This window comes from Methanomicrobiales archaeon HGW-Methanomicrobiales-1, from assembly GCA_002839675.1.
Lineage (GTDB): Archaea > Halobacteriota > Methanomicrobia > Methanomicrobiales > Methanospirillaceae > Methanoregula.
In genome coordinates this window covers 55,632-170,974 of the sequence record PGYM01000004.1, presented here as the reverse complement: position 1 = coordinate 170,974, position 115,343 = coordinate 55,632, and the positions used below count along the sequence as shown (strand labels likewise).

Here is a 115,343-nt window from a genome sequence, read left to right as displayed (position 1 = left end):
AGATGCTGGAATTTTTGGATAGAGTGAACCGTCCGGGCCACGTCATTCAGGGCACAGACCGGCATACAGCCAAAATGGAGACATTGTCCCCCGATACCCCCGCCCTCGATAAGCCGGACCTCTTTTCCTGCGGATGCGAGCCGGATTGATGCAATCCTGCCCGCAGGGCCGCCCCCAAGAACAACGATCATGGGATTTCTGTCTGTCATAAGAGAAAAATCTGGGTTTTTAAGAAACGGGATCTCCGCTTATGAGACCCGCCCCGGTTCCTGATTAGAAGACTTCGCAGCCTTCGTCCATCGGTTCTGAGAGCAGTTCGCCGGTGAATGCGTTCACTTCGACAATCTTCTTGCCCCGAATCTGCCAGACCGGGATATAGACCTGCTTGGAATCAACGGTGATATTTTTCCTGTCGGGTTTCAATATCTTCTCTTCATAGAAGATCGCATCGCCTTTCTCCTGCTTGATCCGGACTTTCTGGGTGAGCCGTTCGATCAGTTCGTTGATGATACGCTCGGAGGCTTCATCCTTGCGGATATGGGAATCGCACACTTCAGCCCCCCCGGGAATCTCGGTATCCTCAACCAGTTTGCCGTCAATGTCGATCTTTATCCCGTTGATCGCGTTGATTGCGCCCCACCCATCTGCATCAAAAGGAATTCTGCGGTCTTTGTACACCTGCTCTCCGCTGCTCGTGTAGTGGAACAGGAAATGAGGAATGAATCGCAGTTTTGCCGCGCCCTGTACCCCGGCGGTGCGGATCGCAGCCTGCTCGGTGATCTTTATGGGGAGGTGGGGTATCGTGATACCCGAAGGCTCTTCTTCTTTGGCTGCGGCTGCAGCAGCTGCGATTACTGCTGCTTTCTTAGATTTTCCCGGCGTGAGATCAAGTGCCAGTTCACGATCAAGGATATCGGCAAGAACCGCCTCTCCGGTATATCGTACAAATTCATCGATTCCCCACTGGATGCAGTTCTCGGTGGAGATCTCTTTATCGAGAGAGAAGAGCAGTTTCTTGCAGCTCATCTCATGGTCATCGATCATGAGGCTGTAATTGGTCTTATCGAACTGTCCGATCAGGTCTTTCTCGTTCGAACAGAGCACCAGCAGGCAGGTGCTGTCACGAACCGCTGAAAGGTCGAGAGGGTCATCAACCTCTTCAACCTCGTACCGTGCCGCTTCAAGAATGAGTCGCATCGCATTCTTGGCTTTTTCCCGCATATCGTGTTCCATCATACATAAATTGCCTTACTCTTATAGAACAATTTTTCTATTGTAATGTCCGAGATTAGTATAATGAACCTCCCGCTGAAGTTTGTCAACCATAATATCGAAGATTTTGCCATCCAGGTAACATTCGATCCGGTTGCGGGAGATGGAAAAGTTGTATACAATCTCTCGTTGATAAAAAACGAAGATCTTGATTATGCAATTTCTGTTCTCAAGGATGCCAACAAAACCGGTATCAGTGTCAGCGGCATGGTCAAATTTTTTTCATCGGGTGAAAAAGTTGCGGATTTTGTAATCCCCAAAGGCTGTACAGGCATCTGCACGATGTGCAGCATCACGTTTGACGGGCTTCTTATCCGGCGGGGTATCCCCATCAACCCGATTGGTGGCGGGGTCGTGGAAATTGAAAACCGGACCCCGATCCGCTTCACCCATATCATCCTGTACGAACATACCACCATTGATCCCCTGCAGGTACTCATCTCCCAGAAGACCACGTCCATAACCAATGTTATGCGGCGGGGGAGTGGCAACATTCTTGCAAATATCCGGGAGTTCCATATGGAATCAGAGCACCTGGTTGGCAATGTGCTTGATGAACTTTCGAGCAGCAGTTATTCAGGGATCCTTGAAGTGGGCATGCCCAACCTGTCGCTCCTGGGTGTACCTGTCAGCCCGCAGTATGTTGCGATTGCAGCCATTGGCGGTACCAATCCCATGGCAGCGATCCGGGAAGGGGGGCGCTGGGTTCAGATACAGGCAATGAAGGGTCTCATGGAGATCCAGCAGATGGATGAGATCAGGGATTTTTAACTTTTTTTTATCTTATTCCGGCTTTTTTGCCCAGTCCGCGATCAGGTTGTAATACCGTGAGAAGAACCGGACAAACCCGTCTGCTTCTGAGAAGAGTGCGACGGCATCCTCCTTCCCGGTCCCCAGGATGACCAGTACGCGCCGGTTATCGACAATGCAGATACCCCCGGCCATCATATCCTTCACACGGTCAAGTTCCTGCGGCATTTCCGGGTGCTTCTTGACATAGACCCGCACTTTTCCCGTATGGCTACCCTCCCACTGGTGGGTGACAATCTCAATATCTGAATGTTCTGCCTTATCCTCAAGTATCTTTTTAATTTCCGGTGAAATGATCTGGGGGTGGGCGATTATCCTTATGGTATGGCTGGCATCAGCGACGATATCGGTGAGTTTCCTCTGTATGTTTTCGATACCATAGACATTCCATATCAGCTCCTCGCTGCTCTGTTCATGATCGATTCGTTCACGGTGGATCGCTGACAGGATTTCGCGGGCATCGGCAGCATCGTGTTCGATCCTGCTCATCATTATTGTCACTCCTTCCTCAGGAGAGAGGGCAGCAAACCGTTTTGGGGTTGAACGGGCAACAGATATGAGTTTTTTCTCCTGGAGTTGATCAAGTACCGGGTATACGGATGCGCGCGGGACGGTGGATATTTCATGGATCTCACTCGCAGTCGCACTCACAACTTTCAAAAGAGCAATATATACCAACGCCTCGTATTTTGTCAAACCAAGTGATTTGAGGCATTCAACAACCCTTGCGGAGCTGGGTAAGGGGGCTCTCATTGGAACATCACTTTATATCCTGCAATATTAAATGTTGTTATAATAATAACAACACGGGGTCACTGATGGAATATCGCAAATTTATTATTATTATCCTGGTCCTGTTTTTCGGATGCAGCATGCCGGTTCTGGCTGTGGATACCTACCAGGGGTCCGCTCCCCAGATGTCAGCAGTAATCTCGGGCGTCAATGAATATACCGCGGGACAGGATATGACCATAAATGTCCTTGTCCAGAACCGCGGATTGAACACAGTAAAATATGTTACCAAAGGGACGATCGATCGCGACGATCTGCCGACCACTGCCAAGATGGTCACTGTATCTCTCGCACCGGGAAGTGCACCGGTCATCATCAAATCAGATCCCCAGAATATCGGCGATATAACCACGCAGGGATTTGCAACGGTCCCCATCCTGGCAAAAGTCCTGTCTAATGCTTCTCTAGGGGAATATTCGCTCCCTCTCACAGTCAAGTATACATATCTTGAATCGGCTGACAATGATGAGGCTGGCACCCTTCAAAACCATTACCGCACTGTAAGCGAAACATTTCCGTTAACGGTCATGATCAAGCCCCAGGTAAAAATCGATGTGATCGAAGCAATTCCGGAAAACCTGAATGTCGGAAGCGGTGGATATCTCACCCTGACAATTCAAAATACCGGGTATGAAGACGGGAAGAAAGCTACGGTTAAGATACTTCGGAGCGGCCAAAGCCCGATCATTCCGACTGACAGCAGTGTCTTTGTTGGGGACTTCCCGCGCAATGGAACCGTTACGTGCAGGTACAAGGTATCTGTTTCGGGCGATGCCGCACAGCAGACCTACCCGGTCGATGTTGCCGTCACCTATGAAAACCGCGACGGTGATATTGTCACCTCATCGACAGATACTGTAGGTATTCCCATAGGGGGGAAACTTTCTTTTTCAGTTATTTCAGCACCTGCCCGTGTCACTCCCGGTTCGGATAATGTGATTACCGTCGAGTACAGGAATAACGGCGATACAACAGCCTACCATTCACAGGCACGGATCTCCGCAGTTGATCCTTTTACCAGCTCTGATGATACCGCATATATCGGGGACTTAAAACCCGGGGATAATGTTACAGCCCGGTATCAGATACATGCCGGTGAAGAAGCAGAGATCAAGACGTATATGCTGGATGCAGAGATACGGTACCGGGATGCACTGGACAACAGTCAGGTCTCGGACACATTCAAGGTGCCGGTTTCAGTAGAGCCAAAACCAGCATCAAGTGGTCTTGTTTCGATGCTTCCGGTAATCCTTGTTATCGTAATTATTGGCATTGGCGCCGGGTATTATTTACTTGTAATGAGAAAGAAGAAGTGATGCTTGGATGGGATGGGGCTCTCCCTTTGCCTTCGGTCCGGACAATTGCGGAGATGCGGCCAGTCCTTGCCGACTCTTCGTGCGAGGGTCACGCCCCTCTTTATTTTATGTACCGCGATCTGGCGAAGTCAGATGTGGATCGCCAGTGGTTGCAGAGCCAGAAGCTGCGCTATGATCTCACGGTAATTCCCCCCTGCACACTCTGCGGCGAATTGGTGAAGACCAAGGGACATTATCACCCGAAAAACCCGGCCGGGATCGGGTATCCTGAAGTTTACGAAGTACTGGAAGGCGAGGCGAAATACCTGCTCCAGTCGCGGATACTGGATGATGTGGTGATGATCTCTGCACATGCCGGGGATATCGTTATCATCCCCCCGGAGTATGGGCACATCTCCATCAATCCTTCTGCTGATAAGACCCTTGCCATGGCAAATATCGTCTCTACTGCATTTGAGAGCGAGTACGGCGAATACGAGACGCTCCACGGGGCAGCGTATTATGCAATGAGTAATGGCAGCCTGCAGAAAAACCCCCATTACCCAAAGATACCTGAAGTCAGGTATCCCGGTACGCAATGGAGATCTGCAATGCACGGGTTCTGTGCGGGACCCCTTTACTCACAAATCGGGAATGAGTCGATGCTCAGGTTTCTCAATTTCCCGGAAAAATATCCAGGTATTTTTACAGAGTTGCTAAAAGATTAGGTGCCGGGAGCCGCTTGTGCTCGCTTTTTTTCACCAGTGCAAGGACTTTTTCTTCGGTCGGGGTTGCTGCTTTCCACTCGTGCAGTTCAAGAGCCCTCAATGATGCATCGATCTCGGGATAGGAAAGCCCGATCTCGCTCTCGTCACTCTGGCCCTCCCATAACCCTGCAGATGGGGCTTTTTTCAGGATAGAATCCGGAATGTTGAGTTCCCGTGCGGCTTCATAGACTCCATCTTTATACAAATGAAGGAGCGGCTGTATGTCTGCTGCATTGTCACCGTGTTTCGTGCAGTAGCCGAGCATATACTCGCTCCGGTTGGATGTGCCGCATACGAGCCGGTGGTCGATGTTGGCCTGATAATAGACAACTGCCATCCTGATCCGCGCCATAAGGTTCCCGGTCAGGTACCGGGACCCGGTATATCCTGTCATGGCCTTGAAGCCTTCAAGCATCGGTTCGATACTGACTATCCGGTGCTCCATGCCAAGCCGGGTACAGAGTGTCGCAGCATCCTTACAATCTTCAGGATTGCTTATTGCTGAGGGAAGCGAAAGCCCGAGAACTTTTTCAGGGCCTATCGCCCGGCAGCAGAACGCTGCTGCCACCGCAGAATCAACACCCCCGCTGACCCCAATAACGATACCCGTGCATCCACTGTTCCAGTAAGCATACCGGATCATCTGCTCAATCTGTCCCAACCTGCACCCAAGCTCTGCTGCCATGCACATCTCTCTTTGTTATACTAGGTGAATGAATTTTTTCAACTGTTCGGTATCCCCCACCGCGATAAGAGCATCGCCTTCTAAAATGATCTCCTCTGGAGACGGGGCGATGATAGACCGGTTTGGACTCTCGATACCGATGATGCGGACCCCGGTTTTCCGGGTGAACCATTTCAGGGGTTTTGAATAGTTCTTATGGGCATGTTTGAGTATCACCAGATCGTTATTTGGCAGTTCAAGGAGAATGGTGGCTGTTTCAGCAAGAATGATCCTTGCGATTGTCTGGCCCCCAATCATGGGCAGGAGAGCAACATAATCTGCTCCCGCCCGGTAGAGTTTTTCAACAGTAGCAGGCTCATTGGCACGGGCAAGGATCCGTATGACCGGGTTGAGGTTCCGGGCCATGAGGGTAGTAAAAATATTCACATCGTCATCGTTCAATGCAACAACGCAGAACCGTGCCTCTTCTATACGGGCTTCTTTCAACACCGCTTCATCTTCGGCATTGCCGACAACCTGCTCCACTCCCTGTTGTTTCGAGTCCACTACAATGCAGGAGACGCCGGAAGCCTGGAGTTCCTGGTACGCACCAGAACCAACATCCCCGAATCCTGCGATCACCGCGAATGCATCTGCACACCCGTTGATATCGAATTCTTCACGGATCGCAGTGACAATGGATTCGGCCCTGCCAAAAAGGAAGAGGGATGTCGTGTTGTCGACAATGATATCGTGACCGGGTTCTGGAATGAATTTTCCGGCTTTCCAGAGGAATGGGACGATGATACCGAATCGTTCAAAGAGCTGAAGACCTGTAAGGGATTTGAATGCCGCCCTGCACCCGAAAACCACCGGGATGTTGATGAGCCTGAGTTCCTGCTCTGCCTTGTGCTCGAGGTTGATGTTAATCCTGTCAAGTCCGGGAATATCCGGCTCTGCATCCCCGCTCGGGTTGAGAACAGCGTGTCGTGCCAGGATCCTCCCGGTTGCGTGTTTGGGGGACAGTACGTAATCTGCTCCCGCATAACGGAGATACCGTTCAAAGGAGAGCTTGTCCACAATGGAAATGATCTTTCCTTTAACCTGTTCACGAATGCCAAGAACGATGCTGGCTGTCTGCCGCTCATCCTTGCAGATAACAATGTTCTTTGCCTTATCGATATGTGCTGCAGCCCATGTGCCGGGATCGTTATAATCTCCCCAGATCACATAGGCACGTTTCCGGTAATATGTGGCAATTTCAAGGGCGGTTGTCCTGTCCTGTTCAATGATCAGGATATCATGTTCTGAGATTGTGAGGCTGTCAATAACAGAACGCGTGAGCTCATCATATCCCATCACAACGGTATGCCCCGACAGCATATGGGGGGTTTTTCGTGGAGGAGCGGGTGCAAGAAGAACCGTGAGAAACGGGGCGAGGAGAAGCGGGATGACGACAAAGATCATGATCACCCCGGACAACATAATCTGGATCGTAAGGAATGTGGTGTAATCGTTAGTAAACGGGAGCAGCCAGCCGTAGCCCACCGTTGTCATTGATTCGACCACAAAAAGAAGTGCATCAGGCCATGAGATCGGCTTGTTCTCAAACACCGGATATACCGTATAAAATATGTACGTGTAGAGTGCGATGAGCATGGCAAATGCCAGGAAATAGATCGTGATCTGAATTCCCGGTGAGTTCCTGATTACACGCCATACCTGCCCGCGTTTAGTGTGCGCCATCCTTCACCTCAATCTCTCATGTGCCGTCATTGGCGCACTGTGTTTGTATTCCCCGAACCATTCACATGCCTGGATAAGTCCTGCAATCCCCGAAGAGGACCCCGCCAGGTTTTCTCCCAGGTTCAGGAGTGCGTATTTTGTGGCAGGGTGATTGCCCGTATACCCTTCCAGCATCGCGACCGTATCCTTGTGCAGCGCATCTCCCGGTTCCGGATGGGATGTCTGTTCATCGGGAAATCCGCAAAGGGCCGCATACAGGGATACTTCCTCGGTAGAAACTGAAATAAACGGACAGATCCGAAGGATGGTGTCCTTACAGGAATTGCCCCTCACTACTATGTCCATATCCCCCCGGATGAAGCTGTCGAGTACTACACCGGCTGCATCATCAAGGCAAAGGCCCCATGCAATACTGGTGATCCCGTGCTGCTGTGCCATCCTGTCGATCAGGATCGAACGGGGTGGTTTGGATAATGGCAGTGATGTGATATTCAGATTTTTTTCCGTGTCTGCACTCGAAAGGATCCTGGATTCCGGCAACGACCCCTCAAACACTTCCGTATCCAGAGCCTTTGCGATCCCTTTCGCACGCGAGATGTCGCTGTTGTCACTTGTTCTGTCTGCGATGATAATTGCGCTGATCCGTATGTCGCGGCGTTTTGATGTGAGTTGTTTTAAAAAAAACAGGAGTGCACTGCTGCTCTGGTTGCCCGAGAGAAGCACAGCAATGTGATCGCCGGGCCTGAGCCAGCCCTGAGCCCGTATCATCTTTTTTGCTTTGGCTTCAATATCGGCGATCAGGTGCGGGCCGCAGAGATGCATTCCCGAATAGGACTGGAAAATAATTTCATCCCGGTGGCATTTGCTGCACTGCATTATCTGACCTGTTTTATTCTGGAGAATAAAAGATGTTTAAGGTTATGCTGTTTCGGTTCTTGTGCCGGTAAGGAGTGGTTTTATAGTCCGGGACATAACCACTCTAACGATTATGGCTGTCTCTGCGGAACACATCCGCACCCTGCATAAATATGAAAAAACGATTCTTTCAGTGCTTGAGCGCCAGATGTCCCGGTATGCCTGGGTCCCTCTCGAACAATTAGTCACCAGTACCGGGTTTGCAGAATCCGAAGTGAATTACCGGTTAGCACGCCTGATCGAGTGGGGAATGGTGCGGTTCAACCCGGTCCCTTACGACGGGTATGCCCTTGTTTTTGGGGGGTATGACACCCTGGCACTCGCCAGTCTCACCCGCAAAGGGATCATATCGGCACTGGGAACACAGCTGGGTGAAGGCAAGGAGTCGATTGTCTACGAGGCGCTCGGTCTCGGGCCGGTTGCCATCAAGTTCCACCGGATCGGGGGGCGTTCCTTCAATTCTGCCCGGGTCAACCGGGAGTATATGGTCGATGGGCACTGCCCCTGGCTCGTTGCATCAAAGCTCTCTGCCGAACGGGAGTACAAGGCGCTTGTGGCCCTTCACCCGAAGGTCAGCGTGCCGCTTCCCATTGCACAGAACCGGCATACGGTGGTGATGGCGCTGATCCAGGGGGCAAACCTCAACCGTTGCAAGCTGGAGGCTCCTGCTGCGGTGCTCGACGAGATCCTTCTCAATGTCCGCAATGCCTACCAGGCCGGGTTCATCCACGCCGATCTCTCCGAATATAACATCCTCATGGAAGACAGCAGGTGCGTGCTCATTGACTGGCCCCAGTGGACCGAGACTTCTCATCCGAATGCAGAAGTCATCCTTTACCGGGATATTGATAACATCCTCACGTATTTTAAACGAAAATACAAACTCACGTACAACCGCGAGGATGCGATTCAATGCGTGACCGGCTGAGTGTCTTTGGCCTCGATATCATCAAGGGATCAGTAAGGTCCCGTACCTGTAGGCCGGTCTATGCCCTGATCCGGATGGAAGGCCAGACGATCATCAGCGAATCCGAAGTCTCGATGTTCCGGCTCTTTCGGATGCTACGGGAGGACCAGCCCGATATCCTCGCCGTGGACAGCCTGCAGGAGATCGCGGCTGACCAGCGCGAACTCTACTTCTTTTTACAGGGCCTGCCCCCCCAGACCCGGCTCGTCCAGGTAACCGGTGGTGAGCGCAAGGAGACGCTCGGGAAGGTTGCCGCCCGGTACAATATCAGTTTCAACCGCTTCGATCCTTTTGCTGAAGCCCGGACCTCCGCACAGGTCGCTACCCTGGGTGCCGGCGCCGAAGTGATCGCGTTTGAGAACGAGAGCGAGATCATCGTGAGCCGTCATCGCTCTCCTGGTAAGGGCGGGTGGAGCCAGAACCGGTACGTGCGTAAGATCCACGGGGCGGTCCAGTTCAAGGGGCGGGAGATCGAGCAGGCCCTGGTCGCAGCCGGGCAGCGGTACGAGAAGAAGGAGACCCGGGCATTTGGCGGGTGCAGCCGGGTGGTATTCCGTGTGTTTACTACCCGGGACCAGGTACCCGTCTCCACGTACCGTGGTGCTGACGTTCAGGTGCGTATCAATGGCAAGCGGCTCGAACGGATCCGGTTCCGCCCGCTTTCAGGAAAACCGCGGTACCTTATTGTCGGGATTGACCCGGGAACGACAACAGCCTTTGCTGCTTTGGATCTTGACGGCAATCTCCTGCACCTCCAGAGTTCCCGTCAGATGAACATGGGAGATGTGATCGAAGCTCTCTACAAAATCGGAAAACCCCTTATCATCGCGTCCGATGTGCAGGACATGCCTTTTTCCGTGGAGAAGATCCGTCGTGCGTTCAGCGCGGTAGCCTATACTCCAAAGCAGGATGTGAGTGTCGAGACCAAGCTGGAGCTTGCTGCACCCTTTCCGTATGGAAATGATCATGAGCGGGATGCACTCTCCGCAGCGCTCGATGCGTACCGCCAGTACCGGCATAAGTTCCAGAACCTGTTGAAGCGGATACCCACGGGGCACGATCTCGATGAAGTCCGTGCACGGGTGATCCGCGGGCAGTCGTTAGAGCAGGCGCTCGGTGAGATGCACGGCGGTGCAACCCCAGCCCCCCAACGGGAAGCACCCCCCGTCCGGGTTGATGAAAAGCACGATGAACGGGTGCGGATGCTGGACGGGATGGTCAAGCGACTTCGCACGTTTGTTGCGGAACTGCAGGAAGAGATCAAAGGGAAAGAGTACGAGATTCACCGCCTCCAGGTACGCATCCGGAAGGTCCAGACGAACCGTGATGCCGAGCTGGCAAAAGATACGGAAGTGGTGAAAAAGGATGCAATTATCCAGAGTTTGAAAAAACATTTACGAAAAGAGGAACGCCATAACCGGAACCTCGTCAAACGCCTGGCACGGATTAAACAGTTCGCGGAACTCTCCATGGATGGCGAGGTGCTGCCGGTAAAAGTGATGGACTCGCTGACAAAAGACGCTCTCCGGAGGCTCGCAGACGATGTGGGAATCGATGAGGGTGACATTATTTTTATCACCCGGATCGATGGCTGGGGGAGGAGCGTTGTCAAGGATCTCGCTGATATGCGGGTGAAAGCAGTGGTTATCGGGGCTGCAGTTCTTGCCGGCAGCGATCCGCAGATCCTGCCTGCGTTTCGCGAAGCCGGTCTGCCGATTCTTACTGATAAGGAGGCCGGTGTCCAGATCCGTGGAAAGCAGGGACTCTGCGGAAAGGAGACACTGGATCAGGCACTGCTCCAGTGGCAGGGTGTGCAGGTCCGGCATGAACGGGAGAAGAAGACCGAAATGATCGAGCACATCTTCAAGGAGTATAAGAGCGAACGGGGTAAGGAGGTAAAAAAGAGTGGATGACCGCGAGCTCCTGAATGTGGTAGCAGGGATTGTCGGGCGGGAGAACCTGCTGGATGACTGCGCCGAGCTGCCATTTGGCGAAGAGATCATGGTAGTGACGACCGATATGCTCCACCGGACTACTGATTTTGTCGAGGGTATGACCGATTGGCAGGCCGGCTGGATGAGTGCAGCAGTCACCCTCTCTGATATTGCGGGCATGGGCGCCGTGCCGAAATATCTGCTGATTGCCGTAGGACTCGATGACTGGAAGTCCCTGTCAGGAGTGATGCAGGGAGCACAGGACTGCTGCAAAAAATACGGGGCAACTATCATCGGAGGCGATATCGATCGGCACGGGGAGCTGACCGTTGTAACAACCGGCCTGGGAATTGTCGGCAGGGAATCCATCGTGCGGCGGAAAGGAGCCCGACCGGGCGATCTGGTCTGCATTACCGGCACGCCCGGGCAGGCGCAGGCAAGGCTTGACGGGTATCTCCAGTTTGAAAAGGCGCTCTTTGAGCCGCAGCCCCGGGTGGAGGAGGGCCAGTGTCTCGGTCGGGCCGGTGTCAGTGCCATGATGGACGACAGCGATGGGATTGCACTCTCGTTGTATGACCTGATGAGCGTGAACGGGTGCGGTTTTGCAATCGATTCCGCAAAACTGCCTCTCGCCGCCGGGATCCCCCCGGAACAGGCACGCGAACTCGCGCTCCATGGCGGCGGGGATTATGAGCTGATTTTCACTCTGGTTCCCGACAAATTCCCTGTTTCCGGAGTGCCTTCCACGGTTATCGGGACCGTGGTGACAGAACAAACGGTTACCGTTGATGGCCGTCCGCTTGCAAAACGCGGGTACCAGCACCGGTGGGAATAATCCCCCCAAAGCTATCGGCGCATTAATTACGATCAACACGAGACATTTCCCTACATACAATTACAGGCACGATATGGAATCACTGGAAAGCAAACTGGACCGGTTATCCCCCGAACAGCGCAGGGAGGTTGAAGACTTTGTGGATTTCCTGCTCTACCGTTCAGGTACCTTGCAGGGCGTTTCCGGCCCGGCTGTGGTGAACCCGTCGGCTGCGAAACTAGTACCTCCGGTGATTCCTGTTATGACGCCAATTCTGCAGGATACCCCGCTGGTTGTAGCGAGCGAACAGAATATCCGGCAGGCAGACTCCTCTTCGACCGGCATGCCGGAAGAATCTTCCCCTCTCATTCAGGAGATTACGGTGGAAGTGGAGGATCGGATTTCCCGGGATTATATGGATTACGGGCAGTTCGAGCAGCAGTCGTCCCCTGCAACCGAAGCGGTAAAAAAAGTCAAAACCCGGCTGATCCAGAAGAGTGATCAGGACCATTCCAGTCATCTTCTTGACTGGGTTGATTGATTTATTTATACTTTCAGCTCTTTTGAAATTCTGTTTTCCCGCTGTGCGCTTGATATCTGCGGACACTTGGAGACCTCTTTAAAAAAAAATCCAAAAACACGAGTAACATGTACATGTGATTGTAGCATGTACAAGCGCTAATCACATGTACATGTGACAAAAATCCCATCATTCACACCGGACGATTTTTATCGGGGGGTGGGGGTACCCCCTCAGAGTCATGAGAGGGGGGTGGCTTATTTTTCACGCAAGGGGCAGGGACCCCCTGGGGGTCCCCCCAACCGCACGATGCGGCAACAAAGAGTTTCGGAATATTACCTTACGGTAATCAGAAAAATTCCCAAAAGAAAGATGGACTCGACGGGATTTGAACCCGTGGCCTTCACGTTGCAAACGTGACGATCTACCCCTGATCTACGAGCCCTTTGCAAGCGCTCTTGCGGCATACTATTTTTCCGTCAATTCCATATAGTTGTTACTGTGGTTTGGGTGAAAACCAGGGAATTTTTGAATAAGATCCGGGCTCTTCCCGGGAAAAATTGTCCTTCACGAAAGATCCGACACTCACTCTTTTTTTGCTTTCATTATATGGGAAAAAATTGTGGCTCCCGCTGCAATCATTGCAGTAATTATCCCGATTATCGCAACAATGACACTTGAGTTTTCAAACAATCCCTTGGCCTGCGTAGGCTCTGCTGTTACAACCGGGACAATAATCGAGACCGGTGTCGCCAATGCCTGGATCTGGTTTAGAGGGGGAAGAGTGCCGAAGGCATGTGAAGTCTGACCCGAAATCACGTAGATACTCCCCTCGTAATCAAAGTACCCGCTCTGGGTAAGCCGGAGGATGTGGTTCCCCGGCAGGATACCGGTCAGGTTCACCGGGGTAGTCCCGTAATATACCCCATCAATGAGGATACTGGCCCCGGATGGGGATGAATACACTGTCACGTTCCCTGTCGTTAGCGGGATTGTTTCTGTGGCAACCGGGCCGGGTGCAGTAGTGATGTTTGTTACCGGCAGGGTGGTCGGGGTTATCTGTGTTGTGGCGAGTGTTGTTGGAACGGATACCGGTGCCGGCAGTAACCGGGAGATCAGCCGGTCGAGGATCATATCAGCGTCCCTGCTACTCAGGTATGATGGGACGGGGGGTGTTGTCCACTCGATCACGTACCCTTTGCCGTACTTACCATACAGAAGGGCAGGTATGCCATCATCATACCTCAATACCGTAACAGAACTGTCCCGGGCAAACACCTGCTCCCGGTCAGGAACAGCGCCCTGAACGGAAAACCGGGCTGGCAGCCCCGCGAAAAGTTCCCGGGAAACGGCAGCAGTGGGATCGGATACTTCCAGGTACTGCCCCCCTGTTGCAGTTCCGTTATTGGATCCTGGCAGGCTTGCATTGAACAGGCGGTTTCCGGGATACGTGACAACAAGGATCTTTCCTTCCGCAACTGCTGCTTCCAGTGTTGCCGCTGTTGACCGGGAGAATGTATCGTTGCCCCCCAGGATGATCACATCCACCGATGGCTGGATGAACTGGTTAACATTGCTGTCAAGTTCGGTTCCTGCGGATCCCGGAATCGACCGGATGACCACTACTGAATCATTGTGAAGCGCAGCATCAAACCCGGAAGAGGTGCTGTAAATAGTGACATTATAGGCGCTGACCGGTAGTATGGCCAGGATTGCAAAGAAAATTACTGCTGCTAGAATATGGTATCCTCTTCCTCGTGGCATGTGCGTCTCTTCCTGTCCTCCGGCCGACTGCCGGTATGTAAGTAAGTACGTTGTCAGGAGGTCTGATAAATCCGTTTTGGCACGCGGTACCATCCGGCCCTGAAAATAATTTTAAAAAACCCGGGTAATGGCAATCACGCATTTTTACGGGGCCAAACCTGCAATCGTCTGACTATGAGAGAAGAGTAATCAAAAACAGGAAAATGGACCCGGCGGGATTTGAACCCGCGGCCTCTACGTTGCGAACGTAGCGATCTACCCCTGATCTACGAGCCCGCCTTTTTGTGGCATACAATTTTCCAGCGCAGGGAATATAGTTGTTGCTATCCCGAAACGCAAACGACGTCAGACTGTGGGGTAAGACGACGTGAAAAAATGATTGTATCAGAGAATGATCTCGATGTCGAGCTTCTCTGCAAGTTCCTTGTACCGGTTGCGGATGGTGACTTCGGTAACACCAGCTACTTCTGCCACTTCACGCTGAGTGCGCCGCTCGCCACCGAGAATTGATGAGATATAAATTGCGGCTGCTGCCACACCGGTCGGGCCCCGGCCACTGGTAAGTTCTCGTTCCCCGGCCTGCCGGAGAATCTCCACGGCACGGCTCTGGACTTCGCCCTTCAGGGTAAGTCCCGAGCAGAAACGCGGCACGTAATCGATGGGGGATGTCGGGAGGAGTTTTAATCCGAGTTCACGGGAGATGAAACGGTAGGTTCTGCCAATCTCTTTTCTGGATACACGCGACACTTCGGCGATCTCGTCAAGGGTTCTTGGCACGCTACACTGCCTGCAGGCTGCATAGAGGGCGGCTGCTGCCACACCTTCAATGCTCCGCCCGCGGATCAGGTTCTTGTCCACCGCATCACGGTACACGACTGCTGCCGTCTCACGGACGTTTCGCGGGAGGCCGAGAGCCGATGCCATCCGGTCAAGTTCTGAAAGGGCGAATGCGAGGTTGCGCTCAGTTGCATTGCTGACACGGATACGGCGCTGCCACTTGCGGAGCCGGTAGAGCTGTGCCCGGTTCTTGGAGGAGATTGCCCTTCCATAGCTGTCGCGGTTGCGCCAGTCGATCATGGTCGAGAGACCCTTGTCGTGGATGGTAAAGGTCATCGGTGCGCCGACCCTTGAGCGCTTCATGCGCTGGTCATGGTCGAATGCACGCCATTCGGGACCCCGGTCGATGAAATCATCATCGAGCACCAGCCCGCAGCTCTGGCAGACCAGTTCGGCCCGCTCGTAGTCGTGAACCAGTTGTCGCCCGCCGCACTCGGGACAGACTGTTTCGGTGTGATTCTCTGCTTTCTTCTCCGTCTCTTTCTGCTTTGTCCGCGACTTAAGCGCTTCTCTCTCAGTCTGGAGGGTTTTTAACTTCTCAATTTCTGTCATCCGTATTCCCCGATACTGTTTTTTCTGATTGCCAAAGGTGGTACATTCGTGCCTGTGCGTCCTTATCTTGTGAAGAGTTTATCGTTGGGCAGGACTGCGCATTTTTCGCGGCAGAGAACTGCAGCGTACGGTGCTTTTACATTGCCAAAAAGATCCAGAATCTTTCCCACTGGTTTCATCCGCTTGTCAGTTACTTCACTGTACAATGCGGGGAGCTGGCCGGCATCGCACTGGATAATGAGCATCCGGCTGCCAACGGTGCTCATCGCTCGACCAACAACCTTCATTTAAACAACCTCACGAACACAAATAATGTTGAAATATTTTAGTAATCTATATATGTGCGACACGACGGTATTTAAACATTCCGTGAAAGTATAAATAGAATTTTCAGGAATCCAGGAATTGGTCGATATTTAAAGATAGGACCTCTTTGCACTGAGCATCGGTCAGTCCGGCCCCTTTTGCCACGATAAATTTTGCCTCTTCTGTCAGGATATCTTGAGGAGCATGCGCATCAGAGTCAACCACGAGCTGGCAGTCTGCCTGCTGTGCGATCTGTGCCACATGACCGTTCGTCCGGTTGTGCCCGCCCCGTGAGGTAAGTTCAAGGGCAATCCCGTTCTTTGCAGCAATCCGCGCATCCTTGATCGAGATGAGTCCCGGGTGGGCGAGCACATCGACATACCTGCACTTACAAGCGGCATTGTTTGTCCCGGGAGCAACCGGTTCTACTGTTGTTTCCCCGTGAACAACAACGATATCTGCCCCGAGCACCTTTGCAGATTTTGCCAGACCCGCGATCCGGGTGGGTGGAACATGGGTGAGCTCAACCCCGCAAAGGAGTTTCACCCCATAAATCTGTGCAGTCTCACGGACCCGGGTCAGGGTTGTAAGTATCTCTTTGATATTGGATGCGTCAGCATGATCCGCGATTGCAACGGTCGTGTAACCCATCACGGCCATCCGCCGGATTAATTCTGTCGGGAGCATTTCCCCATCGGAGAGGATCGTGTGGGTGTGCAGGTCATACATGGCAATTACCGCCCTTTATCCATCTTCTGGGCAACTTTTTTTATGAGTATCTCTTTTTTATCGGTCCATTCGGCAATAATACGACCTTCATGGCGTTCCCAGTGTGCAGGATGGTGCTGCTCTTCAGCCCGGAAGGTCACTCCCATCTTCCGAAGGGAGCGTTCAATATCCATAAGAACCGGCCCCTTGGCTGCCAGGCTGCGCGGAACTCTCCTGCCCTCAGCCCGTGTAAACCCTGCATTAAAGTAGCAGGGATAAAGAATGCACTCCCCTTCCACCATTGCATGAAGATTTGTGGGTCAAGGTATAAACAGTGTACGCTCCCACATATGTTTACATGCATCATATCGACGTCAGGATTGAGAAGGATGTGTACGACGTCAATAACGCCCTGGCCAGCCAGAATGCGCAGCATCTGAAGGCTCACGGGGTCCGGGCGTTTGACCTCCTCGGGGCGATCGGTTCAGGTAAGACTGCGCTCATCGAACGCCTTGTCCCGCTGCTCAACAAAAAAGGATTAAAAGCCGGTGCGATTGCCGGGGACGTATATGGGGACGATGACTTCCGGCGCATTGTTGCACTCGGAATTCCGGCGTTCAATGCGAACACCGGCAAAGAATGCCATCTCGATGCTCATCTCGTGGAACACGCAATCGACCAACTTCCTCTCGATGATATCGATGTCCTCTTCATCGAGAATGTGGGTAACATGGTCTGCCCCACGGATTTCCGGCTCGGTGCCGAGAAGCGGATCGTAGTGGTGAGTTCCACGGAAGGAGACGATGTGGTGAACAAGCACCCGATGATGTTCCGGGACTGCACGATCGGGGTTATCAATAAAGTCGATCTGGCACCGCTTGTCGGGGCAAATCTCGACAGGATGCAATCGGATATCAAGCGGTATAATCCTTCGATGCCGGTCTTCCGGACAAACCTGAAAACCGGTGATGGCGTAGCAGCCCTGCTCGACAGTATTCTTGCATAATTTTTGTGGATTTTCATCCGTTCCGACAGTCCGAATTGGCAGGAAAAATTCGGACCTCTTTTTTAAAAGGCCTTGCAGCAGAAAAATGCAATCGGGAAGTACTATAAATAATTCTGAAGGGAATATATAGAGCACCATCTTTGAGGAAGTTAGTTCCGGGAAGATTTTATAGAGAGTGACACCATGCAGTGGCAGGGAGAATCAGTACGTAAGGTAACCGGTGGCAGGCGCCGCCCGGCAGCGATGAAGCGAAGAGCAGAAATCGGTCTTGCACCGGCAGACACCCATATCGGGGAAGACCGCAAGAAGATCATCCGCACGTTTGGTGGAAACGAAAAGGTCCGGGCGCTCCGGGCAGCCTTTGCAAATGTCACCAATCCCGCAAATGGCGAAACCAAAAAAGTGAAGATCCAGACGGTCGAGAAGAACACTGCAAACCCGAACTTTGTCCGGAGAAACCTGCTCACCAAGGGCGCAGTTATCAAGACCGAGATTGGACACGCCCGCATTATGAGCCGCCCGGGCCAGGACGGCGTTATTAACGCAGTGTTGCTCGCATAATCAATATCAGACCAGCAATCTTTTTTCATCCAGACCTGCATATTCTAGCTATGCGAAGGATCTGTTATCGTTTCCCCCAGCGGGTGGATCTCTCATTTGCGATGGGGATGCCGTTTAACGAGACGCTCAGTTATATCGCCGATCTGAATGATCATGAGACGACCAAAACAACCGGAAAAGAGCTGGTCCGGGTCAAGACCCGGGTAGAAATTGCTCTTGACCGGGCATCGTTCGGGGATATAACGCCGGATGTTTTACGTCCCGGGGTAATCACCGAAGCTGTCGATTTGAAATGTTCTGTGCTCGCGCTTGCCCTGCGCGGTGGGGGAAAAGTTCCCATAGCAAATGATGTCTTCTACCTTCGCCTGACCGACCAGGTGTCCCGCACGGACGTTGATATCGCCAAGGATGGCAGCGGCGAAGGACTGGATGCGCTCGATATGAAAAATATTCTTCTGGGTACTACCAAGTGACGCTTCAGGTTACGATCGCAGCACCGTTCAAGCATACCCGCAAGACCGGTATGAGAAAAAACGAACTGGTCTACTATTACGCGCTCGACCGGAAATGGATGAGTACCGACCAGGCGAACCAGCTTCTGCGGAGAGCGGAAGAAGAGGGCTTTTTGAGCCTGGAGAATGGGATCTTTACGCCCCGGTTCGATCTTACTGCTATCACGATCCCCATAGGCTTCAAACCTACATCCGCCATCTTTGAACGCAATGATCCGGCCCAGGAACTTATCCGGCGGATTGCAACGGCTAAAAATATGCAGGAGATCGATATTGTTGCAGAGATGAACCGGACGATCAGGGACGGGTTCGACAGTCATCTCCTGCCACCGGCTGCGCTCGTGTTTCTCGCCAAAAAATATCAGGTCCCCTTTGAGGATCTGTCCGAAGCGCTTATGCAGGGTGTGAAAAAAGGCTGAATCCATACTTATTTTTTTTGAACTGATTTACCCGGATCAACTCCTGAATCAAAAGAGCACAAAGTATTTCGCTCATTTACTCAAAATCTATCTTTATTAAAGTCCGGAGTTAGTTTATGAGAAGAAGAAACGATCCGTGGGATAAACCGTGGGTGAGTATTGCAGCAGTAGTGGGGATCATTGCCGTTGTTATCATAGCCCTCGTATTTTTTTTGGGAAGCGGGAACACTGCCGGGCAGTCGTCAACACCAGGGCAAAGCACGACTCCCCAGGCAACACAGGTGCCTTTGGGAACTTCAGCCCAGCCAACATCTGCATCAGGAACGGGAATAAACCCGGAATCGATCAAGGAAGTTCCCACAGTCACCGTGCCGGGTACCGGGGCATATGTCAGGGTGAGTTACATTGGAAGTTTTGCCGGCACCTATGGTATTAATGGAGAGATGGTGAAGGTGAAGGATTCCGGCGACCGTGTGTATTCTCTGAATGCTACGACCGGATCTGTATCTGCAACATTCCACAAGGAAGACGGTTCCACCCGCCACGATATAACCGTGGAGATCTACAAGGATGGCAAGGCACTCAAGTTTGCCAAGAATTCCTCGGCTTACGGTGAAGTGAGTATTAACTCACCGGTATAATCCCTTTTTTTAACGCTTGATAAAATCTAAAAAAAAAGAATTGGTATCTTATCTCTTGCCGCGGGCTTTTGCTGCAGCTTTTTCTTCCTTTTGCCCTTCGACTTTCGGGAAGATCTCGTCTAAGGATTTCTCTCCGTAGGCGGTTACGCTGGCATTTATCTGCACGAAATCCTGGGTGATCTCGCTGGAGCGGATGGTCTTTCTCCGGCGTTCCCCTTCCATGGTGGGGTGAAAACCGATTCCGCCGGCAAGGAGCAGGTTCCTGCGTCCTGCGCCGGGAATACCCTTCTTTGCAGGGATACCGGTCCTGTCGGATGCACCGGTGATCTTGATCCGGTATCCTGCAAGCCCGATGGGGGCTGCATCTAATTCATCGCCGATACGCTTGCCAACGATCGACCCTGCCGCGCCACCGCTGGCATCGACATTGTAGGCGCGACCGGTCTTGGGGTCTGATAATACGACTTTTAAGTCCACCATTCAAATCTCTCCTTATTGTTTTTTTTCGGAAAAAATCCTTATTATGGATCTTTTCACGTCTGAATTTCACGTCTCGAACTGCCGGCTCGATCGCCTAGACATGAGAAGTACCCATTTAATTATACTGGTACGCTATTAAATCCTCGTGTCCCTCCGGACAAAGCGGTTTTACTTGCCCCAGAAGGGTTCGGTTTTCCTTCGCATCGACGTGTACTCTTCCAGGATCTCCTGCGTGCTCGTGTTCAATGACTTGAGCATCTCCTTCTCAAGCACTTTCACGTGGCGCTCGGGAACATCCACGAACAGGTCTTCGCCCACGTTCAATTGTCTCCCGATTGTTGCCCCTTCGATTGAGATTGCAACTTCGAGCCCGGCATCTGCTTCCCGGATGTTTTCCTGCCGGAGCTGCATGGACTTGAGATGCCCCACTTTTTTGCCGTCCAGCTTGATCAGGTTCACGTCGTTGCGCAGCTTGCCCCCGAGAACCCGTACGCCCACCACGGCCGGGTTGCTCTGCCTGAAGACACAGTCGGGCATGAGTCGGATTTTTGCCGGCATCACCACGTGCTCGAACCGCTGCTTGTCCTGGAGGCGCTTCTGCTCATCCCGCCATGCAATATACTGGTCGATCAGCTGGTAGATCACCCGGCCTTCGAAGACTTTCACCTGGGTATACAGCGGGTTTTTGAGAATTTCTGCGACATCGGGAAGCAGGGGCGTATTGAACGAGAGCAGGACACGGAATACCGGGTTCTTCATGGTCTCGGTGTTTATCAGGTCGTGCCGGCTCACCGGCCCGACTTCCGCCCGCATCACCCCGATCTCTTTTCCTTCCAGTTCCTTGCAGAGCGCTTCAAGCGCCCCGATGGTATCAGCCTTGATGACGATGCCCTCTTCAGCAAGGTTGACATGGATCTCGGTCATCTCCTTTTTGATCTTTGCCTCGATCTCGTCGCGGTTACCCCGGACTACAAAGAACGGGGAGCCTGCAATGACCCCTTCCAGATCGGGTGCGGTGACCTTGACCCCTGCTGCTGCGACTACGGTCTTCTCGCGCTCGAACCGGTCCTCAACAAGGATCTCTTTCATGGGCCGGGGTTTCAGGAGTGACCGCACCTTGGTAAAGATCACATCCCCTTGCGTAGCGACTGCGATCTCATCGCCGATCGAGAGCGTCCCGTCATACAGGATCACGTCCAGGGTTGTCCCCAGCCCCCGCTCTTCTTTTACTTCGAGAACGGTGCCGGCACCCGGCCCTTCGACTTCGAGGACAAGTGCGTCTCCCATGTAACGCTGGGCAAGCCCTATCATGACCATCAGGAGGTCAGAGATGCCCTCGCCCGTGTGAGCGCTGACGGGTACAATCGCAAGATTGCGCTGGAAATCCGAGACCCGATCGAACCGGTCTGCGGAGAACCCCAGTTCGGATAACTTCCCTACCACTTCGTAGGTTTTGTTCTCAACCACGCCCTGGACCCGCTCATTCTGCTTGGCAAACGATGAAAGGAACGATTCGTTCTCAAAGACCCTCCACCCATGGATGCGATCGGTCTTGGTTGCAGCGATCACAAACGGTGTTTTGCAGTTGCGCAGGATCTGGAGTGCCTCAATAGTCTGCGGCTGGAATCCTTGGTTGATATCCACAACAAGGATTGCCATGTCAGCAAGTGCTCCGCCGCGTGCACGGAGTGTCGTGAATGCGTGATGACCGGGTGTATCGATGAAAAGCAGTCCGGGGATGTTGATCGGTACTTTTTCCATCTTACCGCTCAAAGAGCGGATTGCATCGATGGGAACGATCGTTGCGCCGATGTGCTGGGTGATCGCACCAACTTCTGAGCTTACGACCGAAGACCCGCGAATCCGGTCCAGCAGCGAAGTTTTGCCGTGATCCACGTGCCCCATAACGCAGACAATCGGCGTCCTTACCTTCGGGTTTCCCGCCATATACCCTCACCTTTCCTTGTGTATCAGCTCTAATGCGGAAAAAAAAGTTCCCGCTTTTTGTGTATTACCGCGTGTGCGCTTTCACGCCACACTGTTAAGGAATACTGTTCAGAGCCACCTGATATGTAATGGATGTCCGACCCTATTAATAGTCCCCTTGTTACCGTGAGGGTGTTGACCAAAGCAATGCACCGGCAGAAAAACCGGGCCTGTGCCGGACCCCGTTCCGTGGGATAAACGCCGAAGGATCAGGAAGGATAGATTAATCAAAGTGAAGTGCAAATGTAAAAGAGCAAATTGCCGGGGTGGGGTAGTTGGTCATCCTAGAGGATTGTGGATCCTCCGACCCGGGTTCGAATCTCGGCCCCGGCCTTTTCTTTTCATTGGGTTTTCTGGCTGTCGTGTATTGAGCCGTCCATTCCGTTCAGGTTTTTGTTCTGTAGGCCCGGGTTACCAGCCAGACTACAGTACATTTTTGTACAGCAACTAACAAAAATGTACAATAAACGGCTGCACAACTGACAGTTACAGCCTTTGTCAGGATTCATATGGCACACCACAAGTATGTTCACGGCTATTCACCCCGCGAGTCGGAACGGCTCGCCGACCAGGCACAGACCCTCACGGGGCTCCTGCATGATGATACCCACTATCCCGGAGGTTCCCGGGTACTCGAAGCAGGCTGCGGCATCGGTGCCCAGACTGTAATTCTTGCACGGAATAGCCCCGGCGCCTTGATCACGTCGCTTGATATTTCGGAGGACTCGATTAAGCGGGCTGAAGAGAGGATACGGCAGGAAGGGATCACCAACGTGACGTTCCAGCATGGGGATATCTTCCAGCTACCCTTCGAGCCTGCGAGCTTCGATCACATCTTTGTCTGTTTCGTGCTGGAACATCTCGCTGAACCGCAGCGGGCACTGGAACAGCTTCGTCCGCTTCTCAAAGATGGCGGGACCCTCACGGTGATTGAAGGAGATCACGGCTCCACCTTCTTCCACCCGGAGAATGCGGATGCCCACAAGGCGGTACAGTGTCTTGTCGAACTCCAGCGGCAGATGGGTGGCAATGCCCTGATCGGGAGGGAACTCTACCCGCTGGTCAGCGGTGCAGGGTACCAGGATGTCCATGTTTCACCCCGGATGGTGTACGTGGATGCCTCCCGCCCCGGGCTTGTTGAGGGATTCACGAAACTGACCTTTACCGCGATGGTCGAAGGGGTGGCTGATGAAGTTCACCTGCAGGGGCTGATGAGCCAGGATGCATGGGAACGGGGGATTACTGCGCTTTACCGGACAGCCGAAAAGGATGGAGTCTTCTGCTACACGTTCTTCAAAGCAACCGCCCGGAAATAAAGGGGGGACTATAAAGATCTCCGTTATCTTTGGCCCCCGAACCTCCACACTTTCGCGTCGCGTGCCCGATGCCCTTTTTATTATTCCAGTCATCCCTAATTAGTGGAGATTTACTGATGGACCAATCTGTGGAAATGCAAGCAATCAAAACAACCATCCGGGAAATGAACCGGTGCTGGACGGAATCGTGGGACGAGACACGGTTCCGGGAATATATTCATCCCGAAGCAGTCGCCATCGTGCCCACCACCCCCGGGGTTCTCGAGGGGCAGGATGCTTATGTTGCCGGGTGGAGAGGTTTTGTCGAAGCGGTAACGATCCACTCCTGGGATGAGAGCGATCACCGCATACGGATCCACGCGTGCGGGTCCAGTGCGGTTGTTACGTACCGGTTCACTATCTCGTTCACCATGAGCGGACAACCCGTGACAATGAAAGGCAGGGACATGTTCTTCCTTGTCAGGGAATCGGGACGATGGCTTGTTGTTGCCGACCAGTTCTCACCGGAACCCCCGGGTTCGTAAGTACTGATGAATAAAAAATCCTGCAGATGCCAGCGGTATTAATCATTTCAGGGTTCAAAATTAAGAAGATCATTCATGGATACCATTGTTCTCATCGGTTACATTGCCGGGGCGCTTACAACAATCGCATTCGTCCCGCAGGTAGTCCGGGCATGGAAGCTTAAGGAGACCCGGGATCTCTCGCTTACCATGCTCATACTCTTTGCAGCAGGTATCCTGCTCTGGACCTGTTACGGGATATGGATCGAATCACTGCCTGTTATAGCGGCAAACGCGATCACGTTTGTCCTGGTTCTTGTGCTGCTTGGCCTGAAGGTCCGGTACAAATAATTTTTATTTAATAACGGTCTGATAACGGACCCGGATCCTGAAAATCTCTAAAGATTCAATGTTAAATTTTTTAAAAAAGATATTTACGGGATACTATAGGGGGAAATTTCAGTCCTCAAGAAGCACGAGGCAGCTGCCGATCTTGTCGTGCAGTCCCTGCCGCTTCTGGGTAAGCCCAATCATCAAAAAACCGATAAAGATGATTAAGGCGGAGATAAATTTCCCGAAGTGGCGGAGTGTGACCCGCGCAAATGTAGGTTTGTTGCCCTCCATATCGGTTACCATGATGTGCATCAGCACTTTTCCGGGTGTTGCCTGGCTGCGGGAGGATTCGAACCCGGCAAAGTAGAGCCACGGTATCACGATGATGAGCATACCGAGGGCCGCAACGATAGGGCCAAAGGCGGCATCCGCGGTACCCGCTTCGGTGAGTTCCGATACCGGAGCGCCCTGCGCAGCGATATAATACGCGTACTTGATACCATTCGTCATTGAGAAGAAGGTGATCGTGACAATTCCAATAAGGAGGATGAGGATTGCATCCACAATGAACGCGATAAACCGCCTGCCAAGACCCGCATACACGCCGACTTCCGGCCCCTCTTCCTCTTCAGGAACGATGACGGGCTTTACCGGAAGGGATGCGATATCAAACCCGCACCACTGGCAGAATTTTCCCGATGCATCGGTCTCTTTTCCACATTTAGGACAGAACATTCCCTGTTACTCCTGATACATAACGTTAAACCGGGTGTCCTTTTTAATTTAACTGTTCTTTCCTTGTATTTTATCTGTTTTTTCCATGCCGGATCAGCCAGAGATTGAGGAAAACCGATATCTTGGCAGTCTGGTTCGTATCAGCTCCATTCCCGAGCGCAAATCAGAAATATATACAAATTGAAAGCAATTCCTATGAAAAATGCCCTTTTCCTGCTTGCCGCACTCATGCTCGTATTTTGTGCGCTCTCTGCCGGTTGTACGAGTCCGACCCAGGCAGAGATCAAACCCGAAGTCACCCTCACCCCTCTGCCAACCTCTGATGTCACCACTTCCCAGACAACCGGGGTGACCACTCCCATTACCGTTGATACGCTTCCCCCCGAACAGTTTGTTGATCTCCAGCTTACCAAAGAGCGTCCCGACTATACCCTGCACCTGCTGTATAATGGCGGGAAAGGAGAGATATCAGTCCAGAAAATTATGATGAAGGTCACCCTGTCTGATGGACAGGTCATTGAGCAGTACATGAATGACGGACAGCGAAAACCCCGGCGCGGCGATGAGCTGGTGATACAGGGCACAAGGGGAAGCGACCGGGTCGAGGTCTTTGTGAGCAGCGCGGGAAAGACCTACAAGGCTATCGACCGGCCAATGATCATTACATTCGTTTAATATTCTTTTTTTTATCCTCATCCCGCGTGGTGTGATTTCCCGACCCGTTCCGCATATTTCTGGGTCAGGAATCCCAGGATGACGATGATACCTACCGTTGCCGCGAGCACCAGCCATTGCTCGGGACCCGCAGTGCCAACGGCAAGCCGGGTGAGCAGGTTGAGCGGGTTTGAGGGCAGGGCCAGGGTAAAGAGGATCACGACTACCAGTGCAGTAGAGAAGATGAACTGTGCTGCCGTCCGCTCGCGGTAGTGCAGAGCAGTCAGGGCACCCAGCAGGATCAGGATGAGTGAAGTGACCACGACCTGTACCAGGATCAGCCCGGCGTTTTCGATGGCAATGCCATTGGCCATGAGGAGCAGCAACCATGCCCCTGCCTGAATGGGCACCAGCAGTTCACAGGCCAGTACCTTACCCCAGACCATCTCGGAGAACGTGATGGGAGTCGAGATCAGGGTCTCCAAGGTCTCGTGCTGGTACTCCTCGGTGATGAGATCGATGACCAGCGCGGATGCAATGATTGCCGGCATGAAGACCAGCAGGGGGATCAACAGCCCGTACACGAACTCGTAGAAGTCACCGCCCCCGCTGGTTTTGGGAACCTGGAGCGGGACCGGCTGCTCGCTGAGCCGGAACGCCCGTACTGCCCGGAGATCTTTTTCATATTTCAGGAAAATATCCTTGAGTTTCACATCAACGATCGCGCTCTGGAGATCATTGGTCAGCGAATAGAGCGTGATCTTGACCGGTTCATCCGCTGACGGGGACGTATCGGGAACATAGATCACTGCGGAAAGTTTTCGCTCTTTTAACGCAGCAACCCCGGTAGAGAGATCCATCGGGTAGACCCGGAAATCCGGGCTGCTCTCGAGATATTCACGCACTCCTGAATCATTGCCGGCATAGGCGATGTTGTACTTGTAATGTGAATATTTCGAGAGCGAGGAGGGGTCATACATGGAGGTGAGCCCGACCATGAGGAACGATGAGAACAGGGCGATGAAGAGCTGGAGCAGGACTGCCAGCAGGATCGTGCGCTCGTTGAACAATCCCCGGAACTCTTTCTTTGCAATAATGGACAAGTGACGTGCTTTCATCCGAGCCACCCCAGGATAAAGTAAAGGTTATACAGGCAGTGAACGGCAGTAGCGAGCACAAGCCCGATGGCCAATCCTTTCCGCCCCCAGAATTTCAGTGAACACGCAACGATCAGCACGCCCACAAAATGCAGGAGCAGGGGCATCCAGAGTACGCCCAATGACAGGAAAAGGATACTGCCAAAGACCGATTCGGTGATCTGGGCGAGCGTGATGAAGAGGAGCAGTTTTTCTGCAACCAGGAACCCGATCGCCGTTGCTGCGCAGGCAGCGATCAGGTTCTTCCAGGTAAAAAATGCCGGATCCTGGGCATAGAGGGTGTAGATGCCAACACCTTTTGCGCATTCTTCGATAAATGCGGCAAAGATGAGGAGGAGCACCAGGGAATACGGCATGGGCAGGTTGAAAAAGAGCGTGAGGCTCATCAGCTGCAGCATGAACACAAACGGTATGGAGAACCCGGTCAGCAGGAAGAGGGAGAGGAACGGGTGCCTGCGGGAAATGATCTCAGAGAGGAACTCGCGGATCCGCGGGAGAAGTTGTTTTTCGGAAAAGAGCCGCTCCTCTTTGAAATTTTTCATCCCGATATAGAAGAGCACCGCCCCGGTCAGCCAGAAGAGCGAGGTGGAATACAGGTAGTCGGTGACGGTCCAGGGGGTGTTCTGGACAGAAAGCACGATCAGGGTCAAAGGGGAGATGAGAGAGATGACGTGCACGTTTGCAAAGATGCTGGGGAAGAACAGGTACGACGTAGCAACGGTCGAGAAGAAGATCGAGATGAACGAGAGTTCCTTGAAGCTCCGCGAGACCATGCCGATCAGGAGCGCATTTGCAAGGAAGAAGATGATGACCGGTATGAGGGGGAGAATGATGATGAGGGGCGCCCGCACGTAGAGCGTGAGCGCAGTGCAGATGGCCACCATGCCGATAAAGTAGGGGATCATCTTTCCTAGGATGATCGATGAGGAAGCCACGGGTGTTGAGAGCAGGACTTCGCCTTTTCGTTCAATGCGCTCGTTCATGATGCTCATCATGAAGAACTGCGAGGTAAAGTAGAGCGGGAAGATAAACACGAAGACGAGGATAATGGAGTCAAACGGCAGGGGGGGCGAGAGCTGCGATGGAGTCTTGAAGCTGCCCATGGTGCTCTCCGATGAGAGAACTTCGGTGTAGCGCGAGATCTGGGTATTCTTTGCGCTGGTCTTGACCAGTTCCTGCCGGAGTTCCTCCTTGGTAAAATCCAGAGAGGGTGACGGTGTGGGAACGGTACTAATAGCGCCTTCAGGTACCGGTGCCGCACGACTGGGGGCAGCCTGCACGTACTGGCCTGACTGGGTGGATAAGAAGCTGAGTTCGCTCTTCACGGTCTGGACATCGATCCAGAGCGGGTACGCGGCGAAGAGGTCCGTCTCCCGGTTATAGACCGTGTTGACGTATTTGGCATAATCGCGTTCAAGCGTTTTTTGTGCCGCTTTTGCCCGTTCTGTCGGGCTGGTGTACACTTGCCCGTTGAAAATGATCAGGTCATAGGAGTTCCTGTCGTTCACGAGGGTGAATGCATCTGCCTGGTATACGGAGAACCGGGCATCGCTTGCAATCAGTTCTGCGATCTTGGGATCCTCCACGCCAACGACATACATGCCGTCCTGGAGATGCATGCCCGTCTGGGCGGCAAAGCCGGTTACGGCAACCAGCAGGACAAAAAGAATAATGGCAAACGGCAGTACATCCCGGCTCATCATGGTGAAGGATTTTTTCACTTCCCATCGCGCTATGGTCGAGATGTCGGTAAGCCTGCCCATACGAGGTATAACTCCTTAAAATTCACCGGTTTTTCTGCAATGTTCCCGCGGTAGTTATAGTACAGTGTAGTATTTGGGATTACACAAATAGTACTCGGTGCAGATACGGGGTTGCAGGTTTCCCCACAGGGGGACGGTGACGCACTACCCGTGAATCTCCCGTCATTGCAGTTCCGGTAATACTTTTGCTCTCTGCCCGGCTCCCCATGAGAGCACCTGACGGTTCATGGAGAAGATCCCGATCCCGGTTCCTGAACCTGATCGGGTACGCCATCCCAATCTATATCTTTCAGTCCACCCACATCTGATTGAAAGGCAACCACGCATGATAACCGCCCGCAACCTCACCAAGAATTTTGATGGTTTTATGGCACTGGATGGTGTCAGTTTCGAGTTCGAAGACGGTGAGATCTTCGGCATCATCGGGCATAACGGGGCGGGCAAGACCACGCTGCTCAAGATCATATCCGGTCTTATTGCTCCCACGTCAGGAGAACTCCTGATCAATGAGATCGATGTAGTGAAAAATCCGATCGCGCTCAAGGAAAATCTTGGCTACCTTCCTGAAGAGTCCCGGCTCTATGAGACGATGACTGCGGAGAATTACCTCGCATTCTTCGGTGAGATCTACGGACTTTCCCCGCAGGAGATTCGCGTCCGGTCAAGCCAGCTCTTTGCTGCACTGTCGTTGGAACCGGAGGGAAAAAAGATCGGGGAGTTTTCCAAGGGGATGAAAAGGAAGGTCGCGATCGCCCGGTCGCTCATCCATGAACCCAACTTCCTTGTCTATGACGAAGCCACCAGCGGCCTTGACCCGATGACCTCGCGGTTCATTGCCGATTACCTGCGCACGCTCAAGAATGAGGGCAAGACGATCGTGCTCTCGGCGCACAACCTCTACCAGGTAGAGGCTATCTGTGATAAGGTGATGATCTTAAAACGCGGGAAGATGGTCGCATTCGGTACCATGAAGGAGCTGCGCGAGCAGTTCGGCTCCCTGACGTATACGATCTTCTTTTCTGTCGATAATCCCGGCAAACTTATCGGGCATTCCAAGACCTACCGGCAGGAAGAGGGACTCTTTGTGTGCGATGCGGAGAATATGGCCGAACTCAATGAATGCACCGGGCTCATTGGTGAAGCGGGGGGCAAGGTCGAGAAGATTGAGTCGCGATACCCGTCGCTTGAAGAGATGCTGGTCAAGATCGGGAAATAACCGTCAGGGTTCACCCGATTTTTTTCAATGAAGGTGAAGATATAAGAGACAAAGATTACCTTTATATCCGGATTTTTTTTGAGTTTTTTTAAGGATCGCAAGAGGGATTCTAATGACATGCGCATCAGCACCTCATGGCAGGTCTGGCCGGTTACCGCACACTCTTTTACCTTTCCGGGCAATCTCTCACTGACCGATGATGACAAATCCCGCAGTCTTTGACCGAATGACCGATGAAGAGAAACGCGAATACCTGGATTTCCTGCTCTGGCACTACCGGGTCGTAGACGCATTCTGGTTCATTTATGTTGCCGAACAGTACGGCCAGCCGGTTGCCGAGAAGATCAATGAGCAGGTGTGGGGCAAAGCCGGCGGGATGGCAGCAAAGGATCTCGTGCAGCGGTTCGGCATTGCCGAGAAGGGACTCTCCGGGTTTGTCAAAGCACTCCGGTTGTTCCCGTGGGCGATCATCGTCGATTATACGATTGAGGAAAAAGAGGATGAAGTGATCATCACCGTGCCGTCATGCCCCACGCAGGAAGCCCGGCTCAAACGGGGACTGGGAGAGTATGTCTGCCGCGAGATGCACCGTGCAGAGTTCACGAGCTTTGCCCGGATGATCGATGAACGCATCTGCGTGGAATGCGTGTTTGCACCGCCCGATCCCCATCCCAAAGAACTGTTCTGTAAATGGCGTTTCTATCTTAAACCGGAATAAACCCTGTTTTAATCTTTTTTGTCCAGACTCCTGTCCAAATAAGGATATTTTAATACTGTAAAATCGTTCTGTACTATGTATTGCCCGATGGGAGTGCTCTGGACAACACCCGGTTTGCCAGAGTGCTTACTTACCCCATGTGAAAAAATGTGAAGAGTCAGGTACTGCCATAAGGTATATTTTTTCATGTCCAGTCCGGTGCACAGGATCTCCATTCTCTATGTCGATGATGAGGAAGCACTCTTAGACATTACTCAGATCTCTCTCGAAAAAAACGAAGATTTCTCTGTCAGCACTTCACTCTCTGCAGAGGATGCCCTCCGTACAATGAAAGACCGGGCATTTGACATCATTGTCTCTGATTACCAGATGCCGGTAATGGATGGTATTGCCTTTTTAAAAGCCGTCCGCAAGCAATTCGGGGATATCCCGTTCATTCTCTTCACCGGCCGCGGTCGGGAGGAAGTTGTAATCGAAGCCATCAATAACGGGGCAGACTTTTATCTCCAGAAGGGCGGGGACGTCAAGTCACAGTTTGCCGAACTCTCGCACAAGATCCGGCAGGCAGTGGCCCGGCGGCAGGCTGAGCATTCCCTGGTCGAGTCGGAAAAGCGCCTTGCCGATATCATTGATTTCCTGCCCGATGCCACGTTTGCGATCAACCGCGAAGGGTTCATCATCGCGTGGAACCGCGCCATCGAGGAGATGACCGGTTGTCCCGCTTCAGCAATGCTCGGAAAAGGCGACTATGAATATGCAATCCCTTTTTACAGCCAGCGGTGCCCGATCCTCATTGACCTGATCTTTTCATCGGACGATGAGATCTCAAAGTTCTACTCGAATATACTGCGTGAAGGTGTATCCCTGACCGCAGAAACAAATCTTCCTCACCCGAAAAGCAGCCCGATCACGGTCCTTGCCAGGGCAAGCCCGCTCTATAACCGTGAAGGGGAGATCACCGGTGCCATTGAGGCCATCCGTGATATCACCGGGCGGAAGAAAGCTGAAGATGAGCTGCGGTCCGCGTACGAGCAGATCACCGCAAGCGAGGAGGAGCTCCGCGGACAGCTCGATGTGCTGGCAGAGAGCGAGAAGAAGATCCGCGAGAGCGAGGCACGGCACCGGTTCATGATCGGTTTCTACGAGAAGACCCGGGGCCCCGAGCAGGAACTTCTCGGTTATGCCGTTGAGGGCGCAGGCGCAGTGACCGGCAGCCCTATCGGGTACCTTGCTTTTCTCAGTGATGATGAGAGCGAACTGACCATGTATGCCTGGTCGAAGACGGCGATGAAGGAATGTTCTATCCGGGACAAGCCCATCACATACAAAACCGAGAAGACTGGTCTCTGGGGCGAGGCGGTGCGACAGCGTCGTGCAGTGATCACCAACGATTATGCTGCCCCGAACCCGGCCAAGAAAGGATACCCGGCTGGACACCCCGAGATCGTCCGGCACATGAATGTCCCGATCATGGACGAGGGACACATTGTTCTCATTGCGGGTGTCGCAAACAAACCTGCAGATTATACCGAGGGGGATGTCCAGGAACTCACGCTTCTCATGCAAAGCCTCTGGCAGGTCATCAAACAACGCCGGACGGAACAGGCGCTCAAGAAGAGCGAGGAGAAGTACCGCGAGCTGGTGGAAAATGTCAACTCCGTTATTCTCACCCGGGACAACCGGGGGGCCATCACCTTCATCAATGAATTTGGAGAACGGTTCTTTGGCTATACTCTCGACGAGCTGATCGGCCGGCAGGTTGTTGGCACGATTGTCCCTCCGGTAGAATCTACGGGAAGGGATCTTGTCCAGCATCTCCAGGATATCAGTGCAGATCCTGAAAAATTCCGCAACAATGAAAATGAAAACATAAAAAAAGACGGTTCGCGGATCTGGATGAAATGGACAAACCGCGCCATCCTGGACGAGAACGGGAATCCTGCCGGTGTATTGTCTGTTGGGATTGATATCACCGAGAAAAAAGCAGCGGAAAACGCCCTCCTCGAAAGTCACGAACGGTACCAGGCACTCTTTGAGCTGGGCGGCGAGGCCATCTTCCTTTTTGATAAGGCTACCGGCGCTATTCTTGCTGCAAATACCGGGGCCGCGGAGATGTACGGTTATACCCGGGAAGAACTCCTGCAGATGCGCAATGCAGATCTCCTGGCTGAGCCGGAGCAGACTGTGCAGGTCACCATCAACCCCCCACCGGGCACCGAAGTGATCCCCCTGTGCTACCACCGCAGGAAGAGCGGGGAAGTATTTCCTGTGGCGATTCACGGGCGCGTGTTTAACTGGAAAGGAAATAATGTCCATGTATCGGCTATACAGGACATCACGGTACGGCAGAATACGGAAAAAGCACTGATTGAAAGCGAGCAGCGGTACCGTGTCCTCGCGGAGCATGCATTTGACGGGGTAATGGTCCAGGACTTTTCCGGAACGATTCTCTATGCCAACCCCCGTATTGTAAGCATGTTTGGGTTTTCCGGCGCAGAAGAGATCCTCGGGCAGAATGCATTATCCCTGGTTGCCCCGGAAAGCCGGACCATGGTGATGCGTGATATGCAGAATGTCATTGCCGGCAGGGGCGGCCACATCCAGAAATACAAGGCAATGAAGAAAGACCGGACTTCTATCCTGATAGAATCTGTCGGTACCAGCATAACGTATCGCGGAGAGTCGGCCAATATCATCGCACTGCGTGACATTACCGATCGCGAACGCGTGGAAGATTCCCTGAGACGGGCAAATGCCAAGCTGAGCCTGCTCAACAGTGTCACCCGCCACGATGTGAACAACCAGGTTCATGCCCTGCTGGGGTATATCCAGATCGCCGGGATGCAGAACACCGATCCGATGGTGACCGATTTCCTCAGCAAGGCGGAGGTGGCCGGGAGTCATATCACCCGCCAGCTGGACTTCACCCGCATGTACCAGGACCTCGGTCTCAAGGATCCCCAGTGGCAGGACCTGCGCAAGCTTGTTGACCGTGCGGCTCCGAAAACCATCGAGTTCATCAATGACAGCAGGAACATTGAGATCTTTTCGGACCAGATGCTGGAAAATGTCTTTGTAAACCTGTTTGACAATGCGATCCGGCATGGCGATCACGTGACCCGGATCGCAATCTGGTGCATGGAGGCGGAAAACGGGATTCTCATCGTTGTTGAAGACAACGGTGCCGGAGTCCCGCTGTCCCTGAAAACGAAAATCTTTGACAAAGGTTTCGGGAAACATACCGGCTTTGGACTCTTTTTAGCCCGTGAGGTGCTTGCCATCACGGGCATGTCCATCCTTGAGACCGGGGTACACGGGAAGGGTGCACGGTTCGAGATCTATGTCCCGAACGGCACCTTCCGGATCGTGCCGAATGATCCCTTTGCAGAAAAAGAGACGGGATCCTAAACATTTCAATGCCTGCGTTCACGATGCCGGTATGCCGTAAGAACCAGCCAGTGCATTTCGTGAGAAAACCGGGAATTACCCGAATCTCTTTTTTGCCGGTTTATGGTCTTTTGCCGGTTCCGGAACCTGTGCAGTAATTTCGGCAATGGACTCCTGCGTGAGCCTCCCCCGCTTGCCAACAACATCTCCGACACGGATGGTCCGGATACGGGTGGTAAGAACGTAACTTTCTGCAAAAAGATCGAGCCCGCCTTCGGAAAAATCGTCCAGTGAGATTGGTATGCACGGTGCATCGGTCGGTGGCCGGCTGCTGACCGGGCAGATCTGCACGTTCCCGTTTTCTGTTGCCGAGATCACGATGGCCGGGCGCGTCTTTGCCCCGCCCCGCTCCTCAAAAGCAACCGGTGCAAGGATGACATCGCCCCGCAGGTAACGCCCCATATCCTAAGTAATCCGGCACCATCGGGCATAAGCCGATTGATCCGTCAAACGCAGGATTTTTCTTCCCGCGTGGTTCATTCACATGCAGGAACACACCATGAGAAAAACTGATACAGTGGGAGAAGCTGCACCAACAGCGCATGAGGCGTCGCTCCTGATGGGAGCAACCATGGCGATATCCATGATCGGGATATTCCTTGGCATTTTTTTTATGTTTATCAACATTGACACCACGATCAGGGTTGCCGCAGCGATTCTTGTCGGGTGTGTGGGGTTCATCAGTTTCATCCGCCATTCCGTGTACTACCGGTCCGACCAGATCCGGATGGGCTGGCGGCAGGATCATCCCGAATTCCAGCTCGAGGTAGGGTACGCAAATCTTGCGCTCGGCATCTGGGCACTTGTTGCCGCAGCGCTCAACTGGGGGTTGGTCTGTGGCGTAATGCTTGCCATCTACGCAACGTACCTCCTCTGCACCCTTATCCTCCACCTCACTGAAGCTCATGCATGGGAGGAGCTCCACAAAACAGCACACCGCTCACGGGCGGTCCGCAGCGTAATCTCAACCCTGTTTTTTGTACTGGTGCTCTTTGGTTTTGCAGCGATTGCGTTCGCCCGGGAAGGGGTACTGCCGTTTGTGCAATTGTAATAGAAACTCCCCTTTTTTTTGACGAGGATTCTGGTACATGTGACCCCCTCGGCATCCCTGAATAAGTATCAGTTAACCTAAAATGCTGGAAAAGGGATTTGCGCCATCATCTGCATAGCAGATGTGCATCGCAAATCCCTAAATAAAAATCTTTCAGAATATCGTGGGAATATCTATGCCGGACAGTCTAATTCCCGACAGAAAAAATGGCGGAGTTTCTGGCCCCCACGGGATCCCCCCCGATGCACAGCGTCTTTATCAGCGGGCATCTGAACTTTCAAACCAGGGAAAGACCGAGGATGCGTTGCAGTATTTCAAACAAGCCATTGAAATTGCACCGAACTATACGCACGCACTGCACGAGATAGGGAACTGCCTGTATGAACTTGGCCAGCAGGAAGAAGCAAGCATCTACTACAGCCGTGCACTTCAGGAAATTGGGAATCGCCTGTACGAGATTGGCAGGTACGAAGAGGCGATGGGCCGGTACTGGGTGGCGATCGGCCGGTATGAGGAGGCCGGCAAATATTATAATCCGAAGTTTTCACAGGACACGGTTTCCAAAGAAACAGGCCGGGAGACTAATCCGGAGTGTAAGAAAGATAGTGACTATTAATGGGAAATGGTACCGTGATTTGCAGGAAACAAAATAAAAAGAACGCAGAGATCAAAAATAAAAATCACTAAAAAATTTAAAATTATTTTTTTCTGATATCACAAGATTTTAACATTCATTTTATGTCAATAAAATCTAATATTACCTTGCAGTATTGCATGGCATATTCTTTTATAATTACACCCCCTGTTCCACTTAATGGATAACCCCCCGGAGCCCTTAAAAAAAATTAAAACTCTCCTTCGGCTTCATCATACCGGGCTTACGATAACTGATATTGCAAAAAAATTAAAGCTTAACCGGAACTCTACTGCAAAATATCTTGAAATGCTCCTCATTTCGGGGGATGTGGCACTCAGTGCGTACGGACCTGCAAAGGTCTACACTATCTCGCACAAGATGCCAGTATCGGCCATGCTCAAATTTTCTGCGGATCTCATCATTATGATCGATCAGGAAATGCGCTTTCTCGATGTAAACGAGAATGCTCTCACCGTTCTTGGATTATCCAGAACAGATCTGATTGGCAAAAGAGTGGAAGAGCTTGACTCTCCCCTCATCTCCCGCCTCTCAATCCCGGATGTGTTTGAGGAGATCCAGATTACCGGGGAAGTCCAGCGGGAATTTGTCGTAACCCGGCAGAACAAAGATTACCATTACCGGGTCCGGCTCATTCCTACGGTATTTGATAACCGGGAAGAAGGGATGACGATTATCGGAGAAGACATCACAGATCAGATCCGGTTTGAAGAGCGGCTGATGGTCTCTGAAGCTCGGTTCCGTGCCATTGTTGAAGACCAGACCGAGTTCATCTGCCGGTGGCGTCCTGATGGCTCTATCACGTTCATCAACGAGTCCATGAGCCGGTATATCGGAATCACCTGCCTTGCCATATGCGGGCAGAGCTTTTTTTCCTATATTTTACCTGAAGATCAAATCCTTGCACAGGAAAGTATTGCCCTGATAAACAAAAACCGGCAGGTCCAGTCAATGGAGATACGGCTACTGGACAGATCCGGGCAGTACCGCTGGTACCAATGGAATACCCGGGGGATATTTGAAAATAACGGCTCCCTTATCGAATGCCAGTCTGTAGGGCGGGACATAACCGAGCTTAAACGGTCACAGGAAGCACTCCGTCAGAGTGAATTGTTATACAGGACAATTCTCGATAATATCCAGGATGTTTATTATCGCTGTGATAAAGATGGCAAAATTATCATGGCAAGCCCATCACTATTAAAATTGACAGGATTTTCCTCTCTCAACGATCTTATCGGGTATAAAATTACTGAAAAATTGGCTCTTTTCCCGGAAAACCGGAATAAATTTCTGACCACAATTTACCGTGAGAAAAAAGTTACCGATTACGAGGGAACCATAAAAAGAATGGACGGGTCAACGGCCATTGTGTCCATAAACAGCCAGCTTGTGTGTGATACCGCGGGGAATGTAACCGGGATTGAAGGAATTTTAAGAGATATTTCTGCACGGAAACAGACAGAAAGGGCACTAAGGGAGAGTGAAGAACGGTACAGGAATGTGGTGGAAGACCAGACTGAATTTATCTGCCGGTTCACTCCAGATGGCATCATCACGTTTGTCAACGATGCCTACTGCCGGTGTTTTGGATTAGACAAAAGAACCATTATAGGAAAAGTCCACGAGGTGCTTTTACCCGCTGAAGATACCCGATTAATGAAAAAACATCTGGCATCTTTAACCCCGCAAAACCCATCAGGTACGATCGAACACCGCATACTCCTTCATGAGGGAAAAATACGGTGGCACACCTGGACAGATCATGCATGTTTTGATGCAGAAGGAAACATCACAGAATACGAGTCCGTTGGCCGCGACACTACCGAAAAGCATGAACAGGCCCAGAAAATCCGTGAAAGTGAAGAACGCTTTCGCATGATGACCGAACTCTCCCCGTTTCCTATATCCTTTATTGACAGTTCTGGCGATTTCCAGTACCTGAATAAAAAATTCGAACTCCTTTTCGGGTATACCATTGAAGATATTCCTACCGAAAATGTCTGGTTCTTAAAGGGATTTCCCGATATTACTGATCGCATTAACGCAATCCGTACCTGGAAACAGTATCGCGGGCATGTCGGGTGGAACAATGAACGGCCGCTGATATTTCCGGTCACGTGCAAAGACGCGACGGTTCGCCAGATCCATTTCTGCCCGATTACTCTTGCAAGTGGCGAACAATTTATTGTGTACGAAGACCTGACCGATAAAGCTGAATCAGACCGGCTCCGTTCCGTCCTTGCTTCTATTGTAAATTCATCAAATGACGCAATTATCGGGAAAGGAATTGACGGTACTATCCTGAGCTGGAACAGAGCTGCGGAACGATATTACGGTTACCTCGCAGAAGAGGTGATCGGAAAGTCCATTGATCTAATTGTTCCGCCGGAATTACGTGATCAGCTCTCACTCTTCCTCCGGAGGGTTGGAACCGGAGAAACCATCGACCGTTTTGATACGTTACGGCTGCGGAAAGATGGATCGCGAATTGAAGTGTGCGTCACCATTTCCCCCATCAAGGATGAAGAAGGCCACATTATTGGTATTTCCACCATTGCCCAAAACATTGCCGACAGGAAAAAATCTGATGTAAACCGGATGTTCAGGCAACAAGTACTTCACCGGCGCTAAGTGGTATCAGGTCATATGTAAATTAAGTCAGCAGCAATCGGGAAACCGGATCAGCAAATAATTTTGCACGTAGCCGGATGGAAAGGAAATCCGTAAAGAGGCTTAAAGCAAAATTTGTCAGAACATTCTGAAGAAGAAAATAAAATTATGGTATTTGAGGCGATGTCAAATATCAGTGTGAAGGAGATCCCGTAGGGTTCGACCCCGCTGGCCGGGGGGATATCTTCTCCAGTGCTTCTTCTGCAGCCACTTTTACATAGCCGTTATCTTTTTTGAGGACTTCCTGCAGGTTCTGTATAGCTTTAGGATCCCCAAGCTTCCCCAGTGCTGCTGCCGCTGCGAAGCGAACGTCCTGGTCCGGATCTCTCAGGAGTGATATCAGGTGATCCACGGAATGGGTGGCACCAATATTTGCCAGTGCATCGGCTGCAAGGTACCTGACCCAGCGGTCCTCATCGCCGAGTGCCTGGATGAGGAATTCTGTTGCCGGCTGCCCGAACTTTTCAAGATTCACAACATTTTTCCACCGTTCAATATTGTTTTTATTTGCAAGTGCTGCTACTGTATTCTGCATAGAACAACTCCTCCCCCACCGGGGGTTGAAAAGTAGTCCAACAGAGAGAATAATCAATATTTGCCAGATATTATTGCATGGCGAATATGAGAAGCAGAGAGTGACTCAGGAATATCGGTACACGGTGAAAAAGGAGCATACTTCGCCTGTTTAAAATCAGGGAGAAATGTCGATAACCTTGAGTGGAGCCTCCCATTAACGAAATAACAGAATCCTTAATGCCCCGGCATCCCATTGAACAGTAATGGCCCGGTGCGATCGCTGTGGAAACGAAGTGGCGCTCCCGTTCTCCTGCCAGTACTGCGGGGGAAACTACTGCGCAGAGTGCCGGCTGCCGCCCAACCATGACTGCGTCAATATCGCGCTGTGGAACAGCAAGCCCGGCCCCGCTGTCGGAATATCCTACGGGAAAGGCGGCAGGGCAACTCCCACAGGCGGCGGGTATATTGCAGGCCCGCGACGCTCTTTGGAAAAGAAACGGGCAGAAGGGATCCCGTACCTGAAGATCATGATCGCAATTATTGTCCTGATCCTTCTTGGGCTCGCCGGGCTTGTGCTGAGCGGGTACCCGCTGCAATAATTTTCCTCTTTTTATGCTCCCGCCGGGCGGCATCGATCCCCCGCTTTGATAATTACCGGAGTCCCATTATTCACACGAGAGGAATTTGGTTCCATGCGTCCGCTTCATCTTCTGGTCATTGCGAGTATCTTTGGTATCCTGGTTCTTCTGGCCGCTGTACTGATCCTCACGAGCCCGGCTCTGGTACCTGCACCCGCGAGTCCACTTGCTGGGGATGTGAAATATGCCCTTGATACCCCCCTCCCCGGCCCCCGGTACTATACCGGTGTTGATTTTGATACGCTGAAATCGAATGATCATCTCACGGTCATACCGCTGAAAGGTTACCGCCAGCAGGTGACCAATTACAGCTGCGGAGCAGCAGCCGCGATGACGGTGATGTCCTGGTACAAACATCCGGTAAATAATACCGATGCCGATGAGGAACGGATTGCCCGGGAAATGTACATCAACGTTTCTGAAAAAACCGGCATCAACCCGGAACAGCTTGCGGCATGGTTCAACCGGCAGGGCATGAACGCGAGCTGGGGAACCGGCGGGACCGGCGAGATGCTGCGCAACAACCTGAAAAACGGTATCCCGACCATGGTGGAATGGATGGACTGGGGCGGGCACTGGGTGGTTGTTGTCGGGTATGATACCCGGGGAACTGAAACGGTCTGGGACGATGTGATCATCTTTGCCGATTCCGTGGACTGCCACGATGACCGGGTGGATGGAATCACGTATGCGAACTACGGTCAGTTCGATGCCATGTGGTTCGATGCCCATTATTTCCCGGAGAATATGCGGGAGCGGGCGTATGTTGTTGCCGTACCGGGCAGCTCCTGTAACCCCTCCTGAAAAAAGCACTGCTTTTCCCCTTCCCGGTACACGATTGCACCGGGGAAAAACGACCGTCAGGTAAAGGGGATGTCCTCTTTGCAGAGGATGTTGCCGGAAAAGGACACCCGGCCCGGGTTATCGGCACGAAACCCTGTCGGCAGCACTTTGTGACGCTGACCTGATCAGGATCGAGTACCACCGGACTTTTTTTTCTTAAAAACCGGCTCGAGATGAGCACTTACCAAAAGGGTCAGGGAAGTTTATCCCGGATGGGTAAGCACACAAAGATATGATTAAACGGCTGCTGCTTTCTGGAGCAGGAGACGACCGTTCGATGTAAGCCGGAGTACGATCTCCTTGCTGGATTTTCCCCCATCGAGATAGCGCTTGGAGAGTAAGATACGGACATTTGACCTGATGCTGCTCTCGCCATGATTGGGGAGAAGCTGCTCTACGACATGGGTGATATGACATCCCTGGTTATCACCGACTGCCTGTAGAATGTGAATATGGATAGGATCAGGCACAAAGACTTGCGGGGCTTCAAATGATATCGATTCCATAATTCAACCTCGTTATTGGATTAACCGCATACAGATTTCCCTCTGTGCAGGAACCTGTGAACGTGTTATCATACTATTATTGGTTGTATGAGATGAAGTAACCATTCATAAAAAAAACCCGGCAAAATATTTTTTTATAATACCCGGTCTATCGGGCCAGTGATCGTGTGCAGTGCCGGTCATATCCTGTTGTTGACCAGGAATTTTTACAGGAAATTCCCCCGTGATCCTGAAAAGTCTCATGTTCCGGTTGGCCGGACATATGGCAGGAAATGCTCACCCCCGCAATGAGTGCCGGTGCGCAGGGTCGTGTTCCCACTCAATGCTTTTATCCGTCTGAGTGATGAAAAGAAATGTATGACAAAGAAAGAACACGTGATGAAAGTTGTTGACGAATCAACCGGTCTTATGGAATGCCTTGTGTGCGGGGCAAAGCATAACGCGGTAATGAAACCCGGTGCTGACGGGAAATTCCTGCCCGAGAACTGGGAGTGCGTTAACAAGTGCAGGTTAATCCATCACGATGACGCATCGTCCCCCAAAAAATAATTCTTTTTTTACATCTGTTTCATGGTCAGGTTTCTCTGTTGACCGGTGCCTGTTTCCCTCTTTAATAATTGATCCAGTCCGCGGGTAATTTTCCCGGGTTTTGCCGCGTGTCCGTCATTGTAAAAAAATTTCCGGAAAAACCCGACCACAAGGCATTCAAGAGTCTGCGTTTTACCAAAAAGATGGAGAAAATGCTGCGCAAGAGAAAATCCCGTTACGGGAAGGTTGCCTGTCCATGACCCGCGGGAAAAAACCGGAAGCGGCGATTGCAGAGGCCAAAACATTTGCAGAGCGGATGGGATATCGCTGGATGGAAAATTCCCTTGAAGACTTACCCTATGATCTCCAGATCTTCAAGCCCAAATCATTCCGTGTAGTGAAAGTAAGGCAGACCCGGTATCATATCGATCCGAACGGCTTTTACGACCAGCAGTTCCCGGACGAGGTTGCGGGCCTGCGCTTGCTGCCGTTCCCGCAGTTTATCCTCAGGGAGCTCTGGCTGCGCACCCAGCACGAACGGGTCTGGCGCCGGCTCATTGTTTATGATCTCTCGGTTGCTGAGATTGAATGGTGGGGACCGGATGATTATACGAATCCCCATGCGAGATGATCGCGGGGGAGACGGGAGCCATCATCCGGCTTTTCCTTGTCGCGCGAAAAAGATGAAGCCCCGGTTTTCTGGCGCTCTTTTTTTTATTCGCGGTAAAAATTACCTGAAATTTTTCACAATCTTTTTTGCGGATTACCGGGAAAACCTATGGATGGATACATCTGAATTTACGGCCGGGCACCGGAACAGTCCCGCCCTGAAGCTGATCACCGGCTTTTTTTGGATCATCCTTGGTGCAGCAGTCCTGCTTGCCCTGATGATCCTGCTCCTTCCCGACAAGCTCTTTCTTGCGCTCAGCAACTACCTCCAGATCATTGCCGCGATTGCCGGGGCCCTGGTGCTCCTGTATGTCTGGCACCGTGACGGCGGACCGGAATACCTGCTCTATGCTGCGGGTGCTCTCGGGCTCTGGGGGATTTCAAACATCGTCTGGTACATAAACATCCTCATGGGCCTGAGAAACGAAGTTTTCCCGAGCCTGATCGATATGGGCATTATCGCTTCGATCATGATCCTCTCGATCGCAATCCAGAAAGGATTTCCCCGGAAACAGATCGCACCGCATATCCTGCTGGGGATTCTTATCCTCTCTCTGGCAATTCCCGTTGGTGTGCTGGTGACAACAGGCATCAGTGCAGCTGCACTGGTTACGCTGCTCTACTTCTTTGCCTGCGGATCGCTGGTCATTACCGGGCTGAACCACTCGTTAAGTGAGCACCCGAAAATCCTTGCCGGGATACTCCTCTTTGTGATTGCGTTCCTGATCTACCCGCTCCGGGAGATGTTCCTTATCGCAAACCCGGTCCTGCCGGTGATCGGCACATTCGTTGCTGCCGGTTTCTCGCTGATTGTCATCGGGTTAGTATCGAATAGTACCCCGGCAACAACAGCGTGATCAGCAGTGCCGGGAAAATAAAAATCCCAAATCCTTTTTTCACGGATAGTCCAGGAGAAATTTTCCAGCCTGTCTGAAACCTTTTGGGGGGATTTGCATATTTTTCATCATTTCCCTCTCCAGGAATTGCCCCTTTGGAGGGATGTTTCCCGGGCAGAAAATTCAGCTTCTTCTTAATGCGGGTGCCGGAACCACCTCTAAAATACTCCAGCCTTTTCACGATCTATTCTCCGACGGAGACCCGTACAAAGAAACCTGCCCGGGAAATTCTCCAGTGGAAGTGGTGCCAACGCCCGACAAAATTCTTTGTTTAAATCGTTATTTTCGAAAAATAGCCGTTTTAATCCGAAAAAAACCGTGCAATTTAGCGGGCTTTGGATGGGCCGGGAAAATGGCACAATATTACAGGTCATCCGGAGCCGCATCCTGCTTCCGGAATACAATGTTGCCCGAAAATAAACCCTCTTCCCGGGCAGCAATAAAAAAGAGATTAAAACCAAAAAAGGGTGATATAATGTGTTTTAAATCGCAGTTATGTCCTTGTAATCCCCATAACCTGACCAGAGATCAGCCTTTTTTATCCCGCATCCTCATTACCCCCGCCGCCCAACTCTTGATCAGGAGCATACCAGACCATGAAGATCCTTGCCATCCACGGCAGCCCCCGGACAATCCGGAGCACTACGCGAAAATTCGCAAGCTTTGTGCTTGAAGGAGCCGCAGAAGCCGGTGCAGAAACGGAGATGATCGATCTCTGCGATGTACGGGTCACCCCCTGCACGGCTTGCGATGCCTGCTCGTTTAATGGCATATGCGTGAATGATGACGATGTCCCGATTATCGTTGAGCGGATGAAGGAAGCGGACGGGATCGTGTTCGCGTCACCGGTGTACATCGACAATGTCTCCGGCCAGATGAAGATCTTTTTTGATCGGCTCGCAGATGCAATCCATTACCAGGTACTTGCAGGAAAATACGGCTGCTCTGTTGCAAGCACGCACACCTCTGGTGGCGATGAGGTTGTGGCGTACCAGAACCATGTGCTGAATTATCTTGGCGTGATTACAGTTGGAGGTATCAGTATCGCAACGGCCGGGAACGCAGAGACCATTGACGCTGCGGAACCTTCCGCCCGGGCGCTTGGGAAGAAACTCGCAGAAGCGATCCGGGATGGTTTTTCCGATCCGGAACAGGAAGAAGAGATTGCCGGAAACCGGGAATTTTTCCGGGATATTGTTATCGAGAACCGGGATTTCCGCACCGAAGAGTACGAGCGGTGGATGCGGATGGGCTGGATCAAATAAAAAATTCAGTCCGTCCAAACAGAAAAATCCCGTTCGGATTCCTGCAACGAAGGGAATCTTTGCATTCAGTTACAAAAAAAAAATTTAAAAAACTTTTGTTCTAAAAAATAATTAATAATTCTCAGCCGCAATCTCGTAATATGCCTGAGGGTGATCGCAGACCGGGCATTTTGCCGGGGCGGTTTTCCCGCTCTCGACAAATCCGCAGTTCCGGCAGTACCATTTCACCGGAGTTTCGGCCTTGAATACGGTTCCTTTTACCATATTTGCATGAAGTTTTGCATACCGGGCCTCATGGTGAGCCTCAACTTTTCCCACCATCTTGAAGAGGTGGGCAATCTCTTTGAAACCCTCCTTCTCTGCAGTTGCAGCAAAACCCGGATAGAGCGTGCCCCACTCCATCTTCTCGCCCGCAGCAGCAGCAGCAAGGTTCTCTTTTGTTGTTCCGATCATACCCGCCGGGTAGGCTGCGGTGATCTCCACATCCCCGCCTTTGAGCTCTTTGAAGAAAAGTTTCGCATGCTCTTTCTCCTCTTCAGCCGTTTGCAGGAACATACTTGCAATCTGTTCGTATCCTTCTTTTTTTGCTGCACTGGCAAAAAACGTGTACCGGTTCCGCGCCTGTGACTCACCGGCAAATGCGGCGAGCAGGTTTTTCTCGGTTTTGCTTCCTTTGAACTCCATGGTTGACTCACTCCTCAAAAAAACCATTCCTGTCCGCTCTGTATTCTTCTCCGGAGCGGGAAGCCTGGTACCAGTTGTATACCTGTCCCGGGGGAATAATCCTTTCATCAGCCCGTTTTCGGCTGATTTATATATATTGCATTTCAGACCTTGGTTCGAGCATCGTAAGCAATGTATAATGTCCTTTATATCGATGACGAAAAGGCACTTCTCGACCTGGCCCGGGTTTATCTGGAACAGTCCCCGGAATTTTGCGTAACAACCCGGACTTCAGCACAGGAAGCGCTCGACTCCCCGCTTATCAGCACCTGCGATGTGATCGTTTCGGACTACCAGATGCCGGGCATTGACGGCATTGCCCTGTTAAAAACCGTCCGCGAGCGGTATGGTGATACCCCCTTCATTCTTTTTACCGGGCGCGGACGCGAGGATGTCGTGATCGAGGCGATCAATAACGGCGTGGATTTTTATCTCCAGAAAGGCGGGGATCCCAAAAGCCAGTTTGCCGAGCTTGCGCACAAGATCCATATGGCCGTGGAACGCAAACGGGCCATGGATGCCCGGCTGGAATCAGAAGCACGATTCGTTACATTCTTCAATGCAAGTCCTGTCAACCAGCTGATCTTCGATTATTCGACCGGCAAGATTATTGATGTCAATGATCGCCTCCTCAAAGAGATCGGCATGCACCGAGAGGATGTCCTGGGAAAGACCGGCACTGAACTCGGTGTGATCCTTGATCCTGTCCAGAAATCCCACATCCTCGAACAACTCGAGCGGGAGGGAACCATCCAGAATGCCGAGCTGAATATCAGGATCCCGGATGGCCGGACCTGGTCCACGCTCACCTCCATGACCCGGGTAAAGGTTCATGGGCAGGAGCTTGTCTACATCCAGTCCTTTGATGTAACGGCGCAGAAAAGGGCGCAGCAGACCATCGATGCCCTCCTCAATGCACCTCCTGATGTCTCTTTTATGGTCGACAGAAATGGGATCATTCTTACTGCCAATCATGCAGCTACGATCCGGTTTGGCCTGCCGGTGGATCGCCTCAAAGGTATGGATGCGTTTACGCTCATCTCCCCTGACCTTGCCAACCTGCGGCGGATGAAAATCAACGAAGCGATCGCAACCCGGAAACCGCTGGTATATCTTGACAACCGGACCGGGCGATCCTATGAGAACCATCTCTACCCGGTCGCCGGGTCGGAGGGAGATGCCGATGCGGTCGCAATCTATTCCCATGATGTAACCGAACAGCGGCAGGCAAAAGAAGCATTGAAGAAATCCGAGGAAAAGTACCGGCTCGTTGTTGAGCACAGCCACGATTCCATCTACATCTACCGGGACAACCACTTTCTCTTTATCAACCAGCAGGCCGAGGAGATCAGCGGGTACCCGCATGAAGAACTCATGAAACGGGAACTCTGGGATTTCATCCACCCGGAGGATCGCGAGCGGCTGAAAGAAGCGGCAGCCCGGAGATTTGCCGGTGGGCACGTATCTTCAGCTTTCCAGGCCCGGATTCTCCGGAAGAACGGCGAAGTGCGTGATGCGGAATTTTTCGTTGATCTAGTTGAATTTCTTGGGAGGCCGGCGATCCTTGGCATTGCCCGCGATATCACGGAAAAGAAGCAGGCAGAAGTGGTGCTTCGCGAGAGCGAACTGCGGTACCGGAAGATCCTGGACACCATGCAGGACGCCTATTTCCGTACCGACACTTCCGATCGCATCAACATGGCGAGTCCTTCTGCCGTCCGGATGTTCGGATATGATTCGGAGGAGGATATCCTTGGTATCCCGGCCATTAACCTGTATGCATCCCCTGAATTCAGGGACGAAATGCTGCAGGACTTAAAAAAAGAGGGCAGGGTAGTAAATAGTTACGGGGAAGGGTTGCGAAAAGACGGCACCCCCATCTCGGTCTCCATCAATGTCCAGTATTACCGGGATGACCAGGGCAGGATTCTCGGAACCGAGGGCATTGTCCGGAATGTCTCCGACCAGAAGGACATCTGGGAGGCGCTCTGTGATAGCGAGGCACGGTTCCGGGGCCTCACCGAGCAGTCGCAGGATCTCATCATGCTCTTTGACCGGAACCTGCGGAATATCTACGTAAACCCGATAGTAGAACGGGTCGCGGGCATTTCCCCGGGGCAGTGGATGGGAAAAACCCACGGTGAGACCGGGTTCGAACCCGAAATTGTTGAGTCTTGTGAGCGAGCCCTGCGGGAGGCATTTGCTACGGGAAAAGAGGGCCGGATCGAGCTCAGGCTTCCCTCCTCCGGACTCTGGCTCGATTGCCTTTTAGTCCCCGTCCGTGGACCTGATGGGATCGTTACTGAGGTTATCACTTCTTCGCGTGATATCACCGACCGTAAGCGGGCTGAAGAGATGCTGCTGAAAAGCAAAGAGGATTACCGGCTTATTATCGAGAACATGCAGGACGTCTTCTACCGCACAGACCGGGAAGGCGTCATCACCATGATCAGCTCGTACGGTGCCCGGATTGTAGGCTATGACAATCCTGCCGATATCATAGGGAAGATGCGGGCGACCGATTTTTATGCAGATTCCGATGAGCGGGACGTGTTCATGGGGTATATCCTGAAAAATAAGGTTGTCACGGGATATCCCCTGACCTTAAAAGACCGGTCCGGGGAACTGCACTATGCGACAGCCAGCTGCCGTCTCCTGTATGATGCTGAAGGGAACATAAACGGCATTGAAGGAATCCTCCACGATGTCACCCATCTCAAGCAGGTGGAGGATGCCCTGCGGCAGGCCAACCGGCAGATCAGGCTCATGACCAGCATCACGCGCCACGATATCCGCAACCAGCTCCTTGCCCTCAACGGCTGGCTGGAACTGTCCCGGGAATCGGTCGATGATCCCCGGCAGATGCTGGAGATGATAACAAAAGGACAGAAGATAGCCGGGATCATCGGCCAGCAGATCAACTTCACCACCGTATTTGACGACATGGGAGTAAAACCCCCTGCGTGGCAGGACCCGGCTGCACTGATCAGGAGCACGGCTGCGTCTCTTCCGTTCAACAGGGTGCGGCTGGAAATTGATCTTCCCGGTATTGTGCTGTTTGGCGATCCCCTCCTGGAAAAAATCTTCTATAATCTCTTTGATAACGCGCTCCGGTACGGTGGAGAACGGATGACCTTTGTCAGGGTTTTTTCGCGGCGCGATGATACGGATTTAATCCTTGTTGTCGAGGATAATGGTACGGGAATTCCGGCACAGGACAAGGAGCAGTTGTTCGACAGCGGGTTTGGGAAGAACACCGGCCTGGGCCTCTTTTTGGTAAAGGAGATCCTGGCCATTACCGGTATGACTATCGGTGAGACGGGAATCCCGGGGAAAGGAGCCCGGTTCGAGATCCGGGTTCCGGCAGGTAGATATCGTGTTGACGGGACCGGATCACCGTGATAGTACATCTCTTCCGGCACGGTTTTTTTATAGCGTTTTTCCCGCTGATCCATAACTGACCTCCGGACTTTTTTTGTTCTTTCTCCTTCCGGGAAAATCCGTTTTTATTCAACAATTTTATATTTAATTCCGCAATTTTATATAGAATAACCAGCGCATGAGGATACTATAGTTCTGGATACGACCGATGTTTTCTGTACTCTATGTGGATGATGAGCGCGATCTCCTCGAAATGGGCAAGCTCTTTTTAGAACAATCGCCGGAATTCCACGTCGAGATCGCTTTATCGGCCAAAGATGCACTTGCATTGCCGGCGATCCAGTCCTTTGATGCCATCGTTTCGGATTACCAGATGCCGGATATGGACGGGATCGAATTCTTAAAGGCTGTTCGCGGGCAGTTCGGCGATGTCCCGTTCATCCTCTTTACCGGCCGAGGGCGGGAGGATGTGGTTATCGATGCGATCAATAACGGGGCTGATTTCTATCTCCAGAAGGGCGGGGATGTCAGGTCGCAGTTTGCCGAACTGTCGCACAAGATCCGGCAGGCAATAGCACGGCGGCGAGCGGAGCACTCCCTGGTCGAGTCGGAAAAGCGCCTTGCCGATATCATCGATTTCCTGCCCGATGCCACGTTTGCGATCGACCGCGAGGGGATTATCATCGCGTGGAACCGCGCCATCGAGGAGATGACCGGTTACTCTGCTGCTGCGATGCTTGGGAAAGGCGACCACGAGTATGCAATCCCGTTTTACGGTAAGCGGCGACCGATTCTTATCGATCTGGTATTAGCGCCGGACAATGAGGTTGCACTGTTTTATACCCATATCCAGCGCCAGGGGGTATACCTGACCGCGGAAACCGATCTCCCTCACCCGAAGGGGAGTTCGATCACGGCCCTTGCCAAGGCAAGCCCGCTCTACAACCGCGAAGGGCAGATCACCGGGGCCATTGAAGCGATCCGCGATATCACCGAGCGGAAGAAAGCAGAAGATGAGCTTCGGGCCGCGTACGAGCAGATCAGCGCAAGTGAAGAGGAGCTGCGGGAACAGTACGAGGAACTGGCAGAGACCGGGAAGAAAATCCATGAGAGCGAGAAGAAGTACCGCGACCTGTTTGAAAATTCCGTGATCGGGATCTTCCGGACCACTTTTAAAGGCAAATTCTCTGCCATCAATGCCACGTTCGCCAGGATCGCCGGTTATGACTCGCCGCAGGAGATGATAGATGCCGTCAACGATATCCGGTCCCAACTCTATGTCGACCCGGAAGACCGCACGCGCTTTAACGATCTGCTGAAATCCGAAGGGCTGGTTAAGGATTTTGAGGCCCGGTTCTACCACCGTGACGGGCATATGATCTGGGTCAAGATCAATGCCATTGCGGTCTGCGATCCGCAGGGAACAGTCCTGTATTATGAAGGCACGATTGAGGATATCGAGGACCAGAAGAAAGCCGAAGCTGCCCTCAAAAAGGAAAAGACATTCTCGGACGCCGTGGTTGACAGCGTTCCCGGGCTGCTCTATCTCTATGAGAGTGAGGGCCGGCTCATACGGTGGAACAAAAGCCACGAGACGATCACCGGCTATACGGCTGAAGAACTCGCCGGTATGCATATCTTTGACTGGTTCAAGGGAGATGACCCGGCAATTGCCGCTGTTACTGCCGCGGTAGAACGGGCACTCAGGGAAGGGTATGCCAGCGTGGAAGCAGACCTTCAGGTAAAGAGCGTGAAGAAGATCCCTTTTTTCTTAACCGCACAGCGGCTGGAGATTGATAATAAGATCTATTTCACGGGTGTCGGGATCGATATCACGGACCGGAAGATGGCACGGGACGAACTCCGTGCTGCCTATGAGAAAGTGACCGCGACTGAAGAGGAGCTGCGGGAACAGTTCGAACAGCTTGCTGACAACCAGGAGGCGCTCAAAGGTTCTGAAGAAAAATTCCGGGACCTTGTCGAGACTTCGCCGGATCTTATCTGGGAGATGAATACACAGGGGGTATTTACCTATATAAGCCCGCGAATTACCGCGCTGATGGGATACCCTCCTTCGGAAATTGTTGGTAAAACCCTCTCATCCCTTGTCCCGGATTACGCATTACCGGAGTTCGAGGAGATCTTTTCTACCAGTGTCCGGATTAAAAAACCCCCGAAGGGATTTGATATACCCATCCGGTGCAATGACGGGCATCTCATTATCATGGAAGTCCGTGCAGTCGCGTTGCTGGACCGCGATAACCAGTTTAAAGGATTCAGGGGGATTGCCCGGGATGTCACGGAGAAGAAAAAATCCGCAGACGAACTCCGTGCTGCCTACGAGCAGGTGACCGCGACTGAAGAGGAGCTGAGGTCACAGTACGGAGAGCTTGCCCGCAGGGAACAGCGGATACGGGAGAGCGAGGAGAAGTACCGAACTCTCTTCAACAATACAAATGATGAGATCTATGTCCATGAGATATCCCCCGATGGTATGCCCGGCAAATTCCTTGAAGTGAATGACAGCATGTGCGACAAGCTGGGATATACCCGCGAAGATCTGCTCACGATGACGGTCCGGGATATCGTTTCGGATGCGCACCGGGACAAGATGGATGGAATCGGGCAGAAATTATCGGAAACCGGGAAATACACATTTTATGCAGAACACAAGAGAAAAGACGGATCTCTCTTTCCGGTTGAGGTCAGCATTCATGCGATTACATTTTTTGGAAAAGAGATCGTACTTGCCGCGGCCCGGGATATCACGGCAATACGCGAAAGCGAGGAGCAGCTCCGGAACGTTTTCGATCATTCCCCGTTCGGCATGCATTTCTATGAGCTGAAAAATGACGGCTCGCTCATCTTTACCGGGGCAAATCCTGCCGCAGATACGATCCTGGGTGTAAAGCATAGTGGATTTATCGGTAAGCCCATTGAAACCGCATTCCCCGGGCTCGTCAAGACGGAGATTCCCGACCAGTACCGGCGGGTTGCAGCGGATGGTATTCCGTGGCATACCGATCAGGAAATCTACCATGAGGGAAAGATCAACGGGGCCTTTTCTGTCAGCGCATTCCGGACCGTGCCCGGTGCCATGGTGGCAACGTTTTTCGATATCACGGAGCGTAAACGAGCAGAAGAAGCCCTCCGCGAGAGTGAGGAACGGTACCGCACCGTTGTGGAGAATATCGAGGATGCGTTCATGCGGTCCGATGCCGAAGGTCTGATTGTCATGGCCAGTCCATCCGCGGCAAGTATGCTGGGGTATGACTCGGTGGAAGAGATGATCGGTAAACCTATGGCCGGTTTTTACCTGCACCCGGAGGTCCGCCAGTCCCTGATCGAAAAAATCACCCGGGATGGGAATATTGTTGATCAGACAATTGAATTACAGCGAAAGGATGGCTCCACGTTCTGGGGTTCCGTAAATGCCCACTTCCTGCATAATGAGAACGGGGAGGTGAACGGGACTGAAGGGTTTATCCATGATATCACGGAGTACCGCGCCATGGAACAGGCGTTCCGCGAGGCCAGCCACAAACTCAATCTCTTAAACAGCATGACGCGGCACGATGTGGTGAACCAGCTTACGATCCTGCAGGGATATGCCCAGATCGCTGCCCTGAAGAAAGGCGACCCGGTCATCACCGATTATCTCGGCAAGATCATTACTGCGGCAGATACTATCGCCCGCCAGATCGAGTTCACCCGGATGTACCAGGAACTGGGTGCAAAAGCACCGGCCTGGCTTTCGATCGAGGAAATTATCGGACGGGTAGAAAGCCGGGTCCCGGTAACGTTCTCCGGCACCTGCAGGGGCATCGGGATCTTTGCCGATCCGATGCTGGAACGGGTCTTTTTTAACCTTTTTGATAATGCGTTCCGTCACGGTGTCCGGGTGACTGAGATTACTGTCCTCTGCGAGCGCGAACCCGACAGCCTGCTGGTGATTGTGGAAGATAATGGTACGGGAATCCCGGTTGAGGAGAAGGAGAGGATCTTCGAGCGGGGAATGGGAAAGAATACCGGCCTGGGATTGTTTTTGGCACGGGAGATCCTTGCTATCACCGGTATTACCATTCGGGAGACCGGCATTTTCGGTAGGGGGGCACGGTTCGAGATATTCGTGCCTGAAGGGAAGTTCCGGTATACCGGGTGATTTACAGAATTCCTGATGTTTTTGGTCCTGTTTTTTCCTTCTGGATCCAAGGAATTTTGCGGTATTACAGGTTCTTTGATCGTCAGGACCGTAAATATCCGGGGGATTTCATGCTGTGGTCATCTGATTTCCCGCAAACCCTGTTCATCGCCCAAGCTTTTAAGGAACATAAATTTTGCCGGTGAAGGGTGAATGGCAATGAGACCCCGTAACGAGCCTGCAATCTGATAACCCCTGTAGTACGAACGCAACCGTACCTGCACAAAAAAAAGATCGCCACACCAAATTAATAGAAATTTTTTTATAAAACCTAGTGATGAAAAGAAAAGGTGTGCGTATCAACACACGCGAAGAGGGGATCAGTGAAGTCATAGACGAGATACTGATCATTGCGCTTTGCATTGGTTGTGCAGTAGTCATCCTGATTGTTGCATACGGGGGGCTCCCTTTAACCCAGAAGACCGCTTATGTCGTCTCGCAGTCCGATGTAAAAAGCGTTGCCGGACAAAAAGTGATCACCCTTTTTAATCGCGGGGGGGATCCGGTATCTTTCAGCGACACGCCACTTGCCAACTATAAGGCAACTGTGTACGTGGATACCCCCGCCGGATCGTTTGCTGCCGTTCCTGCGCCGGGAACGAATGTATTCACACCGGGAGACCTGGTGTATCTCTATTACACGGGTTCCGGTTTTATTCTGGCCAACGATCTGGCCGGGGCCTCCATCGTAACACTTCCCGCGGGTCAGATATCAGTCAGGTTGGTTGATGCGACCTCCGGTGTCCTCATCAGCCAGGAGATTGTGATAAAAGAGACCGTTACAGCAACTGCCAATATATACGTTAACGTGACGGCCACGGTGAATGTGACCAACACAACAGCAACTCCAACAGCTACGTCCTCTCCTATTGTTACCGCAACGGTAAATGTGACTGCCGTCCCGACTGCAAACGTGACCGCAACAGCAACTTCGACAGCTACGTCTTCTCCTACTGTTACCGCAACGGTAAATGTGACTGCCGTCCCGACTGCAAACGTGACCGTAACAGCAACTACATCCGTGACACCGACTGCAACAGCGACAACTTCGACACGAACTATCACCGTGAGATGGTCGCCAACGGGATCAGGCTATGGTTCCCTGTCCCCTCCGGTCAAGCTGACGAATGGGCAGGAAATATCTGTTCCCCGGGGAAGCAGCAAGACTATTTACTTTGTTCCGAATGCCGCTGTGGCAGTCCTGACCATCAAGCTGGATGGAACAATAGTGTATACCGGTTCATCGAAGGGAATTACGATCTCATATACTGTAACAAACGTTGTGGAGGATCGCCAGCTAACCGCAACGTTCGGATGATTACCCCTCTTTTTTGTTTCATAGCCAGGTCTGCTCCGGAAAGATCCCGGATCCGGTAACGCCCGGACGTCGCAGGATGGGGGTCGGACCACATTTTTTCGATCAGTAGAAAACCGGGAGCCCTCTGGCATCTCCACCGTATTTTCTCATTATTTCTGCGGTTTCTGACCAGTGTCCGGACGAAATGTCCCTCACTGACCCCCCTCACCATCCTTTGTTTTCCGGGCAAAAGAGGGTGCATTTTACCTCGTAATATCTAGAAAACTATGGCAAGGTGCGTGAGGGGGGGTCAGTGAGGGACACTTTGCGATCTACGGTGATCGGATGCCGTCCCATGACTCCCGCAAATTGGGGGCACTGTTCTGCGAACCGACCATGATGGTTGATGCGATGCTTCCGGTGATCCGAAAGATGGGTCTGCCGGAGGATAACATCCGGTCCGAGTCCTTCCCGGGATACTAAACTAAAAACAAAACGTACCCGGGCCTACCGGTAATCCGGTATTTACGGCCGGAAATACAACAGGTCCCCTGTCAAAAAAACAATGAGAAAACGGGCCTGAAGGGATTTGAACCCTTGACCTGCGGATTAAGAGTCCGCCGCTATGCCGAACTAAGCTACAGACCCAAGCCTGTTAGACCTAATAATGTGGTCGATAATGCCGAATAAAGGTTTTGTATACCCACGCAAAGAATTCCTTAATACCCTAGAATAGTACATCTTCTGTTACATGCCCGAACCAGCCCCGTTTGAACAGCCGGGACCAACAAAATATTGTATTTTCGGCTGTGGCACGAACGGTTACAATATCATAGTGGAACTCGTAAAAGAGCAGGAGCGCGTGATGGTCGTCGACAAGGACGAGTCCCGGGTGCGCCATCTCCGCGACCAGAACTTCGATGCCTACCAGCGCGATATCACTTCGTCCGATATGCTGGTGGGCCTTCCCCCGTTTGAGATCGCGTTCGTGATGACCGGCGACGGGGATGCCAATCTCGCTGCCGTCCTGGCGATCAAGAAGCGGTATCCCGCCGTGCAGGTCGTTGCCCGATCGGTCGACCCGGTCAATGGCCAGAAGCTCACCGAGGCCGGTGCCGAGTTCGTCCTGTACCCGCAGGAAGTAGTCGCCCGCTCGGCGATTCTCCAGATAAAAAAACAACACTCCAGCCGGATCTCCCAGCGGCTTTTTACCCTGCTTTCCGGTTGGGAGGGCACCTTAGGGATCATCACCCACAAGAATCCCGACCCTGATGCGATCTCTTCGGCACTGGCACTTGCTGAAATTGCCAAACGGGCCAACCCGAAAAGCCTCACCACCCGGATCTTCTACGAAGGCAACATCGGCCACCAGGAGAACCGCACGTTTGTCAACCTGCTCGACATCAAGATGGAGCACCTGACCGCAGAAGCCATGCAGCAGTGCAACTTCCTCGCACTCGTTGACTGTTCGGGCCCGGGCGCCAACAACGATATTCCCCCCCAGACGAACATCAACATCGTCATCGACCACCACAAGGATGGCAAGCATATCGCAACCCAGAGCACGTTTGTCGATATCCGGCCCGGGGTCGGTGCCACTGCCAGCATCATGACCCAGTACCTGCAGGAGCTGGACGTGCCGGTGGACAAACGCGTGGCAACCGCCCTGCTCTATGGTATCCGCACGGACACCAAGGAGTTCAAGCGCAACGTCACTCCGCAGGATCTCAACTATGCCGGTTTTTTACTGCCGCTCACGGATGCAGACCTGCTTGACAAGATTATGTCGCCTTCCATGTCGCAGGAAACGCTTGACGTGATCGGAAAGGCGATCCAGGAACGAAAGATCCAGAGCGGGTACCTCTTCTCCAATGTCGGTTTTGTGATGAACCGGGATGCCCTCCCGCAGGCTGCTGATATCCTCATCACGCTCGAAGGAGTGAACACGGCACTGGTCTATGGTATCACCGACAACGCGATTGTAATCTCCGCCCGCAACCGTGACATCCGGCTGCACGTCGGCAATGCCCTGTCTGAGGCGTTCGGGGAGATGGGCGATGCCGGCGGTCACCCGAACATGGCAGCAGCAGCCCTTCCGCTCCACTTCTTTAACCAGGTCGAGAACAAGGAAGAACTCCTGAAACTCGTGATCGAACCGATTCTTGAGAAGTTCAAGAACCTTGTCGGGCTGGAGAACGAGGATAAGAAAAATGCAGTTTAAGGACTGGGAACCGCACTACTGCGAGATCCTGGAATACTTCGGGTTCGATCGTGCAGGCGACGAAGAAGCAGCCCGGCTGCTCGCATCGCTCCTGCCCCGCGATAACCTGCTCTCGCTTGCTTCACTGGCCTATGACAAACCGGTGACGGTCTGCGGCAATGCCCCCTGCCTGAAAGACGAGCTGGACAAGATCCAGGGCGTGGTCTTTGCTGCTGATGCGGCTGCCGATGTGCTCGATGCCCATGACATCCGTCCGGATGCCGTCTTCACGGATCTCGACGGTGCGAGCGACCGGCTCCTTGCATTGAATGAAGAGGGGACAATCGTGGTCGTGCATGCGCATGGCGATAATATCGCCCTGCTGAAGCACTGGGTGCCCCGGTTTAAAGGCCCGCTGGTCGGAACAACGCAGAGCATCCCGCTCCCCCACGTCCACAACTTCGGGGGTTTTTCCGATGGCGACCGGGCTGTTTTTGCCGCTGACGAACTCGGCGCTGAAAAGGTCACGCTCATCGGCTTCGATCTCGATGATCAGGATGTTGAACCGGTGAAACGCGGGAAACTTTTCTGGGCCAGAAAACTTCTCGCCCTGCTCGGTCACAACGTATGAGTCCCGTGGCAGTCATCCTTGACGGGTACGTGGATGAACCGGCGTGTCTTGGCGTTCCCCCCTATGTCTCGCCGTACATCCGGACAGTGGCCGGGGCATTGATCGCCCACGGTTACGTGGTACTGTATCTCACCATCGACCAGCTCCGCCTCGACCCCCTGCGGACCGCTGAATTGAACCGGGCAGACCTGCTTGTCGTGATTGCCGGTGTTACGGTGCCCGGTAAATATCTGGGCGGCACACCCGCCACCTTAACCGAGATCCAGCAGGTCGGCCACATGGTACGCGGCCCGAAGAAACTGATCGGCGGGCCGATTGGTTTTGGTTATGCCGCGGAGGGGGGGCAGAAAGCGATCCGGCAGGTGATCAGCGGGTTCGATGCCCTGCTCACCGGTGAACCGGCCATTGCGCTGGACAATTTTCTTGGCGGGAACGAACCGGCCGGGGTGCTCGACTATACCCGCACGGACCCGTGGAGCATATCGGGCAGTACGATCATTACCCAGCATCCCGATTACCCGTATGTTATGTGCGAACTGGAGACCGCCCGAGGCTGCTCGCACGGGGCGACCGGGGGCTGCTCGTTCTGCACCGAGCCATTCTATGGCCAGCCGAAGTACCGCAGCATCGCGGGAATTGCAGCAGAAGTTGCCGCACTCCATTCCCATGGTGCCCGGCACTTCCGGGTCGGACGGCAGCCGGATATTCTTGCCTATGGTGCGGGAGCCGGCGAGTATCCCGCCCCCCGGCCGGAACTGCTCGACCAGCTCTTCTCATCGATCCGCACCGCTGCTCCTGAATTAAAAACACTCCACATCGACAATACGAACCCGGCCACCATTGCCCGGCACGAGGAGGCGGGCCGTGAGGCGCTCCGGGCGATCGTCCGCCATCACACGTCCGGGGATGTGGCTGCGTTTGGCATGGAGACTGCCGATCCGGCAGTGATTGCGGCAAACAATCTCAAGGCGCAGGCCGATGAAGTGTTCCGGGCGATTGAGATCGTGAATGAAGAGGGGGGCATGCGAAGGGACAATGTGCCCGAGCTCCTGCCGGGAATCAACTGTGTCTGCGGGCTTGCGGGCGAGACAGAGAATACCTACGCGTTAAACGAACAGTTCCTTGTCCGGGTGAGGGATGCCGGCCTGTCTGTCCGGAGGGTTAATATCCGGCAGGTGATGCCCTTTGAAGGCACGCCCGTGTACACGAACAATACGCTCGGCAAATACGAGCAGCGGTTCCGGGCATTCAAGGAATTTGTCCGGAACAAGATTGACCTCCCGATGCTCCAGCGGGTGTTCCCTATTGGTACCGTGCTCCGCGATGTCCGGATCGAAGTTGTCGGTGATCTCTCGTTCGGGCGTCAGCTGGGGTCCTACCCGATCCTTGTCGGTGTCCCGCTCAAACTGCCCCGGAATACCGTTACCGATATGGTGGTCGTGGACTGGGGCATGCGTTCAATCACCGCATTGCCCGTGCCTGTGGAGATCAACTTACTTCCTGCTTCTGCGATGAAGTGGCTGCCGGGTATCGGGAAGAAGAAGGTGGCGGCGGTTATTGCTAAGCGGCCGTTTACCGGGATTGAGGCGTACCGGAAGGTAGCGGGGAATTCAGCGATCGATTCAGCGATTGCTTTCAACCCGCAATGAGGCACCCTGTAGGTGGGCACAACGCCCCCTGTTCTTTCCATAATTCCTGCCGGTGTATCCGGTACGGGCTGGCAACGGGTTGCTGTTCAGAAGCAGATGAACAAAAACAAAGTAAAATAAGATGATTTTTAAAAGTGGATGATGAGATTTCACTATCTTCCTGTTGGGGTACATGAATGAATAAAACCCGATCGTTTCAGATACTTGCCGTCATTGTCGTGCTTGCAGTGATTCTTGTTGCAGCACTGGTCCTTTTTCAAAACGATCAGAAAACCGGCCCGAAAAAGACCGTCGTCGTCTATACCTCTGTTGATCAGGTCTACTCCGAACCGGTTTTCCGCGATTTTGAAAACCAGACTGGTATCACCGTCCTTCCTGTGTATGATGTGGAAGCCACCAAGACAACCGGGCTTGTCAACCGCCTGATCGCCGAGCGGAACCGGCCGCAGGCCGATGTCTTCTGGAGCGGGGAGTTCGGCCAGACCCTTCTCTTGAAAAATGAGAGTATTCTTGCTGCGTATTCCTCCCCTTCAGCCGCAGACCTCCCCCGGCAGTTCAGGGATCCAGAGGATTACTGGACCGGTTTTGGCGGCAGGGCACGGGTCTTCATCGTCAATACGGACAAACTCACCCCGGATCAGTACCCTCACTCCGTAAATGACATGCTTGATTCCCGGTACCCGGGCAACACGGTCGGGATCGCTTACCCGATGTTCGGGACTGCCGCCACCCATGCAGCAGCTCTCTACAGTTACCTTGGAACAAAAAAAGCCCGGGACTTCTTTACTACGATGAGCCAGCGGCAGGTCCGGGTCGTTGACGGCAACTCGGTTGTCCGCGATCTCGTGGCCGATGGCCAGCTCGCCTTTGGCCTGACCGATACCGATGATGCGTGTGGTGCGGTAGAAAGGGGGAAACCTGTTGTGATCATTGTCCCCGACCAGCAACCCGGGGAGATGGGAACCCTGGTGATTCCCAACACCATTGCCATGATTGCGGGATCTCCGCACCCGTCAGAGGCAAAAACCTTCATTGATTACGTGCTGGACCGGAAGACCGAGGACTCGCTGGTCTCCTCCGGGTGGATCCAGATCCCGAGCCGCGATGTCCCGACAAAGACTGCCTGCATGAACACCACCGGGATAAAAGTAATGGATATATCGTACCAGGATGTCTACACCGGCATACCGGCAACCCAGAAAGACCTCATTGAGATTTTCATCCGATAACCTGTATGGCAACCCCCCGCCTTTTTTTCCAGAAAATCAGAGGACTGCTGACACCACAACAGTGCATGTATGCACTCGTGCTGGGCATGTTTTTCCTGCTGATCACCTGCCCATTAATCGGGCTGGGGGTTGATCTCTTATATGCCGCCCTGAAAGGAAATCTCGATCTCTCCACCCCCTTTCTCCTCTCGCCCCGGAGGTCGGGGCTCCTTGTTGCAAGCATCGGTCTTGCCGCAGCAGTGGCATTCTCCGGAATCGTGACCGGAGTACTTCTCGTCTCTCTTCTCTGGCGGGCTTCCCGTAAGATCCTTGTTGTTGTGCTCCTTGCAATGCTGGCCCTTGCCGCAATTCCCCCCTATATCCACGCCCTCACCTGGTCTTCCCTTCTCGGGTACGTGACCGGGTTTATGCCCGGTGTGCCGGTTACCGGCTGGGGCATCAGCTACTGGGTGGAGTTCATGGCGCTGCTCCCGTTAGCCACGCTCCTTTCCTGGATTGCATTTGCATCGGTTGACTTCCACCTGGTCGAGGCCGGACGGGTCTTCCGGTCGGATATGGATGCCTTTTTTAAGATCCTGCTGCCACTATCGGCACCGGCGCTGGGTGCAGCGTTTGGGTTTCTGTTTTTGATCTGCTGTTCTGACTATTCGGTTCCCTCTCTTTTCGGGGCCGATGTCTATGCCCTGGATATCTTTGCCCAGTTCAGTGCCACCGGGAGTTCAGCCCTGGCATCTCTCTATGCCCTGCCCCTCATGGTCGTCACGATTATCGTTATGATTGCCTGCCGCTCGGGAATCCGCACCCTTGCCCAGACCCCGGACTGGTTGTCGGCCCGGTTCGGTACTGCCCCCCGCTTCCCCCGGTTCTTTGTCGGGTTGCAGGCCATTGCCTGCGGGATCATCGGCCTCCAGATCCTAGTCCTCTTCTCCGGTCTCATCCTCACGACCGGCACCCTGTCAACCTTTACCCGCTCTGTTGCCATGGCGCAGGGGGAATTGACCTACAGCCTGCTGATCGCAGCCGGTGTCATTCTCATCTCCTTACCCCTGGCACTGGCTGCTGCCTATGAGCTGAGACAACCGGGTCTCCGCGGGGCCGTGGCATGGATCCTTGTTCTTCTCCCTCTTGCAATACCTGCCTCCTTGACCGGTATCGGCATGATCCTGTTCTGGAATACACCCGGCCTCTCGATGCTGTACCCGGGTCTGCTCATGCCCGTCCTCGTATCGGTTGCACGGTTCGCCCCCTTTGCAGCCATCATCCTCTTTGTCCAGCTGCGGTTCATCGATCCGATCCTCTTTGACGCTGCCGCAGTTTTTTCCCGGAGCCGTCTTGAGACATGGCTGCAGATCCGTCTCCCCCTCTATGCCCCCGGGCTTCTTGTTGCCGCGGGAATCCTTGCGGCGCTGACGCTGGCAGAGCTGGGGGCAACGCTGGTCGTAGCCCCGCCCGGTCATGGCACGCTCACGATGCGGATCTACAATTATCTCCATTACGGGGCGGCCGGGGAAGTGGCAGGCTTATGCCTCCTGATTACGATACTTACCCTGATGGCAGGTGCGTGCACGATTGCTGCCCTTTACTGGTTGTACCGCGGACCGGGCAGAGCCCCTGAAACAGATGGGAGGAAAAGAGAATGATCGTCCTTGAAGATGTCTCCAAAACATTCGGGAATCACACTGCTGTAGACCATGTTTCCTTAGAAATTCCGGACCATGCACATATTGCCATTCTCGGGCCCTCGGGCAGCGGCAAGACAACTCTCCTGCGTCTGATTGCGGGCCTGGAGATGCCGGATGAAGGTACGATCTCCATGAATGGCAGGATGGTCAGCAGCCCGGACATGTTTGTTCCCCCTTCGGAGCGCAGGATTGGTTTTGTCTTCCAGTCTGCTGCCCTCTGGCCGCATATGACCGTTGCGAAAAATATTCTCTTTGCCCTCGATGGATTGCCGGAAGAAGAGCAAAAGCAGCAGCTCGATACCCTCCTTGTCCGGATGGGAATTTCTAACCTGCGGGACAGGTACCCGGATCAAATCTCCGGTGGGGAAGCCCGGCGGGTAGCCCTTGCACGGGCCCTTGCACCCCGGCCGGAAACGCTGTTGTTCGATGAACCCTTAACCAACCTGGACCGCCCGCTGCGGGATGATCTTCTCAACCTTATCGCAGAATCGGTCCGTGCTGACGGTTCCAGCATGCTCTACGTGACTCATGATGAATACGAGGCAACAACGGTTGCCGATACCATCATCCGGTTCGACAGGGGCCTGGTCCTCCGGTGAACAGATACCATGCCCGAGAAAAAATACCGGAACCTGATCGTGAATGCGGGCCACCTGCTCGCCGGGATCCTGATCATTGTTGTGGTTGTCCTCATCCTCCAGGCAGCCCTGGGATACGTGCAGGTCAAGAGCACTCCCCCCGGCTGGGAGATCATCCGCCCCCCAGCGGAAGTCTCCACCCTCCTCATCGATAACGATACGCTTTGGACCGGCGGGAAAGACGGAATTATTCTCATTAGCCGCACGAATAACTCCCGTCTCCCCCTTCCTGACGGAGCCCCGCCCACGAGCTATGTCCGGCAGATCTTCCGGGATCATACCGGCAGTATCTGGATCGGCCATGACGGGGGGCTGGTGAAATTCACCCATGCATCGTGGGAGATCATTGCCCCGGGCCCCGGGATTCCCTTTACAAAAGTGTTGAGTCTTGCTGAACGTAAGGACGGGACCATGGTTGTCGGTACAGAGACCGATGTTTTTGTAAACAATGGCAGCGGGTGGGTAAGCCTTCGACCCGGGGGCATGCCTGCGATCGCTTCTGCTGACGTACTCCTCGCCCCCAGATCCGGTGATCTCTGGGTCGGCTGCGGTGCCGTGATGCATGGAGCACTCTACCGGCTGAACGGGACTTCGTGGCACCAGTATACTGTCAGTGACGGTCTCCCTCACCCGGCGGTACGGGCGCTGACCGAAGTACGTGATGGTTCCATCTGGGCTGCCACCGGCTATTCCCGGAACGGCGGTGCAGCCCGCTATTCTGACGGGGTCTGGATGAACCTGACCCGGGCAGATGGGCTTGCCGGCGAGTCCACCCGCTCGGTCTTTGAGGATACCCATGGGCGGATCTGGTTCGGGTCCGAGTATGACGGGATTGCTGTGCATGATACTGGTACCTGGAAGATCCTGACAGAGAAGGAAGGGCTCGCGGGCTATGAGGTCAAGACGATGACAGAGGACCCGGATGGGGTCTACTGGCTGGGCACCAATGGCGGGCTGACGCGGATATCATCGGATGTTGTGATGGGGTAACGTGTATTACCGCGGCAGGTACTACTCAACAGAAAAGATAAAATCCCGTTGTTTTTTAACTATTCGGATACTGTCAATTCAGGGGCAATACAACATTTTTTTAACTGATAGTGAGATAAAACCCTATCCTGAAAAAGGAGCAAATAAGACGAGAATATATCCAAAAGATACCATCCCGTGTCAGATAATGAGGAAAATTCCATGGATTTTAACGAAGCAGAACAGAAACGGATACAATTCTCCGCCCGGTTGGTTCGCAAAAGCCTTAACCAGCCTGCAGGTGACCGATGCCCGGGGAACGATCTGGCAGCCCAATCCTTCCGGGGAAGGCTGGATATTCTGGACCGGGTCTGCGTGGCAGCCGGGAACGCCCCCGGGGATATCCGGGTCGGGTATGGCAGCCGGAGCAGGTGCTCCCCAGAAATCAGCAAAGGATTTCAACGAGTTCAAGTCCTCGCTGATGTCCGTTGACGAATTCAAAAAAATTTCAAAGGATGTCCCGCTCGCAAAACGGCCGCAGAAATGGTGGGATCTCCTCTCCATCCTTGGCGGAGTTGTAGCTGCTGTCATCTGGTTCTTATATGGGGGAATCCGGAGCAGCAGGGAAGGACTCGACCTTATAACCCCTCTCCTGATGATCGCGATTCCAATAATCCTGGTATGGTTCCGGGCGGATATCGATCAGATCCTCTTGCCCCTCCAGCCCCACCGGAAAAAAATTTCCAAGATTATTTTAATCGGGCTGGGTATCGCCACCCCGTTTCTTACCGCGTGGATACTCTATAACATCATCCATATCAGCCAGTATCCCCTGATGCAGGCAAACATGGTTGTCGGGACCTTTGCGGCCTATATCATAACCCGGGACCCGCAATTGGGAAGTGTCCTATCCAAAAAAGGACCCCTTGCGGGAACCGCCATGATCATCTTTGTTATCATGCTTTGCTCGTGCGTCATTGCTCCGGTTATGGCAGATGACTGCGCCCGGGACCCGCTCAATGCCCAGGACTGCCTGAGGACGAACGGGTATGCCGAGGTGATGGCAGGCTTTATCACTACCATTCTTGCCACGCTCATAAACGGGCCGATCATTCTCCAGGGATTGCTCCAGGGTGCAGCGGGAGCAGCGGGAACAGCGGGAGTCCAGCCACCGGCACCCCCGGAAGGACCGTATGTGGGAGACGAACGGGAGTTTATTGACCACCGGGGCCAGCGCCGCACAGCCACTCTTGGGGCTGACGGGAACTGGGTATCGGAAGAAGGTACCCTGGTGAACATGGAAGGCCTGGACAAGGCCCGGGAGCAGTACCAGGCAAACCAGGCATGGATGACAGAACAGCGGGCAAAGGAAGCGGCTGATACCCTTGAAAAGATGGATGCCTATGCTAAGGAAATGGCGGCTCTGAAAAATTATAAATCGCCGGAGACTCTCAAATTCAAAAAAGAGTATAGGAAAATCCTGGAAAGCATGCATAAAACAGACCAGTTTCGCGCCGAGATGCTCCACAGCCATGCGGGCGATATGAACACACTGACTTCGGGTGCTGAATGGATTAAGTATGGTAGTGATAAAACCATTGATTTTCTCGGCCAAATCACCGGTCCTGCCGGCAAATCTATCGCCAAGGCCTATAAAGTCGGAACAAATCTTGGCGAAGGTCTGGGGGAAGGCATGGCGGAAGGTGGAAATTATACCTCACACCTGGCAAAAGGGATTGGAAATACCGCTGTTGATCTTATCGGTGACAAAATTGTGGATAAGGGATTTGGAAAACTGGGTGAGAAACTTGGTACCAGTGGAAATGCCGGGAAGTTCATTAACTGGCTCAACAACGACATAAAAGTTAATCCGGATCCCCTGGCACTCAAGAATTTAATCGGTGGGAACAAGGGAGAGATTGCTGCACGGGGGATAGGGAACGCAGCAAAAGGCTGGCTGAAAGGATGGGGGCCGGGTTATGGCACCGACGCACTCAAAGACACCTTTATCGGCAAATGATGGATTTCGCAAATATCGAATGGATTAGAGAAAGGATGGAGAAATCATGAGTGACAAAACCACGTTTACAATTGAAGAAGACCTGTTTGAAGCGATAGGATCGATCTTACCGGGAGAGAAAAGTCCGCTTTCCCTTTTCAGGAGTAAAGGGCTGCCGGTAACCGGAGACATGATTGCACGGATACACTCCGCCGGGATTACCGATGCATCAGGAAAGATTAAACCGGAATACCAGCATGCACTGGATACGCTGGCGCACACCCGCAGCTTTGCAAGGCTGAAATTCAGTGCCGGGGAGAATATTTTTGAATTTATCGTGTTTTTCCCGACTGACCGGTCAAATCCTGTCTCTCTGGTCCATAATGGCAGCCAGTATGTTGTGCACGACCCCATGGAAGTTACTGCGGCATTCACTCTCGTAGATCAGAATATCGGTCACAGCATCCTTTCCAGTACAACCTTTAACGGGGAATTTACCCAGTCAGAAGCTCTTGCACTCTTTGCTCTCATGGACCTTGAACGGCGTACTCTTCTCCATGGACTTGCCGACGGTTTGGATCCCCAAAATGCCGGGTTCGATCTTCCCGCCATAACAGAACAGGTAAACAACCCGAAAAAGAATTTCCAGTCGCTCGAATTTGTCCTTCAGTCCCGGATCATTCTTGAATCTATACCCACGCCTGAACAAATCGAGGGCGGGCTTAAGACCCTGGCCGGGAAAGGAATGGTTCTTTGCAAGGGTACCCGGTATTCGCTCAGCGCTGCCCTTTACGCGATAACCAGCAGGTTCCTGATTATGGACAGTTTCGTTGTTTTAGAAACGGGAAAACTCGATCCGAAGAACACAATGTGGGGCGGGACGTTCTTGTCGCTGCAGGCTGGTGTGAATGATGTGCTTTATCTCGAAGGACATGCAGAAGAAATCACTGTCAAATGCATTACTCCTGCTGAACTGCTGGACCTTGTGGGAAAAATCCTGTCGGATCATGAGGTAATAAGTATACCGGTAGAAGCCCAATCAGCTCCCGCTGCCCATCAACCCGCCGTGGCGACTGATAAAAACAAGTTCTGCCCTTCGTGCGGTACAGCCATCCATCAAGGGAAGATGTTCTGCCCCCAGTGTGGGGCCAAGATCCCCTGAAATCATTTTTATAACCTCTTTTTTTATCTCTCCGGATTTTCAATATACTGAAATATTAGTGAATACCACAGTGAAACAACCTGATTTAACTTTGTTGCCAGGAACAAAGGATGGTGTTCGCAAAAGCCTTAACCAGCCTGCAGGTGACCGATGCCCGGGGAACGATCTGGCAGCCCAATCCTTCCGGGGAAGGCTGGATATTCTGGACCGGGTCGGCGTGGCAGCCGGGAACGCCCCCGGGGATATCCGGGCCGGGTACGGCAGCCGGAGCAGGAGCCCCCCAGAAATCAGCAAAGGATTTCAACGAGTTCACGTCCTCGCTGATGTCCGTTGACGAATTCAAAAAAATTTCAAAGGATGTCCCGCTCGCAAAGCGGCCGCAGAAATGGTGGGATCTCCTATCCATCCTCGGCGGGGTTGTTGCAGCCATCCTCTGGTTCATCTACGGGGGAATACGGAGCGGTCGGGAAGGATTCGATCTCATCACCCCTCTCCTGATGATCGCAATTCCGGTGGTACTGGTATGGTTTCGGGCAGATATCGATAAGATACTCCTGCCTCTCCAGCCGCACCGGAAAAAAATTTCCCGGGTTCTTTTGATAGGGCTGGGTATTGCAGCCCCGTTCCTGACGGCATGGATACTCTACAACATCTTCCAGATCAGCCAGTATCCCCTGATGCAGGCAAATATGGTAGTAGGAACCCTGGTGGCCTACGCCGTCACGCGGGACCCGCAGATCGCACAGGGCAAACAATCTTTCCCACGCACAGGTTCCGGAGCTGCCATGATCATCTTCTCGGCTATGCTGGTTTCCCTGCTCGTTATACCGGTTATGGCCGATGACTGTTCAAGCGATCCGCTAAATGCCCAGGACTGTCTCCGGACTGACGGGTATGCTGAAGTCATGGCCGGGCTGGTAGCAACAATTCTTGCATCGTTTGTCAATGGCCCCATCATCCTGCAGACTCTGTTACAGGGTGGAGCTGCTGGCGGAGCCGGGGTCCAGCCACCATCCCCTCCCGGGCCTTTGACACCCCCGGGTCCAATCGTACCACCCCCGATTACACCCACGGCACCCCCTGAAACTCCTCCGGAACCCCCCGCGGGACCCTACAAGACAACCCCTGAGGAGCAAAAACAGCTGGATGAGGTTTTGGCCGCCATGAAGAAGCAGAAAGAGGACATGGCTGCGGCAGCAGCAGCCGCAAAAGCAAAAGCGGCAGAAGCAGCGGCAAAGGCCAAGGCGGCAGCGGAGGCGGCAAAAGCAGGACCTCCCATCGACCCACAAACCGGAAAACGGATCCTCACTCCTGCGCAGGAGGCAAGGAAAGCGGAGATCCTTGCAGAGATGGCAAAAAATTCGGCCGAAGCGGAAAAGTGGGGCAACTATGCCAATAAACTGGATTATGCGGTGAAAGGACTCACGGCTGTGGAAAAGGCCGCAGATATCGCGATCGACATAGGCGCCACCCTCTCGCCCGGCGCAGGAAGCAGGATCAAGAATATCTATGCTGCGACAAAGACGATCGGCAAAAATATGAGCCAGAGTTACGCGGATGGCAAAGGACTCGGGGAGGGGTTCAAAACAGGCGTTGTCGAAGCGGCCACTGACAAGGCGCTGGATTTGTTTGCCGGCAAGGTAACCGACAAATTCAATGGTAAAATACCGGGATTCGGGAAATATGATACCCACATGACCGATTACGGGAAGGACATGTCCCTCTCTCAGGTGAAGGACAAGCTGAGTAAGGATATGCTCAAAGAGAGTGGCGATATTGTGCAGGATCTCCGTAATATCATTCAGCACAGCGATGCCCAAAAAGCGGTGAGCAACTCGCTCAAGAATGCAATGCAGGGACAGGTACAGGGCACCACACTCTGGGATCCGTTCAAGAAATTCTTTGGTATCTCGAAGTAATCAGGAGAGAAAAAATTATGACAGGCCAGATTCAGTTTACGATAAAACCCGAACTTCTCGGGACCTTAGGAACTCTTGCCGGGAGCCCGGTAAGCAGCATATCGCCGTTTAATTACGGGAAAGGGACCCCTCCCGGACCGGAGGGAATTGCCCAGCTTGCCAGTTTGGGGATTTGTGATCCACAGGGAAAACTTCTCGCAGATAAACAGGCGGCGGTCTCAACCCTTGCGCAGACAGATGCATTTACCCGGATATACTTAACGACCCCTCAGGGAGTCACGGAATATATCGCCTACTTTGCACCGGACAAGACGATCGCCGGTGTCATCAATGATGGCGGAATGCAGATCATCACGTATCCGGCACCGAATGATGTCATGCTGGAGCGTATCCGGCAGACCATTGGTTTCTCTGTTTACCGGAACGGGTCGTTTGAGGCCCACCTGACCCGTGCAGAGACGCTGGTGCTTTCGGCTATGATCGATCTCCAGCGAAAAGAGATGCTCCGGAAATTTTCGGATGGCACGCCGGCTGCCCGCTTGGTCCACACTCCCAAGACAATCGCTGCGATGCTGGAGGTACCCCCGGGTAATTTCCAGTGGTTCTCGAGTGCCTTTATTGATCTCTTCTCCCGGGACCATATCCCAAAAACCGATGGCATCGGGAGCGTTCTTACCGCTCTTGCAGCAAAAGGACTTGCAATATCCGATAACAACGGGTATACCCTTTCAGATGATGGCATCCTGCTCTCGCGGGGTCACCTCCTGCCTACCATGTACCTGACGATGACCTCAGGGAAAGCAACCCCGTTAGGAACAACAAACGCAGCCGGATTTTCGTGTATCATCAGCGGGATTCATGATCTCCTGTATATCGACTATAACGGGGATGATGTTGAACTTCGCTCGGTGGCATCCTCAGAGATCCACGACTATGTTTCGGTATTTCTGAACGATACTGCTGTCATCGCCAAACTGGACTCGCTCTCCCAAAAAGCACCGGTACCTTCCCCGGAATCCCCGGCAAAGACCCAGAAGTTCTGCCCCCAGTGTGGAACGGAAATCCAGCCCGGAAAGAAATTCTGTCCCCAGTGTGGAGCAAAAATTGAAATGAACTAATGTGTGATTATCATGGTAACTGAATCCCCCTCTAATAATGAACAAATCTGTCCGAAATGCAAAAGTCCGGTTGCTTCCGGTATGAAGTTCTGTGAAACGTGCGGCGCGAAGATTGAACCCCTCCTGGTATGTGCACAGTGTGGCGCCCCGCTTCTGCCGAATGTGAAGTTCTGCGAATCCTGTGGAAAACCCGTTGCAGCCCCTGTGGCACCTCCGGTTTCTGCAGCACCCCCCACCCCGGCTCCGGTAAAGGTACCCCCGGAAGTAAAACCTCCGGCTCCTGCACCTGCTCCCACAGAGGTGAAGAAACCGGCACCAGAACCAGAGCCGAAAGCCGCAGCCAAAGAAAAAGTTCCCGATAAAAAAGCACCGGAGAACCGAAAGGAACCGGTAACCCGGGCCCCCGGCAAAGCGGTGCCTGCATCCAGCACCCAGACCCTGATGATCGCTGGTGTCGTAGGACTTGTTATTGTTGCAGCCCTTGCATATTTTGTGCTCCTGCCCATGCTCTCCGGATCAGGAACCCCCGGCTCCGGGAATAGTGCCACCCTGTTTGGGGCAACCCCGGTCCCGTCCGCAGCTTCGACTGTCGCTCCTGCACAGAGTTCCGCATCCACATCGTATGTTCTGGAATCCACCCAGGTTCCCCCCGCAGCCCTTCTCGTTTATTACGAGGTTGAACGCGATCCGATCACCGGTCTCGTAACGGTTACGTTCAGGGGAGGTGCAGGCCAGTATGGTGTCTCTGATGTCTCCATCCGACTCACCCGGTCCGATGGCCAGGTGCTGACCCAGTCTTTCAAACCCCAGCAGATTGGCAGTTTTATCACCCTGAAAGGGACACTGATGACTGACCATATTGAAGTGACAGCAAATTACTATAACGGGGAGAAATACCGGATCATCGATCAACTGTTTGAATACAAGAAAAAATTCTGATCACTTTTTTTTAAGAAAAAGAATTTCCGGAACAGATCCTTTAGATCTGCTTTAATTCCGTTACTTTCAGAATATCCGTCCGGGTTACAATCCCGAGGATCTTCCCATCTACCACTACCGGAATCCTCCCGATATTATTTGAAGACATGATCCTCAGTGCATCGATCACCGGTGCTTCCGGAGGGAGCATGATCAGGTCCCGGGTCATGATATCGCGTACCTGCATGGCATCGCGATCAATGGATGAAGTGCTGTTGACATCGGCAAGGGTGATCATACCGACCAGGGTATCCCGTTCTACTACCGGAAAACCGAGATGTTTGCTGGAATACATCATGCCAATGACCGTGCTTAAGGGCATGGTCGGTGGAACCGTAGTCACGGGTGTGCTCATCATATCCCCGATCGTCACATTCTGCAACAGGTGGCTGTACTTCACGGCCACGGACTCCGCGTTCGCACCGATGTAGATAAAAAGTGCAATCAGTATCAGGAAGGGCGAGAACGTGACGAGCCCGAAGATACCAAAGATAATCGCAAACCCCTTCCCGATATCAGCGGCAATTTTTGTGGCCCGGTGGAGTGGCATTCTCGTTGCCATCCATGCCCGGAGCACCCTGCCGCCATCCATGGGAAATGCCGGTATGAGGTTGAAAGCGCACAGGAGAATATTGAGCATGCCGAGATAGCCAAAGACAAAGATCCATACTCCCTGCTGGCCGGGGTTCGCGCTCACGAACGGTGCAGCGTAGACGAGCCCGCAGCAGAGGAACCCGACGAAAAGGCTCGCAATCGGTCCCACGAGCGCCATCGGGAGCTCAACCTTGGGATCCGGTGTTCCTTCCTCCATCTGTGCAATGCCGCCAAAGATCATGAGCGTGATATTGTTGATTGCGATCCCCTTGCGCAACGCGACCACAGAATGGGCAAGCTCATGCACGAGCACGCCGGCAAAAAGCCCGAGTGCGACAACGGTGCCCAGGATCCATGGCATCAATCCGCTGCTGATGACGGAGATGTCTATCGGTACTGAGAAGATGCCCTTAAGTAACTCGGTAGTGGGCAGGATCTCGCTGCCGATGATCCAGGCAAAGAGGGGAATGACTAACAGGAATGTGTAATGAATCAGGATTGGAATCCCAAATAAACGCCCGATCCGAAAAGATCCGTCCATATGAAAGGATTATCTTTTTAACTCTTAAGTATATACTCTCTCTGATAACGATGGAAAGCCAGATTACCGATTTGTTCGGACTCCAGATCTACACCGATAAAGGCATGTTTGTCGGCGAAGTCGAGGATGTTGTCATCGATGTTGACAGCAAGAAAATTGAAGGTGTCGTGGTTGGCAAGGTCAACGACCAGCTCTTCGAGCTGAAGAACTACAAGGGACTCAAGATCCCGTACCGCATCATCAGTGCTATTGATGACATTGTCCTGATCCGTCATCTGCCGGGTGCATTCTCCTCCGGCTCAGGCAACGGCGAAGAGTAACAACGCACAAAAACTGCGGGAACAACCCGCACACCATATTTTATCTCATCCTGTATGGTCTCTCCATGGAAAACCGTGAACTTTTTTCAAATCTTACGACGATTCCCCCCATTTTCGTACGGCTTGACGGGCGATCATTCCACCGGCTGACCGAAACGCTCGGTCTTGAAAAACCATTTGACGAGTTTTTCAATACTTCGATGTGCATGGTCTGCAGTTCCCTCCTGTCGGAGAGCGGTCTGAATCCTGATTTCGCGTTCACATTCTCCGATGAGATCAGCCTGTATTTCACCCAGCTCCCGTTCAATGGCCGGGTGGAGAAGATCGATTCGGTGGCGGCATCGTTTGCCGCAAGTTCACTTACGCTCGCACTGGGGGGAACTACGCTGCTCTCTTTCGATGCCCGGGTAATCCCAGCAACACCGGCATTTGCCCTGGAATATCTTGCCAACCGGCAGAACGAGGCATGGCGCAACCACATAAACGGCTACTGCCAGCAGGTGCTGATCGAAGAAGGGATGAACGGGAAGAAAGCCGCAGAACATCTCAAGGGCCTTCCCTCAAAAGAACTCCACGAGATGATGCACGTGCGGGGATTCAATCTCGCCATGACGCCGGCCTGGCAGCGCCGTGGCGTGCTGGTGTACAAGAAGCTCACCGAGAAAGAGGGGTTCAACCCGATTACCGAAGAGACCGTTGTTGTGGAGCGGAGTGCAGTCACGGTGGACAAGGACCTTCCGCTGTTCACGAGCGATGAAGGAAAAGTGTTTCTGGAAAAATTAATTGGATCCCTGTGAGCAGGGTTCTGTTTTCTGTTATTCCCCTGAAGAATTGCGGCAGGTTTTCTCATATTTTTAAGATTCCTGTGGCTGTTTCGAGGCACTGATATTGTACCTGATTCTCACTTCCACACATTTCACGGCCGGGACAACCAATCCCCGGTTCAATGCACTCGGTAAAAAGCCAGGTCCGTGCAATCAATCGTGTTAAGGCGATTATCTCTCTTAAAATATAAATCCAGCCAGAATGCTTTGATATATCAAAACAGAAATCCATAAATACCATTATAGTACACTAGAAAATATCGCCTTAAAGGAGGTGATGTTTTGTTTGACTGGGCAATATTCCTGAAAATCATCATTGCAGTCCTCCAGGCCATTTTACAGAATCTGCCACCCATGTAACCGGGCGGGTCTGGACTTTTAAAACAAATTTCCTCATTTTCGGCAAGATGAAATTATTTAAAAAAAAGTGAAAAAAAGATTTTATGCTGTTTTCGAAATGCCAATCGTCATCGCAACGCCTTCGACATCCCAGTCTTTGACCATCTCGTAGGTTTTTGCCGCTGCACCGGTATTATGAATTGCAAGTTCCCGTGCCCGCACTTCTTCCATAATTCCCGTACGCCATGAATCCTGTATCAGGGCACAGATTCGTTCATCTGCAACAGCGGCATCGGCAACGATGAAATCCTCGACTGCGAGATCGAGCTGCTTGCGCATCTCGTTTATCCTGCGGATCACTTCTCGGGCATAGCCTTCTGCCTCCAGTTCAGGAGTCAACTGAATGTCGACATATACCGTGGCATCCGGCATCGGCGCCGAGAACACTTCGGGTGGGAGCAGTTCGGTAAAGGTCACGTGATCGGCACCGATAGCAAAGACGGCAGCCCCTTCTCCAAGGTTCACCGTTCGCCCGGCACTGATCTCTGCCTTGAGCAGGTTGCCATCTGCTCCCTCGATGAGTGTTTTTACGGCAAAGGAATCTTTCCCGAAACCTTTTCCGAGTGCCTTCATGACCGGTTCTGCTTTCCAGCCGATACGCTCCCACCTGCCCGCTACAACGCGGACGGTCTTGGCATTGGCCCGGTCCTTGCAGACCGCGTTGAGACGCTTGCCGATCGCATCCTTGACCGGTTCGGAATCCGTGACTACGACCACTTCAGCCACCGGCCAGCGGAGTTTGCGCTTGCCGGCCTGGCGGGCATTCGCAGATGCTTCATCAAATGAACGGACGATCCCGACTGCCTCTTCGAGCGCGATGTCAACCAGTGCGGGTTCGCCTTTGTTCCAGTCGAGCAGGTGCACGCTCACGGGATCGTTTGCGCACCGCAGGTTCTGGTAAATCTCTTCGGTGATATGCGGGCAGACCGGGGCGAGAAGGCCGATGAGTCGGCGCAAGACATAGTAGATCGTCTCGTAGGCAAAGTGCTTGCTCTCGGATTCGCCTTCGAGCCACATCCGTTCGCGGACGAGCTGGACATACCAGCGCGAGAGATCTTCTAAGATGAAGTTGATCAGTTCCCGGGTAGCCCGGTGGAGCTGGCACTCCTTGATCGCGGCATCGACCGTGGCAGCCACCGAGTTGATCCGGGAGATGATGAAACGGTCTTCGTCGGCCATCTGCCGGAGGTGTGAGCGGATATAGGCATCGTCCCAGACCCCGCCGGTGTTTACCGGTTCGAATTTGTCGAGGATCATGTACGGTACCGGGAAGCGGTACACATTCCAGAGGATGTTGGCCGTACGATTGACCGTGCCGACACCATCCCAGTTGAACTTGAGGTCATCCCACGGTGCGGAAGAGGAGAGGATGTAAAGCCTGAGTACATCCACGCCCACTTTTGCAATCACTTCTTCAGGAGTGACTACATTGCCGAGGCTTTTTGACATCTTCTTTCCCTCGGCATCGAGGGCAAACCCGTGCATGCAGACGCTCTTGTAGGGCGCTTTGCCAAACGCAATTGTGCTGGCACCGAGCTGGGAATAGAACCAGCCCCGGGTCTGGTCCTGGCCTTCGGTTATGAAATCAGCAGGCCAGAGGTTCTCGAAGTCCTGCGTTTTTCCGGGGAACCCGACCGTAGCCCACGAAGCCACGGCAGAATCGAACCAGACATCGAAGATATCCTCGACCCGTTTCATCGTACCGCCGCAGGTGCACGGGATCGTGACATCATCCACATACGGACGGTGCGGATCTGCAAGTGGTTTCCCGCTGCGTTCCTCGAGTTCCGCGATGGTGCCGATGACGCGGTAGGCATCGCATTTCGGGCAGACCCAGACCGGGATCGGGATACCCCAGTAACGCTGGCGCGAGATACACCAGTCGCGGGCATCCTTGATCCAGTCGTAGAAGCGTGCACTGCCGGCCCATTCGGGATACCAGGTGACCTTCTCGACTTCCTTAAGCATCAGTTCCCGCATCTCGGAGATCTTTAAGAACCACTGCGAGGTGGCCCGGAAGATGATCGGGGTCTTGCAGCGCCAGCAGTGACCGTAGCGGTGGGTGATAATCTCCTTTGCAAACAGGTGATCCCCAAGAGCCACCAGCACGTTCTCGTTGGAATCCCGGACGAACTGGCCGGCAAAGATCCCGGCTTCTTCTTTAAATTTCCCGGCACCATCCACCGGGCAGACAATGGCAAGCCCCTCTTTTGTGCCGAGCACGAAGTCGTCCCAGCCATGCCCGGGCGCGATATGCACCATGCCGGTATTTTCCAGTTCAACAAAATCTGCGGCAAGGACTTTGTGGGCGATCTCGCACTGGAGCGGTACGCAGGAGGCGAGCGGGGATTCATATTCCCATCCCACGAGTTCGGCGCCCTTCTTTGTCTCAACAATGGAGTAATCTTTGCAGCGCCCCTTCTTGAGCACCGCCTTTACAAGAGGCTCTGCAATCCAGAGAAGCGTCTCTTTCTCGTCTTTTTTGGCGAGCACTTTTGCGTACAGGAAATCCTTTGAAATCGCTACGGCAACATTGGCCGGCAGGGTCCACGGGGTTGTTGTCCAGATGACAAGGAATTCATTTGGCTTTCCTTTGAGGGGGAACTTGACGAAAACCGAGGGGTCGTTCTCGTCTGCGTATTCCACTTCAGCGTCAGCGATTGCCGTCTCGCACCGGGGGCACCAGTTCACAACCCGGTACCCGCGTTCGAGCATGCCCTTGTCTTCTGCCTTCGCAAGTGTCCACCATGCCGCTTCAATGTATTCGGGCATGACGGTCTTGTACGCTCCGGGGAAATCGAGCCAGACCCCGAGATTGGCGAACTGGTCGTCCATTAAGAGTTTGTTCTTGATCGCAAACTCCCGGCACTGCTCGATGAACTTCTGGATACCGTACTTCTCGATATCCTTTTTGGACTTGAAGCCGAGCGCCTGCTCGACTTTCACTTCAATGGGCAGGCCGTGCATATCGTAGCCGGCCCGGTCGATCACGTGGCGGCCGTTCATCCGGTGGTAGCGCAGAATAGAGTCTTTTAAGATCTTGTTCCATGCCGTGCCGAGATGGATGGTGCCCGTGGTGTAGGGCGGACCGTCCACAAAGAAGAACGGTTTGCCCTGACTGCGATGCTGTTTTACGGTTGCGTACGTATCGTTGGTGCGCCAGTTTTCCTGTATGGCGCTTTCTATAACTTTTGCATTGAAGTTAGCTGCGACTTCCTTCACAAAACCCCTCTTGTATTAAGTATCGGACGCTTTCGATTCGCGTGCGTGAAGGAATGTTGGATTCCCTGCACAAAGTAATTATCGTGCACCACTCCCGCGAGTGTTGTAAAAGAACTCTTTATGGATGTCGTATAATGCAGTACAAAGGAAATGTGCAGGCATAGGCATGCACACCGGTCACGGGAGTGAAACCTGATGGAGACATACCCTATAATTCTCGGCGGCGTAAAGAAGCAGACCGATGAGATCGTCAGCGTGCGGTTCCCCTTTACGGGCGAAGCGTACGCGCAGGTCTGCCAGGCAAGTTCGTTGGATCTCAAAGTGGCAGTTACCGAGGCAGTAAAGGGTTTTGAAACCACGAAGAAACTCTCGTCCGGCACCCGGTCACAGATCCTTACAAGGCTTGCGGACGAGATTCACACGCGGGCAGACGAACTCGCCGAAGTCCTTGTCATGGAAGGGGGCAAGACCCGGAAGTTTGCCCTAAGCGAGGTTGCCCGGGCGGAAGTTACGGTCAGGACCTCGGCTGAGGAAGCCAAGCGGATCTATGGCGAGATCATCCCGCTGGACTGGAGCGATGATACGGCGGGGCGCACCGGTTTTCTCCAGCGCTTCCCGCTCGGCCCGGTAGTTGGCATCGTGCCGTTTAACTTCCCGCTCAACCTCGCGTGCCACAAACTGGCGCCGGCAATTGCAGCGGGCAACTCGATCATTCTCAAACCCGCGTCATCCACCCCGGTCTCCAGCCTGCTGCTGGGCGAGATGGCGATTGCCGCGGGCATGCCACCGGCAGCGATTAGCGTAGTGCCCTGTGCCGGCGGGCGTGCTGAACAGCTGGCCCGCGACCCCCGGGTTGCGTACCTTTCATTCACCGGTAGCTGCACGGTCGGCTGGCACCTGCGGGAGATCGCCGGCAGGACCAAGGTCGGGCTTGAACTCGGCGGGAATGCTGCGGTGATCGTGCACGAGGATGCGAACCTCGACTATGCGGCCCAGCGGATTGCCACCGGGGGGTTCATCAATGCCGGGCAGGTCTGCATCTCGGTGCAGCGGGTGCTCATCCATCGCCCGGTGTACGAACGAGCCGCAGAAAAGATCCTTGCCGCGGTCAAAGCTCTCAACGTGGGAGACCCGCGGGACCCGGCAACGGATGTCGGTCCTATGATCGACCGGTTAAAGGCAGAGGATGCGTACCGGAAAGTGCAGGAAGCCGTTAAGCAGGGCGCACGGATCCTGACCGGTGGCACGCTGGAAGAGACGATGTTTGCCCCTACCGTACTGGTGGATACGACCTCCGCGATGCGGGTGAATAAAGAGGAAGTATTTGCGCCGGTCATCTCCCTTATCCCGTACGATGATTTCCCCGAAGCACTCCGGATAGCAAACGCGGGCGAATACGGATTGCAGGTGGGTATCTTCACCCAGAATATCAACCGGGCAATGCAGGCATTTGCTGATATGGATACCGGCGGCGTGATCGTGAACGATATCCCGACCTTCCGGGTCGACCAGATGCCGTATGGCGGGGCGAAGGGCTCGGGGCTTGGCCGGGAAGGACCCCGGTACGCGATCGAAGAGATGAGCGAGCTCCGGTTGATGGTGATCAACCGGAACGGTGGAACAGAGTAAGGTTTTGCCCTGCCTTTCCCGGGTCTCCCGTTTTCCCGGTAGAATGGTTGCCAGAACAGCACCATGAACCTTATGGGCTCTGCCCGCCCTATATACCCTTAATGAAAGTCGCGCTCGTCAACTCCCGGCAGGACAAGGCGGGAGTGAATATCCGGCACCATATCGAGCAGCTGCTGGCCGCCGATCCTGACGGACGATGGCAGGAACGGGGGCGGACGTACGAATTTTTTGAGACAGAAGATCGGTTGATCCATACCGAAGATGTGGATGAACGGATTAACGCCGACCTTGTGATATTTTTGTCACGGCATTCGAGTGTCAACCCGGTCCCGGTCCTCACCGTTCATGTCACCGGAAATTACGGTGCAGCCGAGCTCGGGGGGTCCGCCCGGACACTCGCTCCTGCCGCACCGGCAATGATGCAGGCAACCCTGCGGGCGCTCGCAAAACATTGTCCGGAAGGCTACCGGGTATCTTATGAAGTAACGCATCATGGTCCCACGGCCCTGCACCACCCCTCGTTCTTTGTCGAGATCGGGAGCACCGAGAAGGAATGGACCGATCCTGTCGCCGGCAGGGCAGTGGCCGAAGCCGTGCTGGACGCAGTCCCGATCAATGCAGTCCCGCTTATCGGGTTCGGAGGAACGCATTATGCAGTCCGCCAGACCGAGATTGCTCTCACCTCCCGCGGGGCATTCGGGCATATCGCCCATACCCGGGAGATCGCCGGGCTCGATGCTGACATGATCCGCAGTATGCAGGCACAGAGCGGGGCTGTTGCTGCCTATATCGACCGCAAAGCGCTTGACCGTACTGTTTTTGAGAGTCTTTCAGGATTGCTGGACCAGCTGGCCATCCCCCGGCTCTCGGAAAGCGAGATCTCAGCGATAGGCCCTCTCTCGTGGAATACCTACCAGGCAGTGCGGGCAATGGCAGAGGCGGTATCCCCGGGTGCCCGGTGCTATATCCATGCACTGCGGGGGGAGGGAGAACTCAGCCTGATCCGGGCAAATCCCGTTTTACTGGCTGAAACAGCCAAATCGGACGAGCCGGGGCTGATAAAAGATCTCGATAATCTGCCGGTCGTTCACTTATCCACGCGTGATAATCGCCTGCTTCCTGAATTTATCACGTATAATGAACATTTGCCTGAAATAATAAATGATTTAAATACCTTGTGCGTAAAAATCATACGTAATAAAGAGATCACTGTAACAGAGAGCGATCACCTGATCATAACTAAGGTACGGTTCGACCCTGAAAAAGCGCGTAACCTCGGGGTACCGCCCGGACCTGCCTACAAAAAACTGGCTGCAGGCCAGTCCATAGAGATCAATGGTCAGGAAATCACACCAGCCATGGTGTCTCTGCGCAGTGAGACCGACATCCACATCCCGGGGTTGGAGAAGTTTTCATGAGGTCCATTGTAGAAGAGGCACTAACTAAGGCGAGAGATGAAACCGTCACTCCCTCGCAGAATAATGAAGACCTCGACCAGATTCTGGCCGAGATGAAGACCGAGATCACTGTGATTGGCTGCGGAGGCGGCGGATCGAATACGATCTCCCGCATGATGGAAGAGGGTATCCACGGTGCAAAACTTATCGCTATCAACACCGATGCCCAGCACCTGATCCGCACGCATGCCGACCAGCGTATCCTTGTCGGCAGGCAGCGGACCCGGGGTCTTGGCGCCGGCTCCATACCCCAGATCGGTGAGGAAGCGGCCCTCGAAAACGAGCAGGAGATCCGGGCGGTAGTATCAGGCTGTGACATGGTTTTTATCACGGTCGGTCTCGGTGGCGGTACTGGTACCGGTGTTGCTCCCGTTGTGGCAAAGGCTGCCCGGGAAGAAGGCGCTCTCACGATCGCGGTCGTAACCCTGCCGTTCGCTGCGGAAGGTGCCATCCGCATGGAGAACGCAGAGGCGGGCCTTGAGCGCCTGAGGGATGTGGCAGACACGGTCATTGTTGTGCCTAATGACCGGCTGCTCGAAGTCGTGCCCAAACTCCCGCTCTCCGCAGCGTTCAAGATAGCTGACGAAGTCCTGATGCGTGCGGTCAAGGGCATTACCGAACTTATCACGATGCCCGGTCTCGTCAACCTCGACTTTGCCGATGTGCGCACGGTCATGGAACGCGGTGGCGTTGCCATGATCGGTATGGGTGAGAGTGACAGCGAGGACAAGGCGGCAGACTCGGTCAAGAAAGCAATCCGATCCCCGCTGCTCGATGTGGATATATCCGGAGCAACCGCTGCGCTTGTCAATGTGGTGGGCGGTCCGGACATGACCATGGAAGAAGCCGAAGGCGTGGTGCAGGAAGTCTACAGCCGCGTCGACCCGAATGCCCGGATCATCTGGGGTGCGCAGATCGACCCCACCATGCAGTGCAAGATGCGGACCCTGCTTGTGGTCACGGGCGTACGGTCGCCACAAATATATGGTCGGAGCGAGAAACTTACCCCCAAAGTACAGAAACAGTTTGAGATCGATTTTCTCAAGTGAGCCAATATGGAAATTTCAAAACCTGATTTCAAAACAGACGTGCTACATGAGGAATTATTCCGTAAGTACCTCAGGGTCTTAAAACTCGCGCGCACTCCAACACGGGAAGAATTTGGAAAGATTGCAACGGTCGCTGCCGCTGGTGTGCTCCTCATCGGGCTGATCGGGTTTATCATCTACGTATTATTCGAACACCAGAAACTGCTCGGATTCTGATCCTGATGACTATGACTCCCCAGGCTCCCCCCGCAGCGCCATTGGTTCCCGCCGCCCCGGAAGTCTTTGTCAACCGGATCTTTGCGATAAAGACCACCTCCAAGCAGGAGCGGACGGTAGCGGATAATATCTTAAAAGCGATTGACACCAAGGCAACCGATGTCCTGGTGACTGCGATCATTGTACCCAATGAACTGCAGGGCTACGTACTCATCGAAACGCCGGAGAAGATGAACCGTATCGAACAGCTCGTGGAGCTGATTGCCCACGCGCGTACGGTCATCAAAGGCGAGACAAGCCTTGCAGAAGTAGGACATTTCCTGATCCCCAAACCGGTTGTTGCCGGTATTGATGAAGGCACGATTGTCGAGCTGATTGCCGGACCGTTCAAAGGCGAAAAGGCAGTTGTCAAGCGGGTTGATTCCGCGAAAGAAGAGATCACGGTCGAGCTCTACGAGAGCGTGGTCCCAATCCCAATTACGGTTCGCGGTGACAATGTCCGTGTGGTCGAGAAATTCTCGGACCGATAATTTTTCTTATTTTTTTTGCTGGAACTGACAGACCGTACAGGTTCCTGAGCGGGTCAGTCTGGAATTTTATTCGGAATTACGAAAACGGAAAATGATTATTTAAGCGATGGCTCCCCGCCTCAGGGCCTCTCCGAGACACGGCGGGGCAAAGCGGTTTTATTCAACGTCTTTGATTAATTATCGTTCGTATCTTTCATATCGCGACAGGGCGCCAGAAATTTTCTGTAAATCCGGAAAAAAGAAAAATCGAAACGGGGGTCAAGGGGGTGCACCCCTTGGGATGCCTCCCCCTCTGGGGGAGAGAGGGGGTCACCCTCATAACTACCACAGAAAATTTCTGGACAACCGGGAAAAATAGAATTTTTCTAATTTTTTTTAATTACTGTTTAGCAAAAGGATCAAACATACCGGTTATTCCAGCACCACGCTCTTGCTCCCCGATACCTCATACACGGTCAACTCGGTCGGCGCAGCCATCCACCCAGCACATTTCGCAAAATGGTCCTGCATGTGCGTGGTGGCGAGATGCACATCCAGATGTTTCTGGCTTTCCCACTCTTCACAGAAAATGAACAACCCTTCTTCAAAGACGTTCGCATGGAGTTCGTACCGATGGCATCCCGGCTCCGCACGGACAAGGGGGATAATCCGTTCAACCTGAAGAGCAAAATCCTCGCAATGATTGATATAAACCCGACACCTGGCTGCGACAAGTAACATAGGTATTATTTGGATTGTATCAGGAAAAAGTACCTGATTTTCTTATAAAAAAAGATAATCGGCCGGATTCATTCCGCTGTAATCCGGTCATAGAAAACCGCTGCGAGCACAGCGCCGATGATCGGCCCGATGATGTAGATGGGGAAGAATACCCAGAGGTTCGGGCCGCCGAGCAGGAAGTCCATCACATACGGTCCGAAAGTACGGGCCGTGTTGAGGGATGCACCGGAAATGTTACCGGCCATCGTGATCATCCCGGCCACGGTCAGGCCGATGATGAGCCCGGCAAATCCCGTGGGGGCACGGTTGTCCACCGCAACTCCCATGATCACGAGCATCAGCACGAAGGTTGCGATTACTTCTACAAGGATCGCCTGCCCATACCCGATACCCGGAAACGGTGCCGTTGCCCCGAGACCCCCGATCGTGACCGCATCCATTCCCACGGTGAGGAAGAAGAGCAGGCTGCCGATCGCTGCACCAATGCACTGGGCGATGATGTAGGCAACCGCGTCACCGGTCGGGAACCGCTTCGTTGCCCAGAGCGCAATGGTCACTGCCGGGTTGATGTGTGCCCCGGATACCCTGCCAAGCGCGTAAATAACGGCAGTGATAACGATACCGAACGTGATCCCGATGGCAAACCAGTCACCAAGCCCGCCAAGCTGGCCGATCCCGATGTTGAACGATGTTGCCGGTTTTGTGCCGTGCGCAAGCATCAGGGTGATCGCCGCGGCACCGGCACCAAAGTACACGAGGAGCAGCGTCCCGACACCTTCTGCAATGCTGCGGTTGGCGAGCGAAGCCATTGCTCAACCCTCCCCGTACGCAGCATTGCAGTCCGGGCAGAGCATCCGGGGCATCTTTTTTGGCAGTTTGTGGGATGGGATGGGATAACTTCCCTCCCAGACATCCACTTCTTTTCTGATCGTATGTTTCATGCAGGTTCCCATACCGCAGGCAACACAGACTGCCACGGCATCACTGTCTTTGCCCTCTTTGGCGCAAACGTAGCACTTCATGATTTTCATCCTGTCTGTCCCGGTACCGGGATCAGACCGCATCCTTCCACTGGCAGGAGCAGTGCCGGAAATCCATCAGGGCGGCCGAGGCACAATCCTTGCAGATTCGTGCAGGAGCTGCCGGTACATCCTTGCTCAGTGCGATGATGTTGGTCATCAGCGTTGCCGTGACCGGCTCGCTTGTTAAGAGACACGGGTAATCGGAGAGCCGCATCATGGCGGAGAACCGCACGGTCATCGCACAGGCAGGGTAGGCATACCGCTGCGGGTTGGCGATGACGTCGTTTTTCAGGATTGGGGAAAGGTTGATTTCGAACCCGGCAACTTTTGGTTTTACCAGATCGGGTCCGTTGGCCTGCATTCTCCTTGCCTTGTCCACCATCTTCCAGCCCCGGTAGATCATGTCCATGAAATCGCAGTTGTGGAGTTCGATGGCCGCACTCCGCTTCGGGTAGAGCTGGACATAGTTGTGGTAGCGTTTGGTTAACATGTCCACGACCATGATCGCGTTGAACCCGTCGAGTTCGAGGATATATTCCGCTGCGCTTGCGGATGCACCGGTTGCAACCGACAGCACCTCATTCATGGTCTTCATCTTCGGTGCTGCTGCGTGCAGGGTCTTGTCCATCACTTCGGTCACGGACTCGATAACGGCCATGATCACATCATCCTTGCACATGTTGTACGTGGACTGGGAGATGTGGTGCGCGATATCCCCGACACAGTACGCCGGTATAGTCACGATGTTGCCGTAGTGGACCCCCTCATCCAGCGATGCCTTGACGGCCCCCTGCATCTTTACGCGGTAGTCCTTCATGTACTTCCGGCAGTCGAACGAGGACTGGCCAACGCTGTCCATGAGTTTTGCCTGTGCATCCACCGGTGTGTCGTAGATGGACTGGATCATGGAGATTTCCTGCTTCACCGCGTCAGCGAGAGTAGCCCCGCCTTCTACTGCGTGAGCAAAGACGTCCCCGAAACCATATGAGGTGTTCATTCCCCATGACTTTGCAGCGAGAATCGCCTGTTTATGGGCAACCGGGATATCCGTTGTTTTGAGGATCTGGTTAACGATATTGCTGCTGCTGCCCGGGATCAGGGCAAAGTCCACGACACAGGTCGGGCCGTAGAACCCCGCGTACCGGCGGGCTGACTCTTTGCCGATCATGGCTTCAGCCTTGCCGATGGCTTTGATGAATGCGTCTACACTCTTGCGGAACTTCGGGTCCGCATCGTAGAGCATCTCTAAGATGACCGGCGTCTGGTAGTGCTCGACAAAGGGATCGTCTTCAGGACGTATGGTGTTGGTCAGGCCTTTTAAGATCGTATAGTGGGCATTGACCGAATCGGTGTGCAGGGCAAAGACTGCCTTGCTCTGGCCCCCGATGGCTTTCATGCCCTTGACCGCGTCTACATACACTTTGGTGTCGTCAATGACGAATTTCTCACCGCGTTTCTTTTTGATCTGGTTCACGTCGGCGTGCTGGGCTGCCATCGCTTCGGTGATCATTTTCTTAATGATTTCCTGCATAGTGCTGCAACTCCCGGCACCGGCATCAGGCAGGGTGCCTACAGGCAACCTTTAGCGCAACCCTATATTAATACATTGAGGCGCTCCAATCCGGATTTTTGCAGTGCGGGAAAAACAAGTTTCCTGTTCCCGGCAGATAATCTGCCAGGCATTTTCCGGATGGAAACCAAAATCCCCGGGCATGCAAAAAGTCCTCTGGCCGCAATAAAAATAAAGCCGTCATCACCGCGAAATTTTTATAATGTCAACACTCTAACATTGACACATGCTTCTGCCCACGAATGAAAAGCAGTTCGGGTTCTGGAAGATGCGGCGCAGCGGCACTCCCAATATCACGATTGCCAACCTGCTGGGCATCTCCCGGCAGGCAGTGTCCAAGGCGCTCCTTGTCATGGACGATAAGATCGAGGCAGCACTCCGGGAGATGGCAAACGCAAACCAGATTGCGATTGAGAAGATCAATGCGGAGCAGGGGATCCTGCTTGGCCGCTCGGTTCCTTTCCAGACTCCCGCCATCATCTTTGTATCCGATAAACACGGGATGCAGGTCTGGTACGAGCATAACGGCGACTGCGGCACGTGCCAGCGGTATACTGAATGCATCGAGCTGCTCTGGGATTATGCAACCGAACTTAACATCCGGATCGAAAAGACCGCTGACCCGACAAAAATGGCAGAAGAATTGTTTATGAAAGTGAAGGCGATAGTTTGACAATTACACGCATATCAGAAATTGTTCACAAGTGGATGGGCTGGTGCCCGAATGCACATATGACCCGGGTAACGAGTAACGAAAGTGCCGCGCTCAGCTTCAGTGCGGGAAATCCTTCGCAAAAAAGCCCCGGGCCCTCCGGAGCCGATGGATCAGGAAAGCCCCTGGACAGAATGTACGAGCACACCCAGAAGGGATTGGTCATCATCGGGTTGGTAACTGCTGCTATCATTCTCATTCTTGCAACAACGTACCTCTTCGGGATTGTCTGGGTTGAGGTTGCTGTGCTCGGCATCATGATTATTGTACTTGCGATCACCTCCACGCTGACTGCAACCGTGACTGATGAAACCCTTCGGATCCGGTTCGGGCCGGTCGGGCTCATCCGGAAGAGCTGGCCCGTGGCAGAAATTGCCTCGGTCACCGCGGTTACCAATCCCTGGTACTATGGATGGGGTATCCGCCTGACCCCTCACGGCACGCTCTACAATGTATCGGGGTACGGGGCCGTGGAAGTCCGGCTGTTCTCCGGAAAGAGCTTCAGGATCGGCACCGATGAACCAGAAGTTCTTCGCAGGGCCATAGAAGATGCCCGGGCAAAGAAGAAGCCTGCACTGCCTTACTAAAAAGGGAAAATTCTTTCATCCCTTTGTTATTCAGCAATGATACAAAAACCGGGCTGAGGCCCGAATCCCCGCCTCGGCACGCGGGGTCTTTTACCCATCCCGCCCGGTCCTCACATCGGTTGAAATCACTGAGCTGAGCAGAGGATATACGGGAACCGGATAAGCACGGGGTTACCGGGCTGTGGTCCGGTAATGCCCCTCCGGTACTGTGATCTCAAACCGTGCTCCTTTTCCCGGCTTTCCCGTCTCCTCGATGGTCATGCCGGTGATATCGAGAATTTCCCGGGAGATGCTCAGGCCAAACCCGGTGTTCTTCCCGAATCCCCGGTCGAATATCTTCTCTTTTTCACTCTTGGTCACACCATCGCCATCGTCTTCGCAAATAATGACCCGGTTCCCGTTGCGTACCTCAAAAGAGAAGTGTATTTTCGTGATCTTGCCGCCGTGACGGATCGCATTGTCCACCAGGTTGAAAAAAACCCTGGCAATAAGTGGATCGGCTAAGACTTCCGTATTGGCAGGGAGATCATTTTTGAGCGTGATTTTTCCCGTCTTTACGTCCTTTCCCGCGTTATCCGCCAGTTTCCGGATATCATGCCACTCTGGAGCACGTACCCCGATCTGCTCGTATTCTTTGGTGAACCGGATCATGGCAGAGATCTGGTCGCTTGCTTCAGTGATCCGGGTGAAATAGTCTTCGAACGAGGGATCGGGCATTTTTGCGTGCAGCAGTTCGACAAACCCGTTGAGTCCCTGGAGCTGGTTATTGATATCGTGGCGGGTGATGCTCGAGAGAAGGTTGAGCTGCTTATTTGCCCGCAGCATCGCAACCTCCATGTTTTTCCGGGAGCTGATATCCCGCATCGAGATGAGTATGGCGGGCGAATCCTGGAACAGGATCCGTTTCCCGATAGCCTCAATCCAGATCTGCCGCCCGCTGGCCGAAATGACCTGGTAATTCACCGGGTAACTATCGATCCCCTGTGCAACCTGGCTGAAGTCATGGAGGATCCGGGATTTATCCTCCGGGGCGATAAACTCCAGCACGTTTCTCTTCTTAATTCCCTGCTCGATATCCGGCACATCCACAATCCGGCCCGCCGCCTGGTTTGCAAAGAGAAGATTTCCGGTAAAGTCCGTGATCAGGATACCGTCAAGCGAGTGCTCGACCAGCGCCCGGAACTTCTCCTCGCTCTCCCGGAGCGTCTGCTCTTTCTTACTGAGTTCATCGAAATTCTGCCGGAGTTCTTCATCAGCACCTGCAAGTTCTTCATACGCGGCACGAAGTTCCTCATTCTTTTGCAGCAGTTCTTCTTCAACCCGTTTCAGCTTGGAAATTTCTGCGGCCATGGTCATGATGGCTGACCGGTTGTTGATGGTGATTGGGATGGTGGAGAACTGGACGTGAACGCCGATCTCGCCTTTCCCCCTGAGAACCATCGGCACATTTTCGAGTTTTCCTGACAGCAACAGGTGCCCGCTGAGCTTCCCAAAGTCCAGCAGGGAGAGCAGTCCCAGCTCGACAGGACTTTTTCCGAGTACTTCTGCCTCCACGTACCCGCTGCTTTTTAAAAATGCTGCATTGACCTCAATAAATTTTCCATCCGGAATACTGTTGATCGAGATGGGATACGGGCTGTTGTCGAAAATGGTCCGGAACTTCGCCTCGTTTTCCCTGAGCGCCTCATCCGTTTTCCTGCGCTGGGTAATATCGCGGATGGAGAGGAGCATGGCCGGCAGGCCCCTGAATGAGATTTTTTTGCCTATGCACTCAACCCACCGCTCATCTTTATTAAATGTGATAATTTTGTACGTTACTTCGAAGCTGTCGATCCCGCGGGAAACCTTGAGAAAATCAGCAACTGCGTTCAGCCGCATTCCCGGCGAGACTATATCCAGCACATTGAATGTTTCTGTTATCCGCTTGTCAGTGGGATAATCGACAATGTCCCAGGCCTTGTTGTTTGCAAACTGAAGCATCCCGGTAAAATTCACAATGATAATGCCCTCGCCCGATTGTTCCACCATTGCACGGAATGTCTCTTCACTCTCCCTGAGTGCTTCTTCTGCCTTCACGCGCCCGGAAACATCGCGCAGGATACCGGATAATGCAACCATGGATCCTGATGAATCAAGAACCGGCGCACCGTTATCTTCCATCCAGTGAAGATTCCCGGCTTTATCGCGGATCCGTATTGTTGTCACCATTGACTTCCCGGTCGATACGGTCTTTTTAAAATCTGCCACTACCTTTGTCACATCTTCTTTTGCAATAAATTCTGTAAAATTCCGGGAGATTACCTCTTCCGGTGTATAGCCGTACCGGGTGATACGGGGGCTGATATGAGTGATCATCCCCATCATATCGATCATATAGATGACATCATCAGTAATTTCGGTAAGGAGGCGGTATTTTTCTTCACTTTCGCGAAGTGCCTGCTCTTTCTGGCTGATCATTTCATAATTATGCCGGAGCTCTTCTTCTGTTGCCGTGAGTTCTTCAAAAGCAGCATTGAGATCCTCGTTCTTCCGGAGCAGTTCCTGTTCTGCTTCTTTGAGATCGGTGATATCCCTGCCAACCGACTGGTATTCGACAAGTGTGCCTGCCTCATCGAAAATGGCCCGGTTGCTCCACTGGTGCCACCGTTTCCGCCCGTCCTCCAGGATCACGCGGTTCGATGTGGTGCCAACCGGATGTTCCCGCGTCAGTAAGGCAATATTTGCAGCAACACCGGCCCGGTCTTCCTCCGGAATGTTTGTGATGTACAATTTCCCGATAATCTCATCGCGTTTTTTGTTGAAATACCGGCAGTAGGCATCGTTGACAAAGACGAACGTCCCATCCGGCCGGAACCGGCAGATGAATTCGGTCTGGTCTTCGACCACATTCCGGTACCTGGCCTCGCTCTCTTTTAAGGCGGCATCCAGTTCTTTTCGTTCGGTAACATCCTTGAATATCCCGCGGGTATACTCCGGCCGCCCTTCCACCATCTTGCAGTTCGCTATACCCTCGACATACACCTTCTTCCCGGCGCGGTCCTTAAATGTCGCATCGATGATTCCAACGTTCTCTCCGGAAATCACGCGCTGGAATGTCTCCATGCAGTGTTTCAGGCTCTCCTTGTGGATGATATCGAATATGGTGAGCTTCTGGAGATCCTGTTCCTGGTAACCGAGCGTGTCTAACCATTTTTTGTTGACGAACAGGAAATGGCCATCCGGTGTAACACTCTGGATCAGGTCATTTGCATTCTGGAGATCGTGGTAGCGCTGCTCCTGCTCCTCGAGCGTTGTGAGAGTCCGCTTCATCACAACGGATTGCCGGATAACATGGGTGAGTTCCTGGTAGAGGACTACGGGATCGCCTCCCTTCTGGAGATAAAAATCCGCCCCGTTGTTCAAGGCCTCGATCACTACTTCTTCCCGGCCCCGCCCGGTAAAAATGATAAAAGGAGTGGTTTTATCGGTAGCCCGGACTCTCTTGAGAAATTCGATGCCATTCATTTCCGGCATCAGGTAGTCAGAAACTATCGCATCATAGCTTTTTTTATTGAGGATCTCGAGTGCTGCACGGGCTGACAGGGCAGTGTCAACAGAGAATTCCCCGCTCTGCTCAAGGAACTCTTTTCCCATCTCAAGCAGGACGGCTTCATCATCAACGCAGAGGACCCGGATCCTGTCTGCCATGATACAACCATGTCTGCCGTAATGAATATCCTTTTCGCTATTGTTATTGTGCACAGCATAGCAAACCGCTTTTTTTATGCCGTGTGTCCGGGTGATCGCGATGCCTCTTTCCGATACAAAAAACCCGGACCCGTGGCTCTCCAGCGCTGCCGGTGCAACCTTTTTAACCCTGTTTCAGGTTAATGAGGTGTGAACCTGTACGCCCCTTTCGGAATATGAATCTCGAACCGGGCGCCCGCACCGGGTTCTCCGGTCTCTTTTATGGTGATGCCGGTTATCGAGAGAATCTCCCGCGACAGGAACAGGCCAAGACCGGTGTGTTTCCCGAATCCTTTTGAGAAGAGTTTGATCTTGTCCTCAACGGAAATGCCAACACCGTTGTCGCGATACGTAACGATCGCCCCTTCCGGGGTTTCTTTAACGGAAAGCACAAGGGTGGTCACGCGTTCTCCATGGCGCAGGGAATTTTCAATCAGGTTGTAGAAAACTTTCGCAATCAGGGGATCTGCATGCACTTCGAGATCGGACACCTGCACATCCGTCACGATCCCCCGCAGCGGGAGTTGCGATGCAGCAGACTGGAATATTGCCGCTGCGTTATGCCACTGCGGTGCCTGAACCCCGATGTCCTCATAATACCGGGTGAATTCGATCTGCTCCTGTATCGCATCAGCCGACACAATTCCTTTTCTTATATATTCGCCCTGTACCGGATCCTGTTCACGTTCCTGTATGAGTTCAAGATAGGTGCGAAGACCCATGAGCTGGTTGAGGATATCATGGCGGGTAATTGAAGAGAGCATGTTGAGCTTTCTGAGTGCCTGCTGCAGTGCCAGTTCGATCTTTTTCCGTTCAGTGATATCCCTGATGATGCCGACAATGAATTCCTCCCCCGCAGAATCGATGTAGAGGGTTTTTTTGGTACTGACCATATGGGTGTTTTCTTGAGAGTCAGTTATGCTCTCCTCATTCTCATTTACATAACCCGTACGGAAGACCTCTTCATCATTCTCATGGAATACATCGGCCTCTTCTTTTCTGAAAAAATCGTAATCCGATTTTCCCAGCAGGTCCTCGCGGGCGTATCCGGTAAACTGGCAGAAACTGTCATTCAATTTGACAAAGTTGTGCCTGCGATCCTTGATGAACAGGGGATCTGCCAGGGTATTGATCACCGCGTCCAGGTACCTGTTGGATTCCTGTATTGCACGCTGGATCTTTTTCTGGCGCGTGACATCCCGCAATGATTCGATCGCACCGGTGACCTCCCCATTCTTATCCATGAGAGGCGTTGCGCTGATCCAGAGCGAGAAACGGGTGCCATCCACGCGGGTAATCTCCTTCTCGGTCTTGACGGTATTTGCTTCGAAGCGGACTTGTGGATACGCGGCTTTAATCCCTTCTATGTCACGATGCAGGATATAATCGATGAGGATTGGACCGGGATCTCCTAAAATCCATGCCGTGTACGAATGTTTCCCGCTGCCGAGGATATCCGGTGCCGGAATCCCGCTCATCCGCTCCATGGCCCGGTTCCATGCAATAACATTACCCGCTTTGTCGATCACAAACGTCGCGTCCGGAAGGACATCGATGATCGCAGCAAGGCGCCGGCTGGTTTCGCGGTGGGCATCTTCTACGAGCCTGCGTTCCGTGACATCTCTCCCAACAATCTGGAGCCCTGCAAACGATCCATCCATCATAACCGGAGTCCCGAGATATTCTATCGAAACATATCCCCCGTCTTTTTTCCGGGTCCGTGTCGTGAAATTTACCGGTGTTCCTTTCGCAAGATCCGCAAATGCTGTAGGGAACAGATCCAGGTCATCCGGGTGGAAAAAATCATCAGGATGTTTACCGGTAATTTCAACAGGATTCATTCCCAGGATTTTTCCAAACGAAGGAGAGACATAAGTTGCTTTTCCTTCCCTGTCCGTAAGGAAAATTATGTCGGAACTCCGTTCGGCTACGCCCCGGAATTTCAGCTCGCTTTCCCGCAGGCGGGTTGTCAGGAACGAGACAACGGCAGCAATCAGGATAAACATGATGATCCTTCCGCTGGCTGATAACAGTTGCCCGGGGATGACAGGATCGATGAAAAATACCATGCTGCAATAGGCCACTGAAATGACAACCGAGAAGAAGACTCCCCGGCGGGGAAAGAAGTAAGCCGTGAGAATAATCGGTACGTAAAAGAGGTGCGGGAGAACATTGGTAATCCCGAATATGAGCCCATAACCGTTCAGGACCAGGACGATGACTGAGATAGTGGCAATAAGTCCGGCAAGTATAAGCGGCCTTTTTTGCAATTTGGTGAGAAAGGAATGTTCCATACCGGCAGACACCTGATTTAGTACGAAGTGATTGTTCTTGGGATGCGGGTAATAATAATACTTCTCGCGGTTAAAATGCTCGTGAACCGGGTGTGCCGGTCCGACTGCCCTGATGTAGCCTTACGTTGTGTTGGGCCGGGCCCGGAAAAGGAAAAACTCTCTCCGGAAATGCGGTTCCTGTTGTCTGGCGTTTCACCGTTTCAATGTATAGCATCACCGTAAAACCAGTTCGGCTTCTGCCTCTTCCGGGACAATAACATTCTCCTGTACCAGTTCGCCATACCTTTTTTGATTGGCTGCCTCTATCTTGTCCTGGATATACGGGGAGAAATAGCCTTTGTACCGGTCCTGCAATACGGGAAGCATCCAGTCCTGTTCGGTAATCGTTTTGCGGCACTTGGGAGAACCGCACGCACAATTCATGGCAAAGATCATATCGCTTCCCCCTGATTCTGAAACGGTCATGCAGTAATCAAAGGTGATCTCCTCACCGGCCCTGATATCCCGCATGGCAACCAGAAACACCTGGCCCTTAAAACCGCTGTTGGGATCGCAGCTGTGGTTGAAAAAATCCGTATCTTCCGGTATAGTGCCGGCAGGGCCCAGGACAAACCGCTCTTCGATCTGCATGGTATAACTCTGCATATTCACCGGAAGCTGATACATATCATCGATCAGCATTATTTTCCCGCCGAATATGGCCAGCCGCTCATCTTTTCGGATATCCGCCCGTGCAAATATCCCGCAGCCCTGGGTATCAGAACATCCTTTCTCAAGACGAGGATTCAGCCAGCTGTGAGTGATCATGAACACGCTCTTTAAAGGTACTTCAAAAATGTAAGAGCTCAATCCTTTTGTCCGTTGTGGTGTAACCGTACTTCCGGCCCGGGTAAGACCCGGACCGAATCATTTCCGGAACATTGCAGGGAATGCCAATTACGTGGCCTTGCGTCCGGTGATCTCGCGGATTACCGACAGCATGGTCGGGCGCCCGTTGAGATCGAAAAGACTGACACTGATATCAAGGATTTTTTCCCGGTTGTCTTTTGTCCGGTAATTGGTCTGGAACACAGCCCGGTTGTTTCTTTTAATTTCCTGGTAAATAACAGGAGCCCGCTCTTTCATTTCGGGAGTGTCGAGATCGACAAGGCGTATATCCTGCATCTCTTCGCGGGTCATGCCAAGGATCCGGCATGCCTCATCATTGGCATCGATGAATTTTCCGGGTCCTTTCGGTGTCATTTCATTGACGATTATCCCGTCGTTTGCATTCTCAAAGAGCGCCCGGAATTTTTCCTCGCTATCCATAAGGGCATTTTCCGCACGCCGCCTGCGGAGCGAAACGGCCACGATATGAGAAAAAGATTCGAGAAGTTCGGTCGACGGATCCGGCTGGCCGGCTTTCATTGCCAGAACCGAGGCACCGTACAGCTGCCCCTCGATAATACATGCAATGCCAATGAACCGATCAACGCCAGCCATTTTCTGGATCGCTGCGCTGACAACGGGCGGGATCTGCCCGAAACTGATCTCGGTCAGGGTCCTTCTCTTACCCACGATATCCCGGGTAATCTCCCGGTACATCTTATCGTTCAGCGGTATCCGCATATCATAAGGCCGTTTGCCCAGCAGATGGACAACTTTTTCCATCATGCCCGGCGCAATTTCCATATCGCTTACCCGGAGCGAACGGTCCACCGGGTCATAGTGGGAAAACCATGTCGCAACAGCGCCGGACATTTTCATGAGCGTTTTCAAAATGATCTTTTCACACGGTTCACCTGACGGCATCGATGCCAGATCTATTGCCAGTGCATTGAGGGTTGCAAGCCCCTGTGTTTGTTGCTGCCGGGCCTCCTCTGCCATTTTTCGTTGGGTGATATCTTCTACCGTAGAGAGAATGTAGGGCCCGCCGCTCATGACAATAACACTGGCTGAAAACCGGCAGGTCCGGATTTCGCCGGATTTTATCCGGCACCGCAATTCCATGCCATGGATGTGCTGCCGGGTTTTTAGCCGGGAGACCATCTCTCCATATTTTCCATCCTCGGCAAAAATTCCCAGTTCCCCGGAGGTTTTGCCGATTACTTCCTTCCGGGCATACCCGGTACGTGTTAAAAATGCGTCATTAACTTCGACAAATACTCCATCCGTTGCCGATACAAGCGTAAGTGCAACCGGGTTGCTCCGGAAGACCGTGGCAAATTTGTGTTCCGATTCGCGCAATTCTTCTTCTGCCCGTTTGAGATCGGTAATATCCCGGATGGATTCTATCGCCCCGGTAATCCTGCCGTCCTTGTCATACAACGGAGAAGCTTTCAGCCAGGCAAGCCGTTTTTCGGCTCTGGGAGGGGTCAGGGTAGTTTCTGCCGTAATGGTATTTCCCTTTTTACTGAAGTGACGGTAGTGTTTCTGCACATCCGGATCATTCTGGAAGATAAGATCAAGAAGGAACGGCCGGCGCTCCCCGTACATGGCAGTTGCATAGGCATAATCCCCTTTTCCCACAATCTCTCCGGCTTTGACCCCGGTGAACTCTTCAATGGCGCGATTCCAGGCGATGACCGTGCCTTTTCTGTTCACGACCAGCGTGGCATCGGGAAGAAAATCGATGATGTCAGCAAATCTGCGTTCACTTTCCTTTAAGGCGCGTTCTGCCTGTTTTCGCTCGGATATATCGGTGGCAATACCGATGCTTACGTCCCGATCTCCCCACGTTGCCATTTTCGCATGAACTTCGAGCGGGATTTGCTCCCCGTCTTTCCGGAAATGAACCACTTCAAATGATAATTCACCCGCTTTTTTAAGTTCCTTAAAAAGTCCGTCCTTAAGTTTTTCAGACTCCGGGGTACCGATATGGGAGATGTTCAGGTTCAGGAACTCGCTCTGCGAATATCCATGCAGATCGAGATTTTTTTTGTTTGAGTAGAGAAAATTACCCTCAAAATCGGAAACAATAATGGCTGCCGGGGAGTCGTTGAGCAGATCGGCAAGCAGGGCGTTTTCTTCCTGTGCCAGGATCTCTTCTGTCCGATCCTCAAGCATGACCGCGACCCCTTTATCTCCCCAGCCAAAAGCAAGAGGGATTACCCGGATACGAAATGCCCTCCTCTCTTTCTGTACCGGAATCCACGCGTTGACAACAGACTCTTTTCCCGCCATTGCCTGTTTTACGGGATCCCGGATCCGGTCGATCAGGTCAGGGCCGATGACTGTTGTATCGATATTCTGGTTTTCCAGCTGATCTTTACTGATCCCAAATGCCAGAAGGAAGGATTCGCTGACCTGCCTGATGATGTAAGATTCGTTAAGAATAAGGATCAGGTCCGATGACTGGTTGAGGATCTGTTCCACCGGCAGTCTTGCTGAGAGGGTGAATACTTTTGCCGGGCCGAGTTTTCTCATATTCACCTGGCCGGAAGCGAAGAGGGAATTGAGATATTTTGTTGTGGTGATTCTGCTCAGGTTCAGTTTTTTTGATATTTCTTCGATAGTCAGCCCTTTCTGCGCTTCTTTTAAAAGGCCAATAATATTCCGGTAATGTTTCTCGTCCAGAATACTCACTCCGTCAATTGTCAGTCTGGCAGATGCCGGATAATCACTAGAAGTAATCCTCCGTTCCTGAAATAATCATAGTGTATATGCTTTTGATAATCAAATGTATAAAAATTTATATAGCAGATAAACAAATTTTGTTTAATGGTATAATCTTCGGGTTATCCTGGTTTGCTATCCGATGAATAATATGAAGAAAATAAAAAATTATCCTGCGTCCGAATCTTTCGGTATCATGACTGGCATGCGATGAATTGGCTGTTTCTTTGCGTTTTTTAGGTGTTTTACGTGCCGGTGCCCAGTAATCGTATTTCCGTTCTCTATGTTGATGATGAACCGGCCCTTCTGGATCTGGGAAAAAAATTCCTTGAACACGATGGTCTGTTTGCTATTGAAACCACGCCCTCTTCAATAGAAGTACTCGCCCTGCTAAAAAAGAGGGATTACGATGGTATCATCTCCGATTACCAGATGCCGGAAATGGATGGAATCGCGCTGCTCAAAAAAGTCCGATCCCAATATCCCGATCTCCCCTTCATTCTTTTTACCGGCAAAGGGCGGGAAGAAATTGTTATCCAGGCATTCGATGCCGGTGCGGACTATTATGTCCAGAAGGGAACCGATATTCAATCACAATTCCGGGAACTCAGTCATAAAATTATACGGGCTGTTGAGAAACGACGTGCAGAGCGGGCTCTGAAGGTTAGTGAAGAACGGTTCCGGAATGTGGTCGAGGACCAGACTGAATTTATCTGCCGGTTCAGGCCGGATGGAACCCACAATTTCGTGAACAATGCCTATTGCCGGCATTTTGGGCTACAGGTGGAAAGGACCATCGGTCACCGGTTCATCCCCCGGATCCCGGAAGATGAAGGCGGGAAAATCAGCTCGCATTTCGCATCCCTGACCCGGGACAGTCCGGTAGCAACCATAGAGCACCGGGTTATTTTACCGGACGGTTCTTTCCGGCACCACCAGTGGAGTGACCGGGCAATCTTCGATGAAACCGGCACGATTGTTGAATACCAGTCGGTTGGCAGGGATATCACTGAACGGAAAACGGCAGAACTGGAACTGAAGATAAAGAATGATGAGCTGTATGCAGCGTATGAACAGCTGACCGCAGCAGAAGAGGAGCTGAGATCCAGTTATAATGATCTTGCAATAAGCCAAGGGACTCTTGAAGAAAAGGAGACTACCCTGAACGCGATCATCCAGGAATCCCCGATACCGCAGTTCGTGATCAACCGCGATCACAAGATCCTCTACTGGAACCGTGCACTCGCCATGTACAGCGGTATCGCGGCAGATGAGATGATCGGGACCGATGAACACTGGCGAGCGTTCTATCCTTCCCGGCGTCCATGCCTTTCGGATCTTCTCGTGGAGAGCGCAATGGATGATATTCCGGCATGCTACCGGGACAAGTATGCGAAATCGGTCCTCATCGAAGATGCCTATGAAGCAACGGATTTCTTCCCGGATATGGGGCAGGTGGGAAAATGGCTTCGTTTCACGGCGGGTTTTATCAAAAACCGGGAGGGAGAAATCATCGGAGCCGTTGAATCTCTCGAAGATATCACCAGCAGGAAGACCGCAGAACTGGAACTGAGGAAAAAGAACGATGAGCTGAGCGCTGCGTACGAACAGCTGATTGCAATAGAAAATGAACTGCGGAAGAATTTTCAGCATCTGCAATAAGCCGGGATATTTTTCAGGGTTTTTTTGTTATTGTGTCCGGTTGCGTTTAAGCAAACCGGGATGCCGCTTTGGGAATAGTCAGCTCAAACCGTGCCCCCTTACCCGGCTCGCCCGTCTCACGGATCGTGACGCCGGTAATATCAAGAATCTCCCTTGATAAAGCCAAACCAAGTCCGGTATTCTTGCCAAAACCCCGTTCGAAGATCAGTTCTTTCTCATCCATCAACACGCCGTCCCCGTCATCTTCGCAGATCACGATATGATCGCCATTGCGTTCCTCTCCGGAAAACCGGATGGTTGTGATCTTCCCACCGTACTGTACTGCATTGTCGATGAGGTTGTAACAGACCTTAACAATGAGCGGATCAGCGTAAATCTCCAGGCCCGCAGGAAGATCATTTTCCACGGTGGTCTTTCCGAGCGGGATCCCCTTTGCGGCATTGTCCACGAGTGCCCGGCATTCCTGCCAGACCGGGGCAGTGACCCCAATCGACTCGTACTCCTTGGTGAACCGTATCATGGCCGAGATCCGCTCTGCAGCGGATGCGATTTTCAAGTAATATTTATCCTGCGGTGACCCGGGTTGCTTCATCTTTATCATGGAAAGGTAACTCTGCAGTGCCATCAGCTGGTTGCTGATATCATGCCGGGTGATGCCGGAGAGCAGGTTGAGTTTTTTGTTTGCCTGGCGGAGTGCCTTTTCCACTTGTTTGCGCTCGGTAAGATCAATGTCTATGCAGAACAGTTCCCTTTCGCATTGTGCCGTTTTGACGATGGCGTGACTGGAAAACACCTCAACCCGTGACCCGTTTTTTCGCATGAGTGATAATTCTGATGCCGGGATAGGCTGGCCGCTCTCCGCCATGTACTTCATTGCGCCCCGGACATCTTCCCGCATCTCCGGGGGAATGATCAGTTCAACCAGGTTCCTGCCGTTCGCTTCTTCCGCAGTATACCCGTAAATGTTTTCGGACGCTTTGTTCCAGTAGTGCGTTGTACCATCCATCCGGTAGCCCTGGACCGCTACGGTAGGAACCTGCTGGAGCAGCATGCGGAACCTCTCCTCGCTATCCCGGAGTGCAGCCATCATCCGGGTGCTCTCGAGCTCGGCTGCTGCTTTTACCGCAATAATGCTCATGATCTCCTGCTGAGATGGCGTGACTTTTACCGGGTTACGGAAGAGGGCGCAGAGAATGCCGATTACCTGTCCCGCGGAATTCTGCAGGGAAGTGCCAATATATCCCCGTATATTGAGCTCAACAAGATCCCTGCTCTCCGGGAAGAGCTGGATGACGTTATCCGGATAGAAGCAGAATCCCATTTTCTCAACATCTTCGCAGGGAGTTCCCTTGAGTTTATAGGAAAAATCTGAAATCTCCCTGCCATCAAGGAGCATGGACACGACTTTGACTGTTTCTCTGTCAGGCTGGATCTCGCCAACCATGACACATTCGGCTCCCAGCCATGTACTGACATTTTCCGTAATCTTCTGGAGAGAATTAATCCCGGTTGTAACTGCCATGGTCCTGACCATTGCCTGGAAGGAAATCTCTGCAGCTTTACGTTCGGTAACATTTTCAACGGTTGAGAGGATGTGAGGTTTTCCTCCCATCAGGATAATGCCGGAGGAGAACAGGCAGGTTTGGATCTCCCCGGTTTTTGTCCGGCACTTCAGTTCAAGGCCGAACACGCGTTGCTTTTCCTTAATGGCGGAGGCCAGCTTTTCGTGTTCATTCCTGTCAACAAAAATCCCCAGGGCTTTTGGTGTCCTGCCAATCACTTCATCGAGGGAATACCCGGTACTGGCCAGAAATGCATCATTGACATCGACAAATGTCCCATCCGTTGCCGATACGAGCGTGAGCGCAACCGGGCTGCTCCTGAAGACGGTGGCAAATTTGTTCTCTGATTCCCGTAATAACTCCTCATCTCTCCGGCGTTTTGTAACATCCCGTATGGATATCAGCATGGCTGCTGTGTTCCTGAACTGGATTTTCTTTCCTATGCACTCGACCCAGATCTCCCGTTTTGTTTCTGTGATGATTTTATAGTGGACTAGGTAGGCATCGACACCCATCGCAGCGATACTGAAATCACGATGCATGTCTGCCTTTGATACCGGATCGACAAATTCCAGCACGTTCCTCCCGATCAATGCCTCATAATCTGTTCTGTCTACAATAAGTCCTGTTGTCCTGTTTGCAAAGAGAATCGTGCCGGTAAAATCTGTGATCACGATGCTGTCAAGCGAGTGCTCAACAAGAGCCCGGAACATCTCTTCACTTTCCCGTAACGCCTGTTCATTTTTACTGAGTTTGTCATAATTCTGCCGGAGTTCTTCTTCAGCAGAGGTGAGCTGTTCAAATGCAGTATGGATCTCTTCATTCTTCTGGAGTAGTTTTTGTTCTGCCTCTTTGAGATCGGTGATATCAAAAAAGGATTCCACCAGGACTTTCCGGTTGCCGATCTGTGTCAGGACAACCGTCTTGATGATGGGTATTTTTTTGCCATTCTTAGTAAGAAGGACCCGTTCTGAGGCATTGATATCGTGACCGAGATCGGTTACCGGGCACTTTCCCCGTTGGGTCGGGCAAATGAATGTGTGGCAGATGGTACCGGCTACATCACTTTCTGATGCCCCTATGAGGGAGAGAGCCTTCGGATTTGCCCGGAGTATCGTATGTGATTCTGCATCTATGAGTACGATGCCGACTTGTGCCGCATTAAGAATGGTACTGAGTTCTTCCTGGCTTTCCCTGAGTGCTTCTTCGGCCTGTTTTCTCTCGGTGACTTCACGGAAGGACCAGACCCGGCCGATACGGGCACCGTCCATGATCATGGGGAAAGAATGCCGTTCGATCACCCGGCCGTCCCTTAAGGTGAGCGTGTCGGTGTCCGCGGCATCTGAACCGTAAAGTGACTTGACTTTCCGGAGAACTGCATCGGGGTCTGTCAGCTGGTTCAGCACGAAATCCTGCAATGCCTTGTCATCGTTATGCTCTATGATATGCGGGGGAATATGCCAGATCCTGGCGAACTGCGGGCTGATCTGCAGCACCTTGCCGGAATTGTCGACAGCAAGGATACCATCTGTGGTGGATTCGAGTGTTGCCCGGAGTTGCGTCTCGCTCTCCCGCAGTGCCTTTTCGGCCAGTTTCTGTTTTACTGCCTGGTGGACTTTGTGCGCAAGCTCGGCGAACTGGGGTTTTGCCGCGCCGCCTTTCTGGAGATAAAAATCTGCTCCTTCATTTAATGCCTGGATGACCACCTCCTCCCGGCCCCTGCCGGTGAAGAGGATAAACGGAATGGTATTACCGGACGAGCGGATCTTTTTTAAGAATTCGATCCCGTTCATATCCGGCATCTGGTAATCGGAGATGATGGCATCGTAGTTCTCCGATGTGAGGTGGGAAAGGCAGTCAAAAGCAGAGGTAAATGTATCGACGCTGAACTGACCATCCCATTCCAAGAAGAGTTTACCTATTTCAAGAAGGCCGGGTTCATCGTCGACATAAACAATGCGAATCAAAAAACCATCTCTGAATATCTTTTGTTACATCTCATATTAATTAAGTAATATGTTTTATTTTTAACAGAAATTCTAACAAATTCAAGAATTATTATCAATTTCTGGCTCTGATTTGAGAATAGCCGTCAATTCTTTGGATTAATACAACTGTTCCGGTACAACCGAATATCCGGTTGGATTATCCGACCTGAAACCGGGAATTTCCCAATCCCCCGTTTCCTCCCGCCGACCGTCCAGCCCATCGCGGGTATCGGGGATCGCCTCGCCAATCGCTTCTATGGGCGGTTTTTTGCAGGGTGAATTTCTGCGTTTTTTCCCTGGTCATCCAATCTACCGCGTGGCTCCGCGATCGGCTATTCAAACAGCTATGTACTGGCCGGTTTATCTCCTTCTATAATCGTTCGTTTGGCAATCGGGTGCTTTTTGGCGGGAATTTATTTTAACTGGCCGGAAAATGGCTCTAACTGGCCGGTCGGGAATATTGGAATGGGGGAATCGGGGGCTGGGATGGGGCCGGAATGGGAGGTGGGACGACCCTCGCATGGGATTAGTAAGATTGCCCACCCTCAGCCCAAGATCACCTTTATGTCATTTGCCATCAATATTTACAGACCCAAGCTTGGAGCCCTGTTTCAGGGACGGCATGGTGCAAAGACTATGGCAGATGTGGTCGAGGTTTTAGTACCCGGCGGAAAGGCAACCGCAGGTCCCCCATTGGGACCTTCGCTCGGACCACTCGGTATCAACGTGAAAGCTGTTGTCGATGAGATCAACGCAAAGACCGCCTCATTCAATGGAATGCAGGTCCCGGTCACCGTTACCGTTGACGACAAAAAGAAATTCACGATCACCGTGGGTATTCCCCCGGTGTCGGCACTCATCAAGAAAGAGGCCAATATCGAGAAAGGATCCGCAGAGCCCAACGTCAAAGTGGTAGGCAATCTACCATTCGAGGCCGCTATCAGAATTGCCAACATGAAACTCGAAAACATGCTCTCGTACGAGCTGAAGACTGCCGTCAAGGAAGTCATCGGTACGTGTGTCAGCATGGGAGTCAGCGTTGACGGCAAGAAACCCAAAGAGGTTCTCGCTTTAATCGCACAAGGCAAGTATGACAGCGTTCTCGTGAAGTAACATGAGAAAACCATAGGAGATCGGAAACGGTCGCAGAACTATGGAGGAATCTGATGGTTGATAGGGCCAAAATTTTGGAAGCCGTAAAAACGGCGGTAGAAAAAGCGCCAGAGCGGAAGTTCTCTGAGAGCATCGATATTACCATCAATCTCAAGAATATCGATATGGCGCAGCCGAAAAATCGTATCGACGAGACGATTATGCTCCCCCACGGCACCGGAGAAACAATCCGTATCTGTGTCATCGGGAAGGGCGACATCGTCACGCAGGCTAAAGAAGCCAAGGTTGAACTGATTATCGGCCCTGAAGAAGTTGAACGACTCGGCGGTCAGCCCCGCGAAGCACGGAAAGTTGCCAGTTCATACCGGTACTTCCTTGCAGAGATGGGTGTCATGGCAGTTGTCGGTCGGTACTTAGGTCCCCGGCTCGGTCCGCGGGGCAGAATGCCGATGCCGATTCCTGCACAGCAGGACATCCGCCCGATTGTCGAACGTCTCCGCAACTCGGTGAAAATCCGAACCAAGGATAAGACGGTCTTCTCTTCAAAGGTCGGTACAACGGCAATGAAGCCGGAGCAGGTCGCCGAGAACATTGAAACGATCGTAAAAAGGATCGAGTCAGTCCTTGACCAGGGTCCATTGAACGTTCGTTCCATCTTTGTCAAGACCACGATGGGTCCCGCAGTGAGGCTGGAATAATGGCGTTGTATACCCACCACCTGCCCACCTGGAAAAAGGACGAAGTCGAAGAGATTAAGAAGAACGCAAAGCAGTTCGCCTTAATCGGGCTTGTGGACATGTACGGTATCCCGGCACAGCAGGTGCAGCAGATCCGCAGGAACCTGCGGGGAAAAGCTGTCATCAAAGTGACCAGGAACACGCTGATCAAGCACGCGTTTGAGGATATTGGCGGCGACGTCAAGGACCTCTCGAAGTACATCTCCGGTCACTCGGCGATTATCTTCACCAACGACAACCCGTTCAAGCTCTTCAAGCAGCTGGAAAAGACCAAGACCAAGATGGCGGCAAAGCCCGGTGAGAAAGCACCGGAGGATATCGTCATCGAGAAAGGTCCGACCAGTTTCAAGCCGGGCCCGATTGTCGGGGAACTCCAGCAGGCAGGCATACCCGCAGCAATTGAAGGCGGCAAAGTCAAGATAAGAGAGACCAAGACCGTTGTCAAGAAAGGCGGAGTCATCTCCCCTAAGCTGGCAGCAGTTCTGGCCAAGCTCGAAATCAAGCCGATGGACGTTGGACTTGCACTGCAGGTCGCGTACCATGAAGGCGGAATCTTTGAGCCCTCGGTCCTCGCGGTAGACGAAACCGTCATCCTCGCACAGATCCAGCTCGCGAGCCTCCAGGCGTTCAACCTGTCGGTTAACGAAGCAATCCCGACGAAAGACACGATGGAAGCTATCCTGACGAAGGCCGTCCGGGATGCCCGCGGTCTTGCAGTCGAGGCAGCGATCTACGAGAAAGACGTTATCGATGCGATTATTGGTAAAGCGCATGCAGAAAGCCAGGCGATCAACGGCCTGGTTAAATAATAATTTGAGATTATTTGAGGTGAATTAAGATGGAGTATATCTATGCAGCACTTCTCCTGCACAAAGCAGGTAAGAAAGTCGATGAGAATGGCGTAAAGGCAGTCCTTACTGCCGCCGGTGTAGCAGTTAATGAATCCCGTGTCAAGGCACTCGTTGCAGCACTCGATGGCGTAAACATCGAAGAAGCAATCTCCAAGGCAGCAGTCGCTCAGGTTGCAGTCGCAGCAGCACCCGCAGCAGCAGGCGCAGCAGCAGCAGCCAAGGAAGAGCCCAAGGAAGAAGACAAGAAAGCAGAGGAAGAGAGCGGTATGGCAGGGCTCGGTGCCCTGTTCGGCTAATCTCTTTTTTCTTTCTCGTTCGTTGAATTATCGTAGTTCTGTTTTATTCTGATTTTGTCCGGGACCTTCCGGGTTCTTGTCCGGTATTTTCAAAGTTTATTGATGGAGCAGCGATTGCTGCCGGAGAAATTCTTGGGAAAAATTTCCGTTGTGATTTTTTTAGTTTCAGATTGGCACTGTTGCGTCACGTAATCGGGAAAAAATTTATGGGTCTGCCGGGTCAGTGCTGTTTGTCGATTCTGATTTGATAGGGAGGGGACAGTGCCTGTCCCCTCCCATGGCCCACCCCTGCGCTGAGCGATGGTGCCGTATAACCTGTTCTGGCGTTATCGTTACCAGGGGTCGCCCACGCGGCGGGGGCAGAGCCCCCGGGAGCGTCAAATTCGCAGGTTAAATTTGTCAACATTCCGCAGAAAAAAGAAATTCAGCGGGTTAAAAAAAATAATAATTTCATCCGGATGGCCGTCCCCTCACAACACCATCCACAGGTCCATGAGCGGGAAAAATTTCCCCAGGTATACTACATCCGGGATCCCTGTTACAAAATGGAGCACGACAATCAGTGCCAGAAATCCCAGTTCTGCCCAGATCAGCAAACTCTTGCCGGCATAGGGTTTCTTGTACTGGTTGATCTCCCAGGCCGAATAGATCCCCTCGCACGTGGCGGCAATCCAGATACCGAAATACAGCAGGGCATGGTACTGGCTCCCGCCAATCCCCCCGAATGCCACGAGAAGAAATGCGCCAAAAAACGCGACTCCTTTGAGTGTGTCGCCGTTATAGAATTGAGCAAGCCCGACACCGATGATCGAGAGCAGGGCAGAAAAGTACACCCTCCGGAGCCCGACAACATAGGTTTCCGGTGCAAGGGTCGAGGGTGCGTCCAGCTGGTTCTGGTCAAAAATTCTCTTGTGGCAGGCACGACAAAAATATTCATCGTACGTGACCATCGCATCGCAATAGGGACAGTGTCTGCCGATCTGTTCCTTTTTGATGCTCATCAAAAAATATCGAAGATTCTACCTTATAGAACTTCTGATATGATTCCGGGTTGATTTTCCGGAGATTTCGTTTATTCCTTTGCGGAGCGGAGCCGGTACCCGACCCAGTCCCCGTGATCGCACCGGGGCTCGGGATTTTCCATCCGGGCAAAAACAAATTCAAAGGCTTCCTGGTCCACCACGGGCCTGCCGGTCCGGGTGCAGTACTCCGAAAATGCCTCATACATTTCATTGCAGGGAACATGGGCCATGGTATCTCCCACCAGGACTTCTTCGTGAAAACTCCAGATGCTCTCGAATTCGAGTTCATCTTCCATCAGGGGCTTGACGATCTCTTCATCGAGCGCCAGGGATGCGTCCTGCTTTTTGGAGCCCGCTTCGAGATCCTTGTAGAACTCTGCAACTACCGTGAGGCCCTGGCGGAGATCATTGAGATCCTGTTCAAGGGTTTCTATTGTCCGCTCTTTTTCCTTGACTGGTACTTCGGGTGGTTCCATCGCAGTTACACCTTTGTTTAGGTTTCCTCACGGATAAAATGCTCGAATCAGCGGGCTGGCGGGCGTATGGCGACTTTTTTATTATTCCCGGCGTTTTCCGGCGTACACGCACTGCCCGAAGGATACACAGCCATCGCCCGGCGGGTAATCTGCATTGATCACGCAGTCATAACCCGCGCCGGTAATTTCGCTCCGGATCGTTTCGCGGATCGCGTGATTGATTGCAACGCCTCCGCTGACCGCAATCTTCAGCATGCCGTCGCGTTCAGCTGCCCGGATCGCCATTGCCGCGATGCCCCGCGAGAGATTGTACTGGAACGATGCGGCAATGTTTCGCACAACCCGGAGATCGCCCCGGGCTTCCTGCTGTCGGGCGAGTGCCGTTGCCATGAGCGAGCGGGTGGAGAGGATCTCGCAGCCGGCCTGCGAATTGTATACGAGCTCCCACGGTTCGGCCTTCCCGCCATACGCAGCCGCTTCGAGTTTCATCGCGGGTTCGCCATCGTAGGTTCTCTCCCGGCAGATGCCGAGCAGGGCCGCAGCGGCATCGAGCACCCGGCCGGTGCTGCTCGTCTGCGTGACATTGAAGCCCGAGGCCACCTGTTTCCGGATCACGCCGAGCTCGATGTCCGCCCATCCCCGCTCCGCGAGAAGAGCGAGAATCTTTTCGTCCGGCAAAATCCCGTAGAGCATCCGCTCGGGAAACTTTGTGGCCAGATCCCCGCCGGGCATTGCCACCGGTTCGAGATGGGCCACCCGCTTTAAGTCCGGCACCTGCCCGGAGAAGATCTCCCCGCCCCAGACCGTGCCGTCATCCCCGTACCCGACCCCATCGATGGCGATCCCGATGCAGGGCTCCGTGGTCGCGGCCGCGATATGGGCCCGGTGGTGCTGGACCGGGATAAGTTCCAGTTCGTGCTCGGCCGCCAGTTCGCGGGCGAACCGGGTCGAGAGGAACTGCGGGTGGAGGTCGTGGGCGATCACTTCGAACTCCGCTCCCAGAACCCGCTGGAGGTTGCGGACGGTTTCCTGGAGATATTCCAGCGTTGCCGGGTTCCGCACATTGCCCACGTGCGGGGAGGTGACGGCAAACCCGTTGCGGTAGATGGTCGCGTTCGCGTTCAGCTCCGGGCCGACTGCAAGGATACAGCGCTTGCCGAGATCGATGGCGGTCCGCTTCGGCGCAATTCCCCGCGAGAGCCGGATGATGTACCCGTCCCGCATCACGGAGTCGTCGCACCGGTTCACAATCGTCCGGTTGTGGGTTAAGAAGAAATCCACGTCCCGGTTCAGCTTTGCCATGGCCTGGTCAATCGCCGTGATCATCGGGTAGCCGGGCATGTTCGCGCTTGTCATGATGAGGAGCGGGTTTTTCAGGTACGAGAAGAGGAGGTGGTGGAGCCCCGTGTAGGGCAGCATGCAGCCGATCGTATGGATATTGCTGATCGCAGCGTGGGCGGTGGTATCGCGTTTTGTGAGGACAACGATCGGGTGGACCGGGCTCGTGAGTAAGGCGCGATCCTGCGCCGAAACTTCAGCAATGCGGTCGATATAATCCGGCCGCACCATGATCGCAAACGGCTGCTCGATCCGGCCGAGCCGGTGTTTCAGTTCGCCCGCCGCGTTCTCAATGCACGCGAGATGGAACCCGCCGGCTCCCCGCACTGCCAAAATCTTTCCCGCGTCGAGCAGCTGGGCTGCTTCTTTCACCGGATTGCAGCAGTCCACCTTACGGCCTTCCGTATCGAAGAGCTCGATCTTCGGCCCGCACTCAGCGCAGGCAATCGTCTGCGCATGGTGGCGCCGGGAGTGCGGGTCGTTGTATTCCTTTGCGCAGGCCGGGCACATCGGGAACTCGTCCATGGACGTGCGTTCGCGGTCGTACGGGATCTCGTTGATGATGCTGTACCGGGGTCCGCAGTTCACGCAGGACGTGGCCCAGTAATTCTCGTACCGGCCGCCCTTCCGGGAAATATCTGCAATGCATTCATCGCAGCACGCAATATCGGGCGGGATCATGCCGCTGAACGATCCCGTGGCGCTCGGGAGGATAAAAAAACCGTCCGGAATTGGGGCTTCTGTATTAGAAACTGTAACCGAATCAATGCGTGAGAGTGGGGGTCCCCGGGTCACGGCCGCCAAAAACTCCTCAAACCGCGCTCCCCGTGCAAAAATCTCCACTTCGCTGCCGAGATTTTTCACGGTCCCGGCAATGCCCAGCGTCGTTGCCTGTGCGTAAACAAACGGGCGAAACCCGACTCCCTGAACAATTCCGCATATTGTGATCCTGCCCGTCTTTCGCATGGCTTTGCCGCAAAAACTTATTGGCTCGTACACCGATATAATTATAGGGATTTTACCGTGCCGGGACATATTCGAATTGTAAACGATCCAGTGGAACTCGTTCCGCTCCTCATGACGTTCAATGATCCCTCTTTTAAAAAGGTCTATGAACTGCTCAATAAATCATGGCTGACTGAAGAAGAAATAAAAGCGCATGTTGGCGGGGAATCGGTGGAAGTCTGCCTCCAGCTTTTAAAGAAAGGCAACCTTGTCGAAGAACAGTGGCGTATGCCAAAACCCGGTTCCAAGCCGGAGAAAGAGTTCCGGGCCACCTACAATAAGTTCCGGGCAAACTTCCAGTGCAACCTTTCCGATCTCGCCGATATCATCTACCTCTCGCTCTCCAATGACGAGAATCTCCGGGAAGTCGTGGACCAGATCGAAGGCGAACTGACGAAAGGCAACAGTTCGATAAACGATCTCTCCCGCAAGTTCAGCATCAGCCCGGTCTTTGTCAAGGGCATTGCAAAAAGGATTCCCCATATGGATGTCAAAGGGCAGGGACTGGTGCTGCTTGACACTGGGCGCTAAGGATCCCCTTTACTCTATTCTGCGCAGCAAACGTGAAGTCTCGCGACTCCAGATTCTCGTGGAGATCGCCGAGCACCAGCCGGCCGTCCGGCAGCAGGAGATTGCCGAGAAGATGGGAGTAACCCCGCAGGCAATCTCGGAATATATCCGCGAACTGGTTGATGAAGGCATGGTCTCGGCCATTGGTCGCGGCAATTACGAAGTAACGAAGTCCGGCATCGAGTGGGTGCTGGCCAATGCCGAGTCGCTGGAGTCCTATGCCCGGCATATCCGGCGCGACATCATCCAGCAGGTTTCCGTCTGGGCAGCGATTGCTGACGAGAACCTGCACAAGGATGACGAAGTCGGCGTGTACATGAAAGACGGTTTTCTCTATGCGGGAAAATCCCCGCTTGCGGCAACCGGCATGGTGGTTGCGGATGCCAAGAAGGGCCAAGATGTGGGCGTGGCCCGGCTCAACGGGATCATCGAGCACAAGGAAGGCATGATCCATGTCTGCAAGGTGCCCCGGATCCAGCACGGGGGCTCGAAGAAAGTCAAGCGGGCCGAGCTGCTGGCGATCACCCGCGAGGCGGGCATGGTTGCGGCAGTTGGTCTCGAAGCCTATATTGCGCTCGAAGCGGCGGGCAGGAAACCCGATATGTTCTTTGGCGCCCGCGAAGGCGTGATCGAGGCGGCGTTCCACGGGATCGAGTGTGCGATTATTATTGTTGATGAAGAGTTCACGGATTTCTTGAAACGGCTGGAGAGCGTGGAACTCGCGTACGTGATCCACGACCTGATTGCGCCATGAAGATCATTGTCCAGCTCCAGCGGAGTGGCAACTACAAGCTCCTCTTTTACGATGGCAAGAGCGTGCGGGGGACTGCGTATGTCGAGATGATGGCAACGCCCCGGGGTCCCCGGCCCACGAAATACCGGGTGCGATGGGGCTCCAAGAAAGAATACGTGCACACGCCGAGCAAGGAGCTCATCGCCCAGCTCCGCGAGTCGGACGTGCGGATGGTGAAAAAGGATCATCTCTTCGAGGAGTTCTTAGAGGCGTTCCAGGTAAAGGCCGGGACGGTCAACCTCTGCCGGATGTGCCTGCTCGACGAGCGGTACACGCCCATCGAGGACGAGACTGCGATTACGTTTGGCAAGAACGAGAAGATCTGTCTTGACTGCGGGAGAAAGGAACTGCGCCGCGAGGTCTCGCATATCGGCAGGCTGGGACGCGACGGGATCGTGCATCTCGAAAAACTGCTCGCGAGTTACCGGAATCTTGACCGGGTGTTAGCCACCCTCTCGCCCGACAAGATCACGATGGAGTCGGCGATCTTCGACAAGCTCGAGGCCCACCCGGTGATGACAACGGCCTCCATCGATGAGCTGCCGCTGCCCCGGATTTTTGTGGAAGCGAGCGGGGTCAAGCAGCTGATGCCGGCGCAGCATCTCGCCGTAGAGGCCGGGCTGCTCCGGGGAAAAGATCTGCTCGTTGTTGCGGCAACCGCGAGCGGCAAGACCTTCATCGGCGAGATGGCGGGGATCAAGAACTTTATGGAAGGCCGGGGCCGGACGCTCTTCTTAGTCCCGCTCGTGGCGCTGGCAAACCAGAAGTACGAGCGCTTTACCGAGCGGTACGCCAGGTTTGCAAAGTCCGGGCTCCTGACCGGCACGAGCCGGCTCAATCTTCCCGAGACCCGGAAGATCGGGGACCGGAATCCGCAGGCGCCCATCATCATCGGCACGTACGAAGGCGTGGACAATATGATCCGCCGGGGCCAGAAGATGCAGAATATCGGGACCGTGATCATCGATGAAGTCCAGATGCTGGAGGACAAGGAACGCGGCCACCGGCTCGACGGGATGATCGCGAGGCTCAAGTATCTCGCACCGCAGGCCCAGTTCCTGTATCTCTCGGCCACTATCGGGTCGCCGAAAATTCTTGCCAAGAAACTGAACTGCACGCTCGTGGTGTATGCCGACCGGCCGGTAGGGCTGGAGCGGTACCTCCTCTTTCTCGAGCGCAAGATGAAGATCCCGATGATCAAGCAGCTGACAACCGAGGAGTACAAGCGGACTTCCTCGAAAGGCTTCCGGGGCCAGACGATCATCTTTACAAACGCCCGGGCCCGGTGCCATACGATCGCTGATGCGCTCGGTATCCGGGCGGCTGCGTACCATGCGGGCTTAAGCTCCGTGGAACGCCGGGACGTGGAGGGCAAGTTCCTGACGGGAAAACTGATGGCCGTAGTCACGACCGCAGCGCTCGGGGCCGGCGTGGATTTCCCGGCTTCGCAGGTGATCTTCGATGCGCTGGCGATGGGCCGCGACTGGCTCTCGGTGCAGGAGTTCAACCAGATGGGAGGCCGGGCAGGACGCCCCGACTTCCACGATCTCGGCCGCGTGGTGATTTTAGCAGAGCCCGGCGGCAGTTACTCGCGGGAGAACCCGGGCACCGAAGAGGAGATCGCAATCAAGCTGCTCAAGGGCGAGATGGAGGAAGTCGCCCCCGTCCACGAGTTCGAGGCGAGCTCGGAGGAGTACGTGGCAAACGCGATTGCGTGCAATGGCGAGGAAGCGGACCTCAACCGGATCAACACGATGATGGTGGGGAGCATGGAGCCGGTGCTGCCGGACCTTGTTGCGCACCAGCTGGTGGAAAAGCACGGCACGAGGCTCGTGATGACGCCGCTCGCGAGAGTGATGGCGGAGCATTTCATCGGCATGGAGCGGCTGCTGGAGATCATCCGGCTGACGAAGTGCAACACCGAGCCGCTCGATATCATCGGGGAGCTGGAGTACGAGGACCTGCATAGGGACCAGCGGCCGGAGAAGAAGCGGGGGCCGGGCGGCGGGAAGCCCGGGGAGCGGCTGCGGGAGCCGGAGAAGCGGGGGCACCAACCGTCAGTGAGGGAACGGCGTCAGTCTAACCTGTCTGCGGAGAAGCCGAAGCATGTGCAGTCGGAGGGGGCGAAGATGCATGTCGGGCATGAACTTTCGGTGAAGAAGCAGAAGGTCCGGAGGAAGAGGTAGGGGGGATTAGATGCGAATAATCTTGCCAAGATACACTCGTTCAACGGTTTTTGAGAATTTGCAAAATGTTCCGTGGATTTTGAAGAATTGAATTTCTAATTGATTATTCTTAAAAAATGATTAAATTATCAGCTGTGGTTGACTTTAAATGTTCAAACTCCTATGATGATTTGTTTTTCCTTATCAATTTGTAACGGCGTGTTTCTTTAATTCTAATCGTATTTACATCAGATATGTTTTCAAATTCGATAAGATAAATATTGTTTTTGTCAATAGGTTTTGCACCTAATGGACGACAGATCAATTCTGGATAGACTTCTTTTGCATATTGAACCATATTGGTAATCTGGACCCATCCCAATCTATCTCGTTGGTCCGGGCTTTTAGCTTCAATGGGAAAAATATATTTTCTTCCTTCTTGATCGATTCCGACGTAAAGTTCATCAATTTCAACTTGGCCTTTACCCTCATTGTATGCTCTGATATGAGATTGAAGATGGAAACAAGTTACCTTTGTGAAAATGTCTATTAATCTGTTATATCTGATTGATGACAACATCCCTTGTTCATCATCTGCGGTATATTTTTCCACTATTTCGGGGAGCGCGTTCATAATTTCAATTTCGGTCAGTTCTTCTTGTAGTGAGATGAAAGGGGATCTTTGAAGTTTTACAAATGCATATTTTCCTTTTCCTCTTGGCTCGATAATCCAGTGACCGGTTTTTAGTATTGAGTCTGGAAACGGACAACGTACTCTAAATGTATATGTGATATCGGGAATATTTTCAACTTTTACACCTACTGCAAGAGCAGAGGCTTCATAATCAGTTTTTGGAAAAAGGATCTCAGTAACTTTATCGGCGTCTGTTTTTGGATATTTTTTAAAGAATAAATTTTCTATTACTTTCTCGTAATTCGATAGTTCTCCATTTTTTTTCATTGTAAAACAACCTCTCATTGGTTTTCAAGAATCAACACATTTTCATCGATTGAACGAGACGTAGCGGATGCATGCCTGGTTCGCCATAGTTCAATTTCACATACCTTGTACCCCAAAGACTCAGCGACTTCTCCTAAAAGATCAGCGGTTGGTATATGGGTCTGAAAGAAGGACATTTGATCTCCTACTACATATGCGAGTTTTGCGTTCGGAGATAAAAATGGTTTCAATGTTTTAAGATGGAGATACATGCCTCCGAAATAGTGACGAACGATTTTATGGTACAACTTTTCAAAACCCGAATCTTTATTCATACGAATCCGTTTTTCTTCAATTTCGTTTGCAATATTTTCAATATTGATAAAATTCTTTACGTTCTCACAATCCTTATCCTTATAGAAAATATTTCGAGAATTACTACGGAGGAGATTTTCTTTCATGGATCTCAAATCTTTTTTATCTTGGATAAATCCGAGAAGAACACTCTCTAATCTGGTACTTCTTGTGTAATCTTTCTCATTGGGGTACGGAGGCGATGTGATAATACAATCAATTTTTCCTTTTAATTGGGGACTCAAACAATCATTCACGCTTCGTGAATCCCCTTGAATTATTGTTGTCACAGATCGCCCATTTTTAAATTTCTCTAAATCTTGAATCATACGATTCGAATTTGAAATAAAAAAATCTAATGCATCAATATCCAATTTCGCCTTCTTCCTGTAAATTTCTGGACCAAACCCTATATTTCCTGCCCTTTTAACGATCAAAGTAGCTAATGAAAGGGTAAAGAAATCACGAATATTTTCATCCTCAATTTTTTCAATAATTGCTTTTAAAATTAGGACTTTATGCAAGGGTTTCTCACTTATGAATCCGGCGGGAATTATTTTCAATTGTTCCGGTATCAGAATTGGTATTTCCTCTAAGGTAATAGGTCTCATTTGAGATTTAATTGCAGGAATTAGTGGGCATATATCACTAATGTGATGTTTTTTGAAAGATGATATTGCCGATTGTGAAATAAAATCTAACGCTTCTGTTAATTCAGATGGTTCAAGAGCGAGATTTGTTTTTACTTTAGATGCAAAGAATGCCATCCGATTTGCTTCAATTCCATAGTTACGGATTCCGTATTTCATACATTCGACAGGTGTTGTTCCCGTTCCAGCAAATGGATCTAACACAATTTGACTAGGCTGAATATCAAATTTTGACAAATAATATTGGACAAGATGAGGCGGATATCCTAAAACAAATTGATACCAAGAATGGATTGGAGAATCTGCATCTTGGAGTTTATTTTTATTGCCATTGTCGATTTTTTTATGAATAAATGCAGGCTCTCCCGATCTGATCATGGCAATCACTTAATGATTAATGAGTGAGATGAACAGTTTAATACTCCGATAGAGTGTGTGAAAAGAACTAATAACGGACTGATATAACAATAACATAATGAGAGTATTGATAATTACAGAAGACTCTGCGATAAAATTACCTCAAATAAATAAATGGACAAATAAGATCACAAAAGGAATGGATATTGAAAAGGACGATGTTCTTATAAAATTATTAAAAACGCATAATTCAACAATTCCATCTGACGATTTGGCAAATGAAGAAAATTATAAATCCATTCTGAAAACCTATGTTAGACCTGCGAAGTATATGTTTTCCGGTATGTTTTCCGAAGTAAGGGATTTTTCAAATAAATTGGTAACAATTACTCCAACAGATCTACATATTATCTCCGGAAGGTACGGGTTACTAAATGAAAACATTTCAATCATTCCATACTCAAAAAATGTAAAAACAATAACCGAATTAAAAAACCTTGATGAAAATACAGGGTTTGTTGAAAAAATTCGAACTTTGGTTAATGGATACACTCTCATCATTTTTTTACTGCCTCGTGATTATATACAATTTTTTATAACAAAAGGTATTTTTGAATCTATACCAATGACTCACTCAGCAGTAATTGTAACCGGTAATCAGAATTGTGATACTTTATCAAAATATCCCCGATTTACAATTTTGCCTCGAAAAGGAGTTGCGCGAATAGGAGATAAAAATCGCAGTAAAATTATTGAATTAATTAAAGATCAAGTAGAGTAAATTGACTCTTTTCCCCTTCTATATTGCTGAATTATTTTTTAGTATTATTTCGATTTTTCATCAGCAAGATATTTCGCCATCCGTACGACTCCTACAGGTATAGATCTTCTTTGACTATCAGACAAAAACATGCATGCGGTCATTGGATAGAAAAAACTGTGAGACGCAGGAAATAGGTTATGAAATATTCTTGCTGGAGAATCACCGGCTAGCCGGGGAACATGGCCTGCCTTCTAGTACCGGAGTAGCTGAGCCCTTTCCGGTACCGCCCCCTCTCCCCAAACGCTCCGGTACCTGCCCGCTCCGGTGCCCGTTCCTGTACCGCTCAATTGCCAAACGCCCCGCGATGGCCGGTTCAGGGCTGGGCCGTTACGTAAGAGCCGGCCAGCCCCCGGTTTCCGGAGGGGATGGGGCCCGGGCCGGAATATTTTCCGGGCAACCCGGGCAACTTATACCCATTTTCCGGAAAGTCCTTAGAGAAAATTGTACAGAAAAAAGATTCCGGAAATGACCCTCAGGTTGCCCGGGTTGCCCGGTACCTGCCCGGTCCGGTGCCTTGTGTACCGCACAACTGCCAAACGGCATGCGATCACCGGTTCAGGGTTGGGCCGTTACGCGAGGGAGGCCAGCCCCCGGGTTTCAGCGGGATGGGTGGGGACCGGGCCTTCCGGTACTGGAGTAGCTGAGCCCATTCGAGAATCACTCACTCTCCTAAAAGGTCCGGTAAGTGCATTTCTGCGAGCCTCAAAAACGCCGGCACCGGCAAAACTTTCCACTCCCGTATGGAGATTCCGATTGATCCGAGGCTTTGTTATCGCAAGCACTATCAGGGAGAACGATCACCACATTACTAAGAAACACACTCCCAGGAGTCCGGGATCTACCCATGCACCGCATCATCGAGCAGAACTTAGAAGAGATAATCAGGATATGCACTCACCGCAGGGTCCGTCGTCTCGCAGTATTCGGCTCAGTGACCGATGACCGGTTTGATCCTGACAGAAGTGATCTTGATCTTCTCGTTGAATTTGAAAAGATGCAACCCTCGGAGCATGCAGATCAATACTTCGGGCTCGCAGAGGATCTCGAACACCTGCTCAATCGCCCGGTTGATCTTGTTGAGCCGGGAGGAGTCCGCAATCCGTATTTCCGCAAATCCCTTGAAGATACGCAGGTCGAAATTTATGCAGCCGCATGAAACAAAGAAATATTTTTTCGATATTGCAGAAGCCTCCGATCTGATTATGCAATTTACTGCTGGCAAGACTCTTGCCGATTACCAGAACGATCCTTTACTTCGATCGGGTGTCGAACGCCAGTTTGAAATAATCGGAGAGGCGCTCAATCAGGCCATCCAGCACGACCCTTCTGTTGCAAAGTTGATCAGCAACTCATCGAGAATTATTTCTTTTCGTAACCGGCTGATTCATGGGTACGCAACAATTTCAGACAAAGTTGTCTGGGGTGTACTGGAAACCAATCTGCCTGTGCTCAACCGCGAAGTGAAGGCTCTCCTGGAAAAAGCTGATGACTAATTTATAATAGTGATCG

At 52.6% G+C, this 115,343-nt stretch carries 104 protein-coding genes, 4 tRNA genes and 3 pseudogenes (1 of these 111 only partly in view); 69 read left to right on the top strand and 42 right to left on the bottom strand.

Annotation, left to right across the window (positions count from 1 at the left end; translation table 11 throughout):
• Both CVV30_12345 and CVV30_12340 read right to left on the bottom strand, forming a co-directional pair.
• Window positions 1–191 carry the start of an NAD(P)/FAD-dependent oxidoreductase gene (locus tag CVV30_12345; protein PKL68118.1) on the bottom strand. It extends 1,144 nt beyond the left edge of the window, so only the first 191 of its 1,335 coding nucleotides appear in the window; it begins with the start codon at window positions 189–191; its stop codon lies beyond the left edge, outside the window.
• 82 nt (window positions 192–273) lie between these two features.
• Window positions 274–1,221 carry a hypothetical protein gene (locus tag CVV30_12340; protein PKL68147.1) on the bottom strand — a complete coding sequence of 316 codons (948 nt, stop codon included), beginning with the start codon at window positions 1,219–1,221 and terminating at the stop codon, window positions 274–276.
• A 75-nt stretch (window positions 1,222–1,296) separates the two neighbouring features.
• On the opposite strand from CVV30_12340, the gene CVV30_12335 reads away from it, so the two are divergent.
• Window positions 1,297–2,043 carry a hypothetical protein gene (locus tag CVV30_12335; GenBank protein PKL68117.1) on the top strand — a complete coding sequence of 249 codons (747 nt, stop codon included), beginning with the start codon at window positions 1,297–1,299 and terminating at the stop codon, window positions 2,041–2,043.
• A 12-nt stretch (window positions 2,044–2,055) separates the two neighbouring features.
• Here the strand turns inward: CVV30_12335 and CVV30_12330 are convergent, their stop codons facing one another.
• Window positions 2,056–2,835, bottom strand: coding sequence for a TrmB family transcriptional regulator (locus CVV30_12330; GenBank protein PKL68116.1), 780 nt, complete (start codon window positions 2,833–2,835; stop codon window positions 2,056–2,058).
• Window positions 2,836–2,900: 65 nt separating this feature from the next.
• On the opposite strand from CVV30_12330, the gene CVV30_12325 reads away from it, so the two are divergent.
• Entirely contained in the window at window positions 2,901–4,190 is a 1,290-nt protein-coding gene (locus CVV30_12325) for an S-layer protein (protein PKL68115.1), read from the top strand.
• Entirely contained in the window at window positions 4,190–4,897 is a 708-nt protein-coding gene (locus tag CVV30_12320) for a glucose-6-phosphate isomerase (protein PKL68114.1), read from the top strand. Before CVV30_12325 ends, CVV30_12320 begins: the two co-directional genes overlap by 1 nt.
• Here CVV30_12320 and CVV30_12315 read toward each other — a convergent pair.
• Genes CVV30_12315 through CVV30_12305 form a run of 3 tightly spaced genes read right to left on the bottom strand, consistent with a single transcriptional unit; the run spans window position 4,875 to window position 8,222 of the window.
• Window positions 4,875–5,621, bottom strand: a complete 747-nt coding sequence (locus tag CVV30_12315; GenBank protein ID PKL68113.1) for an NAD(+) synthetase — start codon at window positions 5,619–5,621, stop codon at window positions 4,875–4,877. The two genes, CVV30_12320 and CVV30_12315, sit on opposite strands and share 23 nt — an antisense overlap.
• A 15-nt stretch (window positions 5,622–5,636) precedes the next feature.
• Window positions 5,637–7,346, bottom strand: coding sequence for a potassium transporter TrkA (locus tag CVV30_12310; GenBank protein PKL68112.1), 1,710 nt, complete (start codon window positions 7,344–7,346; stop codon window positions 5,637–5,639).
• Window positions 7,347–7,349: 3 nt separating this feature from the next.
• Window positions 7,350–8,222, bottom strand: coding sequence for a hypothetical protein (locus tag CVV30_12305; GenBank protein ID PKL68111.1), 873 nt, complete (start codon window positions 8,220–8,222; stop codon window positions 7,350–7,352).
• Window positions 8,223–8,334: 112 nt separating this feature from the next.
• On the opposite strand from CVV30_12305, the gene CVV30_12300 reads away from it, so the two are divergent.
• From CVV30_12300 to CVV30_12285, 4 genes are all read left to right on the top strand, one after another.
• Window positions 8,335–9,189 carry a serine/threonine protein phosphatase gene (locus tag CVV30_12300; protein PKL68110.1) on the top strand — a complete coding sequence of 285 codons (855 nt, stop codon included), beginning with the start codon at window positions 8,335–8,337 and terminating at the stop codon, window positions 9,187–9,189.
• Window positions 9,174–11,141 (top strand): DUF460 domain-containing protein, encoded by a 1,968-nt coding sequence (locus CVV30_12295; GenBank protein ID PKL68109.1) that lies wholly within the window; start codon window positions 9,174–9,176, stop codon window positions 11,139–11,141. The genes CVV30_12300 and CVV30_12295 overlap by 16 nt, the downstream gene beginning before the upstream one ends.
• Window positions 11,134–11,997: a thiamine-phosphate kinase gene (thiL, locus tag CVV30_12290; GenBank protein PKL68108.1), complete on the top strand. Its 864-nt coding sequence runs from the start codon at window positions 11,134–11,136 to the stop codon at window positions 11,995–11,997. The genes CVV30_12295 and thiL overlap by 8 nt, the downstream gene beginning before the upstream one ends.
• Before the next feature lie 73 nt (window positions 11,998–12,070).
• Window positions 12,071–12,517 (top strand): hypothetical protein, encoded by a 447-nt coding sequence (locus tag CVV30_12285; protein ID PKL68107.1) that lies wholly within the window; start codon window positions 12,071–12,073, stop codon window positions 12,515–12,517.
• 352 nt (window positions 12,518–12,869) lie between these two features.
• Here the strand turns inward: CVV30_12285 and CVV30_12280 are convergent.
• The 7 genes from CVV30_12280 to CVV30_12250 all read right to left on the bottom strand — a co-directional run bounded on the left by CVV30_12280 (window position 12,870) and on the right by CVV30_12250 (window position 16,965).
• Window positions 12,870–12,941, bottom strand: a tRNA-Ala gene (locus CVV30_12280).
• A 140-nt stretch (window positions 12,942–13,081) separates the two neighbouring features.
• Window positions 13,082–14,353, bottom strand: a complete 1,272-nt coding sequence (locus CVV30_12275; protein PKL68106.1) for a hypothetical protein — start codon at window positions 14,351–14,353, stop codon at window positions 13,082–13,084.
• A gap of 111 nt (window positions 14,354–14,464) precedes the next feature.
• Window positions 14,465–14,536 (bottom strand) — tRNA-Ala (locus tag CVV30_12270).
• 108 nt (window positions 14,537–14,644) lie between these two features.
• The gene (tfb, locus tag CVV30_12265; GenBank protein ID PKL68105.1) at window positions 14,645–15,649 is read right to left on the bottom strand and encodes a transcription initiation factor IIB; all 1,005 of its coding nucleotides are present in this window, start codon (window positions 15,647–15,649) and stop codon (window positions 14,645–14,647) included.
• 62 nt (window positions 15,650–15,711) lie between these two features.
• Entirely contained in the window at window positions 15,712–15,936 is a 225-nt protein-coding gene (locus tag CVV30_12260) for an RNA-binding protein (protein PKL68104.1), read from the bottom strand.
• 103 nt (window positions 15,937–16,039) lie between these two features.
• On the bottom strand, window positions 16,040–16,684 hold the full coding sequence (locus CVV30_12255; protein PKL68103.1) for a PHP domain-containing protein: 645 nt from the start codon (window positions 16,682–16,684) through the stop codon (window positions 16,040–16,042).
• Window positions 16,685–16,689: 5 nt separating this feature from the next.
• The gene (locus tag CVV30_12250; protein PKL68102.1) at window positions 16,690–16,965 is read right to left on the bottom strand and encodes a signal recognition particle protein Srp19; all 276 of its coding nucleotides are present in this window, start codon (window positions 16,963–16,965) and stop codon (window positions 16,690–16,692) included.
• 56 nt (window positions 16,966–17,021) lie between these two features.
• Here CVV30_12250 and hypB point away from each other — a divergent pair, with 56 nt between their 5' ends.
• From hypB to CVV30_12230, 4 genes are all read left to right on the top strand, one after another.
• Window positions 17,022–17,669 carry a hydrogenase accessory protein HypB gene (hypB, locus tag CVV30_12245; GenBank protein ID PKL68101.1) on the top strand — a complete coding sequence of 216 codons (648 nt, stop codon included), beginning with the start codon at window positions 17,022–17,024 and terminating at the stop codon, window positions 17,667–17,669.
• 183 nt (window positions 17,670–17,852) lie between these two features.
• Window positions 17,853–18,230: a 30S ribosomal protein S8e gene (locus tag CVV30_12240; GenBank protein PKL68100.1), complete on the top strand. Its 378-nt coding sequence runs from the start codon at window positions 17,853–17,855 to the stop codon at window positions 18,228–18,230.
• Between the two features lie 50 nt (window positions 18,231–18,280).
• Window positions 18,281–18,703 carry a hypothetical protein gene (locus tag CVV30_12235; protein ID PKL68099.1) on the top strand — a complete coding sequence of 141 codons (423 nt, stop codon included), beginning with the start codon at window positions 18,281–18,283 and terminating at the stop codon, window positions 18,701–18,703.
• Window positions 18,700–19,161, top strand: coding sequence for a DUF2240 domain-containing protein (locus tag CVV30_12230; protein PKL68098.1), 462 nt, complete (start codon window positions 18,700–18,702; stop codon window positions 19,159–19,161). The genes CVV30_12235 and CVV30_12230 overlap by 4 nt, the downstream gene beginning before the upstream one ends.
• A 109-nt stretch (window positions 19,162–19,270) precedes the next feature.
• On the opposite strand, the gene CVV30_12225 is transcribed toward CVV30_12230, so the two are convergent.
• A complete protein-coding gene (locus CVV30_12225; protein ID PKL68097.1) occupies window positions 19,271–19,528 on the bottom strand; it encodes a hypothetical protein in 258 nt (85 codons plus the stop codon).
• Between the two features lies 1 nt (window position 19,529).
• On the opposite strand from CVV30_12225, the gene CVV30_12220 reads away from it, so the two are divergent.
• Window positions 19,530–19,802, top strand: coding sequence for a hypothetical protein (locus tag CVV30_12220; GenBank protein PKL68096.1), 273 nt, complete (start codon window positions 19,530–19,532; stop codon window positions 19,800–19,802).
• A gap of 48 nt (window positions 19,803–19,850) precedes the next feature.
• On the opposite strand, the gene CVV30_12215 is transcribed toward CVV30_12220, so the two are convergent.
• On the bottom strand, window positions 19,851–20,282 hold the full coding sequence (locus tag CVV30_12215; GenBank protein PKL68095.1) for a 30S ribosomal protein S6e: 432 nt from the start codon (window positions 20,280–20,282) through the stop codon (window positions 19,851–19,853).
• Between the two features lie 168 nt (window positions 20,283–20,450).
• Complete coding sequence (locus CVV30_12210) at window positions 20,451–22,229, bottom strand: translation initiation factor IF-2 (GenBank protein PKL68094.1); 1,779 nt, start codon at window positions 22,227–22,229, stop codon at window positions 20,451–20,453.
• 299 nt (window positions 22,230–22,528) lie between these two features.
• Here CVV30_12210 and CVV30_12205 point away from each other — a divergent pair.
• The 4 genes from CVV30_12205 (at window position 22,529) to CVV30_12190 (ending at window position 24,438) form a co-directional block, all read left to right on the top strand.
• Window positions 22,529–22,601, top strand: a tRNA-His gene (locus CVV30_12205).
• A 176-nt stretch (window positions 22,602–22,777) separates the two neighbouring features.
• Window positions 22,778–23,584 (top strand): SAM-dependent methyltransferase, encoded by an 807-nt coding sequence (locus CVV30_12200; protein ID PKL68093.1) that lies wholly within the window; start codon window positions 22,778–22,780, stop codon window positions 23,582–23,584.
• Window positions 23,585–23,652: 68 nt separating this feature from the next.
• Window positions 23,653–24,108: a hypothetical protein gene (locus CVV30_12195; GenBank protein ID PKL68092.1), complete on the top strand. Its 456-nt coding sequence runs from the start codon at window positions 23,653–23,655 to the stop codon at window positions 24,106–24,108.
• 75 nt (window positions 24,109–24,183) lie between these two features.
• Window positions 24,184–24,438 carry a hypothetical protein gene (locus CVV30_12190; protein PKL68091.1) on the top strand — a complete coding sequence of 85 codons (255 nt, stop codon included), beginning with the start codon at window positions 24,184–24,186 and terminating at the stop codon, window positions 24,436–24,438.
• Window positions 24,439–24,546: 108 nt separating this feature from the next.
• Here the strand turns inward: CVV30_12190 and CVV30_12185 are convergent, their stop codons facing one another.
• A complete protein-coding gene (locus tag CVV30_12185) occupies window positions 24,547–25,155 on the bottom strand; it encodes a hypothetical protein (protein PKL68090.1) in 609 nt (202 codons plus the stop codon).
• 195 nt (window positions 25,156–25,350) lie between these two features.
• Here CVV30_12185 and CVV30_12180 point away from each other — a divergent pair, with 195 nt between their 5' ends.
• Window positions 25,351–25,830: a hypothetical protein gene (locus CVV30_12180; GenBank protein PKL68089.1), complete on the top strand. Its 480-nt coding sequence runs from the start codon at window positions 25,351–25,353 to the stop codon at window positions 25,828–25,830.
• Window positions 25,831–25,847: 17 nt separating this feature from the next.
• On the opposite strand, the gene CVV30_12175 is transcribed toward CVV30_12180, so the two are convergent.
• From CVV30_12175 to CVV30_12165, 3 genes are all read right to left on the bottom strand, one after another.
• Window positions 25,848–26,927 carry a sodium ABC transporter permease gene (locus CVV30_12175; GenBank protein ID PKL68088.1) on the bottom strand — a complete coding sequence of 360 codons (1,080 nt, stop codon included), beginning with the start codon at window positions 26,925–26,927 and terminating at the stop codon, window positions 25,848–25,850.
• Window positions 26,924–28,729 carry a PrsW family intramembrane metalloprotease gene (locus CVV30_12170; protein ID PKL68087.1) on the bottom strand — a complete coding sequence of 602 codons (1,806 nt, stop codon included), beginning with the start codon at window positions 28,727–28,729 and terminating at the stop codon, window positions 26,924–26,926. The genes CVV30_12175 and CVV30_12170 overlap by 4 nt, the downstream gene beginning before the upstream one ends.
• 79 nt (window positions 28,730–28,808) lie before the next feature.
• Entirely contained in the window at window positions 28,809–29,003 is a 195-nt protein-coding gene (locus CVV30_12165; GenBank protein PKL68086.1) for a hypothetical protein, read from the bottom strand.
• A gap of 51 nt (window positions 29,004–29,054) precedes the next feature.
• Between CVV30_12165 and CVV30_12160 the strand changes: the two genes are divergently transcribed.
• Window positions 29,055–29,945, top strand: a complete 891-nt coding sequence (locus CVV30_12160; GenBank protein ID PKL68085.1) for an ABC transporter ATP-binding protein — start codon at window positions 29,055–29,057, stop codon at window positions 29,943–29,945.
• A gap of 199 nt (window positions 29,946–30,144) precedes the next feature.
• Window positions 30,145–30,663 (top strand): hypothetical protein, encoded by a 519-nt coding sequence (locus CVV30_12155; GenBank protein ID PKL68146.1) that lies wholly within the window; start codon window positions 30,145–30,147, stop codon window positions 30,661–30,663.
• 8 nt (window positions 30,664–30,671) lie between these two features.
• On the opposite strand, the gene CVV30_12150 is transcribed toward CVV30_12155, so the two are convergent.
• A complete protein-coding gene (locus tag CVV30_12150) occupies window positions 30,672–30,851 on the bottom strand; it encodes a hypothetical protein (GenBank protein ID PKL68084.1) in 180 nt (59 codons plus the stop codon).
• Here CVV30_12150 and CVV30_12145 point away from each other — a divergent pair.
• The 4 genes and pseudogenes from CVV30_12145 (at window position 30,850) to CVV30_12130 (ending at window position 34,071) form a co-directional block, all read left to right on the top strand.
• A pseudogene (locus CVV30_12145) lies at window positions 30,850–31,251 on the top strand (hypothetical protein). The gene CVV30_12150 and the pseudogene CVV30_12145 overlap by 2 nt on opposite strands.
• A gap of 540 nt (window positions 31,252–31,791) precedes the next feature.
• A pseudogene (locus tag CVV30_12140) lies at window positions 31,792–32,277 on the top strand (histidine kinase).
• Window positions 32,278–32,559: 282 nt separating this feature from the next.
• Window positions 32,560–33,030: pseudogene (locus CVV30_12135) on the top strand (hypothetical protein).
• A gap of 474 nt (window positions 33,031–33,504) precedes the next feature.
• Complete coding sequence (locus CVV30_12130; protein ID PKL68145.1) at window positions 33,505–34,071, top strand: hypothetical protein; 567 nt, start codon at window positions 33,505–33,507, stop codon at window positions 34,069–34,071.
• A gap of 75 nt (window positions 34,072–34,146) precedes the next feature.
• Here the strand turns inward: CVV30_12130 and CVV30_12125 are convergent, their stop codons facing one another.
• Window positions 34,147–34,512, bottom strand: coding sequence for a PemK-like protein (locus CVV30_12125; protein PKL68083.1), 366 nt, complete (start codon window positions 34,510–34,512; stop codon window positions 34,147–34,149).
• A gap of 82 nt (window positions 34,513–34,594) precedes the next feature.
• On the opposite strand from CVV30_12125, the gene CVV30_12120 reads away from it, so the two are divergent.
• The 3 genes from CVV30_12120 (at window position 34,595) to CVV30_12110 (ending at window position 38,450) form a co-directional block, all read left to right on the top strand.
• The gene (locus CVV30_12120) at window positions 34,595–35,161 is read left to right on the top strand and encodes a hypothetical protein (protein ID PKL68082.1); all 567 of its coding nucleotides are present in this window, start codon (window positions 34,595–34,597) and stop codon (window positions 35,159–35,161) included.
• A 175-nt stretch (window positions 35,162–35,336) separates the two neighbouring features.
• Window positions 35,337–35,777 (top strand): hypothetical protein, encoded by a 441-nt coding sequence (locus tag CVV30_12115; GenBank protein ID PKL68081.1) that lies wholly within the window; start codon window positions 35,337–35,339, stop codon window positions 35,775–35,777.
• Window positions 35,778–35,975: 198 nt separating this feature from the next.
• Window positions 35,976–38,450 (top strand): hypothetical protein, encoded by a 2,475-nt coding sequence (locus tag CVV30_12110; protein ID PKL68080.1) that lies wholly within the window; start codon window positions 35,976–35,978, stop codon window positions 38,448–38,450.
• 172 nt (window positions 38,451–38,622) lie between these two features.
• Here CVV30_12110 and CVV30_12105 read toward each other — a convergent pair whose 3' ends face one another.
• Entirely contained in the window at window positions 38,623–39,024 is a 402-nt protein-coding gene (locus CVV30_12105; protein PKL68079.1) for a HEAT repeat domain-containing protein, read from the bottom strand.
• 244 nt (window positions 39,025–39,268) lie between these two features.
• Between CVV30_12105 and CVV30_12100 the strand changes: the two genes are divergently transcribed.
• Together CVV30_12100 and CVV30_12095 are read left to right on the top strand one after the other, a co-directional pair.
• A complete protein-coding gene (locus tag CVV30_12100; GenBank protein ID PKL68078.1) occupies window positions 39,269–39,604 on the top strand; it encodes a hypothetical protein in 336 nt (111 codons plus the stop codon).
• A 93-nt stretch (window positions 39,605–39,697) separates the two neighbouring features.
• Window positions 39,698–40,447 carry a hypothetical protein gene (locus CVV30_12095; protein ID PKL68077.1) on the top strand — a complete coding sequence of 250 codons (750 nt, stop codon included), beginning with the start codon at window positions 39,698–39,700 and terminating at the stop codon, window positions 40,445–40,447.
• Between the two features lie 275 nt (window positions 40,448–40,722).
• Here CVV30_12095 and CVV30_12090 read toward each other — a convergent pair whose 3' ends face one another.
• Window positions 40,723–40,992 (bottom strand): hypothetical protein, encoded by a 270-nt coding sequence (locus tag CVV30_12090; protein ID PKL68076.1) that lies wholly within the window; start codon window positions 40,990–40,992, stop codon window positions 40,723–40,725.
• A 291-nt stretch (window positions 40,993–41,283) separates the two neighbouring features.
• On the opposite strand from CVV30_12090, the gene CVV30_12085 reads away from it, so the two are divergent.
• The 4 genes from CVV30_12085 to CVV30_12070 all read left to right on the top strand — a co-directional run bounded on the left by CVV30_12085 (window position 41,284) and on the right by CVV30_12070 (window position 44,350).
• Window positions 41,284–41,541, top strand: a complete 258-nt coding sequence (locus CVV30_12085; protein PKL68075.1) for a hypothetical protein — start codon at window positions 41,284–41,286, stop codon at window positions 41,539–41,541.
• Window positions 41,542–41,776: 235 nt separating this feature from the next.
• Window positions 41,777–42,151, top strand: a complete 375-nt coding sequence (locus CVV30_12080; GenBank protein ID PKL68074.1) for a hypothetical protein — start codon at window positions 41,777–41,779, stop codon at window positions 42,149–42,151.
• Between the two features lie 52 nt (window positions 42,152–42,203).
• Window positions 42,204–43,046 (top strand): hypothetical protein, encoded by an 843-nt coding sequence (locus CVV30_12075; protein PKL68073.1) that lies wholly within the window; start codon window positions 42,204–42,206, stop codon window positions 43,044–43,046.
• A gap of 635 nt (window positions 43,047–43,681) precedes the next feature.
• Window positions 43,682–44,350 carry a flavodoxin family protein gene (locus CVV30_12070; GenBank protein ID PKL68072.1) on the top strand — a complete coding sequence of 223 codons (669 nt, stop codon included), beginning with the start codon at window positions 43,682–43,684 and terminating at the stop codon, window positions 44,348–44,350.
• A gap of 111 nt (window positions 44,351–44,461) precedes the next feature.
• Here the strand turns inward: CVV30_12070 and CVV30_12065 are convergent, their stop codons facing one another.
• A complete protein-coding gene (locus tag CVV30_12065) occupies window positions 44,462–45,034 on the bottom strand; it encodes a rubrerythrin family protein (GenBank protein ID PKL68071.1) in 573 nt (190 codons plus the stop codon).
• A gap of 171 nt (window positions 45,035–45,205) precedes the next feature.
• Here CVV30_12065 and CVV30_12060 point away from each other — a divergent pair, with 171 nt between their 5' ends.
• The 4 genes from CVV30_12060 to CVV30_12045 all read left to right on the top strand — a co-directional run bounded on the left by CVV30_12060 (window position 45,206) and on the right by CVV30_12045 (window position 53,973).
• Window positions 45,206–48,475 (top strand): hypothetical protein, encoded by a 3,270-nt coding sequence (locus CVV30_12060; GenBank protein PKL68070.1) that lies wholly within the window; start codon window positions 45,206–45,208, stop codon window positions 48,473–48,475.
• 187 nt (window positions 48,476–48,662) lie between these two features.
• Window positions 48,663–52,616: a hypothetical protein gene (locus tag CVV30_12055; protein PKL68069.1), complete on the top strand. Its 3,954-nt coding sequence runs from the start codon at window positions 48,663–48,665 to the stop codon at window positions 52,614–52,616.
• Entirely contained in the window at window positions 52,613–52,801 is a 189-nt protein-coding gene (locus CVV30_12050; GenBank protein ID PKL68068.1) for a hypothetical protein, read from the top strand. The genes CVV30_12055 and CVV30_12050 overlap by 4 nt, the downstream gene beginning before the upstream one ends.
• A gap of 131 nt (window positions 52,802–52,932) precedes the next feature.
• A complete protein-coding gene (locus CVV30_12045) occupies window positions 52,933–53,973 on the top strand; it encodes a hypothetical protein (GenBank protein ID PKL68067.1) in 1,041 nt (346 codons plus the stop codon).
• 553 nt (window positions 53,974–54,526) lie between these two features.
• Here the strand turns inward: CVV30_12045 and CVV30_12040 are convergent.
• Window positions 54,527–54,600, bottom strand: a tRNA-Lys gene (locus tag CVV30_12040).
• 103 nt (window positions 54,601–54,703) lie between these two features.
• Here CVV30_12040 and CVV30_12035 point away from each other — a divergent pair.
• From CVV30_12035 to CVV30_11980, 12 genes are all read left to right on the top strand, one after another.
• The gene (locus CVV30_12035) at window positions 54,704–56,173 is read left to right on the top strand and encodes a potassium transporter TrkA (GenBank protein ID PKL68066.1); all 1,470 of its coding nucleotides are present in this window, start codon (window positions 54,704–54,706) and stop codon (window positions 56,171–56,173) included.
• Entirely contained in the window at window positions 56,163–56,783 is a 621-nt protein-coding gene (locus tag CVV30_12030; protein PKL68065.1) for a hypothetical protein, read from the top strand. Before CVV30_12035 ends, CVV30_12030 begins: the two co-directional genes overlap by 11 nt.
• Window positions 56,780–58,432 carry a radical SAM protein gene (locus tag CVV30_12025; protein PKL68064.1) on the top strand — a complete coding sequence of 551 codons (1,653 nt, stop codon included), beginning with the start codon at window positions 56,780–56,782 and terminating at the stop codon, window positions 58,430–58,432. Before CVV30_12030 ends, CVV30_12025 begins: the two co-directional genes overlap by 4 nt.
• Window positions 58,433–58,608: 176 nt before the next feature.
• The gene (locus CVV30_12020; protein PKL68063.1) at window positions 58,609–59,661 is read left to right on the top strand and encodes an ABC transporter substrate-binding protein; all 1,053 of its coding nucleotides are present in this window, start codon (window positions 58,609–58,611) and stop codon (window positions 59,659–59,661) included.
• Window positions 59,662–59,666: 5 nt separating this feature from the next.
• Window positions 59,667–61,301: a hypothetical protein gene (locus CVV30_12015; GenBank protein PKL68062.1), complete on the top strand. Its 1,635-nt coding sequence runs from the start codon at window positions 59,667–59,669 to the stop codon at window positions 61,299–61,301.
• On the top strand, window positions 61,298–61,942 hold the full coding sequence (locus CVV30_12010; protein ID PKL68061.1) for an ABC transporter: 645 nt from the start codon (window positions 61,298–61,300) through the stop codon (window positions 61,940–61,942). Before CVV30_12015 ends, CVV30_12010 begins: the two co-directional genes overlap by 4 nt.
• Before the next feature lie 9 nt (window positions 61,943–61,951).
• Entirely contained in the window at window positions 61,952–62,971 is a 1,020-nt protein-coding gene (locus CVV30_12005) for a hypothetical protein (protein PKL68060.1), read from the top strand.
• Between the two features lie 187 nt (window positions 62,972–63,158).
• A complete protein-coding gene (locus tag CVV30_12000) occupies window positions 63,159–64,970 on the top strand; it encodes a hypothetical protein (protein ID PKL68059.1) in 1,812 nt (603 codons plus the stop codon).
• Window positions 64,971–65,016: 46 nt separating this feature from the next.
• Complete coding sequence (locus CVV30_11995; protein ID PKL68058.1) at window positions 65,017–66,111, top strand: hypothetical protein; 1,095 nt, start codon at window positions 65,017–65,019, stop codon at window positions 66,109–66,111.
• Between the two features lie 110 nt (window positions 66,112–66,221).
• Complete coding sequence (locus tag CVV30_11990; GenBank protein ID PKL68057.1) at window positions 66,222–68,030, top strand: hypothetical protein; 1,809 nt, start codon at window positions 66,222–66,224, stop codon at window positions 68,028–68,030.
• A 17-nt stretch (window positions 68,031–68,047) separates the two neighbouring features.
• On the top strand, window positions 68,048–69,148 hold the full coding sequence (locus CVV30_11985; GenBank protein PKL68056.1) for a hypothetical protein: 1,101 nt from the start codon (window positions 68,048–68,050) through the stop codon (window positions 69,146–69,148).
• Window positions 69,149–69,160: 12 nt separating this feature from the next.
• Window positions 69,161–70,087 (top strand): hypothetical protein, encoded by a 927-nt coding sequence (locus CVV30_11980; protein ID PKL68055.1) that lies wholly within the window; start codon window positions 69,161–69,163, stop codon window positions 70,085–70,087.
• Window positions 70,088–70,127: 40 nt separating this feature from the next.
• Here CVV30_11980 and CVV30_11975 read toward each other — a convergent pair whose 3' ends face one another.
• Window positions 70,128–71,261, bottom strand: coding sequence for a peptidase M50 (locus CVV30_11975; GenBank protein ID PKL68054.1), 1,134 nt, complete (start codon window positions 71,259–71,261; stop codon window positions 70,128–70,130).
• A 50-nt stretch (window positions 71,262–71,311) separates the two neighbouring features.
• On the opposite strand from CVV30_11975, the gene CVV30_11970 reads away from it, so the two are divergent.
• Window positions 71,312–71,581: a photosystem reaction center subunit H gene (locus CVV30_11970; protein PKL68053.1), complete on the top strand. Its 270-nt coding sequence runs from the start codon at window positions 71,312–71,314 to the stop codon at window positions 71,579–71,581.
• Between the two features lie 65 nt (window positions 71,582–71,646).
• Window positions 71,647–72,378, top strand: coding sequence for a tRNA 5'-guanylyltransferase (locus CVV30_11965; protein PKL68052.1), 732 nt, complete (start codon window positions 71,647–71,649; stop codon window positions 72,376–72,378).
• Window positions 72,379–72,846: 468 nt separating this feature from the next.
• Here the strand turns inward: CVV30_11965 and CVV30_11960 are convergent, their stop codons facing one another.
• Window positions 72,847–76,026, bottom strand: a complete 3,180-nt coding sequence (locus CVV30_11960; GenBank protein ID PKL68051.1) for an isoleucine--tRNA ligase — start codon at window positions 76,024–76,026, stop codon at window positions 72,847–72,849.
• 192 nt (window positions 76,027–76,218) lie between these two features.
• Between CVV30_11960 and CVV30_11955 the strand changes: the two genes are divergently transcribed.
• The 5 genes from CVV30_11955 to CVV30_11935 all read left to right on the top strand — a co-directional run bounded on the left by CVV30_11955 (window position 76,219) and on the right by CVV30_11935 (window position 80,907).
• Window positions 76,219–77,655 carry an aldehyde dehydrogenase gene (locus CVV30_11955; protein PKL68050.1) on the top strand — a complete coding sequence of 479 codons (1,437 nt, stop codon included), beginning with the start codon at window positions 76,219–76,221 and terminating at the stop codon, window positions 77,653–77,655.
• Between the two features lie 101 nt (window positions 77,656–77,756).
• Window positions 77,757–79,073, top strand: a complete 1,317-nt coding sequence (locus CVV30_11950) for a D-tyrosyl-tRNA(Tyr) deacylase (GenBank protein ID PKL68049.1) — start codon at window positions 77,757–77,759, stop codon at window positions 79,071–79,073.
• Complete coding sequence (gene ftsZ, locus CVV30_11945) at window positions 79,070–80,161, top strand: cell division protein FtsZ (GenBank protein ID PKL68048.1); 1,092 nt, start codon at window positions 79,070–79,072, stop codon at window positions 80,159–80,161. The genes CVV30_11950 and ftsZ overlap by 4 nt, the downstream gene beginning before the upstream one ends.
• A 6-nt stretch (window positions 80,162–80,167) precedes the next feature.
• Entirely contained in the window at window positions 80,168–80,377 is a 210-nt protein-coding gene (locus tag CVV30_11940) for a protein translocase SEC61 complex subunit gamma (GenBank protein PKL68047.1), read from the top strand.
• Between the two features lie 11 nt (window positions 80,378–80,388).
• The gene (locus CVV30_11935) at window positions 80,389–80,907 is read left to right on the top strand and encodes a transcription elongation factor Spt5 (protein ID PKL68046.1); all 519 of its coding nucleotides are present in this window, start codon (window positions 80,389–80,391) and stop codon (window positions 80,905–80,907) included.
• A 411-nt stretch (window positions 80,908–81,318) separates the two neighbouring features.
• Here the strand turns inward: CVV30_11935 and CVV30_11930 are convergent, their stop codons facing one another.
• The 4 genes from CVV30_11930 to CVV30_11915 form a co-directional block, all read right to left on the bottom strand.
• Window positions 81,319–81,627, bottom strand: coding sequence for an antibiotic biosynthesis monooxygenase (locus CVV30_11930; GenBank protein PKL68045.1), 309 nt, complete (start codon window positions 81,625–81,627; stop codon window positions 81,319–81,321).
• Window positions 81,628–81,695: 68 nt separating this feature from the next.
• The gene (locus CVV30_11925; protein ID PKL68044.1) at window positions 81,696–82,436 is read right to left on the bottom strand and encodes an aquaporin; all 741 of its coding nucleotides are present in this window, start codon (window positions 82,434–82,436) and stop codon (window positions 81,696–81,698) included.
• 3 nt (window positions 82,437–82,439) lie between these two features.
• The gene (locus CVV30_11920) at window positions 82,440–82,649 is read right to left on the bottom strand and encodes a hypothetical protein (GenBank protein ID PKL68144.1); all 210 of its coding nucleotides are present in this window, start codon (window positions 82,647–82,649) and stop codon (window positions 82,440–82,442) included.
• Window positions 82,650–82,680: 31 nt separating this feature from the next.
• Complete coding sequence (locus tag CVV30_11915; GenBank protein ID PKL68043.1) at window positions 82,681–84,180, bottom strand: DUF2193 domain-containing protein; 1,500 nt, start codon at window positions 84,178–84,180, stop codon at window positions 82,681–82,683.
• Window positions 84,181–84,445: 265 nt separating this feature from the next.
• Between CVV30_11915 and CVV30_11910 the strand changes: the two genes are divergently transcribed.
• On the top strand, window positions 84,446–84,892 hold the full coding sequence (locus CVV30_11910; protein ID PKL68042.1) for a hypothetical protein: 447 nt from the start codon (window positions 84,446–84,448) through the stop codon (window positions 84,890–84,892).
• A 35-nt stretch (window positions 84,893–84,927) separates the two neighbouring features.
• On the top strand, window positions 84,928–85,518 hold the full coding sequence (locus CVV30_11905) for a hypothetical protein (GenBank protein ID PKL68041.1): 591 nt from the start codon (window positions 84,928–84,930) through the stop codon (window positions 85,516–85,518).
• Window positions 85,519–85,689: 171 nt separating this feature from the next.
• Here the strand turns inward: CVV30_11905 and CVV30_11900 are convergent, their stop codons facing one another.
• The 4 genes from CVV30_11900 to CVV30_11885 form a co-directional block, all read right to left on the bottom strand.
• Entirely contained in the window at window positions 85,690–89,205 is a 3,516-nt protein-coding gene (locus CVV30_11900) for a hypothetical protein (protein PKL68040.1), read from the bottom strand.
• Between the two features lie 179 nt (window positions 89,206–89,384).
• Window positions 89,385–91,538: a hypothetical protein gene (locus tag CVV30_11895; protein PKL68039.1), complete on the bottom strand. Its 2,154-nt coding sequence runs from the start codon at window positions 91,536–91,538 to the stop codon at window positions 89,385–89,387.
• Window positions 91,539–91,751: 213 nt separating this feature from the next.
• A complete protein-coding gene (locus CVV30_11890; protein ID PKL68038.1) occupies window positions 91,752–92,387 on the bottom strand; it encodes an SET domain-containing protein-lysine N-methyltransferase in 636 nt (211 codons plus the stop codon).
• A gap of 87 nt (window positions 92,388–92,474) precedes the next feature.
• Window positions 92,475–95,102 (bottom strand): hypothetical protein, encoded by a 2,628-nt coding sequence (locus CVV30_11885; protein ID PKL68037.1) that lies wholly within the window; start codon window positions 95,100–95,102, stop codon window positions 92,475–92,477.
• Between the two features lie 270 nt (window positions 95,103–95,372).
• Between CVV30_11885 and CVV30_11880 the strand changes: the two genes are divergently transcribed.
• Window positions 95,373–96,794, top strand: coding sequence for a hypothetical protein (locus CVV30_11880; GenBank protein PKL68036.1), 1,422 nt, complete (start codon window positions 95,373–95,375; stop codon window positions 96,792–96,794).
• A gap of 46 nt (window positions 96,795–96,840) precedes the next feature.
• Here CVV30_11880 and CVV30_11875 read toward each other — a convergent pair whose 3' ends face one another.
• Entirely contained in the window at window positions 96,841–100,323 is a 3,483-nt protein-coding gene (locus tag CVV30_11875) for a hypothetical protein (GenBank protein ID PKL68035.1), read from the bottom strand.
• 657 nt (window positions 100,324–100,980) lie between these two features.
• On the opposite strand from CVV30_11875, the gene CVV30_11870 reads away from it, so the two are divergent.
• From CVV30_11870 to rpl12p, 4 genes are read left to right on the top strand one after another with little or no spacing between them, the layout of a single operon-like run.
• A complete protein-coding gene (locus CVV30_11870) occupies window positions 100,981–101,457 on the top strand; it encodes a 50S ribosomal protein L11 (protein ID PKL68143.1) in 477 nt (158 codons plus the stop codon).
• A gap of 53 nt (window positions 101,458–101,510) precedes the next feature.
• Window positions 101,511–102,155 carry a 50S ribosomal protein L1 gene (locus tag CVV30_11865; protein ID PKL68034.1) on the top strand — a complete coding sequence of 215 codons (645 nt, stop codon included), beginning with the start codon at window positions 101,511–101,513 and terminating at the stop codon, window positions 102,153–102,155.
• Window positions 102,155–103,003: a 50S ribosomal protein L10 gene (locus tag CVV30_11860; protein ID PKL68033.1), complete on the top strand. Its 849-nt coding sequence runs from the start codon at window positions 102,155–102,157 to the stop codon at window positions 103,001–103,003. The genes CVV30_11865 and CVV30_11860 overlap by 1 nt, the downstream gene beginning before the upstream one ends.
• A gap of 29 nt (window positions 103,004–103,032) precedes the next feature.
• Window positions 103,033–103,341 (top strand): 50S ribosomal protein P1, encoded by a 309-nt coding sequence (gene rpl12p / locus CVV30_11855; GenBank protein ID PKL68032.1) that lies wholly within the window; start codon window positions 103,033–103,035, stop codon window positions 103,339–103,341.
• A gap of 470 nt (window positions 103,342–103,811) precedes the next feature.
• On the opposite strand, the gene CVV30_11850 is transcribed toward rpl12p, so the two are convergent.
• The 3 genes from CVV30_11850 to hypF form a co-directional block, all read right to left on the bottom strand.
• Entirely contained in the window at window positions 103,812–104,342 is a 531-nt protein-coding gene (locus CVV30_11850) for a hypothetical protein (protein PKL68031.1), read from the bottom strand.
• A gap of 71 nt (window positions 104,343–104,413) precedes the next feature.
• Window positions 104,414–104,839: a hypothetical protein gene (locus tag CVV30_11845; GenBank protein PKL68030.1), complete on the bottom strand. Its 426-nt coding sequence runs from the start codon at window positions 104,837–104,839 to the stop codon at window positions 104,414–104,416.
• Between the two features lie 81 nt (window positions 104,840–104,920).
• Window positions 104,921–107,143 carry a carbamoyltransferase HypF gene (gene hypF / locus CVV30_11840; GenBank protein ID PKL68029.1) on the bottom strand — a complete coding sequence of 741 codons (2,223 nt, stop codon included), beginning with the start codon at window positions 107,141–107,143 and terminating at the stop codon, window positions 104,921–104,923.
• A gap of 57 nt (window positions 107,144–107,200) precedes the next feature.
• Between hypF and CVV30_11835 the strand changes: the two genes are divergently transcribed.
• The 3 genes from CVV30_11835 to CVV30_11825 are packed head-to-tail and all read left to right on the top strand — an operon-like array spanning window position 107,201 to window position 110,731.
• Complete coding sequence (locus CVV30_11835; GenBank protein PKL68028.1) at window positions 107,201–107,713, top strand: ArsR family transcriptional regulator; 513 nt, start codon at window positions 107,201–107,203, stop codon at window positions 107,711–107,713.
• Window positions 107,697–108,506 carry a Crp/Fnr family transcriptional regulator gene (locus CVV30_11830; protein PKL68027.1) on the top strand — a complete coding sequence of 270 codons (810 nt, stop codon included), beginning with the start codon at window positions 107,697–107,699 and terminating at the stop codon, window positions 108,504–108,506. Before CVV30_11835 ends, CVV30_11830 begins: the two co-directional genes overlap by 17 nt.
• Window positions 108,503–110,731, top strand: coding sequence for a DEAD/DEAH box helicase (locus CVV30_11825; protein ID PKL68026.1), 2,229 nt, complete (start codon window positions 108,503–108,505; stop codon window positions 110,729–110,731). The genes CVV30_11830 and CVV30_11825 overlap by 4 nt, the downstream gene beginning before the upstream one ends.
• Before the next feature lie 160 nt (window positions 110,732–110,891).
• On the opposite strand, the gene CVV30_11820 is transcribed toward CVV30_11825, so the two are convergent.
• Window positions 110,892–111,671 carry a hypothetical protein gene (locus CVV30_11820; protein PKL68025.1) on the bottom strand — a complete coding sequence of 260 codons (780 nt, stop codon included), beginning with the start codon at window positions 111,669–111,671 and terminating at the stop codon, window positions 110,892–110,894.
• A 14-nt stretch (window positions 111,672–111,685) separates the two neighbouring features.
• A complete protein-coding gene (locus CVV30_11815; protein ID PKL68024.1) occupies window positions 111,686–113,032 on the bottom strand; it encodes a DNA methyltransferase in 1,347 nt (448 codons plus the stop codon).
• Between the two features lie 97 nt (window positions 113,033–113,129).
• On the opposite strand from CVV30_11815, the gene CVV30_11810 reads away from it, so the two are divergent.
• The 4 genes from CVV30_11810 (at window position 113,130) to CVV30_11795 (ending at window position 115,327) form a co-directional block, all read left to right on the top strand.
• Window positions 113,130–113,792 carry a hypothetical protein gene (locus tag CVV30_11810; GenBank protein ID PKL68023.1) on the top strand — a complete coding sequence of 221 codons (663 nt, stop codon included), beginning with the start codon at window positions 113,130–113,132 and terminating at the stop codon, window positions 113,790–113,792.
• 407 nt (window positions 113,793–114,199) lie between these two features.
• A complete protein-coding gene (locus tag CVV30_11805; GenBank protein PKL68022.1) occupies window positions 114,200–114,478 on the top strand; it encodes a hypothetical protein in 279 nt (92 codons plus the stop codon).
• Window positions 114,479–114,678: 200 nt separating this feature from the next.
• Window positions 114,679–114,990, top strand: a complete 312-nt coding sequence (locus CVV30_11800; protein PKL68021.1) for a hypothetical protein — start codon at window positions 114,679–114,681, stop codon at window positions 114,988–114,990.
• Complete coding sequence (locus tag CVV30_11795; GenBank protein PKL68020.1) at window positions 114,977–115,327, top strand: hypothetical protein; 351 nt, start codon at window positions 114,977–114,979, stop codon at window positions 115,325–115,327. The genes CVV30_11800 and CVV30_11795 overlap by 14 nt, the downstream gene beginning before the upstream one ends.
• Window positions 115,328–115,343: the final 16 nt, after the last annotated feature.

Coding starts and splice junctions, on each gene's coding strand:
- CVV30_12340 (PKL68147.1), bottom strand. CDS start 1,221: ATGCGGGAAAAAGCCAAGAATGCGATGCGACTCATTCTTGAAGCGGCA.
- CVV30_12335 (PKL68117.1), top strand. CDS start 1,297: ATGAACCTCCCGCTGAAGTTTGTCAACCATAATATCGAAGATTTTGCC.
- CVV30_12330 (PKL68116.1), bottom strand. CDS start 2,835: ATGAGAGCCCCCTTACCCAGCTCCGCAAGGGTTGTTGAATGCCTCAAA.
- CVV30_12325 (PKL68115.1), top strand. CDS start 2,901: ATGGAATATCGCAAATTTATTATTATTATCCTGGTCCTGTTTTTCGGA.
- CVV30_12320 (PKL68114.1), top strand. CDS start 4,190: ATGCTTGGATGGGATGGGGCTCTCCCTTTGCCTTCGGTCCGGACAATT.
- CVV30_12315 (PKL68113.1), bottom strand. CDS start 5,621: ATGGCAGCAGAGCTTGGGTGCAGGTTGGGACAGATTGAGCAGATGATC.
- CVV30_12310 (PKL68112.1), bottom strand. CDS start 7,346: ATGGCGCACACTAAACGCGGGCAGGTATGGCGTGTAATCAGGAACTCA.
- CVV30_12305 (PKL68111.1), bottom strand. CDS start 8,222: ATGCAGTGCAGCAAATGCCACCGGGATGAAATTATTTTCCAGTCCTAT.
- CVV30_12300 (PKL68110.1), top strand. CDS start 8,335: ATGGCTGTCTCTGCGGAACACATCCGCACCCTGCATAAATATGAAAAA.
- CVV30_12295 (PKL68109.1), top strand. CDS start 9,174: ATGCGTGACCGGCTGAGTGTCTTTGGCCTCGATATCATCAAGGGATCA.
- CVV30_12285 (PKL68107.1), top strand. CDS start 12,071: ATGGAATCACTGGAAAGCAAACTGGACCGGTTATCCCCCGAACAGCGC.
- CVV30_12275 (PKL68106.1), bottom strand. CDS start 14,353: ATGGTACCGCGTGCCAAAACGGATTTATCAGACCTCCTGACAACGTAC.
- tfb (PKL68105.1), bottom strand. CDS start 15,649: ATGACAGAAATTGAGAAGTTAAAAACCCTCCAGACTGAGAGAGAAGCG.
- CVV30_12260 (PKL68104.1), bottom strand. CDS start 15,936: ATGAAGGTTGTTGGTCGAGCGATGAGCACCGTTGGCAGCCGGATGCTC.
- CVV30_12255 (PKL68103.1), bottom strand. CDS start 16,684: ATGTATGACCTGCACACCCACACGATCCTCTCCGATGGGGAAATGCTC.
- CVV30_12250 (PKL68102.1), bottom strand. CDS start 16,965: ATGGTGGAAGGGGAGTGCATTCTTTATCCCTGCTACTTTAATGCAGGG.
- hypB (PKL68101.1), top strand. CDS start 17,022: ATGCATCATATCGACGTCAGGATTGAGAAGGATGTGTACGACGTCAAT.
- CVV30_12240 (PKL68100.1), top strand. CDS start 17,853: ATGCAGTGGCAGGGAGAATCAGTACGTAAGGTAACCGGTGGCAGGCGC.
- CVV30_12235 (PKL68099.1), top strand. CDS start 18,281: ATGCGAAGGATCTGTTATCGTTTCCCCCAGCGGGTGGATCTCTCATTT.
- CVV30_12215 (PKL68095.1), bottom strand. CDS start 20,282: ATGGTGGACTTAAAAGTCGTATTATCAGACCCCAAGACCGGTCGCGCC.
- CVV30_12210 (PKL68094.1), bottom strand. CDS start 22,229: ATGGCGGGAAACCCGAAGGTAAGGACGCCGATTGTCTGCGTTATGGGG.
- CVV30_12200 (PKL68093.1), top strand. CDS start 22,778: ATGGCACACCACAAGTATGTTCACGGCTATTCACCCCGCGAGTCGGAA.
- CVV30_12195 (PKL68092.1), top strand. CDS start 23,653: ATGCCCTTTTTATTATTCCAGTCATCCCTAATTAGTGGAGATTTACTG.
- CVV30_12190 (PKL68091.1), top strand. CDS start 24,184: ATGGATACCATTGTTCTCATCGGTTACATTGCCGGGGCGCTTACAACA.
- CVV30_12185 (PKL68090.1), bottom strand. CDS start 25,155: ATGTTCTGTCCTAAATGTGGAAAAGAGACCGATGCATCGGGAAAATTC.
- CVV30_12180 (PKL68089.1), top strand. CDS start 25,351: ATGAAAAATGCCCTTTTCCTGCTTGCCGCACTCATGCTCGTATTTTGT.
- CVV30_12175 (PKL68088.1), bottom strand. CDS start 26,927: ATGAAAGCACGTCACTTGTCCATTATTGCAAAGAAAGAGTTCCGGGGA.
- CVV30_12170 (PKL68087.1), bottom strand. CDS start 28,729: ATGGGCAGGCTTACCGACATCTCGACCATAGCGCGATGGGAAGTGAAA.
- CVV30_12165 (PKL68086.1), bottom strand. CDS start 29,003: ATGGCGTACCCGATCAGGTTCAGGAACCGGGATCGGGATCTTCTCCAT.
- CVV30_12160 (PKL68085.1), top strand. CDS start 29,055: ATGATAACCGCCCGCAACCTCACCAAGAATTTTGATGGTTTTATGGCA.
- CVV30_12155 (PKL68146.1), top strand. CDS start 30,145: ATGACAAATCCCGCAGTCTTTGACCGAATGACCGATGAAGAGAAACGC.
- CVV30_12150 (PKL68084.1), bottom strand. CDS start 30,851: ATGAAAAAATATACCTTATGGCAGTACCTGACTCTTCACATTTTTTCA.
- CVV30_12130 (PKL68145.1), top strand. CDS start 33,505: ATGCAGAACACCGATCCGATGGTGACCGATTTCCTCAGCAAGGCGGAG.
- CVV30_12125 (PKL68083.1), bottom strand. CDS start 34,512: ATGGGGCGTTACCTGCGGGGCGATGTCATCCTTGCACCGGTTGCTTTT.
- CVV30_12120 (PKL68082.1), top strand. CDS start 34,595: ATGCAGGAACACACCATGAGAAAAACTGATACAGTGGGAGAAGCTGCA.
- CVV30_12115 (PKL68081.1), top strand. CDS start 35,337: ATGCCGGACAGTCTAATTCCCGACAGAAAAAATGGCGGAGTTTCTGGC.
- CVV30_12110 (PKL68080.1), top strand. CDS start 35,976: ATGGATAACCCCCCGGAGCCCTTAAAAAAAATTAAAACTCTCCTTCGG.
- CVV30_12105 (PKL68079.1), bottom strand. CDS start 39,024: ATGCAGAATACAGTAGCAGCACTTGCAAATAAAAACAATATTGAACGG.
- CVV30_12100 (PKL68078.1), top strand. CDS start 39,269: ATGGCCCGGTGCGATCGCTGTGGAAACGAAGTGGCGCTCCCGTTCTCC.
- CVV30_12095 (PKL68077.1), top strand. CDS start 39,698: ATGCGTCCGCTTCATCTTCTGGTCATTGCGAGTATCTTTGGTATCCTG.
- CVV30_12090 (PKL68076.1), bottom strand. CDS start 40,992: ATGGAATCGATATCATTTGAAGCCCCGCAAGTCTTTGTGCCTGATCCT.
- CVV30_12080 (PKL68074.1), top strand. CDS start 41,777: ATGACCCGCGGGAAAAAACCGGAAGCGGCGATTGCAGAGGCCAAAACA.
- CVV30_12075 (PKL68073.1), top strand. CDS start 42,204: ATGAAGCCCCGGTTTTCTGGCGCTCTTTTTTTTATTCGCGGTAAAAAT.
- CVV30_12070 (PKL68072.1), top strand. CDS start 43,682: ATGAAGATCCTTGCCATCCACGGCAGCCCCCGGACAATCCGGAGCACT.
- CVV30_12065 (PKL68071.1), bottom strand. CDS start 45,034: ATGGAGTTCAAAGGAAGCAAAACCGAGAAAAACCTGCTCGCCGCATTT.
- CVV30_12060 (PKL68070.1), top strand. CDS start 45,206: ATGTATAATGTCCTTTATATCGATGACGAAAAGGCACTTCTCGACCTG.
- CVV30_12055 (PKL68069.1), top strand. CDS start 48,663: ATGTTTTCTGTACTCTATGTGGATGATGAGCGCGATCTCCTCGAAATG.
- CVV30_12045 (PKL68067.1), top strand. CDS start 52,933: ATGAAAAGAAAAGGTGTGCGTATCAACACACGCGAAGAGGGGATCAGT.
- CVV30_12035 (PKL68066.1), top strand. CDS start 54,704: ATGCCCGAACCAGCCCCGTTTGAACAGCCGGGACCAACAAAATATTGT.
- CVV30_12030 (PKL68065.1), top strand. CDS start 56,163: ATGCAGTTTAAGGACTGGGAACCGCACTACTGCGAGATCCTGGAATAC.
- CVV30_12025 (PKL68064.1), top strand. CDS start 56,780: ATGAGTCCCGTGGCAGTCATCCTTGACGGGTACGTGGATGAACCGGCG.
- CVV30_12020 (PKL68063.1), top strand. CDS start 58,609: ATGAATAAAACCCGATCGTTTCAGATACTTGCCGTCATTGTCGTGCTT.
- CVV30_12015 (PKL68062.1), top strand. CDS start 59,667: ATGGCAACCCCCCGCCTTTTTTTCCAGAAAATCAGAGGACTGCTGACA.
- CVV30_12010 (PKL68061.1), top strand. CDS start 61,298: ATGATCGTCCTTGAAGATGTCTCCAAAACATTCGGGAATCACACTGCT.
- CVV30_12005 (PKL68060.1), top strand. CDS start 61,952: ATGCCCGAGAAAAAATACCGGAACCTGATCGTGAATGCGGGCCACCTG.
- CVV30_12000 (PKL68059.1), top strand. CDS start 63,159: ATGAGGAAAATTCCATGGATTTTAACGAAGCAGAACAGAAACGGATAC.
- CVV30_11995 (PKL68058.1), top strand. CDS start 65,017: ATGAGTGACAAAACCACGTTTACAATTGAAGAAGACCTGTTTGAAGCG.
- CVV30_11990 (PKL68057.1), top strand. CDS start 66,222: ATGGTGTTCGCAAAAGCCTTAACCAGCCTGCAGGTGACCGATGCCCGG.
- CVV30_11985 (PKL68056.1), top strand. CDS start 68,048: ATGACAGGCCAGATTCAGTTTACGATAAAACCCGAACTTCTCGGGACC.
- CVV30_11980 (PKL68055.1), top strand. CDS start 69,161: ATGGTAACTGAATCCCCCTCTAATAATGAACAAATCTGTCCGAAATGC.
- CVV30_11975 (PKL68054.1), bottom strand. CDS start 71,261: ATGGACGGATCTTTTCGGATCGGGCGTTTATTTGGGATTCCAATCCTG.
- CVV30_11970 (PKL68053.1), top strand. CDS start 71,312: ATGGAAAGCCAGATTACCGATTTGTTCGGACTCCAGATCTACACCGAT.
- CVV30_11965 (PKL68052.1), top strand. CDS start 71,647: ATGGAAAACCGTGAACTTTTTTCAAATCTTACGACGATTCCCCCCATT.
- CVV30_11950 (PKL68049.1), top strand. CDS start 77,757: ATGAAAGTCGCGCTCGTCAACTCCCGGCAGGACAAGGCGGGAGTGAAT.
- ftsZ (PKL68048.1), top strand. CDS start 79,070: ATGAGGTCCATTGTAGAAGAGGCACTAACTAAGGCGAGAGATGAAACC.
- CVV30_11940 (PKL68047.1), top strand. CDS start 80,168: ATGGAAATTTCAAAACCTGATTTCAAAACAGACGTGCTACATGAGGAA.
- CVV30_11935 (PKL68046.1), top strand. CDS start 80,389: ATGACTCCCCAGGCTCCCCCCGCAGCGCCATTGGTTCCCGCCGCCCCG.
- CVV30_11930 (PKL68045.1), bottom strand. CDS start 81,627: ATGTTACTTGTCGCAGCCAGGTGTCGGGTTTATATCAATCATTGCGAG.
- CVV30_11925 (PKL68044.1), bottom strand. CDS start 82,436: ATGGCTTCGCTCGCCAACCGCAGCATTGCAGAAGGTGTCGGGACGCTG.
- CVV30_11920 (PKL68144.1), bottom strand. CDS start 82,649: ATGAAGTGCTACGTTTGCGCCAAAGAGGGCAAAGACAGTGATGCCGTG.
- CVV30_11915 (PKL68043.1), bottom strand. CDS start 84,180: ATGCAGGAAATCATTAAGAAAATGATCACCGAAGCGATGGCAGCCCAG.
- CVV30_11910 (PKL68042.1), top strand. CDS start 84,446: ATGCTTCTGCCCACGAATGAAAAGCAGTTCGGGTTCTGGAAGATGCGG.
- CVV30_11905 (PKL68041.1), top strand. CDS start 84,928: ATGGGCTGGTGCCCGAATGCACATATGACCCGGGTAACGAGTAACGAA.
- CVV30_11900 (PKL68040.1), bottom strand. CDS start 89,205: ATGGCAGACAGGATCCGGGTCCTCTGCGTTGATGATGAAGCCGTCCTG.
- CVV30_11895 (PKL68039.1), bottom strand. CDS start 91,538: ATGGAACATTCCTTTCTCACCAAATTGCAAAAAAGGCCGCTTATACTT.
- CVV30_11870 (PKL68143.1), top strand. CDS start 100,981: ATGGCAGATGTGGTCGAGGTTTTAGTACCCGGCGGAAAGGCAACCGCA.
- CVV30_11865 (PKL68034.1), top strand. CDS start 101,511: ATGGTTGATAGGGCCAAAATTTTGGAAGCCGTAAAAACGGCGGTAGAA.
- CVV30_11860 (PKL68033.1), top strand. CDS start 102,155: ATGGCGTTGTATACCCACCACCTGCCCACCTGGAAAAAGGACGAAGTC.
- rpl12p (PKL68032.1), top strand. CDS start 103,033: ATGGAGTATATCTATGCAGCACTTCTCCTGCACAAAGCAGGTAAGAAA.
- CVV30_11850 (PKL68031.1), bottom strand. CDS start 104,342: ATGAGCATCAAAAAGGAACAGATCGGCAGACACTGTCCCTATTGCGAT.
- CVV30_11845 (PKL68030.1), bottom strand. CDS start 104,839: ATGGAACCACCCGAAGTACCAGTCAAGGAAAAAGAGCGGACAATAGAA.
- hypF (PKL68029.1), bottom strand. CDS start 107,143: ATGCGAAAGACGGGCAGGATCACAATATGCGGAATTGTTCAGGGAGTC.
- CVV30_11825 (PKL68026.1), top strand. CDS start 108,503: ATGAAGATCATTGTCCAGCTCCAGCGGAGTGGCAACTACAAGCTCCTC.
- CVV30_11820 (PKL68025.1), bottom strand. CDS start 111,671: ATGAAAAAAAATGGAGAACTATCGAATTACGAGAAAGTAATAGAAAAT.
- CVV30_11815 (PKL68024.1), bottom strand. CDS start 113,032: ATGATCAGATCGGGAGAGCCTGCATTTATTCATAAAAAAATCGACAAT.
- CVV30_11810 (PKL68023.1), top strand. CDS start 113,130: ATGAGAGTATTGATAATTACAGAAGACTCTGCGATAAAATTACCTCAA.
- CVV30_11805 (PKL68022.1), top strand. CDS start 114,200: ATGGGGCCCGGGCCGGAATATTTTCCGGGCAACCCGGGCAACTTATAC.
- CVV30_11800 (PKL68021.1), top strand. CDS start 114,679: ATGCACCGCATCATCGAGCAGAACTTAGAAGAGATAATCAGGATATGC.
- CVV30_11795 (PKL68020.1), top strand. CDS start 114,977: ATGCAGCCGCATGAAACAAAGAAATATTTTTTCGATATTGCAGAAGCC.